General features: G+C 68.1%; 78 protein-coding genes and 5 pseudogenes. 53 read left to right on the top strand and 30 right to left on the bottom strand.

Annotation, left to right across the window (positions count from 1 at the left end; all coding sequences use genetic code 11):
- On the bottom strand, positions 1-302 hold a 302-nt coding region (locus tag BEK98_RS49750; protein ID WP_244201688.1), incomplete at its 3' end, for a class I SAM-dependent methyltransferase.
- A 131-nt stretch (positions 303-433) separates the two neighbouring features.
- The gene (locus tag BEK98_RS00405; protein ID WP_094214282.1) at positions 434-1,033 is read right to left on the bottom strand and encodes a YdcF family protein; all 600 of its coding nucleotides are present in this window, start codon (positions 1,031-1,033) and stop codon (positions 434-436) included.
- 221 nt (positions 1,034-1,254) lie between these two features.
- On the opposite strand from BEK98_RS00405, the gene BEK98_RS00400 reads away from it, so the two are divergent.
- From BEK98_RS00400 to BEK98_RS49500, 5 genes are all read left to right on the top strand, one after another.
- Positions 1,255-1,632 carry a YybH family protein gene (locus BEK98_RS00400; RefSeq protein ID WP_094214281.1) on the top strand — a complete coding sequence of 126 codons (378 nt, stop codon included), beginning with the start codon at positions 1,255-1,257 and terminating at the stop codon, positions 1,630-1,632.
- Positions 1,633-1,675: 43 nt separating this feature from the next.
- Positions 1,676-3,118 carry an amidase gene (locus BEK98_RS00395; RefSeq protein WP_094214280.1) on the top strand — a complete coding sequence of 481 codons (1,443 nt, stop codon included), beginning with the start codon at positions 1,676-1,678 and terminating at the stop codon, positions 3,116-3,118.
- 91 nt (positions 3,119-3,209) lie between these two features.
- Complete coding sequence (locus BEK98_RS00390) at positions 3,210-4,265, top strand: helix-turn-helix transcriptional regulator (RefSeq protein WP_244201675.1); 1,056 nt, start codon at positions 3,210-3,212, stop codon at positions 4,263-4,265.
- Positions 4,266-4,412: 147 nt separating this feature from the next.
- Positions 4,413-4,826: a GMC oxidoreductase gene (locus BEK98_RS49505; RefSeq protein WP_094214279.1), complete on the top strand. Its 414-nt coding sequence runs from the start codon at positions 4,413-4,415 to the stop codon at positions 4,824-4,826.
- Positions 4,784-4,924 carry a LuxR C-terminal-related transcriptional regulator gene (locus BEK98_RS49500; protein ID WP_208642960.1) on the top strand — a complete coding sequence of 47 codons (141 nt, stop codon included), beginning with the start codon at positions 4,784-4,786 and terminating at the stop codon, positions 4,922-4,924. The genes BEK98_RS49505 and BEK98_RS49500 overlap by 43 nt, the downstream gene beginning before the upstream one ends.
- A 19-nt stretch (positions 4,925-4,943) precedes the next feature.
- On the opposite strand, the gene BEK98_RS00375 is transcribed toward BEK98_RS49500, so the two are convergent.
- From BEK98_RS00375 to benA, 5 genes are read right to left on the bottom strand one after another with little or no spacing between them, the layout of a single operon-like run.
- Positions 4,944-6,293, bottom strand: a complete 1,350-nt coding sequence (locus tag BEK98_RS00375; protein WP_094214278.1) for an MFS transporter — start codon at positions 6,291-6,293, stop codon at positions 4,944-4,946.
- Positions 6,294-6,296: 3 nt separating this feature from the next.
- Positions 6,297-7,073 carry a benzoate diol dehydrogenase BenD gene (gene benD / locus BEK98_RS00370; RefSeq protein ID WP_094214277.1) on the bottom strand — a complete coding sequence of 259 codons (777 nt, stop codon included), beginning with the start codon at positions 7,071-7,073 and terminating at the stop codon, positions 6,297-6,299.
- Entirely contained in the window at positions 7,070-8,113 is a 1,044-nt protein-coding gene (gene benC / locus BEK98_RS00365) for a benzoate 1,2-dioxygenase electron transfer component BenC (protein ID WP_244201674.1), read from the bottom strand. The genes benD and benC overlap by 4 nt, the downstream gene beginning before the upstream one ends.
- 1 nt (position 8,114) lies before the next feature.
- Positions 8,115-8,621, bottom strand: coding sequence for a benzoate 1,2-dioxygenase small subunit (gene benB, locus BEK98_RS00360; protein ID WP_094214275.1), 507 nt, complete (start codon positions 8,619-8,621; stop codon positions 8,115-8,117).
- Complete coding sequence (gene benA / locus BEK98_RS00355; RefSeq protein ID WP_094214274.1) at positions 8,618-9,964, bottom strand: benzoate 1,2-dioxygenase large subunit; 1,347 nt, start codon at positions 9,962-9,964, stop codon at positions 8,618-8,620. The genes benB and benA overlap by 4 nt, the downstream gene beginning before the upstream one ends.
- 231 nt (positions 9,965-10,195) lie before the next feature.
- Between benA and BEK98_RS00350 the strand changes: the two genes are divergently transcribed.
- The 10 genes from BEK98_RS00350 to BEK98_RS00305 all read left to right on the top strand — a co-directional run bounded on the left by BEK98_RS00350 (position 10,196) and on the right by BEK98_RS00305 (position 19,959).
- Entirely contained in the window at positions 10,196-11,104 is a 909-nt protein-coding gene (locus BEK98_RS00350) for a LysR substrate-binding domain-containing protein (RefSeq protein WP_094214273.1), read from the top strand.
- The gene (locus BEK98_RS00345; protein ID WP_094214272.1) at positions 11,101-12,204 is read left to right on the top strand and encodes a mandelate racemase/muconate lactonizing enzyme family protein; all 1,104 of its coding nucleotides are present in this window, start codon (positions 11,101-11,103) and stop codon (positions 12,202-12,204) included. The genes BEK98_RS00350 and BEK98_RS00345 overlap by 4 nt, the downstream gene beginning before the upstream one ends.
- Positions 12,205-12,250: 46 nt before the next feature.
- Positions 12,251-13,102 (top strand): catechol 1,2-dioxygenase, encoded by an 852-nt coding sequence (gene catA / locus BEK98_RS00340; protein WP_094214271.1) that lies wholly within the window; start codon positions 12,251-12,253, stop codon positions 13,100-13,102.
- A gap of 6 nt (positions 13,103-13,108) precedes the next feature.
- Complete coding sequence (gene catC, locus BEK98_RS00335) at positions 13,109-13,408, top strand: muconolactone Delta-isomerase (RefSeq protein WP_167444059.1); 300 nt, start codon at positions 13,109-13,111, stop codon at positions 13,406-13,408.
- Complete coding sequence (locus tag BEK98_RS00330) at positions 13,408-14,163, top strand: CoA transferase subunit A (RefSeq protein WP_094214270.1); 756 nt, start codon at positions 13,408-13,410, stop codon at positions 14,161-14,163. The genes catC and BEK98_RS00330 overlap by 1 nt, the downstream gene beginning before the upstream one ends.
- Positions 14,163-14,810, top strand: coding sequence for a CoA transferase subunit B (locus BEK98_RS00325; RefSeq protein WP_094214269.1), 648 nt, complete (start codon positions 14,163-14,165; stop codon positions 14,808-14,810). Before BEK98_RS00330 ends, BEK98_RS00325 begins: the two co-directional genes overlap by 1 nt.
- A gap of 2 nt (positions 14,811-14,812) precedes the next feature.
- Positions 14,813-16,015, top strand: coding sequence for a thiolase family protein (locus BEK98_RS00320; protein WP_094214331.1), 1,203 nt, complete (start codon positions 14,813-14,815; stop codon positions 16,013-16,015).
- Positions 16,016-16,042: 27 nt separating this feature from the next.
- Positions 16,043-16,831 (top strand): alpha/beta fold hydrolase, encoded by a 789-nt coding sequence (locus BEK98_RS00315; RefSeq protein ID WP_244201673.1) that lies wholly within the window; start codon positions 16,043-16,045, stop codon positions 16,829-16,831.
- 177 nt (positions 16,832-17,008) lie between these two features.
- Positions 17,009-17,653, top strand: coding sequence for an alpha/beta hydrolase (locus tag BEK98_RS00310; RefSeq protein ID WP_094214268.1), 645 nt, complete (start codon positions 17,009-17,011; stop codon positions 17,651-17,653).
- A gap of 866 nt (positions 17,654-18,519) precedes the next feature.
- Complete coding sequence (locus BEK98_RS00305; RefSeq protein WP_094214267.1) at positions 18,520-19,959, top strand: aldehyde dehydrogenase family protein; 1,440 nt, start codon at positions 18,520-18,522, stop codon at positions 19,957-19,959.
- Positions 19,960-20,621: 662 nt separating this feature from the next.
- Here BEK98_RS00305 and BEK98_RS00300 read toward each other — a convergent pair.
- From BEK98_RS00300 to paaI, 3 genes are read right to left on the bottom strand one after another with little or no spacing between them, the layout of a single operon-like run.
- Positions 20,622-21,242 carry a TetR/AcrR family transcriptional regulator gene (locus tag BEK98_RS00300; protein ID WP_167444058.1) on the bottom strand — a complete coding sequence of 207 codons (621 nt, stop codon included), beginning with the start codon at positions 21,240-21,242 and terminating at the stop codon, positions 20,622-20,624.
- 25 nt (positions 21,243-21,267) lie between these two features.
- Complete coding sequence (gene paaK, locus BEK98_RS00295) at positions 21,268-22,614, bottom strand: phenylacetate--CoA ligase PaaK (protein WP_094214265.1); 1,347 nt, start codon at positions 22,612-22,614, stop codon at positions 21,268-21,270.
- The gene (paaI, locus tag BEK98_RS00290) at positions 22,611-23,036 is read right to left on the bottom strand and encodes a hydroxyphenylacetyl-CoA thioesterase PaaI (RefSeq protein WP_167444057.1); all 426 of its coding nucleotides are present in this window, start codon (positions 23,034-23,036) and stop codon (positions 22,611-22,613) included. The genes paaK and paaI overlap by 4 nt, the downstream gene beginning before the upstream one ends.
- Before the next feature lie 96 nt (positions 23,037-23,132).
- On the opposite strand from paaI, the gene paaN reads away from it, so the two are divergent.
- From paaN to BEK98_RS00265, 5 genes are read left to right on the top strand one after another with little or no spacing between them, the layout of a single operon-like run.
- Positions 23,133-24,845 carry a phenylacetic acid degradation protein PaaN gene (paaN, locus tag BEK98_RS00285; protein WP_094214263.1) on the top strand — a complete coding sequence of 571 codons (1,713 nt, stop codon included), beginning with the start codon at positions 23,133-23,135 and terminating at the stop codon, positions 24,843-24,845.
- Entirely contained in the window at positions 24,838-26,061 is a 1,224-nt protein-coding gene (locus BEK98_RS00280) for a thiolase family protein (RefSeq protein WP_094214262.1), read from the top strand. Before paaN ends, BEK98_RS00280 begins: the two co-directional genes overlap by 8 nt.
- The gene (locus BEK98_RS00275; protein WP_094214261.1) at positions 26,058-26,804 is read left to right on the top strand and encodes an enoyl-CoA hydratase/isomerase family protein; all 747 of its coding nucleotides are present in this window, start codon (positions 26,058-26,060) and stop codon (positions 26,802-26,804) included. Before BEK98_RS00280 ends, BEK98_RS00275 begins: the two co-directional genes overlap by 4 nt.
- The gene (locus BEK98_RS00270) at positions 26,801-27,655 is read left to right on the top strand and encodes a 3-hydroxyacyl-CoA dehydrogenase family protein (RefSeq protein WP_094214260.1); all 855 of its coding nucleotides are present in this window, start codon (positions 26,801-26,803) and stop codon (positions 27,653-27,655) included. Before BEK98_RS00275 ends, BEK98_RS00270 begins: the two co-directional genes overlap by 4 nt.
- Positions 27,652-28,230: an enoyl-CoA hydratase/isomerase family protein gene (locus BEK98_RS00265; RefSeq protein WP_244201672.1), complete on the top strand. Its 579-nt coding sequence runs from the start codon at positions 27,652-27,654 to the stop codon at positions 28,228-28,230. The genes BEK98_RS00270 and BEK98_RS00265 overlap by 4 nt, the downstream gene beginning before the upstream one ends.
- Positions 28,231-28,489: 259 nt before the next feature.
- Here BEK98_RS00265 and BEK98_RS48830 read toward each other — a convergent pair.
- A pseudogene (locus BEK98_RS48830) lies at positions 28,490-28,584 on the bottom strand.
- 161 nt (positions 28,585-28,745) lie between these two features.
- A complete protein-coding gene (locus tag BEK98_RS00260; protein ID WP_208642959.1) occupies positions 28,746-29,672 on the bottom strand; it encodes a phytoene/squalene synthase family protein in 927 nt (308 codons plus the stop codon).
- Positions 29,673-30,329: 657 nt separating this feature from the next.
- Between BEK98_RS00260 and BEK98_RS00255 the strand changes: the two genes are divergently transcribed.
- Both BEK98_RS00255 and BEK98_RS00250 read left to right on the top strand, forming a co-directional pair.
- Positions 30,330-30,695 carry a nuclear transport factor 2 family protein gene (locus tag BEK98_RS00255; RefSeq protein WP_094214258.1) on the top strand — a complete coding sequence of 122 codons (366 nt, stop codon included), beginning with the start codon at positions 30,330-30,332 and terminating at the stop codon, positions 30,693-30,695.
- 899 nt (positions 30,696-31,594) lie between these two features.
- Positions 31,595-32,755, top strand: a complete 1,161-nt coding sequence (locus tag BEK98_RS00250) for a M14 family metallopeptidase (RefSeq protein WP_094214257.1) — start codon at positions 31,595-31,597, stop codon at positions 32,753-32,755.
- A gap of 273 nt (positions 32,756-33,028) precedes the next feature.
- Here BEK98_RS00250 and BEK98_RS48475 read toward each other — a convergent pair whose 3' ends face one another.
- The gene (locus BEK98_RS48475) at positions 33,029-33,985 is read right to left on the bottom strand and encodes a hypothetical protein (protein WP_143684053.1); all 957 of its coding nucleotides are present in this window, start codon (positions 33,983-33,985) and stop codon (positions 33,029-33,031) included.
- 466 nt (positions 33,986-34,451) lie between these two features.
- Here BEK98_RS48475 and BEK98_RS00245 point away from each other — a divergent pair, with 466 nt between their 5' ends.
- The 5 genes from BEK98_RS00245 to BEK98_RS00225 all read left to right on the top strand — a co-directional run bounded on the left by BEK98_RS00245 (position 34,452) and on the right by BEK98_RS00225 (position 39,823).
- Positions 34,452-36,017, top strand: coding sequence for a Mu transposase C-terminal domain-containing protein (locus tag BEK98_RS00245; RefSeq protein ID WP_244201671.1), 1,566 nt, complete (start codon positions 34,452-34,454; stop codon positions 36,015-36,017).
- The gene (locus BEK98_RS00240) at positions 36,014-36,841 is read left to right on the top strand and encodes an AAA family ATPase (RefSeq protein ID WP_094214256.1); all 828 of its coding nucleotides are present in this window, start codon (positions 36,014-36,016) and stop codon (positions 36,839-36,841) included. Before BEK98_RS00245 ends, BEK98_RS00240 begins: the two co-directional genes overlap by 4 nt.
- 107 nt (positions 36,842-36,948) lie before the next feature.
- Positions 36,949-37,653, top strand: coding sequence for an AAA family ATPase (locus BEK98_RS00235; RefSeq protein WP_244201670.1), 705 nt, complete (start codon positions 36,949-36,951; stop codon positions 37,651-37,653).
- Positions 37,650-39,053 carry a hypothetical protein gene (locus BEK98_RS00230; protein WP_094214255.1) on the top strand — a complete coding sequence of 468 codons (1,404 nt, stop codon included), beginning with the start codon at positions 37,650-37,652 and terminating at the stop codon, positions 39,051-39,053. The genes BEK98_RS00235 and BEK98_RS00230 overlap by 4 nt, the downstream gene beginning before the upstream one ends.
- Positions 39,050-39,823: a hypothetical protein gene (locus tag BEK98_RS00225; RefSeq protein WP_094214254.1), complete on the top strand. Its 774-nt coding sequence runs from the start codon at positions 39,050-39,052 to the stop codon at positions 39,821-39,823. The genes BEK98_RS00230 and BEK98_RS00225 overlap by 4 nt, the downstream gene beginning before the upstream one ends.
- Positions 39,824-41,068: 1,245 nt before the next feature.
- Here BEK98_RS00225 and BEK98_RS00215 read toward each other — a convergent pair.
- Positions 41,069-45,427, bottom strand: a complete 4,359-nt coding sequence (locus BEK98_RS00215) for a tetratricopeptide repeat protein (RefSeq protein ID WP_244201669.1) — start codon at positions 45,425-45,427, stop codon at positions 41,069-41,071.
- 263 nt (positions 45,428-45,690) lie between these two features.
- Positions 45,691-46,218: a hypothetical protein gene (locus BEK98_RS00210; protein WP_094214251.1), complete on the bottom strand. Its 528-nt coding sequence runs from the start codon at positions 46,216-46,218 to the stop codon at positions 45,691-45,693.
- A gap of 255 nt (positions 46,219-46,473) precedes the next feature.
- Between BEK98_RS00210 and BEK98_RS48825 the strand changes: the two genes are divergently transcribed.
- Complete coding sequence (locus BEK98_RS48825) at positions 46,474-46,644, top strand: hypothetical protein (protein WP_167444056.1); 171 nt, start codon at positions 46,474-46,476, stop codon at positions 46,642-46,644.
- 411 nt (positions 46,645-47,055) lie between these two features.
- On the opposite strand, the gene BEK98_RS00200 is transcribed toward BEK98_RS48825, so the two are convergent.
- Positions 47,056-47,532 (bottom strand): ATP-binding protein, encoded by a 477-nt coding sequence (locus BEK98_RS00200; RefSeq protein WP_094214250.1) that lies wholly within the window; start codon positions 47,530-47,532, stop codon positions 47,056-47,058.
- A gap of 261 nt (positions 47,533-47,793) precedes the next feature.
- Between BEK98_RS00200 and BEK98_RS00195 the strand changes: the two genes are divergently transcribed.
- Complete coding sequence (locus tag BEK98_RS00195) at positions 47,794-48,030, top strand: DUF397 domain-containing protein (RefSeq protein ID WP_094214249.1); 237 nt, start codon at positions 47,794-47,796, stop codon at positions 48,028-48,030.
- A 90-nt stretch (positions 48,031-48,120) separates the two neighbouring features.
- Positions 48,121-49,035, top strand: coding sequence for a helix-turn-helix domain-containing protein (locus BEK98_RS00190; RefSeq protein WP_094214248.1), 915 nt, complete (start codon positions 48,121-48,123; stop codon positions 49,033-49,035).
- A gap of 28 nt (positions 49,036-49,063) precedes the next feature.
- Here BEK98_RS00190 and BEK98_RS00185 read toward each other — a convergent pair whose 3' ends face one another.
- The 4 genes from BEK98_RS00185 to BEK98_RS00170 all read right to left on the bottom strand — a co-directional run bounded on the left by BEK98_RS00185 (position 49,064) and on the right by BEK98_RS00170 (position 51,906).
- Positions 49,064-49,867: an SAM-dependent methyltransferase gene (locus BEK98_RS00185; protein WP_094214247.1), complete on the bottom strand. Its 804-nt coding sequence runs from the start codon at positions 49,865-49,867 to the stop codon at positions 49,064-49,066.
- A 96-nt stretch (positions 49,868-49,963) separates the two neighbouring features.
- Entirely contained in the window at positions 49,964-50,344 is a 381-nt protein-coding gene (locus tag BEK98_RS00180) for a hypothetical protein (protein ID WP_094214246.1), read from the bottom strand.
- A 107-nt stretch (positions 50,345-50,451) separates the two neighbouring features.
- Positions 50,452-51,360, bottom strand: coding sequence for a helix-turn-helix domain-containing protein (locus BEK98_RS00175; protein WP_244201667.1), 909 nt, complete (start codon positions 51,358-51,360; stop codon positions 50,452-50,454).
- Positions 51,361-51,651: 291 nt separating this feature from the next.
- Positions 51,652-51,906: a hypothetical protein gene (locus tag BEK98_RS00170; protein WP_094214245.1), complete on the bottom strand. Its 255-nt coding sequence runs from the start codon at positions 51,904-51,906 to the stop codon at positions 51,652-51,654.
- A gap of 387 nt (positions 51,907-52,293) precedes the next feature.
- Between BEK98_RS00170 and BEK98_RS00165 the strand changes: the two are divergent.
- A pseudogene (locus tag BEK98_RS00165) lies at positions 52,294-52,712 on the top strand (lantibiotic dehydratase); the annotation flags it as partial.
- 41 nt (positions 52,713-52,753) lie between these two features.
- On the opposite strand, the gene BEK98_RS00160 reads toward BEK98_RS00165, so the two are convergent.
- Together BEK98_RS00160 and BEK98_RS00155 are read right to left on the bottom strand one after the other, a co-directional pair.
- Positions 52,754-53,908, bottom strand: a complete 1,155-nt coding sequence (locus BEK98_RS00160; protein WP_094214326.1) for a helix-turn-helix transcriptional regulator — start codon at positions 53,906-53,908, stop codon at positions 52,754-52,756.
- A 289-nt stretch (positions 53,909-54,197) separates the two neighbouring features.
- Positions 54,198-54,926, bottom strand: coding sequence for an RNA polymerase sigma factor (locus BEK98_RS00155; protein WP_107428240.1), 729 nt, complete (start codon positions 54,924-54,926; stop codon positions 54,198-54,200).
- Between the two features lie 275 nt (positions 54,927-55,201).
- Here BEK98_RS00155 and BEK98_RS00150 point away from each other — a divergent pair, with 275 nt between their 5' ends.
- Both BEK98_RS00150 and BEK98_RS00140 read left to right on the top strand, forming a co-directional pair.
- On the top strand, positions 55,202-55,399 hold the full coding sequence (locus BEK98_RS00150; protein ID WP_094214244.1) for a hypothetical protein: 198 nt from the start codon (positions 55,202-55,204) through the stop codon (positions 55,397-55,399).
- Positions 55,400-55,688: 289 nt separating this feature from the next.
- Positions 55,689-55,904: a hypothetical protein gene (locus tag BEK98_RS00140; RefSeq protein ID WP_094214243.1), complete on the top strand. Its 216-nt coding sequence runs from the start codon at positions 55,689-55,691 to the stop codon at positions 55,902-55,904.
- Between the two features lie 56 nt (positions 55,905-55,960).
- Here BEK98_RS00140 and BEK98_RS00135 read toward each other — a convergent pair whose 3' ends face one another.
- Together BEK98_RS00135 and BEK98_RS00130 are read right to left on the bottom strand one after the other, a co-directional pair.
- Positions 55,961-56,593, bottom strand: coding sequence for a BlaI/MecI/CopY family transcriptional regulator (locus tag BEK98_RS00135; protein WP_094214242.1), 633 nt, complete (start codon positions 56,591-56,593; stop codon positions 55,961-55,963).
- 183 nt (positions 56,594-56,776) lie between these two features.
- Positions 56,777-57,823 (bottom strand): hypothetical protein, encoded by a 1,047-nt coding sequence (locus BEK98_RS00130; protein ID WP_244201666.1) that lies wholly within the window; start codon positions 57,821-57,823, stop codon positions 56,777-56,779.
- A 179-nt stretch (positions 57,824-58,002) separates the two neighbouring features.
- Here BEK98_RS00130 and BEK98_RS00125 point away from each other — a divergent pair, with 179 nt between their 5' ends.
- The 10 genes from BEK98_RS00125 to BEK98_RS00075 all read left to right on the top strand — a co-directional run bounded on the left by BEK98_RS00125 (position 58,003) and on the right by BEK98_RS00075 (position 70,956).
- Entirely contained in the window at positions 58,003-58,266 is a 264-nt protein-coding gene (locus BEK98_RS00125; RefSeq protein ID WP_094214241.1) for a helix-turn-helix transcriptional regulator, read from the top strand.
- A gap of 175 nt (positions 58,267-58,441) precedes the next feature.
- Positions 58,442-59,311, top strand: coding sequence for a DUF6083 domain-containing protein (locus BEK98_RS00120; protein WP_094214240.1), 870 nt, complete (start codon positions 58,442-58,444; stop codon positions 59,309-59,311).
- Positions 59,312-59,314: 3 nt separating this feature from the next.
- Complete coding sequence (locus tag BEK98_RS00115) at positions 59,315-59,791, top strand: hypothetical protein (RefSeq protein WP_094214239.1); 477 nt, start codon at positions 59,315-59,317, stop codon at positions 59,789-59,791.
- On the top strand, positions 59,788-61,302 hold the full coding sequence (locus BEK98_RS00110; protein ID WP_094214238.1) for a UvrD-helicase domain-containing protein: 1,515 nt from the start codon (positions 59,788-59,790) through the stop codon (positions 61,300-61,302). Before BEK98_RS00115 ends, BEK98_RS00110 begins: the two co-directional genes overlap by 4 nt.
- Positions 61,303-62,093: 791 nt before the next feature.
- Positions 62,094-62,843 carry a hypothetical protein gene (locus BEK98_RS00105; RefSeq protein ID WP_094214237.1) on the top strand — a complete coding sequence of 250 codons (750 nt, stop codon included), beginning with the start codon at positions 62,094-62,096 and terminating at the stop codon, positions 62,841-62,843.
- Between the two features lie 479 nt (positions 62,844-63,322).
- Positions 63,323-63,727, top strand: a complete 405-nt coding sequence (locus tag BEK98_RS00100) for an SseB family protein (protein ID WP_425276573.1) — start codon at positions 63,323-63,325, stop codon at positions 63,725-63,727.
- The gene (locus tag BEK98_RS00095; RefSeq protein ID WP_094214236.1) at positions 63,724-64,383 is read left to right on the top strand and encodes a hypothetical protein; all 660 of its coding nucleotides are present in this window, start codon (positions 63,724-63,726) and stop codon (positions 64,381-64,383) included. The genes BEK98_RS00100 and BEK98_RS00095 overlap by 4 nt, the downstream gene beginning before the upstream one ends.
- A complete protein-coding gene (locus BEK98_RS00090) occupies positions 64,383-69,080 on the top strand; it encodes a putative T7SS-secreted protein (protein WP_244201665.1) in 4,698 nt (1,565 codons plus the stop codon). Before BEK98_RS00095 ends, BEK98_RS00090 begins: the two co-directional genes overlap by 1 nt.
- Positions 69,081-69,088: 8 nt before the next feature.
- Positions 69,089-69,598: a hypothetical protein gene (locus BEK98_RS00085; protein ID WP_094214322.1), complete on the top strand. Its 510-nt coding sequence runs from the start codon at positions 69,089-69,091 to the stop codon at positions 69,596-69,598.
- A 725-nt stretch (positions 69,599-70,323) separates the two neighbouring features.
- Positions 70,324-70,956 (top strand): HNH endonuclease family protein, encoded by a 633-nt coding sequence (locus BEK98_RS00075; RefSeq protein WP_094214234.1) that lies wholly within the window; start codon positions 70,324-70,326, stop codon positions 70,954-70,956.
- 286 nt (positions 70,957-71,242) lie between these two features.
- Here the strand turns inward: BEK98_RS00075 and BEK98_RS00070 are convergent, their stop codons facing one another.
- Positions 71,243-71,947 (bottom strand): HNH endonuclease family protein, encoded by a 705-nt coding sequence (locus BEK98_RS00070; RefSeq protein ID WP_094214233.1) that lies wholly within the window; start codon positions 71,945-71,947, stop codon positions 71,243-71,245.
- 125 nt (positions 71,948-72,072) lie between these two features.
- On the opposite strand from BEK98_RS00070, the pseudogene BEK98_RS51215 reads away from it, so the two are divergent.
- Both BEK98_RS51215 and BEK98_RS00060 read left to right on the top strand, forming a co-directional pair.
- A pseudogene (locus tag BEK98_RS51215) lies at positions 72,073-72,288 on the top strand (IS630 family transposase); the annotation flags it as partial.
- A 58-nt stretch (positions 72,289-72,346) separates the two neighbouring features.
- On the top strand, positions 72,347-72,649 hold the full coding sequence (locus tag BEK98_RS00060; RefSeq protein WP_143684052.1) for a hypothetical protein: 303 nt from the start codon (positions 72,347-72,349) through the stop codon (positions 72,647-72,649).
- Positions 72,650-72,899: 250 nt separating this feature from the next.
- On the opposite strand, the pseudogene BEK98_RS48815 reads toward BEK98_RS00060, so the two are convergent.
- A pseudogene (locus BEK98_RS48815) lies at positions 72,900-72,997 on the bottom strand.
- A gap of 231 nt (positions 72,998-73,228) precedes the next feature.
- A complete protein-coding gene (locus BEK98_RS00055; RefSeq protein ID WP_244201664.1) occupies positions 73,229-73,498 on the bottom strand; it encodes a DUF3761 domain-containing protein in 270 nt (89 codons plus the stop codon).
- Between the two features lie 563 nt (positions 73,499-74,061).
- Between BEK98_RS00055 and BEK98_RS00050 the strand changes: the two genes are divergently transcribed.
- Positions 74,062-74,739 carry a hypothetical protein gene (locus BEK98_RS00050; RefSeq protein WP_094214231.1) on the top strand — a complete coding sequence of 226 codons (678 nt, stop codon included), beginning with the start codon at positions 74,062-74,064 and terminating at the stop codon, positions 74,737-74,739.
- A gap of 248 nt (positions 74,740-74,987) precedes the next feature.
- Here the strand turns inward: BEK98_RS00050 and BEK98_RS00045 are convergent, their stop codons facing one another.
- Positions 74,988-76,307: an MFS transporter gene (locus BEK98_RS00045; protein WP_094214230.1), complete on the bottom strand. Its 1,320-nt coding sequence runs from the start codon at positions 76,305-76,307 to the stop codon at positions 74,988-74,990.
- A complete protein-coding gene (locus BEK98_RS00040; protein WP_094214229.1) occupies positions 76,304-76,903 on the bottom strand; it encodes an ArsR/SmtB family transcription factor in 600 nt (199 codons plus the stop codon). Before BEK98_RS00040 ends, BEK98_RS00045 begins: the two co-directional genes overlap by 4 nt.
- 250 nt (positions 76,904-77,153) lie before the next feature.
- On the opposite strand from BEK98_RS00040, the gene BEK98_RS00035 reads away from it, so the two are divergent.
- The 3 genes from BEK98_RS00035 to BEK98_RS49490 all read left to right on the top strand — a co-directional run bounded on the left by BEK98_RS00035 (position 77,154) and on the right by BEK98_RS49490 (position 80,153).
- Positions 77,154-78,275 carry a lipid II:glycine glycyltransferase FemX gene (locus BEK98_RS00035; protein ID WP_094214228.1) on the top strand — a complete coding sequence of 374 codons (1,122 nt, stop codon included), beginning with the start codon at positions 77,154-77,156 and terminating at the stop codon, positions 78,273-78,275.
- Between the two features lie 248 nt (positions 78,276-78,523).
- Positions 78,524-79,588: an ISL3 family transposase gene (locus BEK98_RS49495; protein WP_208642958.1), complete on the top strand. Its 1,065-nt coding sequence runs from the start codon at positions 78,524-78,526 to the stop codon at positions 79,586-79,588.
- A 49-nt stretch (positions 79,589-79,637) separates the two neighbouring features.
- Positions 79,638-80,153 carry a transposase gene (locus BEK98_RS49490; RefSeq protein WP_208642957.1) on the top strand — a complete coding sequence of 172 codons (516 nt, stop codon included), beginning with the start codon at positions 79,638-79,640 and terminating at the stop codon, positions 80,151-80,153.
- 9 nt (positions 80,154-80,162) lie between these two features.
- On the opposite strand, the gene BEK98_RS00025 is transcribed toward BEK98_RS49490, so the two are convergent.
- Complete coding sequence (locus tag BEK98_RS00025) at positions 80,163-80,438, bottom strand: hypothetical protein (RefSeq protein ID WP_208642956.1); 276 nt, start codon at positions 80,436-80,438, stop codon at positions 80,163-80,165.
- Between the two features lie 548 nt (positions 80,439-80,986).
- On the opposite strand from BEK98_RS00025, the gene BEK98_RS00020 reads away from it, so the two are divergent.
- The 4 genes and pseudogenes from BEK98_RS00020 to BEK98_RS00005 form a co-directional block, all read left to right on the top strand.
- Entirely contained in the window at positions 80,987-84,757 is a 3,771-nt protein-coding gene (locus BEK98_RS00020; protein WP_094214226.1) for a LamG domain-containing protein, read from the top strand.
- Between the two features lie 145 nt (positions 84,758-84,902).
- Positions 84,903-91,895, top strand: coding sequence for a polymorphic toxin-type HINT domain-containing protein (locus BEK98_RS00015; RefSeq protein ID WP_208642955.1), 6,993 nt, complete (start codon positions 84,903-84,905; stop codon positions 91,893-91,895).
- A 43-nt stretch (positions 91,896-91,938) separates the two neighbouring features.
- A complete protein-coding gene (locus tag BEK98_RS00010; protein ID WP_094214224.1) occupies positions 91,939-92,376 on the top strand; it encodes an SMI1/KNR4 family protein in 438 nt (145 codons plus the stop codon).
- 206 nt (positions 92,377-92,582) lie between these two features.
- Positions 92,583-92,927: pseudogene (locus tag BEK98_RS00005) on the top strand (hypothetical protein); the annotation flags it as partial.

Below are 92,927 nucleotides of genomic sequence, written 5' to 3'. Positions count from 1 at the left end.
CCCGCCGTGAACGGCAGCCACGTGTGCTTCTTCTTGCCGACCTGGAGCATCCCCAGCGAGAAGTCACAGGGGACCACGTACGCGCCGGTCCGCGCGAAGGGCAGCGAGGAGCTGGCCGTACCGGCCGCGAGGTCCAGGACCTTCTGCGCGGGGCGCGCGTCGACGGCTTTCGCCACCTCCTTGCGCCACAGCCGAGCCTGGCCGAGGGACAGCACGTCGTTGGTCAGGTCGTACCGTTCCGCCACGTCGTCGAACATCGAGGCGACTTCGTGCTGTTGCTTGTCCAGGGATGCGCGGGTCACGCGCTCATTGTCGCAGCAGGGGGTCGGGCCGCTGCGGTGCGCCCTCAGGTGGACGCTCGCGCCGATGTCGAGACACGTGCCGAACGCGACGATCTCGTGGAGCGCGCGGACGCTGGCGCGACAGCGGCCGGCTAGAGCGAGACCTTTCGTTCCTCGGCCTGGAGACCGCGAAGCGTCCACAGTCCGTACAGAGCCAGCAGCGGTTTGAGAACTGCCCACTCGCCGGGGCGATAGTCATCCGCGACCACGAGTCGCTTTGCAAGATCAGGGCGTTGCCGGTGCAAGTACGCGCGGGCCTTGAGTGCGTGAGCTGGTTGGGAGGCGATCTTGATGCGGTCGACGCCTTCGAGTAGTGGGATCACGTTTGTCACGTTCTCCCACGTGGTCCTGCTCTGATCTTCGATGAGCACGTGGCCTCCGAACTTGAGCACAGACTTCGCGTAGTCGGCCATCAGCTGGGCCTCCGCAGGACCGCTACCGGTCGCACCGCCACTGAAGATCACCCGGGTGTCGCGTGCCTTGTCGGAGGCGATGGATCGGAGCCCAGCACGGACTCGCCACCGGTTGATGACGTTGATCGCCGCACGCGGATTGCGGTAGCCCAGCACAACCACGGCCTCGGAAGCGCCGGCACCGTTCCCGACGAGCGTTCGAGACCAGCGCCGGTTCAAACACTCGCCCCAGACCAGGGCAGCGGCCCCACCCATGACCAATCCCCACGCTGATCGCATGCAACAAGCCTAGGACGCCTCGACACCAAGCAGCGAAGGCACCGGCCGCACTACAAACGACGCATTCTGTCGGGACCTCTCGATGGAGGGGCGCAGGGCCCACCGCGGCGACGCCGGCCGCGGACCTGACCGCCCATCGGTCGTTCTGCCGATGTGGCACGCAAGGGGGGCGCCCTACTGTCACGGCACGCCCGAGTGGCGCCCCGTAGCAAGGAGGAAGCATGACCGCATCAACCCCCCAGGAACTGCAGAGCCGGTTCCTCGAACTCTTCCTGGCCAAGGACCTCGAAGGGTTGCTGTCGCTTTACGAGGACAGCGCGGTGTTCGTTTCGCAGAGCGGTGAGACAGCGGTCGGAACCGCAGGGATTCGGGAGGCCCTCGGCGGACTGCTCAGCGTCGCGCAGAAGTTCGACCTCACCCCGGCCTTCGCCGTCGAGGCGAACGGTGTCGCGCTCATGCACGGGCACTGGTCGCTGGAGGGCAGCGATCCTGCGGGCAATCCCCTGTCGCTGAGCGGGACCACCGTCGAGGTCGCGCGCCGTCAGACGGACGGTTCCTGGCTGTACTCCGTCGACAGCCCGTTCGGCATCCCTGCGTGACGCCGCACCACTGCCCGCCCTCGGGTTTCAGGAGAGCTGGGACATGAGCGAGGAACTGTGGCATTGGTCCGCGGAGCGGACCGCGCGATGTATCAAGAACGGTGAGATCTCGGCCGTCGAAGCCGTCACGGCGGCCCTAGCACGGCTGGAGGCGACCAACCACGTCTCCAACGCCTTCGGCGAGGTCGCCGAGGACGCACTGGACAAGGCACAGCAGACCGACGCCGCGATCGCACGCGGCGACGCCGTCGGCCCACTGTCCGGAGTGCCGGTCGCCTTCAAACTGAACACCGACGTGAAAGGGCAGCCCACGCCTGACGGCGTGGCGGACTACCTGCGTCACCCCGCCCCTGAGACGGCGCCGGTGCTCTCGAATCTGCAGGCGGCGGGCGCGATCTCCGTCGGACGGACCAATGTCCCGTCGTTCTCGTTTCGGTGGTGTACGGAGAGTGAGCACTGGGGGCGCACCCGCAACCCGTGGGACAGCGGGGTCACTCCCGGTGGATCGAGCGGTGGCGCGGCGGTGGCAGTCGCCACTGGCGTCGTCCCGATCGCCCACGGTAACGACATAGCCGGGTCGATCCGTTACCCGGCGGCGGTATGCGGCGTTGTCGGCCTGCGTCCCACCGTCGGCCGTGTGCCGGTCTGGCACGCCCCTCCAGGGTCCGGCATGCCGCTGTCCTACGCCGGATTCGCAGTGGAGGGCCCGATCGCCAGGACCGTCGGCGACGTACGCCTGGCACTCCGCGTCATGCAGGCTCCGGATCCTCGAGACCCCATCGCCGTACCCTTCGACGCCCCGAGATACGACGCCGGCCAGGCGCCGAAGAGAGTGGCGATCGTGACCGATCCGGGCCGTCATTCCTTCGCAGGCCCGGGCCGGCCCGAGACGGATGACGCGGTGCGGGTGGCGGGCAGATGGCTCGCCGAGGCCGGCTACGAGGTGGAAGAGGTGTCCCTCCCTCTCCTGGGTGAGGCGGCTTCCCTGTGGTGGAAACTGGTGCTGACCGAGATGCAGGTCCTCGGTCTCACCAGCGAGGTCCATCGTGTGCAAGAGGCTCAGATCGGCCGTTTCTTCCAGCTGCTGACCGAGGCCGCTGCCGACGCCTTCGGCGAGGTCTCGTTCGCGGAGTTCGTGGGCGGCTGGAGCCGGCGCCACCTGCTGCGCAGGCAGCTCTCCGAGTTCATGGCGAAGTTCCCGATCCTGCTCGTGCCGAACTCCGGAGAGCCCGCTTTCGCTCACGGAGAGGACCTTGTCTCGGTGGACCGGTGTCGTGAGCTTCTCTCTCATCAGTGGGCGAACACAGCGGCGCCGCTCCTCGGCCTGCCGGGGCTCGGCATCGGAGCGGTCCGTGATGGCGGCGCGCCTCTGGGCGTCCAGCTCATCGGCCGCGCCTTCGACGAGGAGTCGCTGCTCCAGGCCGCCGAGGTCATCGAGCGGCGGTCTGGTCTCACCACCCCGATAGACCCAGCTCCCCGGGGCTGAGGATCTGGCGGCAGCTCCCTTGGGCGGGGCTGCCGCCGGATGCCTGCGCAACCGTGGTCGTGTGGCTTCCGCCACGGAAGGCGAGGCACCCGTGACCTATGCTCAGCGCATGGCGGAGGCTCCTGGCAGCACTGCCCGGCTGATGGACAGGGCCTTGGCGGTGCGCGAAGCCGCAATGCGTGCCGCGCGCGGCACGGCGACCCTCGACGCGGTCCTCGCAGCTCTTGCGGACCTCGTCCCCTTCGAGGTGGCCGGCCTGTCCAGGTGGGACGAGGCCGCCGGCCGTCACATCAATCTCACGGACGCCATGCCGCGTGCCACAGCCGGAATCATCGAGACCGAGTTGCACCGGGATCCCGTCTTCGCGCGCATCCAGCGCACGCGCGAGGCTCTTTGGCTGTCCGACATGCCGCGGCAGCTGCGGCGCATGTCGTCTGTCGTGCGCGACATCGTCGAACCGTCGGGCTTCAGCGAGGGCACCACCCAGTGCCTGTTCACCACGGACGGCCGCTACGTCGGGGTCCTCAACATCGGAATGACCCGACCGCTCGACCACCTCCTCCCGGTCCGCCCCGTGGTGGCCATGCTCACTGACTCCCTTGCCGCCGTGGCGGACCCCCTACGAAAGAATGACGCCTACGATCAGCCGTCCGAACCAGGTGACGGCGGCTGGGCCATGACCGTTCCCGATTCCCCGGGTGCGCCGTACCTGTCCGTCAACGGCGGTCTGCGACGGCACCTCGGGGTCGACGGGTCCTTGCTGAGCGATCTCATCCGCACCACGGCCCGGTCTCGGCCGCTGCCGACAACGATCCTCGTGATCCACGCGCAGCAGCTGATCGAAGTGCGTCTGATCCGGACCGGGACCACGACCCAAGCCTTCTGCCGGCCGTGCGGCCGTCCTGGTGGGCTGTCTCTCCGCGAACTGCAGGTCATGGCCGAACTGACCCGCGGCCTCACAAACCGCGAGATCGCCGGCCGTCTGTCGATCGCAGTACGCACGGTCGCAACGCACATCGAGCACATCCTGGCCAAACTGGACCTCCCCAATCGTGCCGCGGCCGCCGCTCGAGCGGCCGCTTGGGGACTGGAACCGCTCCAGGGTCACGCCCGTGGAAGCGGGCTTCGATCAGGTCGGATGACGTAGGAGCGAAGCGCGGCTCATACCGGCGCCAGTGGGCTTCCCTGGAGAAGGCGCTATGCCCTGGCCCTCGATGGCCCGCTCCAACTCCTCATCCCGCCAGGAGCGGTTGACCCCGTCTACGAACCTCAGTGCACGGTTTGGCGAGTACCTGTGACGAGCGGGTTCGTCCGGCCGCTCTCGCGGGGCACACTGCGTCTGTCCTCGGCCGACCCGGAAGCGGCCCCGCTGCTCGACCCGAACGTGCTCGCCGAGCGGTACGACCTCGAAGCAGTGGTCGACGCGGTGGAACTGTGCCGCGAGATCGGCGGCCAGGCGACCTTCGGCGCATGGCGCACAGCCGAGTTGGCACCGGGACCCGAGGCCCGTACCCGCGACGACCTGCGCGCGTACGCGCGCCGGGCCGTCGCCACGTATCACCACCAGGTCGGCAACTGCCGGATGGGAGAGGAGTCGCTCGCCGCCGTGGACCCCGAGTTGCGCGTCTACGCGCCGCGGGAGGGGCGAGCAACCAGGAGACCGCCATGGAGCTGTTCATCTCCGCCAAGACCGTGCAGTACCACCTGACGCACATCTGCGCAGAGCTCGGCATCCGGTCCGGCAGCGAACTTGCCGCGCGTTTCCGGGAGGACCCCTCCTGGGGCATCGTCTCAGCACAGGACTGAATCAGCCAGGCGGTCAACGTCAGAGGACGGGCTGCTCGGCAGCGGTGGGTGCGGCATCGCTTCGGGAGGCGAAGGCGGTCACGAGCACTCCGAGGAGTCCGACGCCCGCGAACAGGTAGAAGGTGTAGAGGGACGGAACTCCGGCGCCCACCAGCGCACCGCCGGCGAGTGGGCCGAGGATGCCGCCGAGGCGGCCGAACCCGTCGCACCAGGCGAGGCCCGCAGCGCGGGCCAGGGTGTCGTAGGAGTTCGAGGCGAACCCGAGGATGAGGACCTGCGTGCCGGAGCCCCCGACCCCCGCCACGGCGACGAGGCCAAGCATCACGGCCGTGGGTGGTGCAAGCGTCAGTAGGACGAGCGAGACGGCGGCCAGGGCGAACGTCGTACCGATCGCCCGCTGAGGGCCGAACCGGTCGGCGCAGCGTGAAGCGATCATGCCGCCGATGATGGCGCCACCGTTGAGAGCGAGCAGAAAGGCGAATGCGTACGCCTTGCCGTGACCACCGCGGCCCATGATCTCGGGCAGCCAGGTGTTCAGACCGTAGATCAAGGCCACGGCGGAGAAGCTCATGAAGCCCAGGAGCACGGTGACGCGCGCGTAGCGCCGGGTCGCGAGGGCCGCGAAGCCGATTCTTTCCCTGGCCTGGCTGTCGTGGGGGGCCGCAGTGGCGACGGTGGGGGCCGGCAAGCTGGTGCCGGTTTGCCGGGCGACCTCGTGGGCCTTGTCCGCGTGGCCGCGGGCCAGCAGCCACCTGGGGGATTCAGGCAGCCGCAGCGCGGCCACGGGCAGTACGAGAACGAGCGGCAGGGCTCCGATGAGGAACAGTCCGCGCCAGCCGATCGCGTCGGAGGTGAGTATCGCCAGCAAGGCCGCCATGACGCCGCCGCCGGGGACGCCGCTGTACACGATGGCGTTGTAGAAATTGCGGCGGTCCGGGGGAGAGAACTCGGCTATCAGGGCGCCGACGGTGGACATTACTGCCCCGGCTCCGATGCCGGTGAAGAAGCGCAGGAGGCCGAAGGCGGTGACGCTGGTGACGACTGAAGTCAGACCCATGCCGAGTGAGAACCAGGCGAGGTTGGCCAGCATCATGCGACGCCGCCCGACCCGGTCGCCTACGGCGCCCGCGGCCAGGGCACCGACCAGAGCGCCCATCAGGGCGTAGGAGCCGACAGCTCCGGCCTGGCCGGGCGTGAGTGCACCGATCTGACCGGGATCGCGGAGCAGGGTGGGCACGACGGCGCCGTAGACGAGCAGGGCGTATCCGTCGAAGAGCACGGCCACCGCGGCGAAGCCCACGATCCACCGCAGGGCCTTGCGCTGGCGACGTGCTTGGGTTCGCGACCGTCCGGTCAGGTCAGTGGTCATGCTTCAGCCCTGATCCCCGCCGGCGACCGGCAGCACCGTGCCAGTGATGTAGGACGCTTCGTCGGAGGCGAGGAAGCAGATCGCGGCGGCCTGCTCGTCGAGCGTGCCGTAACGCTTCAGCAGCGAGGAGGCGAGGGTCTGGTCGATGTGGGCCTGGAACCAGTCCTTCTCCTGGGCGGTACGCGGCGTCGGTGTGCCACGGGAGATCTTGCGCGGAGGTGCCTCGGTGCCGCCCGGTGCCGTCGCGACCACGCGGATCCCGGAGTCGGCGTACTCGAAGGCGAGCGCGGCGGTGAGCGCGTTGATGCCGCCCTTGGCCGCGGAGTAGGGAATGCGGTGGATGCCGCGGGTCGCGCACGAGGAGACGTTGACGATCACGCCCTGTCCCTGTTCCGTCATGGCCGGCAGCACCGCTCGGCAGGACCACAGAGTGGTCAGCAGCGAGCGGGTGATCTCGGCCTGGATCTCCTCGGCGGTGAACTCGGTGAACGGCTTGAAATTGATGGCGCCGCCCACGTTGTTCACCAGGACGTCGATCCGGCCGTGCCGCTTCCGGGCGGCGGCGACGGCCGCCTCCGCTCCCGCGTAGGACTCCAGGTCGGCGGTCACGGAGTGCGCGCCGAGCTCGGCGGCGACGTCGTGTACAAGTTCGGACCGGTCGACCAGCGTGAGCTCGGCCGACTCGGCGGCCAGGCGGCTGGCCACGGCGAGCCCGATGCCCTGGGCCGCGCCGGTGACCACTACCTTCTTCCCGGAGAACCGGTCGATGTGGACGCTCACGCCGCCTCCGCCGTCTGTCGTACGGCGGCCGGGGTGAACTTCTCGTAGTGGAAGCTCGCCGGGTTCACGCCGAGGGATGCGATGTGGCCGCGTACGGCTTCCACCATTGCGGGCGGGCCGCACAGGTAGACGTCCACGTCGCCGTCGTGCAGCGTCGAGGAGTCGATCAGGCCGGTGACGAAGCCCTTGTTGCGGGCTGTGCTGTCGGGGTCGGCCACGCAGTGGTCGAAGGTGAAGCCGGGGATGACCTCCGCGTAGTCCTCGAGGGTGTCCAGGTGGACGAGGTCCAGATCGGTGGTGACGCCGTAGAGCAGGTGGACCGGGTGCGCGGGCGGCTTCTGGGCCATGTCCTCCAGCATCGACAGCAGGGGCGCCAGGCCGGTGCCGCCCGCCAGCAGCAGGGCGGGCCGGGTGACGGCGCGCAGGTAGAAGCTGCCCATGGGGCCGGTGAACTCCAGCCGGTCGCCGACGCGGGCTCGCTGGGTGAGGTAGCTGGACATCGCACCGCCGTCGACGATCCGCACCAGGAACGAGTTCTGCAGCTGAGCGGGCCCCGAGCTGAAGGAGTACGAGCGGCTCTGGTCCGTGCCGGGTACGGCGATGTTGATGTACTGGCCGGGCAGGAAGTCGAGCGCGTCCCGGCCGGCGACGTCGAGCGCGAACTCGACCGTGGTGGGGGAGTGGCGCTTGATGGCGGCGACCGTGGCCGTGTGGGTGGCCGCGCCGGTCTTCGCCGCCGCCGAGGACGAGGGGATGCGCAGCACGAGGTCGCTCTGCGGGGTCATCTGGCAGGGCAGGCAGTAGCCGCTCGCCGCCTCGTCTTCGCTCAGTGCCTCGTCGATGTAGTCGCCGCCGTCGTAACTGCCGGACTCGCACAGCGACTTGCAGGTGCCGCAGGCGCCGTCGCGACAGTCGAGGGGAATGTTGATGCGCGCTTTGTAGGAGGCTTCGGCGACGGTCTCGTCCGGACGGCACTCGATGAACCGGGTGATGCCGTCCTCGAAGTTCAGGGCGACCTGGAAGGACATGCGGGTGCTCATTTCAGACGTGGTAGATGTCGACGACGTGGTGCACGTAGTCGTTCTTCAGGACGACCTTCTTGCTGGTGATCAGCGGCTCCGGACCGGAGACGTCGAGCTGGTAGAAGGAGGTGCCGAAGTACGTGTCGGTCGTCTGGTAGCGGTAGTAGAGCGTGAACCAGTTGAAGCGCACTTCCACCAACTCGCCGTACCGGCCGGTGATCTCGACGTTGGTGATGTTGTGGCCGGTGCGCGGCTCGGGCAGGCTCGTGGCGCTGGAGCGGTCGGTGCGGATGCGGAAGACGCGGTCCTCCAGGCCGGCCCGGGTCGGGTAGTAGGCCAGCGAGATCTCGCGCTGCGGGTCGCGGGTGAGCTCGTCGTCGTCCGCCCAGGCCGGCATCCAGAAATCGGCGTTCGGGTGGTAGCACTCCAGCCACTTCTCGAACTCGCGGTCGTCGAGGTAGCGGGCCTCGCGGTAGAGGAACTGCCGGACGTCCTCGAGGGTGATCTCGTCGATTGTCGTGCTCACTTCGCCACCTCCAGGGCCTTGCGCAGCGTCTCGAGCCAGTAGCCGTGCTGGATGGGGTAGAGCCCCTCGTCCTCGGTGCGCACCCCGCTCGCGATCGGGTTGATGCCGATCTTCTCGGCGTCCTCGTCCGGACCGTCGATCTGGTGCACGGCACCGCGGCTGAGGTCGTTCCACGGCATGGACTCGGCCAGGTACGTCTTCTGGCAGGAGCGGAACTCCTCCAGGTCGTCCGGGGTGGCCATGCCGGTGGCGTTGAAGAAGTCCTCGTACTGGCGGATCCGGCGGGCGCGGTCCTCGGCCGGCTCGCCCTTGGGGGCGATGCAGTAGATGGTGACCTCGGTCTTGTCGACGGAGATGGGCCGGAAGTGCCGGATCTGCGAGCTGAACTGGTCCATCAGGTACACGTTCGGGTACAGGCACAGATTCCGGGACACGCCGATCATCCAGTCGGCCTTCTCCGCCCCGAACTGCTCCGCCAGCTCGTCGCGCTTCTCGAAAAGCGGCCGGTTGGCGGGGTCGAGCCACTTGGTCCAGAGCAGTAGGTGGCCGTGGTCGAAGGAGTAGAAGCCGCCCTTCTGCTTGGACCAGCCGCCCGCGTCCATCGTCTTGGTGTCGTTCTTCGACTCGCCGGACGTGCGGCGGGCCTGGGTGGCGGCGTAGTTCCAGTGGGTGGCGGAGACGTGGTAGCCGTCGGCGCCGTTCTCCGCCTGGAGCTTCCAGTTGCCGTCGTAGTGGTACGTCGAGGATCCCCTCAGCACCTCCAGGCCCTCCGGAGACTGGTCGACGACCATGTCGATCACGACGGCGGCGTCGCCCAGGTGCTCCCGCAGCGGCTTGACGTCCGGGTTGAGACTGCCGAACAGGAAACCCCGGTAGCTTTCGAAGCGGGCGACCTTCTTCAGGTCGTGGGAGCCGTCGGTGTTGAACTGCTCGGGGTAGCCGGCCTCGCGCGGGTCCTTCACCTTCAGCAGCTTGCCGCTGTTGTTGAACGTCCAGCCGTGGAACGGGCAGGTGAAGGTGGTGCGGTTGTCGGTCTTGCGGCGGCACAGCATCGCGCCGCGGTGGCTGCACGCGTTGATCAGGCAGTGCAGCTCGCCCTGCTTGTCGCGGGAGATGACGACGGGCTGGCGGCCGATATAGGTCGTGAAGTAGTCACCGACCTCGGGGATCTGGCTCTCGTGCGCGAGGTAGACCCAGTTCCCCTCGAAGATGTGCTTCATCTCCAGCTCGAAGAGTTCCTCGTCGGTGAAGACGTTCCGTCGCACCCGGTACACACCGTTGTCCGGGTCCTCCACGAGGGCGTCTTCGAGGATGGTCCGCGCGCGGCTGTAGTCCTCGGCCATGGGCGCCGTCCCTCCGATCATGTCCCGCCGTCCGGGCCTTCCGGTCGGCAACGGCGTGTGTCCGCCGCTTTTCAGCACCATGTCAGGACGGTGAAGGCCCGGCCCCAGGCATTCCCCCAGGGTTGACCCAGGGGGGTATTGATATGGGCTGCATATCAATACCCTGCAATCAGGTATTTGTGGGTCTGGTTATTCAGTTCCTACGCTGGGCCGCAATCGAGGGAGATTCCGATGGAGCTCAGGCATCTGCGCTATTTCGCGGCTGTCGCCGACACGTGCCATTTCGGCCGGGCGGCGGAGCGGTTGCACATGGCGCAGCCGCCGCTCTCCCAGGCGATCCGCCAGCTGGAGGCGGAACTGGGCGTGGAGCTGTTCACGCGTACCACCCGGCAGGTCGCCCTGACCGGCGCCGGCGAGGTGTTCCGCGGTGACGTGGAGCGCATCCTCCAGGGCGTCGACGACGCCGTCGCGAGGGTCGGACGCTTCGCCGCGGGAGCGGAAGGGGTGCTGCGGATCGGCCTCACCGGCTCTGCCTCGTATCGCCAACTGCCCGCATTGGCCCGTCTGTTGGAACGCGCAATGCCCCAAGTGACGCTGGAGGTGCACACCGAGATGCTCACGCCCGCCCAGGAAACAGGGCTGCTCGAGCGCCGCCTCGACATCGGCGTCCTGCGGCCCCCTGTCCGGCAGGAGGGGATCGTTCACCGCGCCATCGCCGACGAGCTGCTGGTCCTCGCCGTTCCCGCAGAGCACTGGCTGAGTGAGGCGGAGACCGTGCGCCTCGCCCAGCTGCGGCACGAGAACTTCGTCATGTACGGCGCCGCACTCGGCTCCGTCGTCAACGACGCCGTGATCCGTGGCTGTCTCGCGGCAGGGTTCCACCCACACTGCGCCTACGAGGTCAACGAGACCTCGACGGTGCTGGCACTGGTGGCCGCCGGCCTCGGCATCGCCGTCCTGCCGGAGTCCATCCGCTCCGCACCGCGGGAGGGCGTTCTGTACAAGCCCATCGAGAACGCTCTCAGTGTGCGTCTCGACCTGGCCTGGCGTGAGGACGACGACTCGCCCTTGCTGAGGAATCTGCTGAAGGTCCTCGAGAAGAACGACATATTTCTGGAAGGTCTGGAAGAGACGACATGAAAATCGTCGGTATCGAGGCGATTCCCTTCGCGATTCCCTACAAGAAGCCGCTGAAATTCGCCAGCGGTGAGGTGCGCACCGCCGACCACGTTCTGGTGCGGGTGCACACCGACGAGGGCTTGACCGGCACGGCCGAAGCGCCGCCCCGCCCGTATACGTACGGCGAGACCCAGGAGTCGATCGTCGCCGTCATCGGCAAGATCTTCGCACCACAGCTCCAGGGGCTGACGGTCCTGGAGCGCGAGGTGATCCATGAGCGCCTGGACCGCACCGTCGGCAACCCCACCGCCAAGGCAGCGATCGACATGGCGCTCTGGGACGTCCTGGGCCAGGCGGCCGGACTGCCGGTTTCCGGACTGCTCGGCGGCTACACCGACCGCATGCGGGTCAGCCACATGGTCGGCTTCGCGCCCGCCGCGGAGATGGTGGCGGAGGCGGAACGGATCCGCGACACGTACGGCATCACCACCTTCAAGGTGAAGGTGGGCCGGCACCCCTACACCGACGACGTCGCCGCCTGCTGGGCCCTGCGCGAGGCCCTGGGCCCCGAAGTGGAGCTCTACATCGACGGCAATCGCGGGTGGAGTGCCTCCGAATCGGCCCAGGCCCTAAGGGAGTTGGCACCCCTGGGATTGACCTTCGCCGAGGAGCTCTGCCCCGCCGACGACGTCTTGGGGCGGCGCTGGCTGGTCAGGCAGACCACCATCCCCTTCATCGCCGACGAGAGCGCGACCCGGCCGGCCGAGGTCACCCGCGAGCTGCTCGGCGGATCCGCGACCGCCATCAGCATCAAGACCGCGCGCACCGGCTTCACCACCTCCCAGCGGGTACTGGGCCAGTGCCAGGGCCTCGGCGTCGAGGTGGTGATGGGCAATCAGATCGACGGCCAGATCGGCACATTGTGCTCGGTCGCCTTCGGTGCCGCCCACCGGCATACCTCACGCCACGCCGGCGAGCTGTCCAACTTCCTGGACATGAGCGACGACCTGCTCACCGATCCCCTCCGCATCGAGGACGGCACCCTGCGGGTCCGCGAGGGCGCGGGGCTCGGTCTCGTCATCGACCCGGAGAAGCTGGCCCGTTACCGCCAGGACCACTGACCAACCCCTTCATCACCCAACTCAACACAGAACAGGGACACACACCATGACCGACATCACCACCGAGGCTGCCACCGCGGCCGCGTCCGGGAACGCCGCCACCGAGAGCTTCGCCCGCAAGCAGCGCGAGGCCGTGGCCACGTCCACCGAGCGGGTCAACACCCTGGTGAGCGAGCTGCTCTCCGCCGCCCACGACATCATCCGCCGTCACAAGGTCACCTACGCCGAGTACGACGTGCTCAAGTCGTGGCTGATCCAGGTCGGCCAGGACGGTGAGTGGCCGCTCTTCCTCGACGTGTGGCTGGAACGCGTGGTCGAGGAGGTCGCGAACGAGAACCGCGAAGGCAGCAAGGGCACCATCGAGGGCCCGTACTACATCCCCGACGCACCGCACCTGCCCGCCGAGGCGACCCTGCCGATGCGCGAGAACGAGGCGGGCACCCCGCTGCTCTTCCAGGGCCAGGCGACGAGCGTGGACGGCACGCCGCTGTCAGGAGCGCTCGTCGAGATCTGGCAGGCCGACAACGAAGGCTACTACGCGCAGTTTGCGCCCGGCCTGCCGGAGTGGAACCTGCGTGGCACGGTCGTCGCCGACGACCAGGGCAACTTCAAGATCCACACCATCGAGCCGGCGCCGTACCAGATCCCGACCGACGGCTCGTGCGGCAAGCTCATCGCGGCGGCGGGGTGGCATGCCTGGCGCCCCGCCCACCTGCACCTGAAGGTTTCGGCGCCGGGTCACCAGCTCATCACCACCCAGCTGTACTTCCAGGGCGGCAGCCACGTCGAGGACGACATCGCCTCGGCCGTCAAGCCTGAGCTGATCCTCGACCCGAAGCCGGCCGCAGACGGCAGTGGCAACGAGGTCACCTACGACTTCGTCCTCGACAAGGCGTGATGAACGGTGCTGTTCGCGGTTCGGATGGACGTTGAGATTCCGCGCGACCTCGCCCCGGGGGTTCGCGCGGACCTGGTGGCCCGTGAGAAGGCCTACTGCCAGGAACTTCAGAAGTCGGGGGAGTGGGTCCACATCTGGCGGTGCGTCGGGCAGTACGCCAACATCAGCATCTTCGACGTCGCGGACAACGAGGCGCTGCACCGGGTCCTGTGGAACCTGCCGCTGTTCCCGTACATGAGGGTGGAGGTCACGCCTCTGGCGCAGCACCCCTCCGACCTGGCGGCTGCCGCTGAGGACGTGGCGTGATGGACAAGGTGGTCGCCACTGCCCTGGAGGCGGTGGCCGATGTGCCGGACGGCGCGTCCCTCGCGGTCGGTGGATTCGGGCTCAGCGGTGTGCCGAACGTACTGATCCAGGCGCTGTACGAGCGCGGGACGACCGGTCTGAGCGTGGTGTCGAACAACTGCGGCGCGATGGAGTCCGGCCTCGCGGTGCTGCTGGCGGCCGGCCGGATCGCCCGCGTCACCGGCTCCTACATCGGGGCGAACAAGGAGTTCGCGCGCCAGTACCTGTCCGGCGAGCTGGAGGTCGAGTTGATCCCGCAGGGCACGCTGGCCGAGCGGCTGCGCGCGGGCGGCGCCGGGATCCCCGCCTTCTACACCCCGGCCGGGGTGGGCACGCAGGTGGCCGAGGGCGGGCTGCCGTGGCGGTACGACGGCGAGGGCGGGGTCGCGCTCGCCTCGCCGCCGAAGGAGGTCCGGGAGTTCGACGGCGTGGAGTACGTCCTGGAGCGGGGCATCCGCACCGACTTCGCGCTGGTCCGCGCCGCCAAGGGCGACCGGCACGGCAACCTCGTCTTCAACAAGTCCTCCCGGAACTTCAACCCGCTGGCCGCGATGGCCGGCCGGGTCACGGTCGCCGAGGTGGAGGAGTTGGTCGAGCCCGGGGAGATCGACCCGGACGCCGTGCACCTCCCCGGGATCTTCGTGCAGCGGGTGATCGCGCTCACGCCTGAGCAGGTGGCCGACAAGAAGATCGAGCAGCGGACGGTGAGCAGTTGATGGCGTGGACGCGAGAACAGATGGCCGCGCGGGCCGCGGGCGAACTGAGGGACGGCCAGTACGTCAACCTCGGCATCGGCCTGCCGACGCTGATCCCGAACCATCTGCCGCCGGGCGTCGAGGTGGTCCTGGAGTCGGAGAACGGCATCCTGGGCACCGGCCCCTATCCCACCGAGGACGCCGTCGATCCCGACCTGATCAACGCGGGCAAGGAAACCGTCACCGTCCTGCCGGGCTCCTCCTTCTTCGACTCCGCGCTGTCGTTCTCCATGATCCGGGGCGGGCACATCGATGTCGCCGTGCTGGGCGCGATGCAGGTATCGGAGAAGGGCGACCTGGCCAACTGGGCGATTCCCGGGAAGCTGGTCACCGGGATCGGCGGGGCGATGGACCTCGTCCACGGCGCCCGCACCGTCATCGTGGTCATGACCCACACCGCCAAGGACGGAAGCCCGAAGATCCTCACCGAGTGCGCGCTGCCGCTGACCGGCAAGGCGTGCGTGAACCGGATCATCACCGACCTCGGCGTCCTCGACGTCACCGACGACGGACTCGTCCTCGTCGAGACCGCACCGGGCGTGACGGTCGACGACATCGTGGCCAAGACCGACGCCAAGGTTCACATCAATGAGGAGATCTCGTCATGACACTGCGGGACGTCTACATCGTCGACGCGGTCCGCACGCCGATCGGCCGCTACAACGGCGCGCTCGCTTCCGTACGCCCGGACGACCTGGCCGCCCACGTGATACGCGAACTCCTCGCCCGCACTCCGCAGGTGGACCCAGCCCGCATCGACGACGTGTACTTCGGCAACGCCAATGGGGCCGGCGAGGAGAACCGCAACGTCGCCCGCATGGCCGCCCTGCTCGCGGGCCTGCCGACCTCGGTACCGGGCGTGACCGTCAACCGGCTGTGCGCCTCCGGCCTCGAAGCGGTGATCCAGGCAGCCCGCGCCATCGCGGTCGGCGACGCCTCCGTCGCCGTGGCCGGTGGAGTGGAGTCCATGACGCGGGCGCCGTATGTGCTCCCCAAGTCCGACAAGCCGTTCCCGTCCGGCCACGCCGAGTTGTACTCCACCACGCTCGGCTGGCGAATGGTGAATCCGAAGATGGACCCGCAGTGGACCGTCCCGCTGGGCGAGTCGGCGGAACTCATCGCCGAGAAGCACAAGATCAGCCGGAAGCAGCAGGACGAGTTCGCCCTCGCCTCCCACCAGAAGGCCGCCAAGGCCCAGGAGTCTGGTCTGTTCGATCGTGAGATCGCGCCGGTCTCCGTTCCGCAGCGCAAGGGCGACCCGGTGGCCTTCGCAGCCGACGAGTGCGTACGGCCCGACGCCTCCCTTGCGGCGATGGCCAAGCTCAAGCCGTCCTTCCGTGCGGAGGACGGGACGGTGACCGCGGGCAACGCCTCACCGCTCAACGACGGGGCCGCCGCCCTGCTGCTGACCGACGGGCTGGGCCTGCGTGCCCTCGGGTGTGAACCCCTGGCCCGCATCAGTGCCACTGGAGTCTCGGCGATCGACCCGCACTACTTCGGCCTGGCACCCGTCGAAGCCGTCAACAGCGCCCTCAGCAAGGCAGACAGGACGTTCGACGACCTGTCCGTCCTCGAACTGAACGAGGCCTTCGCTGCTCAGGTGCTGGGTTGTGTGGCCGAGTGGCCCGAGTTCGATCCGGCCATCCTCAATCCCCGAGGCGGCGCCATCGCCCTCGGCCATCCGCTCGGCGCCTCCGGGGCCAGACTCGCCGGCACCGTCGCCCACCAACTCGCTGCCAAGGGCTCGGGAGTCGGAGTCGCGACCCTGTGTATCGGCGTGGGCCAAGGCCTCGCGCTCGTCCTCGAACGCTGATTTCCATCCCCGTACCCAGGAGCCGCCGTGACCACATCCCGCCTGCCGTACCACGACCTCCACGGTCATGCCGACGATCCCCTGCTGGTTCTCGGCCCGTCTCTGGGAACATCAACGGTCCTCTGGGAGCCGCACCTGGACGCGCTCAGCAGCTGCTTCCAGGTGCTGCGGTTCGACCTGCCCGGACACGGTGGCTCCCCGACAGGGCTGCTGTCCGACCCCACCCCCGGTGGCACCAGGGTCAAGGATCTGGCCGCGCTGGTTCTGGGACTCGTGGATCATTACGGCCGCCACGATTTCCACTACGCGGGGGTCTCCCTGGGCGGCGCAATTGGCGCGCATCTGGCCGTCCACCACCCCCAGAGGGTCGCATCGCTGGCCATGGTCTGCTCCTCTGCCCACTTCGGCCCGGCCACCCCGTGGCTGGAGCGCGCCTCTCTCGTGAGGCTGGAGGGAATCCGACCAGTGCTCGGCACCATCCCGGGCCGCTGGTTCGCGGATCCCCTCACAGCCGAAACCCCGGTCGGCCGTACCCTGTTGACGGCGCTCGCCGAGACGGATCCGGCAGGCTACGCGGCCTGCTGTGACGCCCTGGCCGCTTACGACCTGCGAGCGGAACTCACCCGGATCAGCGCGCCGACGCTCGTCGTCGGCGGTTCACGCGACGTGGCCACGCCCCTTTCCCACGCCACGGAACTCGCCCGGGGCGTCCACGGCGCCACGTTGTTGACCATCGACGCCGGGCACCTCGCCGTGGAACAGCCACAGGCCCTGCAGGAGGCCCTCTTGGCCCACCTGGGCGCGGTAGTTCGCTAGCCCGCGGATCCCGGACGATGTCCCCGGCATCGGGCCGGAGCCGGCCTTCGGCAGCTTGATTCAACTTTAAAGCAGTGGGAGAGTTCCGGAACGGGAGGAGCCGCATGCGCGGCGTGCCTTTCGCGTCACCTGCGCTGGTCACTCTCCCGCAAGATCCATTGCCTCCAGGAGTTCGCCATGCCCTACGCTGCAACCCCCGTGGCCCGCTGGTCCGTCGATCCCGGCCAACGGTCGGATGCGCCCCTGGTAGTCGCTCTGCATGGACGGGGTTCAGACGAGGATTCGTTCGCCCGGCTTGCGCCGCACCTTCCTGAGAAGGCCGCAGTGGCGTTCGTGCGTGCGCCGATTGCCGAGGGCGGCGGCTACGCATGGTTCGCCAACCGTGGGATCGGCCGCCCGCTGCCGGAATCCATCTCGGCGACCGCAGAATGGCTGTTCGGCTGGCTGGACACGGTCGCGGCGCCGCACAGTTCCGTATCGTTGCTCGGCTTCTCCGGCGGCATGGCCATGGCGGGCGGGCTACTCCTTGCGCAGCCCGACCGTTTCGCCGCGGCAGCACTTCTGTCGGGCACTATGCCTTGGGACGCTGGGCTACCCGACGGGCCGGGTCGTTTGGCTGGGGTGCCGGTCTTCTGGGGACGTGACGTCGAGGACCCCGTGATCCCGGCCGACCTGGTGGAGCGCACCGGGACGTGGCTGCGCGAGCGCTCGGGTGCACGCCTCCAGGAGCGTCTCTACCCCGGCCTGGGGCACGGAATCGCCCTGCCCGAACTTGCGGACGTTGCGGCCTTCTTGGGACGCGCCTGGGACGGTTCCTTCTGACTCCAAGCACTGTACGGGGCGGCGCAGGCAGGGCTGTCCGGGCCTGGCACCTTCAGTGCCGAAGGAAGGGTCTCCGAAAGAGCGGGGACCACGTTGTCGGTGTCGGCTGAGCCGTGGCTCTGGATCCCCCTGCGTGCTGGGGTCACACACCGTCACCAAATCCGCGATCATGACTGGATGTGGGTGACCAGACCCTCCAAGACCTGCGCGGCGCCCGACCCGGGCCGACCGCTCCGCGGGGCCTTGGGGGTGGGTGATTCCGCCCTGCGTAACGCACGAGACCCCCACCGTCAGCCGCGACACCACATGGAAAGACTCAGTAGCCGAGGCCTATGGGGCGGTGTTCTAGGGGCCCGCGGCGATCCGTCAGCGCACGGGCTGCCGACGGCGATGTGAGCGACATTGTTGGTGTCACCTACCCCTCTTGTTCGTGTTTGTGGAGATTCAGAGGGTTTGTTTGGCCCTGAAAGCCTGAAGCATGGGAAGTGTATCGAATCCATTGACAGGATTGTGTACGGGCCGTAAAAAGAATGAACTGCTCGCCAGGTCTCGCCGGAGTGCCCGGTAAGTTCCCGGCGGGCCCTTGCGATGGGTAAGGGAAACCTGGCGATGAGGGACGAGCTGTGGCAACGGCATGGTGTTCCGATCGCGTTCAAGCTGAACACCTCTGTGGCAGGTCGGCCCACCCCTATGGAGTCGCCGCCTACCTCGACAACATCGCGGCGGAAACGGCCCCGCTCCTAACGGGCAGCCATGTGGGTCGGCCTCATCCACTCCATGTCCAGAGTGGACGACCCCGGACCGCATCGGGTGCGTCGGCTGCTACGTCGTCAAGTCGTGCCATCTAGCCCCAAGGAGAAACCGAAGTGCGTACTGAGATGCTGATCGGCGGTGAGTGGATTGCGGGCTCTGGTGCCGCGTTCACTTCGGTCAACCCGGCAACGGGTGAGGTGTTGGCCGAGTTGCGTGAGGCGAGTGAGGCTGACGTGGACGCCGCGGTCCAGGCCGCGCATCAGGCGTTCGTCTCGCCCGCGTGGGGCGGGCTGCTGCCTGCGGCCCGCGCGAAGCTGTTGCTGCGGGTGGCGGACCTGCTGGAGGAGCACGCGGACGAGATCGCCCGCTTGGAGACCCAGGACCAGGGCCAGCCGCTGAACGTCAGCGCCGGGTTCTCGGTGCCCAACGCTGTCGAGCACTTCCGCTACTACGCGGGCTGGGTCACCAAGATTACTGGAGTCACGGCGCCGCTCTCGGTACCGGGCGTCGACTACCGGACCACCCGGGAACCGCTTGGGGTGTGTGGTCTGATCACCCCGTGGAACTTCCCGCTGATGATCCTGGTGTGGAAGCTGGCCCCGGCGCTCGCCACGGGCAACACCGTGGTCATCAAGCCTGCCGAGCAGACCCCGCTGTCCACCCTGCGCCTGGCCGAACTCATCGAGCAGGCCGGCGTCCCGGCCGGGGTGGTCAACGTTGTCACCGGAGGGCCGGAAGCAGGGAAGGCGCTCGTGAGCCACCCGCTGGTCAAGAAGATCTCCTTCACCGGGTCCACGGCGGTCGGCCGGGAGATCGGTGCCGAGTGCGGCCGGACGCTGAAGAAGGTCTCCCTGGAGCTGGGCGGGAAGGCACCGAGCATCATCGCCGCAGACGCCGACATCGATGCGGCGGTGCAAGGCAACCTGCTGGGCGGTCTGCTCAACTCGGGGCAGGTGTGCGCCGCTTACACACGCTTCTATGTGGATGCCAAGCGGCATGACGAGTTCGCGGAGAAGCTTGCTGGGGCGGCCGGGAGCCTGCGTCTCGGCAACGGCCTGGACCCGGAGGTGCACCTGGGCCCTCTCGTCTCGGCCGAACAGGTCGAGCAGACCGCCCGCTATGTCGCCCTGGGCGAGGATGAGGGCGCGGAGCTGCTGACCGGCGGCAGCCGCCCGGACGGTGATCTGGCCGGCGGGTTCTTCTACGAGCCGACTGTTTTCGCGGGGGTCAAGCAGGACATGCGTATCGCCCGTGAGGAGATCTTCGGTCCGGTGCTGTCGGTCATGCCGTACGACGACCCGGAGGAGCTGGTGCTCCTGGCCAACGACTCCGAGTACGGGCTCGCTGCTGCGGTCTGGTCGCGGGACATCGGGACGGCCAACCGGCTGGCACGCCAGGTCAAGGCGGGCACGGTGTGGATCAACATGATGCAGGGCCTGGACGCTGCGGCGGCCTGGGGCGGGATGAAGTCCTCGGGTCTGGGGCGTGAGATGGGCTGGGAGGCCATCGAGGCCTACACCGAGGTCAAGAGCATCTGGACCAGCCTGACCTGATCCACCGTCATCCCGATCTGGTGCCGCGGCCGACCTGCTCCCTCGGCCGCGGCACCGCATGCCGTCGGCGCCGGGGGCGGTTGAGACGCGGACCCTGTCATCCCGAGGGAGATCTCGGAATGCGTCAGGTGAGGGTGCTCTCTGCGGCGGGCTCTTGCCGTGTGCTCCCGAGCTGGGAGCCTGGCACGGTCATCGATGCCGCACTCGGTCAACGAGTGGGTCATATGCCTGTCGGCTTTCGGGTTGCCGGTTCCGCGACCCCTGAGATGCCGGCGCTCCGTGGAGGCCCGCCAGGTCCCGCACGCCGCCTGACCCGGGACCAGAGTGGGCGCGGGCCCAGAGCTGCCAACCAGGACGGCGCGCGTCCGGTGACGCCTGCCACCAGTCACTCTCTCGTCCCAGGGCCCCATGGCGACCGAAGGCCGCTTTCCTGATGTCAGCCCGGCTCTGCCCGAACTCGGTGCCAAGGCGCGGCTGAGACGTGGGCGTCGAGGATTCGCTGCCCCGGCGAGCAGCCCTGCGGCGCTCACCTTCAGGTCGCTCGCCGCATCGCACAGCAGCGTGTTGGCCAACCGCGTGCTGTCGCCATGGGTCGGCACTGCGGATGCTGTGCACGACGAGGTTGCCAGCGGCCTTCCCGGGCGTCCCCGGCCGGCCTCGGATCAGCTCGCGGACCTGCCGCGCAGGCCGTCGAAGAGGACCGCCGTGAGGGCGTCGGCAAGTGCAGCCACCGGCATCCCGCCCTCCGGCCGGTACCACTCGATGAGGGAGTTGACCGTGCCGAACAACAGCCGGCTGATCAGGTGCGGGTCGAAGTCATCGCGTACGCCGCCCTCAGCCGCCGCACGGGTCACCAGCTCGGCGACCCGGTGGTCGAACTCGCGGCGTCGTTCCAGGGCCTGCTGTTCGACGTCGCTGTTGCCGCGGACCCGGAGCAGCAGGGTGACGTACGGCAGCTCGGCAGCCAGTACCTCGACGCTGCGGTGCACCACGTGCTCCAGCCGGGCGGTCGCTGTGGCTGACGGGTCCGGAACCTCATCGAGTCCGGCGAAGAGCGCGTCCAGCGCGCGTCCGACGGCGAGGCCGAGGAGTTCCTCCTTGCCGGAGACGTGGTGGTAGATGCTCGACTTGCTCAGGCCCAGGCGCTTGGCCAGCTCTTCCATGCCCGTGCCGTCGTAGCCGCGCTCGTTGAAGACCGTGACCGCGACTTCCAGCAGGGAGTCGCGGTCGTAGGTGGGGCGGCCCTGACGGGTGGCGCGGCTTTGCACAGGTGTTCTGCTCACGGGGCCATTGTGGCAAGACCGCAGATCATGCCTGCCGCAGGTCCTTGACCCGGCGGAGCTTGCCGAGCGAGCGCTCCAGGGTCTCCGGGTCGACGATCTTCACCTCCACGGTCACACCGACGCCGTCCTTGACCCCCTGGGCGATCGCCCGGGCGGCGGCGTCGCGCTGGTCGGGGCCTGTGCCGGGGCGTGCCTCGACGTGAACGGTCATGTGGTCCATGCGCTCGCGCCGGCTCAGCTGGATCTGGAAGTGCGGGGCGACGCCGGGTGTGCGCAGCACGATCTCCTCGATCTGGCTGGGGAAGACGTTCACCCCGCGCAGGATGATCATGTCGTCACAGCGGCCGGTGATCTTCTCGATGCGGCGGAAGACGGGCCGGGCGGTGCCCGGAAGCAGCCGGGTCAGGTCGCGCGTACGGTAGCGGATGATCGGCAGCGCTTCCTTGGTGAGGGAGGTGAAGACCAGCTCGCCCTCCTCGCCGTCGGGCAGCACCTCACCGGTGAGCGGGTCGACGACCTCCGGGTAGAAGTGGTCCTCCCACACGTGCAGCCCGTCCTTGGTCTCCACGCACTCTTGCGCCACACCCGGGCCGATCACCTCGGACAGGCCGTAGATGTCGACGGCATGGATGTTCATGCGCTCCTCGATCTCGCGGCGCATCTCCTCGGTCCACGGCTCGGCGCCGAAGATGCCGACCTTCAGCGAGGTGGAGCGGGGATCGACGCCCTGACGCTCGAACTCGTCGAGGAGTGTGAGCATGTAGGAGGGGGTGACCATGATGATCTCGGGCTGGAAATCCTGGATGATCTGCACCTGGCGTGCGGTCATGCCCCCCGAGGCGGGGATGACGGTGCACCCGGCCCGCTCGGCCCCGTAGTGCGCACCGAGACCTCCGGTGAACAGCCCGTAGCCGTATGAGATGTGCACCTTGTGCCCGGGCCGGCCACCGGCGGCGCGGATCGAGCGGGCTATCACGTCGGCCCACATCGACAGGTCGTTCTCTGTGTAGCCGACCACGGTGGGGCGGCCGGTGGTCCCGCTGGAGGCATGGATGCGGCGGACCTCGGCCATGGGGACGGCGAACATGCCGAAGGGGTAGGTGTCCCGCAGATCGGCCTTGGTGGTGAAGGGGAACCGGGACAAGTCCTCCAGCGATCGGCAGTCGTCAGGTCTGACCCCGGCTTCGTCGAATTTCTTGCGGTACAGCTCGACGTTGTCGTATGCGTGCCGCAACGTCGTCCGCAGCCGGTCGAGTTGGAGCTCCACCAGCTGCTCGCGCGTCATCCGCTCGCTGTCGTCCAGCAGTTCTTGGGGGAGCGGGTCTCCTCGGTGGGCTCCCGCGACCGCCGGGGCTGTCAGTTCAGTGCTCATCGCGAATCCCTCGTCTTCGTGCTTCGGACACTGCGACTGCGGCCGCGGAACTCCGCGATCACCTCGTCGCCGCGCCGGACGCTCACGTCGTAGATGCCGCTGCGGCCGAACCGGGCACGCTCCCTCGCGGTGGCCACCAGGACGTCGCCCTCGTACGCGGGTGCGATGAAGTCGATGTCGGCCCCGGCTGCGACGGTCACGGGGCCGTGGCTGTTGCAGGCGCAGGCGAAGGCGGTGTCGGCGAACAGGAACAGATAGCCGCCATGGGCGATCTTGTGTCCGTTGACCATCGCCGGGGTCACGGTCATCCGGAGCTCGGCGGTTCCTTCGCCGTGTTCCAGCAGCTCGATGCCGAGACTTCGGGACGCCTCGTCCGCGGCGAACATCGTCTCCACAGGGGATTTCTCAGTGGCCTGCGTCACTGTTTCCACCACCTTGTCTCCCGACCGAACATTCGGTTAGCGTGCGGCACGGCCTAGTAATCCAGCCGCACTGCTGCCTGTCAAGAGGTGGAACGCATGCCGCAGAACCTCCCCGAGCGCCCGGACTTCTTCGCCCTTCACCGCACCCTCCTGGACCAGGCGGTGGCTGCTACTACCAGGAGGGACCACTGGACGCCGTACCCGGAATCGCCCAGCACGAAGATCTACGGCGAGGACGCGGCGAAGAACGGAGAGGCAGCCTTCCGGGGCCGCATCGGGCGCCACTTCGACCTTCCTGGGCACCCAGGCCATGGCGTGGTGCCGTCCACCGAGGCCTCCCCGTACGGTTTCCCGCTCGGCATCACCTACCCCCGCGTCAATCCGGACGAGGCGGTGGTCGCCGCGAAGGACGCCACGGGCCCCTGGCGCAACGCAGGGCCCGACACCCGTGCCGGTGTCGCCGCGGAGATCCTGGCCCGGCTGAACGCCGCCAGTTTCGAGATCGCCCACGCCGTGCAGCACACCACCGGTCAGGCGTTCGTGATGGCCTTCCAGGCGGGCGGCCCCCACGCGCAGGACCGCGGCCTGGAGGCGGTGGCGTATGCCTGGGCGGAGCAGAAGCGGCACCCGGGCGCGGCACGCTGGAGCAAGCCGCAGCGCAAGGGCGGCCCGCTGGTGATGGACAAGAAGTTCACGCCGGTCGGGCGCGGACTGGCGCTGCTGATCGCCTGCAACACCTTCCCGACCTGGAACGGCTACCCGGGTCTGTTCGCCTCTCTGGTCACCGGCAACCCGGTCGTCGTCAAGCCGCACCCGGGTGCCGTTCTGCCGCTCGCCATCACCGTGCGCGTCGCTCGTGAGGTGCTGGCCGAGGCGGGCTTCGACCCGAACCTGGTGATCCTTGCCGCGGAGAGTCCCGAGGAGCGTACGGCTTCGGTGTACGCCCTGCACCCGGACGTACGGATCATCGACTTCACCGGCTCGACGGCCTTCGGCGACTGGCTGGAGACCCACGCCCGCCAGGCCGCCGTGTACACCGAGAAGGCGGGCCTGAACACCGTCGTCCTCGACTCCACCGACGACTACCGCGGCCTGCTGGGCAATCTGGCCTTCTCACTGTCTCTCTACAGCGGCCAGATGTGCACCACCCCGCAGAACCTCCTGATACCGCACGACGGCTTTGCCACCGACCAAGGCCTCAAGAGCGCCGACGACTTCGCGGCCGACCTCGGCGCCGCACTGGACCGTCTGCTCGGCGACCCGGCCCGCGCGGCCGGCACGCTCGGCGCGATCGTCAACGACGGTGTCCGTGAGCGGCTGGAAGAGGCCGCTCGGCTCGGTCGTACAGCGCGTGCGTCGGCGCCGGTCGAGCACCCCGAGCACCCGGACGCGGTGGTCCGTACGCCGCTGGTGGCGCGGCTGGACGCCGAGGCCGACCGGGAGACGTACACCCGCGAGTGGTTCGGGCCCGTCTCCTTCGTCATCGGTACCGACTCCACCGAGCACAGCCTGCGGATCTTCCGCGAGACGGTGCGGGAGAACGGCGCGCTGACCGCGGCCGTCCACTCCACCAGCGACGAGGTGCTGGCCGCGGCCGAACTGGCAGCCCTGGACGCTGGGGTGCACCTGTCGGCAAACCTCACCGGCGGGGTCTTCGTCAATCAGTCCGCCGCCTTCAGCGACTTCCACGGCAGTGCCGCCAACCCGGCGGCCAGCGCCACCCTCTCCGATCCCGCGTTCGTCACCGGCCGCTTCGTGACGCTGCAGTCGCGTCGGCCCGTTCCTGCTGAGGAGTCCGCCCATGCCTGACGACGTCTTCCTGATCGACGGGGCGCGTACCCCGCAGGGCCGCTACGGCGGCGTGCTGGCCTCCGTGCGTCCCGACGACCTGGCTGCCCTGGTGGTCGGGGAGGCCGTGCGGCGCGCCGGGATTCCGGGTGAGGCCGTGGACGAGGTGATCCTCGGCGCGGCCAACCAGGCCGGCGAGGACAACCGGGACGTGGCCCGCATGGCCGTGCTGCTCGCCGGACTCCCGCAGACCGTGCCCGGCTACACCGTGAACCGTTTGTGCGCCTCCGGCCTCACGGCAGTCGCGAGTGCCGCGCAGGCGATCCGGTCCGGAGAGGCCGAACTGGTCGTCGCGGGTGGTGTGGAGTCGATGACGCGCGCGCCTTGGGTGATGGAGAAGCCCGGTACGCCGTGGGCCAAGCCGGGCGAGGTGCACGACACGTCGCTGGGCTGGCGGTTCACCAACCCGCGCTTCGCCGCCGCCGATCGGGAGGTGCCTGCCGGTGGCGGCCCCGAGATGGCGAAGGTCACCCTGTCGATGGGCGAGACCGCCGAGGAGGTCGCCGCACTCGACGGCATCACCCGTGCCGACTCCGACGCCTTCGCGCTGCGCAGCCACCAGCGGGCCGTCGCCGCGCAGGAGGCCGGGCGCTTCGACCGCGAGATCGTCCCGGTGCCGGTCAAGGACGGCCAGGTGGCCCGCGACGAGGGACCACGGCCGACCACGACCCTGGAGAAGCTGGGCGGCCTGCGTACGATCTTCCGCAAGGACGGCATTGTCACCGCCGGCTCCGCCTCACCACTCTCCGACGGTGCTGCCGCGCTGGTGGTGGCGAGCGCGGCGGCCGTAGAGCGCTACGGACTCACCCCGCGGGCCCGGATCGTCACCTCCGCCTCGGCCGGTGTACAGCCCAACCTGATGGGCCTCGGCCCGGTTCCCGCCACCGAGAAGGCCCTCGCCCGCGCGGGCTGGGGGACCGGCGACCTGGAGGCGATCGAACTCAACGAGGCGTTCGCCGCACAGGCACTGGCCGTGGTCCGCCGTCTGAAGCTGGACGAGGAGAAGGTGAACGCCGACGGCGGCGCGATCGCCCTGGGCCACCCGCTGGGCTGCTCGGGCGCCCGCATTCTGCTGACCCTGCTGGGACGGCTGGAGCGCGAGGATGCCCGGCGAGGCCTGGCCACCTTGTGCGTGGGCGTCGGTCAGGGCGTCGCGATGCTCGTGGAGCGCGTGTGAGTACGGCATACGAGACGCTCCTGGTCGAGGAGCAGTCGGACCGAGTCGTCGTCACCCTGCACCGCCCTGAGGCACGCAACGCCATCAGCGGACTGATGATCCGCGAACTGCACGCCGTGTGCGAGCTGCTGGAGCGCGACCCCAAGCTGCTGCTGCTCACCGGGCACGGCGGTGTCTTCGCGGGCGGTGCCGACATCGCGGAGCTGCTGCGGCGCGGGCGGGACGAGGCTCTGCAGGGCATCAACAGCCGCCTGTTCGAGCGGGTGCGCAGGCTGCCGATGCCCACCGTGGCAGCCGTCGACGGCTGGGCGCTGGGCGGCGGTGCGGAACTGTCGTACGCCTGCGACATACGGATCGCCGGACCGGACGCCGTGTTCGGCAACCCGGAACCGGGGCTCGGCATCCTCGCCGCCGCCGGAGCCTGCTGGCGGCTGCCCGAACTGGTCGGCGAGTCGGTCGCCAAGCAGGTGCTGCTCGCCGGACGGAACCTCGACGCTCAGGCGGCGCTCGCCGCGGGGCTCGTCATCGACGTCGTGCCGGCCGGGAAGCTGCTGGACGAGGCGCATGCCCTGCTCGACCGCATGGCACGTTCCTCCGACATCGCCCTGCGCCTGACCAAGCTGGTCGTCGACTCACCCGCCGCGCACCCGGTCGCCGACGACCTGGCGCAGGCCGTGCTGTTCGAGGGCCAGGACAAGAAGGACCGCATGACCCGTTTTCTGGAGAAGAGGAGCCGAGCATGACTTCAGCACCTGCGGTGGTCGGCGTGATCGGTGGCGGTCGCATGGGCGCCGGCATCGCGCAGTCCTTCGCCACGGCCGGCTCCTCCGTGACCGTCGTGGAGAGCGGCGAAGAGGCCGCAGCCGCGGCGCTGGACCGCATCGCCACCGGCCTGAAGAGGGCTGCTGAGCGGGCCGGACTCGCAGGCCCCGCCGAGCAGGTCCTGGCCCGGATCACGACGGTGAACGCGGTGGAGAATTTGCCTGCGGACGCCGACCTGGTGGTGGAGGCCGTTCCCGAGGACGCTGCACTCAAGGCCCGGCTCCTCGCCGCGGCCGAGCAGGCGGTGGGCGCGACGACCGTACTGGCCACCAACACCAGTTCGCTCTCGGTGACGGAGCTGGCCTCCGTCCTCGCCCGGCCCGATCGCTTTCTGGGGATGCACTTCTTCAACCCGGTGCCCGCTTCCGAGCTGGTCGAGCTGGTGGTCGCGCCCGGCACCGGCGCCGATGTGGTGCGGGCAGCGCTGGAGTGGACTCACGTCCTCGGCAAGAAGGACGTCGTCGTCAAGGACTCGCCCGGCTTCGCGAGCAGCCGCCTCGGGGTGGCGCTGGGACTGGAGGCGATCCGCATGGTCGAAGAGGGCGTTGCGGGACCGGAGGCCATCGACGATGCCATGAGGCTCGGCTACAAGCACCCGATGGGGCCGCTGCGCCTGACGGACCTGGTCGGACTCGACGTACGCCTGGCCATCGCCGAATACCTGCATGCCACCCTCGGCGAGCGCTTCGCGCCGCCCCGCCTGCTGCGCGACAAGGTCGCCCGCGGCGAGCTGGGACGCAAGACGGGACAGGGGTTCTACACATGGCGATGAGCACGGACGCAACGGCCGGAACGGGCACCCCCGAAGCACGGCCTGGCGTCGGCTACACCTTGGACGGCGGCGTCGCCGTTATCGAACTGCGGAGACCCTCCGCAGGCAACGCCCTCGACGTGTCCCTGCGGCACGGGCTGCTCGCCGCTGTACGACGGGTACGCAGCGACGGTGGACTGGTCCGCACGGTTCTGCTCACCGCGCAGGGTCGGCACTTCTGCCTCGGCCAGGACCTCAAGGAACACGTGCAGCCCTTGGAGACCAAGCCGGCCTCCGCCTTCGTCATCGTGCGGGGCGAGTACAACCCCCTGGTCGAGGAACTTCACGCGCTGCCGCAGCCGGTGGTCGCGGCCGTCGAGGGCGCCTGTGTCGGAGCCGGGCTCGGGCTGGCCCTCTGCGCCGACCTGCGGGTCGCCGCCGAGAGCGCCCGCTTCTCGACCGCGTTCACCGGCACCTGGAGGCCCGTCTCGTCTCACCGGACAGCGGCGAGACAATCGAGCGACGGCGGCTCCTGCCCGACGGCGACGGCGGCTACAACACCACCTTCTCGCCCCCGCCGGGCGTGTGGACAGTAGAGGCGAAGGCCGCACAGGCCACCGGCATCCCCGTGCAACGGGAAGCAGTACTGGTCCTGGACTGAACCCACGTCCACGCACCGCCCGACGGCGCCTTCAGCGCCGGCCAGAACTCCAGCGCTGTAGCCGCCATCGCCATTGTGAGCAGGGAAGGCGGACCGGACCAGCCGTCGCCGGCGATCCGAAGCCGACTCGATCGGCCAGGGCCGGAAGGCGAGCGGCGGGAACAACGCCGCACGCCACCCGTGAAGCGCATGGGCGGAGAGGGCAGGATTCGAACCTGCGTGGGCCTTGTGGGGCCCGACCTTGAGGCGTGCTCGCTGGTCCCCGATCAACCACTCCGGGCACCTCTCCCTGCTCCCGGCCCCAGGGGTGTCCCGCGCCGTTCACGTGAACAACCTTGGCAGGAGCTGCTGACACCGGCCTGACGCGCCTCTGCACCCCAGCGTTCCACTACAAGTTCGCTGCCCTGAGAGGCAGCTGGTGCACGAAGCCGTTGCACCCTTCCTGCACCTTCAGCGCTGACGCTTCCCGAACGCCCGGTACTCCTGCCAGAGGATCTTCACAGTCGTTGAACCGGCCGGCCTCGCCCCGCTCTCGAGGACAGAGCCGCCGGCGGCCTTGACCGCCTGAAGGCGCAGCCCCTGGACGGCCATCAGGGCCCGCAGGAACGGGCGATACTGCGCCTCCACGAGTGCGGGCAGCTCCCGTGCCTGCCAGAACACGTGATCAGCAAGAGCCGCTTGGGCGTTCACCACCCTTTCCACCGCAGGCAGGCACGCCTCGGGCCGTTCACGAAGATCCTCAACGTCCAGACCATGACGCAGTAGCTCGTCCCGGGGAATGCCGATGTGCCCCTGCTGCAGATCCTCGGGCAAGTCGGCCAGGAAATCGGTACGCTGCATCGCCTCGATGAGCTGCCGGCAGCCCCTCTCGAACGCCCCGTACGCTTCAGTGCCTGGGAGCGGGCCGATGAGGCAGGCCGTGAGCATCAGGGCCGGCATCGAGTAGCAGTCCACATACGTCTGCAACTCGGCCTCGCTCTCGAAACCGCGCCAGCCGGCCTCGACAGGAGCCCCGTCCAGGAAGTCGCTCACGCGCCCGGCCATCTGCGGATGGCGCCGCACCGTGTCGTCCAGGGCCCGGAGCGTGTCCCGCCCGGTTTTCGCGCCGCCCAGAACCGCCCTGACCTCACCGTTCCACAAGCGAAGAGCCTCGTGCCGAGCACTGACATCTCCGAGGTCGATCCGACGGTCCGTTTCATGCATGAAGGCAACTGCGGCCAGAACGTACGGGCGAAGCTCCGCCGGAAGCAGCAGGCGAGCCGCAAGGTACTCCTCACGGCGGTACCTGCGTACGAGCTTGCGCTGGACGCCGTAGTCCCGCCGCATACCCTGATCGCTGACGCCGGCCCGGGTCAGGGCGGTGGACCATCGGGACACAGAACGATCTCCTCGTGTGGTGGCTGATTCCCGGCTCATGCGACCGCCAGTCAGCGGTCAGGCGGACGAGCCCCGCGCATCAGGCTACGACCGCCTTGCCCCGCCGACCGCAGCAGTTCCCCGGAAGTCCATGACACCCCCGGTACCGGGCCGGCGGTGAGTCCAGACAGGCCGCCTTCCCCGGGCACCGCGGAGGAGACCTGCGAGCGCCACGAGTACGACAGGCAGGCATCCTTGCCCTTCGCCGTCTCGTACGTGTCCTCCGCCCTCTGACGGTGCGTCCAGCCGCACACCCCGGTGGTGTGGTGGGCCGTGTCGGTGGACGGCAGCGTCGCCGCCGAAGCAGCCGGTACACCGAAGAAGACGCCGGCCAGGCCAACAGCAACGGCCACGACAGCAAGACGCGCGCCCAACGGAATCCCCCTGATGTGGAGCAACTACAGCGGGAGTTCATAGCCGTTTGAGCCAACAGCGACGACACACCGATTGAAGGTCATTCCGACGGGGCCGGCGACCTATTACCTGGGGGGTAATCGCGCGGCCAGGGCGAGGCGCGGCAAGGTGGAGTCATCGGGTTCCGGGCCGGCGCACTCCGGCCCGGGGCCCGGGCCAACTGACCTCATTGCCAAGCCACTTCACCACAAGGGGAGTTTCGCCATGTCGATCTACGCTGCCGCCGTCGTCCGTTACTTCGAGGCGTGGAACGCCACCGACGCCGACGCGCTGGCCAAGGCGGTTGCCGCGGCCTGGGCCGAGGACGGCACGTACACCGACCCGCTGGCCGATGTGCGCGGGCATGAGGAGATCGCCGCGGTGATCCGGGCCGCGCACGAGCAGTTCCCCGGCTTTGAGTTCAGGCTGACCGGTGAGGCGGACGGCAACCATCACATCGCCCGCTTCGGCTGGGAGCTGGTGTCCACCGACGGCTCGGCGCCGGTCGCCGGCTCCGACGTGGTCACCCTGGCCGAGGACGGCCGGATCACCTCCGTCCTCGGCTTCCTCGACCGGCTCCCCGAGGCATAGATCCTCGCCCAGGAGACGCCCGACACGGGCGCTCGGCGCTCGAACTCCACGCGGCCGGCAGGCCGCTGCGGCCGAGGCCGCTGAGGAGGTGGAACGGGGCGTCGGGCAAGGCGCCCGTATCGAACGCAGCGAAGAGGCTGACGTCGCACACATCACCGACATCGAGGCCCGCCGGGATCGGGGAGACGGGCGAAGCGGCAGACCCGGTCCCCATACGCCTTGAACGTCAGACGGCCGCCACACCCTCCCAGCCACCCCCCGCACCAGAAAGTGTCCGCCGAGTGCGAGCGGCGGAACAGAGCCACCCCGCCGGCCCGCACGGGCAATACGACGGGTGTCTCAGACTCCGTATGGCCGATCACCGCTGCCTGCACCAGGCGCTGGTCCCGCAGCACGCCACCACCCGGCCCTGGCCGGTCTGCTGTCCCCTCAAGTGCCCTACGCCGGGATGCGGTTGGAGAAACAGCGCTGCACCCCCGCCGCACCTTCGCGCAGACGGTCCAACGTGCACCAGACGTGCCCTGAACGCGGGCAGCGGCGGTCACCACGTGCGTGCCGGCGCCGCACCGAGCCTGCCGTACAGCGGGCTCGAGGACTCTGCAGACCGGGGGCAGGAGACCACATCCAGCGCGGACACCCGTGGCCGCACCTGTGCGGGCAGACGTACTCGACTGCGACCTGGAACGCGCCGACACCGCCCGCCGCGACTTTCACCGGGGGCGGATCCACCCGTCGTGAACTTCCGCGAGCCTGAAACTTCCATGCTGCGACCACAGACGGAAGTTTCACCCTCGTACCAGGAGACGAGACAAAACACCCTCCATGATGATCACCTCCCCGATCTCATCTCCACAGGCCCAGCCTGAGCGGTCTCGCGGATGAAGGCAGCGAGATCCGCGATGCGCGATGCCCTGCTCGGCAAGCTGGCCGCACAGGGCTCGCTGCCGCTGCCGTTCTACCCCGAGCCGGTCATCGAGGACGACCCCGCCTCCGGCTTCCAGGTCACCGAATACACCCCGCGCTACTCGTCCGGCTACTTCCCCACCCGCAACCGCTACACGGTGCTCGTCGAAACACACTCCTGGAAGGACTACGCCACCCGTGTACGAGTCAGCCGCAACGCGATCATCGGCCTGGCCGAACTCGTCGCCGCACACAGCAGCGAATGGGCCGCAGCCGTCCGCCAAGCCGACCAGCGCGCAAGCCGGCTGGGCGGCCAGGACGTCGTCCTGGACGTCGTGGCCGACCGCCGCGACAACCCCCATGACACCCAGGACACCCCGCAGAACCCACCGGAGCCAGTGACCACCATCGACTTCCGCGGATACGCCTACTCCCGCGAACCGTCCCCGATCTCAGGCGAACCCGTCACGGTCTACGACCCGACCACCCCACAGATCTGGCGCGTGCCCTACCGCGGCAGCACCGTACCCTCGCTCACCGTACGCGCACCGCGCGGCGGCTACCTGGTGCCAAGAGCGTATGCGCCTATGATCGCCAACAAGCTGGCCCTGCACGGGCTGGACCACCAGACGCTGGAGCACAGCACCGACCGCCTTGACACCGAGGTGTTCCGCACGACCGGCATGCGATTCGCGTCCGCCCCGTTCGAAGGCCGCATGCCACTCGCACTACAAGGAGACTGGCAGCCCGAGCCACAACCACTGCCCGCAGGAAGCCTGTTCGTGCCCATCGCACAGCCAGGAGCCAGACTCCTGATGACACTGCTGGAACCACAAGCTCCTGACTCACTGGCTGCCTGGGGATACTTCAACGCCCACTTCGAACACAAGGAATACGTCGAACCCTACGTCACCGAAATCTTCGCCCGGCAGATGCTGCACCAAGATCCGACGCTAGCCGACGAGTTCCAGCACAGACTGTCACAGGACCCGGACTTCGCAGCTGATCCGGAAGCACGCTGCGAATTCTTCCAGCGCCGACATTCATCATGGGACACACGGTTCGCCATGTATCCCATCCTGCGCATCTGTGAGGTTCGGGGAAGGCGTCACCGAGACGTTCGGCTTCGTGTGTCACTTGCCGGGAGACGTATGTGAGCAAGTCATGGGTGGTTTAGCTGGTCGATCATGGTGGCATCAGTTCGCGCTCCGCAGTGACATGAATCCGTGTTGGCCGGTGTCGCCTTTGTCGAATCTCCTTCTGCTGGCTCTGGCGGATGCTCACTTGAGCATGCAAGCGCGGCCGCTGGGTGCTGGTGAGGGCTTCTGCGTGGCAAAGTCGCAGTGACGGGCTTGCTTTGGTGGAGCACATCGGATCCGGTGTTCAGTACCTGCAATAGTCGTCAGCGGCTGTCTCGGGATCACTCGGGATCAAGCGGTCTGTAGAGAAAGCCCAATACCGCGGGCGGCGTTCTGAAGCATTTTCTCGTGCTTCTTGGCGTAGCCGAATGGGTGCTGGTAGTGCGTGAGGCATTCGAGCCGACCTGCTCTGAGGACTGGCTGGGCCCATCGCGGCATCATATGCAGTGCGCACTGCCCGTGAGAGTCGTAGCCGACGCCTCCATGTGTCTTGAGCAAGTCGCCGGCTACGGATACGTCGCAGGTTCGGGTGTTGGAGAGTGCGCGCAGACCAAGGCCGGTGACAGTTGCGGCTGTCAAGATCGCGGCGATTGCCGGGTCGGCGATCTGCAGCAGGCCGGCGATAACCTCTGGGCTGGGCTGCATCCGCAGGCCGTTCGGGCGTGACGGAGAATACTGGATGGTGTCGGCGCCTGGACAGAACGGCTCATCCATGCGGCCGCTTGGCGCTGCTTGTCCTGGTAAGGCGTCGGAGAACACAGGCTCTGGCAAAGGCCGGCTTACTGCTTTCACCTTCAGCGATGTTCCACTCTCTGTTGGGCGCTGAGGTTGTGGCGTATTCAGCAAGGCCACCCGCGCGGCGGACCGGGCCCTGATCACCCGGTGTGGCACGCGGGCCAGATGTGGGGTGCCGGTCCAAGGCTGGTGCCACAGCACGGTAAGACGCAAGTTCGCGGATCGGCGCAGCGCGAGCAGGGCTTCCCAGACTCGGTCCCACCGACTGTTGTGGGCGCGACAGAAGATGACATGCCTGATCCCCAACGCGGTGATCCAAATAAAGGCCTGTCCCCGCAGCGTGTCAGCGGCCTCATTGCTGGATCTCCAATACGGATTCTTGCCCAGTTGGGTAAGCATCTCTTGAAAGAGCATGCGTGAGGGATACCGCGAGGGCGCAAGGTGAACGGTTATACGCCCCTGTTCGGGTGCATGGGCCAGCAGCGCCGCACGCATGAGCGCGGGGTCTTCCACGGGGTCGACGATGACCTGGACCGGTGGAGGGCCTGGGAGCGTAGGTGTCCCCTGTGGCATCGACGGCTGTAGACAGGGCCACGGGCTACGGGCAGCCATGGGCGTTCCCGTGTCCCTGTTGGTGAGTTGGCTGCATGTACGGTCAGTGCGGCACTCCATGCAGAGCAGTACAGGCCACGGGGGAAGGACTCCGGAAGGGCGCCCTTGGGGAGGCCGGGCCTGCACGGCCTGGCCATATCACCGGCATCAAATAGCGCATGTTCTCGCTGAGTGAAGGTGAAACGGCCCAGAGCCCACTCGTTCCAGTGACAGCCTCCTCTGATTCGGTCACGCCGCATTTAGCCTCAATCCACGCTGTGCGGCACCCGACCGTGCCGCTCTGTTACCTCTGCCGGGGGAGGCTGTACTTGAGCGCTGCGCCGCTGTTCGCCTGCTGGTCTTACAGGTTCCGCCGACGGTGATCACCGTGGACGATGAGTCGGAGACGGGTCTGGGTCGGCCCCGCGACGAGCTGAGGCCTGCCGCGGTTCGTCAGATGCTCAGGCTGCGGGAGTCGGGGGAGCTGACCACCGCGCACATGAGGCTCATTGCCGAGTCGGTGGATGTGAGTCTGCGGCAGGCGTGGCGCTGGCTGGCCGAGGCGGAAGAGACCGGCTCACCGGAGAAGCCCGAACGCAGGCGCTTCAAGATCACCGAAGAGATCATTGATGTCCTCGCCGACTACCGGGGCAACGTCAAGCGTACCCACGAGCATCTGGTGCGCGAGGCCAAGCGGGCGGGGGAGAGGCCGATCGGCCTGACCACGCTGCACGACGCCATCGCCCGTGACCTTGACCCCGGTTTCATGGCCGGGCTGCGGGAAGGCATCCCAGCTGCCCGCGGTTTCGATCCCGCCTTCCAGCGCCCGGCCGTCGCCCGCAACCAGGTGTGGGAAGGGGATCATAAGCAGGCCCCGACCGTCGTGATGATGCCCGACAAGAAGCTGTCGAACGTGTGGGTGACGTGGTTCGAGGACCGTGGCACCAGCAACGTGATGGGCTGGGCGGTCACCGCCGGATCTGCGCACCGCGGATCGGTCCTGGCGGCCGTGCGGGCCTCTGTGCTGCGCGAACCCCCGTACGGGCCCGCCGGCGGGCTGCCGCACCTGGTGAGGGTCGACGGTGGCTCCGACTTCATGTCCAAGACCGTCCGGCGGACCTTCGGTCTGCTCGGTGTGCCGATGCACAAGGTGCGCAGCGCCCGCCACAAGGGCGGGATCGAGCGGCTGAACGGCACCGGTGTGACCCGGTTCTTCGCTGATCTGCCCCGCTACACCAAGGCGCCCCTGCTCGACCACCGTCGCCGTGTCGGCGACCAGGACCCGCCCCTGACCTTCGAGGCGTTCGTCGACAAGCTGCGCCAGTGGGTTGAGGAGCACAACACCCAGCACGTCCTTGAACGGACCGGGATGACACCGCTTGAAGCGTGGCTCAGCGACCCCACCGAGATCCGGCCCGAGCCCAGCCCGGAAGAACTGCGCGGCTTCATGCTGGAGAGCGACAACAAGATCCACAAGATCACCAGTCACGGAGTGGAGTTCCGCAACCGCTACTACATGCCGGAGAAGGGGGTGGGACGCATCGGTCTGGAACTGCGCGTGCGGTGGATGCCCCACCATGACCACGAGATCGATCTCTATACCTTCCGTGGCAACCGCTATCTCGGCCGGGCCCTCCTCAGCAACGAGGCCAGCGAGGAGATGCGCAAGGCAGTCCTCAGCGACCGTGACGAGCACAGCGAGGTGCTGCGCCAGGCTTTGAAACGCTCCGCCGAACGCAGGCGGGAACGCCACCTGCCCTCCACCCAGCCCGAACTCCCCGTCCGTGCCATCCGCATGACGGAACAGGAGGCACGCGCCGAACTGGAAGGCACCACCCCATCCACACCGCCGCGACGGCGCGAACAGCCCTACCAGCCCCTGACCCCGCTCCCGCCCACCTGGCGGCGCCCCGGCCAGACCCCTGCTCCTTCAACGGAGGACGACGCCTCATGACCACCGCTCCGAAACGCAAGCACATGCCCAAACGCCGCGCTGCGCCGGACGCGGGCCAGCCCGCCACGGCACCGCGCCGCCGCCCCGACCTGCGTCCGCAGTTCTTCCTCGGCCTCGAGGACTCCACCCTGGTCGCAACCGACACCCTGTTACAGATCAAGGACACCGTCATCGACACCGTCGAGTCGAAGGCCATGTCCGTGATCTACGGCGACGCAGGGCTCGGCAAGAGCTTCAGCACCCGCGCCACGATCCAGGAAATGAACCCGGACCTGATCCTCCCCCTGGACTTCGCCCGCTCCCGCCCCGGCCCGAAGGACCTGCGCGAGGAGCTGTTCCACCAGATGAACCTCAGCTGCAAGATGCCCGGTACCCCCACCGCGTTCGACAAACTGCTGCGCGAGACTCTGCCGCGGCGCCCGTACGTGATCGTGTGCGACGAGGCCCAGCAGTACCGGCGGGAGAACTTCGAGTTCCTGCGCAAGCTGTGGGACAACTGCGACCCCAAGCCCGCCATCATGTTCGTCGGTGGCCGGGAGGCCTACGAGACCCTGCAGAGCGACCCGGCGCTCGCTTCGCGGATCTACATCCGCCTGGAGATCCTCGCCATGACCGAGGACGAGGTCCTCAAAGCCGTACCCGACTCCCACCCCGTGTGGCGGGACGTCGACGAGGCACTGCTGAAGCGGATCGACACCCAGTACACCCTCGGCTCCTTCCGCGAGTGGGTCAAGGTGACCAAGCACGTGCTGAAAGGCATGGAGCACTTCGGCGCCGAGAAGGTCGACGACCGCATCGTCGACTGGGCTCTGGCCCGGTGCTGACCGAGGCGGCTTTGCGAGAGGAGGCGGCCACGCAGCCGTTCCCTCTCGCAGACGCGCCCGCGCCCCAGGAACTACACTTCCTCAGCCTGGCCGGGGCCCGCACCGTCGTGACCCCCGGCCTCGCCGCAGTCAGGCACGCGCTCGCCGATGCCCACCAGCAACAGCGCTTCCTGTGCGTTCTGGGCGACGCCGGCGTCGGCAAGACCTTCGCCGTCCACACCACCGCCCTCACCTGCTTCCCCGACGCGCACCTCCTGCTCCGGCTGGGGGCCCGGCCAGGACCGGCCGATCTACGTGCCCACCTACACCACGCCCTCGGACTGAAAGGCGCCCCGCCCACCGACCCGGCTGCCACTGACTCCCTCATCCGCCGCGTGCTCAGCGCCGGGCCGCGCATCGTGGTCGTCGACGAAGCCGACCGGATGCCCGACACCTGCTTCGAATACCTCCGCTTTCTGCACGACGACCTTCCCGGCGGACTCTGCGTGGTCCTGATCGCCGGACAGCGCGGTGAACGGGCCCTGCGCGCCCAGCAGATGCTCCACACCCGTACCGCGGCCTGGCTGACCCTCCTGCCGATCGCCCGTGACCAGCTCGCCCGCATCATTTTCGCCCTGCACCCGCTGTGGCACACCGTTGCACCGGATCATCTCTGGATGCTGGACGGCCACTTCGCCCACGGCAGCCTGCGCCGCTGGGCCCTGCTGACCCACCACGTCCAGCGTGCCCTGGCCACCGCCGGCGCCCTCCACCCCGACCCCGGCCTGCTGCGGCAGGTCATCCGCCGCATCGACACCTCACGCCGCCCATGACCTCACCCGCCCTCACCGCCACAACGCCAACCCGGCCGCCCGTCACGCTGCTGCTGGACGCCCACGACGACCGCACCATCCACGCCGCCGCCTACCAGCGTGCCCACCCCGACCGCGGCCGCATCACCACCGACCCCACCCCCCACACCAACAGCCTCGCCTACCTCGCCCTGGACCTGCTCCGAGCCATGGGCCGCGACAGCTTCTCCCACCCCGATGCCGAGCGGATGTCCACCGACCCCGCCTGGCGCGCGGTGACCTGCTGGACACTGAACACGGGCCTTGAGGAAGCCATCGTGCTGCGCGCCCACCGCCTCACCCCCGAGCGCCTCCATCGCCTGGCCACCTGGCGCACCGAGACCGGCATCCACCTGATCCTCCTCGCCCACACGCCCACCCCGGCCGACGAACAGCGCCTTAACGAACGCCTCACCGCCGCAGACCTGACCGATCTCACCGCCGTACGCGGCACCGACGCCATCCTGAGCGCCATCGGCCCGGCCGCCACCGGCCGACGCCACGGCCCGCCCCCGTCCGACCACGCCTATCCGCTGCCCAGCCTGCCCCGCAGCGGCATTGCCGCCTTCCGCGCCGACTGTTGGCGCCGCCAAAACAACCTCGACTTCGCCCACACCGACGGCCAATACCGCGCCGGCTACGCCGCCGCCCGCACCTGGCTGGCCCGCCACAGCCCGCCACCGGCACCCCCCGACACGCCCCAAGCCGAGGACGCCGGCCCGGACGGGGCCACCCCCTGGCAGGACATGGAAGGCCTGCGCCTGTTCCTGGCCCGGCTGACCGTCCTCAGCCCCAGTCCCCAGCACACCCTGGCCCGGGTGCGCGGCGCCCAGGCCGGTTTCCTCAGCCAAGCCCTCCTGCTCAACGTGCCCGACGACCTCGCCGAGCACGGCGGACCCGGCATCACCACCGTGCCGATTACCCCACGGGTAGCACACACCCTCACCAGCGAGTTGCCCAACCCGCTGCGTGCCGCCGCCGTCGCCGCCCTGCTGTTCACCGGCACCGCCCAGCCTTTGCTGTCCATGACCCAACTTGCCAGCATCGACGAGCGCACCACCCGCCTGGCCATCGACCGCGACTCCCGGATCAACGTCGGTGTACCGCCTGGCCCGCGGCACATGTACGCCATCCCGCCCCGCGCCCGCCCTCTCCTCGCCGCTGCCCTGGAATTCCGCCGCCGCACCCCGCGCACCGCTGACCATCTTGGGCTGTTCGCCAACTGCTTCGGCACCTCGGAGCGCTTCGACCACCTCATCCGCGATACCAGCGTCCATGTCCCCGCCGTCGTGCACCCTCATCCCGCAGACGACTGGCACACCGCCGCCCGCTGCTGGCACCTCAACACCCCCGCCCTGGCCCCGCCCGGAGCATGCCCATGACCCACCCGAATCCGCCCCACCCCCAGACCACCCTGGCGTTCGACCTGCCCTTTCTGCGGGCGCGCGCACGGGAGTCCCAGCTCACCGACGACGAATTGACCACCCTGACTGGCATCCCCACCACCGACTGGGACCCCCACCTCACCCCCCAGACCCTCAACAGCGCGGCCCTGCTAGCCCTCGCCCACGCCCTGCATACACCCCCCGAATCCCTGCTCCGCCAGCCGGACACACCTCACCAGCCACCCCACCGCAGTCCCCAACACGCCCCGCACGCCGCCATCCTGCATGCCGCCCTCATCGAAACCGGCCGCATCCACCCCGACGACCTCGCCTCCGCCCTCGAATGGGACCCCACCCGCCTGAAACGAGCCGCCGCCACCCTGAAAACCCATCTCCACCAGGCCAACAGCCCCCAACGCCTCATCCACACCGACACGGCCATCCACCTGGCCGCCCAGCCCGGACTGCTCACCGCCCGGCAACTCAACAGCCTGTACCGCACGGGCCACACCGCAGCGGCGCTCAGCCCCGGCGAAGCCACCACCGCAGCGCACCTGCTCCACTGCACCGCTCACGCCCTGCCCCTGGACCTTCCGGCCGAGCAGATCCCGCGGCTGACCAACCGGCGCCTGCTCGCCCCCACAGGCCCGCCAGCACCCCACCCCGACCTGCTGTTCGCCCTGGGCCTGACCGCCTCCCCGATGACCCACGTCCCCGCAGAACAGCCCGACACCACCGTGTCCTCCACCGCCCCGTCCGGCGGTTGAAGGGACTTCGCAGAAGACCCGCACAGGACCAGTTGACGCGCTCGACCCGATGCCGTTGAGGAGAACACCTTGCCCCGCAGACGCAAGACGGCATCCACGACGCCCTGTGCCCGAAACGGCCGCGCCGCGACTGAGGACATTGGCTATCCGCTGGCCCCACCGCTCAACGTGCTTCTCGATCCCTTCGACGATGTCGCGGTCACGCGGATGGCGATGGCCGCCCATCACCCCAGCGGTGGCCGCATCGCCGTCCACCCCTCACCCCAGCCACGCATCACCACGCTCGCCGTCGACGGCCTCACCCGGCTGGGAGAACCACCCGATCAGCTCCGCATCTGGGCCAGGGACCAAACACTTGCCTGGCCCCGTGTCGCCGGTCAGATCCAGGACTTGTCCGTCTCCCAACTCGTCCTGCTACGAGCCGATTCTCTGAACAGATGGAGCTGGAACCAGCTGCTGGACATGCGCCGAAGCACCGGCCTGCGCGTGGTGGCCATCTGCCATCAGCCTGCACTGCCCGTCGCTATGAGGACAGCCCCCAAGAGACCGAGCACACCTGCTTCCCCGCGCGCAGCCCGACCGCCACCCTCCTGCTGGCACCTGCAACGGCCGCAGTACATACCCCCGCACAGGTCGAGGAAGCTCGCTGAGCCCCATGCCACTCCACGCGGACCGGCTCCGACGAACCAGATGCGGCATCACCAGGCCCCGAGAGAGCCCACCACCGTGGTGCCCGCCGACGCACCACTGAGGACATCCAGGCCTCCCACAACCTGTTCGGCAGCGACCTGTCGACGTTCGGGCTGCTCGCCACCCTGCTCGACGGCGGATCCCTCACCGTCGACGTCCGCCTGCACGGAACCGGCGCGGTGATGCTCGGCCTGGACGACGAGCGGATATCTCAAGTAGCAGCATCAGCACCCTCAGTGATCCGATTTTAGGCTGTACCTGCTGTGGGGTTGTCGGGGTGGTCGTCGATCCAGGCCAGGCCGACTGGGTCCAGGTGGTGGCGGGCTCGGGTGACTGCGACGTACGCCAGGCGAGCCTCTGCCTCTACGAGGCCACTCTCGCCGGGGACCGTCTCACCCTTCGCTTGCCGTCCAGCTGGTGCCATCACAGGTCTGTTCGACCACCGACTCGCTGCGCCAGGTATCGCCTCGTGTGTACCCGGCTGTCCCCCTGGTATGGCCGGGGATGCGCGGCTGAGATCAGCCAGCTGCAGGCTGTGATTCGCTACAGGGAGTTTTAGCGAGTCCCGTCGTTGGCTCTGGCTTGCCAGTAGGCCAAGGCTTCTCGGGTGGCGAGGGTGTCCGGATGGTCCGGGCCCAGGATGCGGGTTCGTGCGGCCAGTAGTTCCTCCGTGGCGGCGGCTGCGCCAGCTGCGTCTCCTGCGGTGCCTAGGCAAGAGGCCAGGAGTTTCCAGGTCGTAATGGTGTCGGGGTGGTCCGGGCCCAATGCCCGGGTCCGGGCAGCCAGCAGTTTCTTCGTGGCGGCGGCCGCCCCGGCTGCGTCTCCCGCCTGGGTTCGCCAGTGGGCGAGGATGCCTAGAGTCGTGAGGGTGTCGGGGTGGTCCGGGCCCAGCACGCGCAGGCAGTCCTTCAGCAGCTCCCCCTGGGTGGCAGCCGCCCGGACGGGATCGCCTGCCATGCCCTGTTTGTAGGCGAGGTTGGCCCGGGCCTTGAGGGTGTCGGGATGGTCCCCTCCCAGTACACGTATCCGGTCTTTCACCAGCTTCGCAGCCGCGTCGGCCGCAGCCTCCTCCGGTCTCTGACTGGGAGCGACATCGACTTGTGCCGCTTGGGTGTGGGGTTCCGGTGCCGGTGGCCGGTCTTCTAGCGAGGCGGGTCCCGGCACCGTGCCGGCCGCCATGCTCGCCTCGCGCCGCCAGTGATCCAGATCGCTTCGGGTGGTGGCAGTGTCGGGGTGGTCCGGGCCGAGCACACGGGCCTGGTCCGCAAGCAGCCTGACCAGCGAGGTGGCTGCACCGGCAGCGTCCCCTGCTTCGCCATGCCAGTAGGCGAGAACTCTCCGGGCTGTGAGGGCGTCGGGGTGGTCCGGACCCAGTGCACGCAGGCAAGCTTGATACAACTCTTCCTGTGCAGCAGCCGCGCCGACCGGGTCTCCCGCTTCACCCCTCCAATGGGCAAGAGCCTTCCGGGCCAAGAGCGTGCTGGAGTCATCCGGACCTAGTACGCGAAGGCAGGCCTGCAGGAGCTCCGCACTGACGGTGGCTGCGCCAGCCGCATCCCCCGTCTTGCCCCGCCAGAAGGCGAGACCATGCCAGGCCTCGAAGGTATCGGGATGGCCAGGTCCCAGTACGCGGAGGTTCTCTCCCAGCAGTTCGGCGAAGGCGGTGGCTGCGCCGGCCGCGTCCCCTGCCTCGCCCCTCCAGCGGGCGAGGTCGTTCCGCGCTGTGAGGGTGTCGGGGTGGTCGGGCCCCAGGGCACGCAGTCGCGCGGCCAGCAGTTCTTCCATGGCGCTGGCTGCGCCGGCCGGGTCTCCTGCATCTGCCCGCCATAGCGCAAGGCCTTGCCGGGTGGTGAGGGTGTCGGGGTGGTCGGGTCCCAGTACTCGAACCTGCTCCTGCAGCAGTTCTGCTGTTGCGGCGGCGGCACCGGCCGGATCCCCGGCTCTGACCTGCCAAAAGACAAGGCCCATCCGTGTCTCGAGGGTGTCGGGGTGGTCTGGGCCCAGAGTCCGCAGGCAGCTTTCGAGGAGCCCTCTGGAAGCGTCGGCCGCGCCAGCCGTGTCTCCTGCCTCGCCCAGGAAGTGAACGAGGTTTTTCCGGGTGGTGAGGGTGTCGGGGTGGTCGGGTCCCAGTACTCGAATCTCCTCTTGCAGCAGTTCTGCTGTTGCGGCGGCGGCACCGTCTGGATCTCCCGCCTCGTCGCGCAGAACGACAAGACTCTTCCGGAGCCACATGGTGTCGGGGTGGTCCGGGCCCAGTACCCGTACCCGGTCTTGCAGCAGCTCCGCCGTTACGGTGGCCGCGCCGACTGCATCTCCGGCCTCGGAAAGCCATGAGGCGAGGTTGCTCCGGGCTGTGAGCGTGCTGGGGTGGTCTGGTCCGAGTACACGGAGATTGTCTTCCAGTAGCTCCGCGAAGGCGGTGGCTGCGCTGGCCGCGTCCCCTGCCTCGCCGCGCCACTGGGCGAGGTCGTTCCGGGTGGTGAGCGTGTCGGGGTGATCCGGTCCGAGAACGCGTTCCTGGTCCGCCAGAAGCTCGACAAGCGAGGCGGCAGCGCCGGTCGCGTCTCCTGCCTTGCCCTGCCAGTAGGCGAGGTCGTTCCGGGTGGTGAGCGTGTCGGGGTGATCCGAGCCGAAAACCCTCAGGTGGTCTTTCACAGCCTCCTTGTAAACGGCGACTGCGCTGGCCGGGTCTCCCGCCTGGCCCAGGCGGTCGGCGAGGTGACTCCGGGCGGCGAGCGTGTCGGGGTGGTCTGGGCCCAGCACACGTGCCTCATGTTCGAGCACCTCCGCAGCCGCCGCAGCGGTGCCAGCCGCATCGCCCGCCCGCTGCCGCCAAACAACAAGCGATTGCCGGGCCAACAAGACGTCGGGGTGGTCTGGGCCCAGGACACGTACCTGGTCGTCGAGCAGTTCGGCGAGCGCCGCGGCTGCGCCGGCCGCGTCCCCTGCCTGGCCCTGCCAGTAGGCGAGGTTTCGCCGGGAGGAGAGGGTGTTGGGGTGGTCTGGGCCCAGGACGCGTACCTGCTCGTCGAGCACTTCCGCGAGCGTGGCAACAGCACCGGCTATATCTCCCGCTTCGTGCCGCCAAAAGGCGAGGTGTGTCCGGTTGGCGACGGTGTCGGGGTGGTCCGGGCCCAGGATGCGCACATCCTCGTCGGTCAGCTCCTCATATGCGGCGGCGGTGCCTTCGGCATCCCCCGCCGCGCCCCGCCAGAAGGCGACCGAGTGGCGAGTGTCCAGGATGTCTCGGTGGTCCGGAGTCAGCACACGTTCCTGGTCTTCGAGTAGGCGCTCGAATGCGGCCACCTTGTCAGCCACATTCTCCATCGGCACGAGATCGGCGAGGTTTCGCCGTGTGGTGAATGTGTCGGGGTGGTCTGTGCCCAGGACTCGTACCTGCTCGTCGAGCACCTTAGTGAGCGCAGCGGTGGCGCCGACTACATCTCCCGCCTTCCCCTGCCAGGAGGCAACGTTTCCACGGATACTGAGGGTGCTGGGGTGGTCCGGACCCCACACGCGTACGCAGCTTTCCAGCAGCTCAGCTGACGCGGCAAGCGCGAGGGCCACGTCCCCCGCACTGGCGCGAGCGAATGCAAGGTTGTGTCGGGCGATGAGCGTGTCGGGGTGGTCCGGGCCGAGAAGGTGCTGGGCTCTGTTCGCCAGGTGTTCGTAGTGGGTGATGGCTGCAGTGGTCTGGCCGAACTCGACGAGACTTCGTCCTGTCCGGTACAGAACGGGATGGATTTCGGGCTGCCAGAGGGCGTCTTCGGCGTGGTGGGTGAGGGCATCGGTGTTGGCACGCAGTGCCTGGGCGAGGAGGGTGTCGCGTTCGATGTCAGGCCAGGCGGCGAGTAGGGCGTCGGCCGCGGTGCGGGCGAGGTGGTTCAGCTGATGGTCGAGGATGGCGTCGCGGATGCTGCGCTGGATGAGCTGGTGGATCCCGACTGTTTGGTGGCGGTTGTTGGGGGTGTAGTCGATGAGGCTGAGGCGGCGCATGGCCTGTAGTGCACCAGTTGCGGTGCCGGCTGTTGCGTGGCTGTCGGTCAGGTCGTGGTGGGGTGTGCGGTGCGCCGCGAGGTGTTGTAGAGCGGGGAGGCTGGTCAGGACGGTTTCAGGGATGCCACTGGAGTCGAGGAGGGCGAGCAACTGGAGCATGGGACGGGCGTAGCCGGCTGGGCGGAAGCGATCGGCTCGTTCGATGGCCAATTCCCATACGGCAGCTACGGTGGTGCTCTGGTCGTCTGGCAGGACTGCTGCCTCAGGGAGTGCCTGTGTCAGCGTGGCGGTGCGGTCGGCGAGTAGTTGGCGGTAGGCGGTGCAGTCAAGGCCGGTGTCTGTGAGATAGGCGGCGGCCTGTGACAGGGCCAGGGGCAGGTGCCCAAGGTCAGCGGCGAGGGCGGTGAGCTGCTCTGCGGGTTCGTGGCGGTCGCGGGCGGCAAGTACCTCGGTCAGGTAGGCGATGGATTCATCGGTAGTAAACAGGTCCACGGTGACGAGTTGGCAGGTGCGGCCGGTGAGCGCGGCGTCGCGCCGGCGGGTCGTGACCAGGGTGCGGCCATGTGGGCTGGAGGGGGGCCACAGACCCCTCAGATCGACCGGGTCGGTCAGGTCGTCCAGCACGACGAGCCATCTCGGGCTGCTGGCCCCGGCTTGTCCGGCGGCGGAGCTGCTAGAGGCCGGCGTGGCTGAGGCCTTGGGTTCCAACCAGGCCAAGAACGCCGTCGCAGCGGCTTCGGGGCCGGAGGGGTCTGCGTCGAGAATGGCGACTGCGGCCTGGGCGTAGGTGTCGATGACGGCCGAGCGGGTGGCGGCACTCACCCACACCAGCAGATCGACATGGTCCGCTTGCAATGCCCGCCGGGCATAGTGGGCGGCGAGCTGGGTCTTGCCCGTCCCACCCATCCCGGCCAGCACGTGACACCGAACCGTCGTCCCCGGGTCTGCCAGGGCGGCTCCGAGCGCTTGGGCTGAGGCGCGGTCCTGGAAGCAGTCGGCCTGCCTGGGCGGCACACCGACCTGGTGGGGCCAGGTCACCGGGCGGCGGGGTGGGGCGTGATAGGAGACATGGTCGATGCGGTACGCCGCGATGCTCTGGTCTGTTGCCTGGATCCGGATGTTGGCGAATGTGTCGCCCTCGTGTCGGGGGCCAGCAGGTGGGCTTGTGGTTGCCGGTCCGCTCAGCCCTGGGACGGATCCGGCATGGGGGGGCGTTCGGGGCCCGCCCCTTCACTGCGGCTCGGGTTTGCCGGAGAGGGGGTGCCGATCTGCGCGCCCCCTTCGATCACCGCAGCGGCGATGGAACCGTGGTCAGCTGTTGTGGTGATATCACCGCCTGCGGCGACGCCGCCCGCCGCGGCCGAGATCTGGAGGCTGCCTGGGACAGCCTGGGCGAGCAGGGACCGCAAGGAGGTCGCGGCCTTTTCGCGCTCCTGGTCGTCGAGGCTTTCCAATGCGTTCTCGATGCGGGTCTGCCAAGATGCCTCCTGGCGAATTTGCTCCCGCTCAGCTTGCTCTCCGTCGGCCTGCTCCAGGGCTTGTGCCGTCTGGTCCAGGCGCTCGAGTTCTGCCCGTTCGCGCTCGGTGTCACCGCGGCCGAACCAGCGGGCCAGCTGCTGACGCAACCCGGTCCACGCGTCGTTCCCCGCGGCCTGCACCACGGCTGTACCGCCAGCGGCAGCAAGCATCGCCAATGCCTCGGTCAGCACGTTGCGCCTCCTCGCAACCAGCGGTCATCACTGAAGCAACCGTAAATAGCCACCACGGCCCTCGCACCTTGGCGCAGGTAAACAGCGCACTGCTGCGCTCGAAGCGGGGGGTGATACCGGCGCGCTCGCTCGCGTATTCAACTGTCATCAGTTCTCCGAGGGGTCTAGCCTGGTGGTGACCGCCAGTGGTCTTCAGAGGCGTATCGGCTCCAGGTGCCTCCGGCTTCGGAGGCCAGTTTGGCCGTGGTCACCCCGGTGGTAGCTCAGAGCTTCCGCGACGACTGGGGCGGGCGTCTCCAGCACGTGCTGCCGGATCGCGGCGGTGCGGCCGGCGGTGGTGGGGATGCCAAGGTCGTTGAGGAGGACCGCAAGGACGTCGGGGTGGAGCGGTTGCCCGGCTCGGCGGCCAGGGAACAGCCACCGTGAGGCATGGATTGTCGCGGTGCTCAAGTTGTCCCGGCTGTCGATCCAGCGGAACAGAAGTTCCGCGAGCGGTTCGGGGACCGGGGAGGCTCGGCGCACCGGAGGAGGGCCTGCTGGTCGGCGCGGGCGATGGACGATGCTTCCCGCGACTCGGGTTCGCGGAAGCAGGCTCGGGTCGGTGAGAAGGCGCGACGTCGTAGCCATACAGGCCGTGGAGGGCATCGGCCCTCAGCCTGCAATTCACGGACCACGTCGGCGATCCAGGGCCTCGGCAACGGGCATGATCAGGAGACTCCTTGGCACGCTTCCTCGGTGAACCTTCCCGGTCAGAGCACTAGCGACCATTCTCGCCGTTCTCGGGATCTGCTGGCGCTCGCGCGCGGCACCGTCAACGATCCGTCCATCGACGCCGTGTCAGGTCTCGGGGAGTGAGAGTCGAGCCCAGACGGACTTTCCCCTGGCGCGGGTGTCTGCTGTCCAGCCCCATGTGCTGCTGAGGGCGTTGACGATGGGCAGTCCGCGGTTGCGTTCGGCCATGGGCGCGGGGAATGCGAGCAGGGGACGGCGCCGGCTGGGATCGCGGACGATGCACAAGAGGGTGTGTGGGCGCAGGGCGAGTGCGAGCCAGACAGCGGCCTGCGGACTGTCTGGGCGAAGGATGCGTACCCGGCCGTGGCGGACGGCGTTCGCGACGAGTTCGGAGGCGACTTGGACGGTGTCGTCGCAGATCCCGTTCAGGTTCCAGCTGCGCAGGGTCTGGCGGGTGAACTGCCGTGCTACGTAGCAGCAGTTGGTGGCGGCGGGGATGCGCCGTGCGGCGAACGGGGTGCTGCCCAGGCCGGTACGGACGGCCAGATTGGGAGTGTACGCGGGTGGATCGCCGAGGAACATGGGTAGCTCCCGGGCACAGGGCGATCTAGGCGCGGGCAGTGGCTGAATGTTGTCGTTGTGACGTGGCGTCATCGTCCGTCCCCCGGAACCTGGTTTGCCGTGTCAAGCCTGGCGTGCCGTCTTGACCGTCACTATTCCGGCCTGTTCATCGTTCCTGCAAGTGTGGTCCTGCAATTGCAGGACCACTTAATTCGTACACGCGGTCGGTCGGCGGTCCGGGTCATCGCTGGCCGAGAAAAGACTTGGAGAGGCGCGGTCGGTATGCAGCGGGTGGAAAACGGTGTCGGTGCGGACATGATTGAGGGTGTTGCATGGTGCAAGAGCCGCCACAGCGGGGGCAATGGGAACTGCGTGGAGGTTGCTTCCCTTCCCGGCGGGGACGTGGCTATGCGTAACTCCCGTTTCCCCCAGGGACCCGCCCTCGTCTATACGCGAGAGGAGATCGCAGCATTCTTCGCGGGGGTCAGGGAGGGGGAGTTCGACTTCACCCTCTCGTAACAGCCGGTAGAGACATGGCCACTTCCTGACACCGGTGAGGTGCGGCTGCCATACTCGGGCTCCCTGAACAGTTCGATAGGAGTGCCTGGTATGGCAGCCGAGCAGAAGGCGCCTTCCATTCTCGGATTTCCGCACCGGCCGGAGTGGGGCGCAGCTGCCCACCGCAGGGCGCTCGCGGGGCATCTGCGGCGCTGCCGCGACTACGCCCGGATCGGTCCGCGGCAGGCCGCCCGGTGTATCGACGCCTCCGAATCGACCATCAGCCGCCTGGAGACCGGCCTCACCGCCCTCAAGCCAGCGGAGGTGGAGCGGCTGCTGGACGAGTACGGCGTGCGCGACCCTGTGGAGCGGCAGCGGATCACGGCGCTCATGCAGGAGGCTGCAAAACCCGAGGTGTGGCAGCCGTATGCCCACGCCGCACCGACCACCCTGCGCCCGCTGCTGGCCATGGAACCCGCGGCCCGGCGCATTCTTTCCTACGAGCCGCAGCTGGTCCCGGGATGGCTGCAGACCGAGGAATATGCCCAGATCGTGATCCGGGCAACGCACCCGACCCTGCCGGCGAAGGAGATCGCAGACCGCGTGAGCCTGCGCGTGCAGCGCATCGGCATGCTGCGGCGCGAAACCGACCCGCCGACGCTACTGGCAGTGATGGACTCCGAGGTCTTCCGGCGCCCGGTCGGTAGCCCCGGCGTCATGTACCGGCAGATCAAGCATCTGCTCGCCTTGCTGGAGGATCTGCGTTTCCGGCTTCGCCTGCAGATCGCCCCCCTGTCGGTGGGGGCGGCCGGCGCGATCGGGCATCCGATCGTGCACCTGCGGTTCTTCGCCCCCGAATACCTGCCCGACCTGGTGTACCTGGAGCAGTACGAGGGGGCCGTCTACCGCGAGAAGCCGTCGGAGTCCGAGCGGTACCAGGCGGTTCTCAACCAGCTGTGCGGGGTGGCGAGCCCGGTGGAGCAGACTCCCTCGCTGCTGCAGGAGGCGCTGGAGGCCTGGCGGTGACGCCGAGGTGCCGCCGTATCCGCGCTGCTCAGTGGCGGACGAAGCCCACGCCCCCGTACTCCTCCCATTCCCAGGTGAGTTGAGCGGGGACATCGTCGTGGCCGGGCCGCCAGGCGGAGACTTCTGTCAGCCCTGGGTCCACTAGCTCCAGGGGCGCGCAGAAGGCCGCGACATCCGATTTCTCGCGTACGCGGCCCCAGTGCCCCTGGGTCTGTTCGTCCATGAAGCCGGTGACGAAGTCGCGGATCTTGGGGGAGTCGCTGACCAACTGGCAGACCACCATCATGCTGCCGGAAGGCAGCCTGTCCGCGACGTGGGCGATCAGCTCGCCGGGCCGGCTGCTGTCGGGGATGCAGTGCAGCACGGACACGAACAGGGCCGCCACCGGTTCATCGAGGTCGATGAGCCGGCGCACGGGCTCGCTGTCGAAGATCTCCCCGGTGTCGCGCATGTCGGCCTGGAGCACGGCGGTGCGCTCATTGGTCTCCAACAAGACGCCGCCCATGGCGCGGACGCTGGGGTCGTTGTCGATGTACACCACCCGGCTTGCAGGGTCGACGCGCTGCGCGATCTCGTGGACGTTGTCCTGGGTGGGCAGGCCCGATCCGTGATCGATGAACTGGCGGATGCCGTAATGGGCGGCCAGCGTGTGCACGACCCGGCGCAGGAACTGGCGGTTGTTCAGGGCGAGTTCCCTCATGCTGGGCACTTGTTCGAGGAGTGCGCTGCAGGCCGCGCGGTCAGCGGGGTAATTGTCCCGGCCGCCCAGCAGACTGTCGTACATCCGGGCCACACTCGGAACCGAGACATCCACTCCGTACGGCAAGCTCACCCGTGTCCCCCTCCTGCCCGCACACCGCCATCCGGCGCCGAGACGGCACAGTGTAGTGACGCGAGTCACATCGGCGCGCCGTGAAGTGGCCGATTGTCACTCCATCGGAGCGGCGGGGGAGGGCAGCAGGCTGGCAAGGTCCTCGAGCGCTACGCCGAGTACCTCGGCAACCCGTTCCGAACTGAGCCGCAGCCTGCGGTGCAGCACGTGGGCGTCCAGCTGAAGGGATCGCACGGTCCGCCCGGACGGCGAGGTCTGTGTCTCAAGGCCCAGAGCGTGGTCGATGTGATCGTGGAGGATGTCCCAGGCGACAGCGGCCGGGCCGGAGCTGCCCAGGACGACGGTCCACGACACCGCCAGTTCGGTGAAGGCCGCAGCGACAGCTTTCTCGGCCGCGCAAGGTTGACCGATCCGCAGTGCTGCGTACTGCAGATACGGCTCAAATTGACGTTCGCGGAAAGCGGCGAAAGCGGCCACGGCGGCACGCTCGGCCCGAAGGCCGCCATGGCCAGGATGCGGATCACGGCGCACGCCGGTGCGGGTGTGAGAGGGCCGTGGGGTGAGGGACGGGGCTCTGCGTGCGGTCACTGGCGCTCTCCAAGCGCCGTGATGTGCGTGGTGCCGTCCGGCAGACGCGGGTCGTCGCACATCAAGAATGCGTAGTGCACCGCCTCCCACAGGGGTTTGACTTCCGCGGGCCGGCCGCCCAACGTGCTGACGAGAGCCGACAGAACCTCCCATTCCGGGACGTCCACGCCCCTCAGCAGGCGGCGAGCTGCTGCAGCAGTGACGGCTTTGGCACTCAGTGCTTCAATCTGGTCGGCCGAGGGCGACTTGGCTGCCAGGTACAGCCCCCGTACGGCGGCATGCAGCTGCTCGATGGCCGCGGTGACGGGCTGGCGTTGCGGTGCCGTCACCCCGTGCGCGGCTTCGAACAGCACCCGCAACTCGGCAGGATCCGAGCCGAAGATGTCGGTCAGCGCGCACACCAGGTCCCAGGTCGGCAGGCGGTCACCGGACAGGACCCGGGAAATGAACGACGGCGACAGCATGGTGAGGTCGGCGACTTCCCGGATCGTCTTGCCACTGCTGACCTGAAGCTGTGCCAGCGCCGATGCCAGCTGACCGACCGGACTGGCGGCATGATCCGTCTGATCAGCGTCCGTGTCCTCCCATGCCTCCGCAGCCGCTACAGGGCGCGCGGAACGCCACCGGGCGGGAGCGGCCCGCTTGTCATTGGCATGCAGGACCATCATCCGGGCCACCCGCTCCGGTCCCCACCGGGCGCGCGCCGTCTCCGGCGCGACATGCGCGGCCCGGGCCACCGCATCCCATTTCTCACCCCGGTGCCGGGCGTCCTGGACCGCAGCCGCGGTGTAGATATCCAACTCGCGGCGGATCGCCTCGGTGCGTTCCAGCAGCGTGGCCAGTTCCTCCTGGCGCAGCTCGCTGGCCAAAAGCTGCCCGGCCAGCCGGTGGACCTCCGTGGCCACCGCGCGGCCCAACGGGCCCTGCTGTTCAGCGACCGCACTCTGGCGCGCCTGCCGCTGCCGCTGAGCCCGACGGCGGCATGCCGTGCCACAGTACCGGCGGCGCCGGCCTGCACCCGTGTTCTGCACCAGGGGACCCGCACATACCACGCACGTGTCCGCCTGCGACCAACGATCCGTCACCACGCAGTCCTCTCCCGACCTCGATCCGGTGCGCCGGCGCCGCAGCACCGGCATGGCCAGGTGGTACCGGACAGCGCTGACGCTGCCCGGCACCATCCCCTCACGGCCGGCTCAGTCGAGGCGCGCCCACAGGAACTCGATCCGGGACGCGCGAGCCGCGGCCGCCGCGGTCATCGCGAATGCGACGCACGCGGCAGCAGGCCACTCAGAGCGCGACAGAACGAAGGACAGAACAAGCACGACAATCGGGCCCAAGCCCAGCGTGACAGCGAAGGCACGCAGGCGTGCGTAATTCCTGTCGGCATTGCTACCGTCCAGAGGCGTCCCGGACACCACGGTGCCGGTGACAACGCGGGGATCAGTCATCTCTTTCCTTGTCGAATTGATGGTTGGTCAAAATGCGGAGGGGTTCCCGGTCTTTCGGTGCCAGCCTCGGGGCCGGGACCTATCTCCGGCGCGAGATTAGCGTGTGCCTGCCTCGCTCGGCCATCAGAGTGAGGCAGTAACGGGTAAGCCGCCGCATCAGCGCGCGAAAACCAAGGGCCCGGGCCCTTTTCTGACCGCAGGTGGCAAGGCGATGTAAAAACCTGAGCGTGTTTTGACGGAATGCGACAAATGTTGCCGGTAAGTCATCCTGATACAGCGCGCGCCGTCGCTTGAAAATCCATTCAGCGCACACCGGCGCAAACACCACCAGGCCGATGGGCCGTTCAGCGACAACAGCTACTCGAGCCGCCGCGCTCGACGGCCGCGACCAACGAACTGGTTGCGGCCCTGGACGTGGGGCCCGACGAGCCTCGGGGGTGCCGCCGCACTTGGAGGTCGGGGTGCGGGCGCACGCGGCCAGCCAGGGGGAGTTGCAGTGTGGGCGGTTCCGGCTGGAGGTTGTGAGCGTGTCCCAGGGTGCCGGTGTCTCCACGGACCGGTTCCTCAGTGTGCTGGCTTCCGACGACCGCGAGGTCCTGGCCGCGGAGCTGGTGGATCTCCCAACTGCGGCCGGCAACACCGTGCCTGCGCAGCTGTCTTTCCCGCTGCTGCTCTCCGAGAGTGCTCACGTCACCCGCGCCCCGCAGGTCCTGCCCACTCTGATCAGCCTTCAGGAGCACCGCGCCCCGGCGGACACCGTCCTCGCTGCGGGGGACTTGGCAGTGGGGTGCGACGGCCGCCGCATGGTGCGGACGAAATCCTGAGCACGCCCCCGGGTGCGCGCCGGTCATCGGTGCCATCGGCTGGAGGAACTGCTCATCTCCTCCTGGTCCGCATCCTCGGAGTCGTTGCCTCCTGCGCTGATGGTCTCGGCGTACCGTGTTGATCCGTCCAGGCCCATCTGGGCGATGCGCACGCCGAGCTGCGTGCGGCTGGCTGCGCCGAGGGTTTCCGATAGGCGGGCGATATGGGCGCGGCAGGTGCGGACGCTGATGCCGAGTCGTTCGGCGATCACCGCGTCCTGGTGGCCCTCGGCGAGTAGCGCGGCGATGGACTGCTCGCGGTGGGAGATGCCCTCGATGGAGGTGTCGGACAGGGGGGCGGTCAGTGGGACGGCGAGCCGCCAGAGGCGCTCGAAGACGGTGGCCAAGTAATCGACCAGGGCCGGATGGCGCAGTTCCAGAGCCATCGTGCGGTCGGCGTTGGCCGGGATGAAGGCCACCGTGCGGTCGAAGAGGATCAGACGCTCGGCTACCTCGTCGAGGGTGCGTGCCTCGACCGAGCCGCCCATGAGCTCCAGGTGGTTGAGCAGGCGCTGGCTGTGGCGGGCGACGTGTGTGTACAGGTCGCGCATACGGACGCCCCGGCCGCGCAGCTCCAGCGCCCGGTGCAGGCCCTCCGCGAGTTCGTGCTCGCGGGGGATACCGGCGGGCTGGATGGTGAGGACCTCGGTTGTGGAGGCCCGGGTAGCCTCGTCCAGCGCGGCCTGGATGCGTGATTGCCCGTCCAGGACCCGGATCGCCGTGCCTTCGACGGACGTCGGGGCGGCCTGCGCCTGGCGGCCCAGACCGGCATACCATTCGAAGGCTGCCACCGCCGAACCCACCCGCTGCTGGCTCTCCCTGACCTCGTCGTAGACGCCGCGCAGCAGCCGGGCCATGATCTCATTGGGGGTGGTCGGCACCAGCCAGTCCCCGTCGTCGGGGTCGGGGTGCAGCAGGGCAAGCTCCAGCAGGCAGGGCACCGCCTCCGCGTCCCAGCGCGGCACGCGGCCGCGCCGTACAGCCCGGGCATACACGCGATCCCCGACCTCGCACAAACGATCGACACCGTGCGAGTGTTCGCCCGTGCGACGCTCTGCCGCTACCCCACCCGCTCCCGGTTCCCGCGACGCCCAGGGACGGCTGACCGAGCGGCCCGGAAGAGCAGCGGATGCGGGCATGGCCGGGCCCAGGTCCGCCGTGGCCGGTGAATCCTGCCTGAAAGCCGCCTGAGCCCTGGGGACTTCACCGCCAGGACGGCGGCTGATGGAGTCCAGCAGCTGCCGGATCTCCCGGGCCGCCTCAAGACCGTCCTCGCCTTCTCCCTCGCCGTGCGCAAGCTGGCGGCGCAGCTCAGCGATGCGGCGGGCCACCCGTACCTGTTCGGCGGAGGTGCGCTCGCTCAGCTGACGGACCCCCTGGGCGCCGAGGGACGACTGCTCCATCAGCGCGTCGAAGTCGTCATTGCGGCTATCCACGCTGTTCACCCTCTTCGTCCCGCTTGGCCTTCACTCTCCACCGGTACAGCAGCCCCTCGATGGCACGGACGGACGTTGCCTCCAGCAGTTCCTGGATCTCTTCGTGCGTATAGCCGTCCAGGACAAGGGCCAGGGCTGCCCGGGCGCGCGGGTCACTGATCTCCTTCAGCGCGTCCCGCACGCGCTGTGGGCCGAGGACCTCGTCGGCAGTGCTGAGCGGGCTGACGGGCAACTCATACACTTGCTGCTGCCGCTGGAGCGCCCGACGGTGCCGCTGCTCGCTCGCCCGGTATCTGCGGAACTCGTTGGGGAAGGCATACACGCAGGCCCCCATGAAGTAGGTGGTGATGCTGGCGCCGCCCTCGAAGGTCCAGCCGCCTTCGACGAGGGCGCGCTGCCGGAACCGGGCCAGTGCGCACGCCACAGTCATGGTGGCCAACTCCTCCCGCAGGTCGCTGTTCGAGGCCAGCTCCTCCAGCTCCCGCTCGTGCGGCCTGAGCCCGAGGCCGCGCTCGGCGACCAGCTGGAAGATGAACCCGGAGTGCATCCAGGCGCGCAGCACCGAGATGCCGTAGCGGGCCAGCTTCTCCTCGAACCGGTCGTAGCGCGGCCCCCGGAAGCCGTCCTGGGCCAGCAGGCGAACCAGCCTCCGGTCGTTCCTCCTGCGGCCGGGATCGTCCGGCTGCCGGCCGGGGCCCACCCTGTCCAGGTCATCTCTCATACTGGCGCGCCCAGTTCATGCTCTCCGGGACAGCCTGCAGGTTGTAAGTCCCGGACGTGCGCGACCCCCGGTAGGCCATCCACGCCGTCGCCCTGCATGCCCTCCCCTTTCCTGTTGTCCAGCGGTCTGCTCTTGTAAGTGCGCTCAGGCAGGGAATCCCACGGAATCTCTTCAAGATCTTTTATGGCGGACGCGGCCGAGGAAACGCCCGTGGGGCGGTGCGGCGCGCGCGACATAGGAGCGGGCACCGACTGGTCAACACCTGGGAGAAACAAGTGAGTTCCGCCCCGCCCCCGCCGTCCGGCCCGTTCCTGTCACTGCACACCGCCCTCGTCCTGCTGACCGCGGCGGTGATCGGTCTGGTGGTGGCAGGCCTCACCTTTCTGACCGGCACCTCGGCGGCAGGAGCGGTACTCACAGGCCTGATCAGCGCTGGCGGCAGCGTGCCCGTGTTGCGGACTTTGATCGGCTGAGCGCCACCGCGTTCAGCGTCTGCCGCCGCTTCCACAGCCGTGCGACGACACGCTGCGGTTCATGCCCGAGCATCGGATCGGTGGGCAGCACGACACGGACCGGCACCGGCACCAGCTAGGGCCCGGCAGCATCCCAAGACGGCGTCGCGGCGGTCCTCACCGGCATCCGCACCGGCGAAGTCACCGTCACTTCCACACCAATGCACCCCAGCCAGAGCACACCGGGTGGGACGAGACCGTCGAACTGTCATTGCACTCGGTATCGGCAGAACTCATGGTGCGAGGCCTGATGGCCGACCTCGACGAGGAGTTGCCCGTCCCGTCCTTCGACGGCCCCGGCGACTACCGGCTGCGCCTCCACGCCCGAGGCCGGGACACCGCCATCGACCTCGCCCCGGACGAGATCACCGAGTGGTACCTCATCCAGGTGTGGTCCGCACCGGCACAGGACCTGGTGGTGCTCCGCCAGACCGACCGCTACGGAGCTTCCGCCCGGGAGCGCTGACCAACGCCAGACGGCAGGCGGGCACGCTTCATGCGGGCAGCCGAGGGTCCCGCGGCTTATCCGGCAGTTTCGGGCTGGACCTCGGCTGCGGGTGCCGCTGTCGGCTCCGGCGCATGGGCGGCGGTGTAGAAGACGGAGCTGCCCTGCTTGGTCCGCTGGGCCAGGCTCTTGGCGACGAGGTTTTCGAGGGTGGTGCGCACGACGGTGGTCTTGATGTTGCGGTCGGGGTGCGCATGGCCGAGTGCCTCGGCGATTTCCGCCGCGGAGCGGGGTTCGCTCTGCTCGATGACGTGACCGTGGATGAGGTCAACCAGGGTGGTCCCCGTCTTCGTGGCCGCCTTCTTGGTAACAGGCTTCCTGACGGACTGCTTCTTGGTGGCGGGCGGCTTTGCGGTGGCCGTCTTCGCCGGTCGCCGCTTGCTGGGCGCAGCCGTGGTCTTCTTCCTGGGGGAGGGCACAGCGGTGCGGTCGGCCTTGGCGGGTTCAGCGGGCGGGGTCGTGACGCCGAGTGCCTGCTGCATGCCCATCAGCACGGAGTGGTTGCGCTGCAGCGTGACCAACTGCTGTTGGAGCGCGGTGAGTTCTGCCGTGATGCGCTCTTGTTCCTTGACGTTGGCTTCCAGGTCGTTGGCCACTTGGCTGATGTACTGCGAAGCCAACTCGGTGGCGGTAGCCGTCTCTTCAGACATCGGTCTCTCCTCGGTTGGGGGCCGGGTCGAAGCTCTGCCGGGCGGTTGCAGCGGGTCAGGGAAGATGTTCCGGCCGCGGCGTGCCTTGGTGCGGCGATGATACGGGTGGAAGGCCCTGATTTTGCTGTGCGAGCAACACCTTCCGGTGATAGGGCTCTGGTACGGGACCTGCGCGAAGGTGCGCTACCGGATGATGGGCCGCGCACGCCGTGCTGCAGGCCGCACCTTTGAGTGCTGCACGAACGGTTGCCACAACACCTCGTCGGTGTACTGGTTGGGGTGCCAGGCTGCCAGCGCGTGCACGGCGACCAGCCGATCGAGTAGCTCTGCGGTCTGATGGGTCGAATGCCCGCTCAGGCGGGTGAGTGCGTCCATGTCGATGCTGTGGACAGTGTGATCGCCGGTGTGTGCGGCCAGGACGAGTGTGATCAGTCGCAGTGCGGGCGGCGAGGCCGCGGGCAGGTGCAATGGTGTGGGGTGCAGCGCCCAGTGGGCGGCGCGACAGCGCGCCCTTCGACCCGGGACCTGCTCCAGGACCGCGGCGTCGAGCAGCTGCACCTCCACCCGCGTTGACCTGAGATCGGGGGACTGCAGCCAGGCTCCGTGGGCGAGTTCCTCCCAGATTTCCGTGCGTCCGTGCAGGCGCATGCTGCGTAGCAGGCCCGCGGGCAGGCGGGCGTGGCCACGGGCGTCGGCACGCAGGGCGCATTGCAGGGCGAGCATGCGGGCGGCGGGGGAGGTGAACCGGGGCAGCGCGGTGGCGAGGTAGGTGAGTGTCTCCCGTGCCCGTGTGCGTTCTTCCTCCCCAAGCCGGTGAGTGCCACGTGGAGGCGCCGGCGGGGCGGGGGAGTGGGGCCTGCCGAGCTGTGTGTCCGGGACGATGGCTGTGTGGCTGGTCGCGGCCGCGCAGGCTGCGCAGGCGTCGGCCAGCCGCCAGGTGCGGCCGCTGTGGTCCCGGGTGAGGGCGAGCAGTACCGGGCCGGCGCAGCCGCGGTGGCGCGGATGCCAGCGGCAGCCCTGAGCCCGGCACTGGCATGTGCGCAGATGCCCGGGCAACGCGTCAGCGCGCGCGTGACGGGCCAGGTGGGCCAGGGCGGCGGACCGTGCGGATGCGGCCTCACACGCGGATGTGCGGGCGGTGCAATGGGCGCAGACGAGGTTCGGCCCGCCTGCCCGTGGACGCAGTTCCACCGTCCAGATCCGCCGCACTGCGGCACCGCCGAGCCTCATCGGCTGACCGTCCTCCTTTCTGTCCGCGCCGCAGGACTCCGCGAATGCCTGCAGCCAGGCGTCCCGGGACGGACGCACGGTAGTGCAGATCTCTGCACCGTGGCCCTCGCATCCCTCCGGGACAAATAGTGCAGAGGTCTGCACTGACAGGGCAGAGGTCTGCACCGTCGGATGGTGGGGTGACGATCATCCCGCCCGACCCCAACCTCACCGCGCTGCGCCTCGAACTCGCGCGGCTCAGGGGCGAACGCGGATGGACCTTCGACGAACTCGCCGAACACAGCGGCCTGGCCAGGCGCACCCTCATCGACCTCGAACACGGCCGCACCACCGGCAGCCTCACCACCTGGCACGCCCTGGCCCACGCCTTCGACGTCCCCATCGAACGCTTCCTCACCTCCCTGTGCGAGGGACACCCCACCCCCGGCGCACCACAGCCCTGACCCGGCGTTGCCGCCAGCCGCTCGTGACGCCGGGAGAGAATCACCCGCACAGGCGAGACGGCATCGAACGACAGATCCATACACCGGGCATGCGTTCCCGCATGTTGGGCCGATCGCGTGACATCTCCGAAAGCCGCCACCAGCCACCAGCGCGGCACCTGGCACGGTCACCGCCATGCGCCCCCACCCCCCACACACCGGCAGCCATTGGGACGGCAGCCCCCGCCACACCCCTCCCCGCCGCTCTCTACAGATCGCCGCGAACAGCCCCAGCCGCCTGCTGCGCACCGGACAGACCGGCCGCTGCCGCCACTGCGGCAACCGCATCGACTGGTACCCGCGCCCCGACGACCGGCCCATCGCCCTGCACCCCACGGAAGTAGCCACCGCCGACGTCTCCCAAGCCTGCCGCTGGCACCTCAGCGGCGGCATCGCCCACCCCCACGACGACGGCAGCGGATGGTGCCGCATCCCGCACGCCACCCTCTGCCCCCAGCAGACCCCCCACTCCCGAACCAGCAACCCCCGCCTCACACCACTGCACCGCCAGCTGGCCCTTCGCTCCCGGCGCCTGATCGACACCGGTGCCTTCACCCCTCAACCCCGCACCCCCGCCACCGCAGCCCCAGAAGGCGACGACAGGCACCCCGCCCGCCCCGTCGTCCGCATCCTTCTCGTCAACTACCTCGGCGAAGGCCCCATCGAAGACATCCGCTGCGTCGCTCAGACCCGCCAAAGACACCGCTGCACACACCCCATCCTTGACCCGGCCCGCTCCGCAGGACGCTGGATGCTGCTTCCCACTCAGCCCCGACGCGGCCAACTCACCCTGCCCGACACACACATGGCCGTCTACGACCTCAGCCGCCTGCCCTACGCGGAGCAACTGCGCTGGCGCGCCCAACGCTGCACCGTCCACGCCGCCACCCCCGCAGCCGCCGATCTGGCCCTGGCCGGTTGGCAGCCCTTCGACCCGCTCCTCCACACGGCTCACATCCACACCCAGCTGCCGGCCCCCAAGCAGCACCGCCCCCGCCGACGGTGACAGATGCCGCACCACGCTCTGGAGATCACCCTCACCCGTGCCCTGAACCAGGCTGAACTCGACGCCGTGTGCCGCAGAATGCCGCTCGCGGCCAACCACGGCACCACCCGGCTCATGGCCCTCGTCGACGCCAAGACGCCCCACCGGGCGGCACGCCGGCTGCGCCACCAGCTCGGGGGACTGCTGCCCATCGACGTGATCACCACGCACTACCCGGACGCGGAGCACAAGGTGCTGCTCAACGTGGCCTTCCCCTTTGATGCACACGCCGCCGTGAAGGCCGAAGCCCGCCGAGCGGGCCTGACCTCGGAATGCTTCATGGAACTGGCTGTGCACCGTGCGTTGGCCCACCACGCCGAGCGTGAGATCGACCGCCTCCATCAGGAGGTGCGCCAGTTGCTGGCCCACACCAGCCCCGCACATCTGCTCTCCGCCGTCGGGCATGCACTTGCCCGACTCCCCAAGGACCCCACGTCATGAAGCCCACCGATGAACAGACCGCTGCGGCCGACGCCTTCCACGCCGGCGAACACCTTGCCGTGCAAGCCGGAGCCGGCACCGGCAAGACCACCATGCTGGCCCTGCTCGCCCGCTCCACCCGACGTCGCGGCCGCTGCCTCGCCTACAACCGGGCCATCGCACAGGACGCCGCCGCCCGCTTCCCGCGCACCGTGCAGTGCAAGACCACCCACGCCCTCGCCTACGCCGCTGTCGGCCACCACTACACCCCCCGTCTGAACGCCCCACGCCGCCCGGCCTGGCAGACCGGACAGGCCCTCGGCCTCACCAAAGCCGTCCGCATCGGCGAACGCGAAGTCTCCCAACGGGCCCTGTCCAACGCACTCCTGCGCACCGTGAACCGTTTCTGCCACACCAGCGACACCGAGATCGCTCGCCACCACGTCCCGAAGCTACGCGGCCTGGAAGATAAGGATCTGCACCGCGAACTCGCCTCCCACATCGTCCCGGTGGCCCGCAAGGCCTGGACGGACCTGCAGAACCCCGACGACGGCTGTGTCCGCTTCGAACACGACCACTACCTGAAGATCTGGGCCCTCACCCGGCCGAAACTCGACGCCGACTTCCTGCTCCTGGATGAGGCCCAGGACACCAACCCCGTCGTGGAGGAGATCTTCCTCGCCCAGCGCGACCACGCCCAGCTCGTGATGGTCGGCGACTCCGCCCAGGCCATCTATCACTGGCGCGGCGCCAAAGACGTCATGACCGGCTTCAACGGGACCCAGCTGACCCTGTCGCAGTCCTTCCGCTTCGGACCCGACCTCGCCGAGGAAGCCAACCGCTGGCTGCATCTGGCCGATGCCCCCATCCGCCTCACCGGCACCCCAGCCGTGTCCACCGAGATCGGCCCTGTCGCCAGCCCCGATGCTGTGTTGTGCCGCACCAACGTCGGTGCCATGGCCCAGGTGATGACCCTCATGGCCGACGGATACCAGGTTGCTCTAGCCGGGGGAGGTGACAGCCTGCACGCTCTCGCCCAGGCTGCGCGCGACCTGAAAGAAGGCCGCCGCACCCACCATCCCGAACTGCTCCTCTTCCCCTGCTGGGGCGATCTGCAGGACTACGCCGCCCACGACCCAGCCGGACGCGACCTGCAGCCGCTGGTCAACCTCGTCGACAGCCACGGCGCCGACGCCATCCTCGCCGCCGTCGCCCAACTCGTCCCCGAACCACACGCCCAGGTCACTATCTCCACCGCCCACAAAGCCAAGGGACGGGAATGGCCGTGCGTCCTGATCGCCGACGACTTCGCCCGCCCCAAGCAGCACCAGCAGCCGGGAGAACCAAGCGATCCCGCGACTGCCCCCGAGCCGATCGACGACGCCGAAGCACGCCTGGCCTACGTAGCTGTCACTCGTACCCGCCAGCGTCTGGACCTTGGCGGCCTGTCCTGGATTCACGACACCCCTGGCAGAGCAGCTGAAGAGTCGGGACTCAGCTGGCAGCAGGGCTTGTGCGCCCCCGGCCGGTGACGCGGTGCACCCGTAGCCGGCGTACGGGGCGCCAGTTCAGGGTCCTGCGCAGATGCGGAATCAAGGCGCACATCCGGCGAGCGCTTCGACCGGTGGCGGCTGGATGCACCGCGGCGACCGCCGGTGCGGCTTCGGCAGGGCTGTTTACCGCCGTCGTAGCGTCGTCGAGCGCTGTCTGAGCTACCTCAAGCAGCGGCGGTCATGGCCATCAGCGCGACAAGCAGGATGGCGATCGTCTGAAGGTTCGCGTGTGATCCGTGAATCCCGCCAGCGGATACCTGCGCTGACAGGGGAGGGCTACCTCGGGGCCCCGGTCGTGATCGACATCACCTGCCCGTGTGGGGGCCGTTCAGCATTCCCCCTGTTCACGGCTTCTTCATGACGTCTACAGTCTCGCTTCACTGATCAACTTTCGGTCGAGTCGACTGGATACTGAGCTATGGCCAGTCGGTTCGGCTCGTTGGTCTGCCTTTGTTGCTTTTGGGTCGCCAGTTCCCCCTTCACGTGATGCGGGGGAGCGGCGTGTGGGAGGGGGCTTGATGGCGTCTGGGCGTGCGCGCATGCTTTCCGTCGGTGTGACCAGGTACAAGATCACGGTGGAGACCCCCGACCGGTTCGGCTCTATGGCGCCTGGCGGCACGACAGACGGCAGCCGCTTTCGCCGGCGGGCAACGCTTTGGGCACGTTGGGGAGGGCATCGCGTCACTAGTGAGCCGTATCAGGCGCTGGTGGCTGTATCCCTTTGTCGGATTGTTTAAGGGGAAATAAAGGTGACTAATCGTACTCTTCTGGTGGCTGCGGCCCTGTGCGTGACGGCAGTGGTGGCGCTCACCGCGTGCGGAGAGGACAAGAAGGCCAATGCCGAGGTGGCAGGACACTCTGCTTCCGCAACGCCGTCGCCTGCGAAGCTGTTCGAGGGGTTGAGCGCGGCCCAGATTGCCGGGAAGTCACGGCTGGCCATGACGAAGCTGAAGTCGTTCAGGGTCAAGGGCGGCAGAACCAGCCACGGCGTGGAGATGACCGTCGACTTCACTGTCGCCGGGAAAGGCAGCTGTCAGGGGACCTTCGCTGTTGCAGGCGCGCACACTGAACTCCGTGTGGTCCGCGGTCACAGGTACATGAAGGGCGACAAGAAGTTCTGGCAGCAGTCAGGGAGAAGGAAGGGCTCGTCACCCAAGGAGACGAACGCCCTCGCCGAGATGTTCAAGGGACGATGGTTCGCGGTGCCGGAACAGGCCGCGAAGGCGGGCGATGACTTCTACGCCTGCGACTTCAACGCATTCCAGAAGGACAGCCCCCTCAGCAGAGGCGCGGAAACCGAGGTCGATGGCATACCTGCTGTGACGCTCACGGGGAAGGAAGGCTCCGGGGGGACACGAACCATCCTCGTATCCGCCAAGGGAGAGCCCTACCCGCTCAGGATGACCGTCGAGGGCGGCACTGCGCCCGGCTCGCTCGAGTACTCGGCGTTCAACGAGCCTGTGACCGTCACGCCCCCGCCGGGCGACGAGGTCCTGGACTTCGACAAACTGAAGAAGTGACACTCGGCTTGCGACCGTCCCTGTTCAGTCGGACAGGGGACGGCCGTGGTCATGGATGAAGGGCAGCCGGGCCCGCAGCGGTCGCAGCTGATTCGTAAGAGGCCAGCAACTGAGCGGGGCACCGACCAGTCCGGCATACCGCTGCGCTGCTGCGTGGAGTTGGCATGGAGGCGTTGGCCGAAGCCCTCCTCCCGCATGGCCGTCCGTCACCTGCTTGCATGGCTGACACGAAAGCGACGACTCCTCCGGCTGCCGTTTGCGGCTTGCGGTGTGCAGTTGTGATGATGTGTTTCATGTCTGAGCACGGGGGTGCGGTCGACGGGCCGCAGCGGATTCCACGGTCGCGACTTGCGGACTACGCGGAGATGACAGAGGCGCCGATGGCGCCTTCGCGCGAGCACCAGGAGCGGGAACCACAGCACAGTGAGCAGCCACCGGTTCCGGAGCCATCTCATGAACCCGCACTCGATAGTCCCGAAGTGGCCGCTCGCAGACGCGCGTTCGCGGCCCTGCTCGGTGAGTTCCGCCGCACTTCCGTGCTCGTCCCGCTGGGTGACGGCCCCGGACCGGACGAGGAACGCGGCCTGCTGACCGCAGACCTCAACGGCATCCGCTTCATCCTGGCCTTCTCGGACGAGCAGGCTCTGGCCCGTTACGCCGTCGCGCGCGGCGAGGCGGGGCGCGAGTGGACGTATCAGACCGTTCTCGGCGCGCGCCTGTTGGATGTGGCGGTGCCCGCGGCCGGGGTGCCCTGTGGGGTGGCGCTGGACTGCGCGGACGGGGAAGAGGGGATGGTGTTCCCGCCCGTGCGCGGGATCGTGCCGGACGAGGCGGCGCTGGACTTCGACATGGATGCCGACAGGGACGCGGGGGGCGTGGCATGAGTGGTGACGGCAAGGATCTGAAGACCGAGGGGCTCGCGCTGATCGCCAAGGGGCTGACCGAGGCGCTGGGCGAGCTGAAGGAGCTGGGCATGGTGGGCGAGGCCGGGGCCGGGCGCGGCTTCGACGACATCTCCCTGTCCGGGCTGGAGCTCGGCCACGAAGCGCTGACGGGGGAGTTCAAGTCGTTCTGCGAGCGCTGGGAGTGGGGCGTGCGGTCGCTGATCAACGAGGGCAACGGGTTCGCCGTGAAGACGGGTCTGTCGGCCGGCACGTACTACGAGAACGACAAGTACGTCGAGGGCACCTTCAAGGTCGTCACCAACGCGGCCATCGGCAATCCGTACGCCTCCGAGGAGGACGTCGAGAAGATGGGCTGGGGCGACATCGCCAAGTCCGGGGTGTACGGCGGCAACGTGGACTACAGCAAGGAGTCCTTCGACCAGGCCATGGACAAGAGCGGGCAGGCTTGGAAGGACGCGGGCCGGGACGTCATGACCTCGCACACCATCGGACCGGTGCCGGGCCTGAACCCGGAGGACCTCCATGGTGCGTTCGGGGTGTCGGACGAGGAGTACAACCAGTACCTCGACGACACCTTCGGCCCCTCTCCCGAGGCCCGCGCCAAGGCGGCCGAGCAGCAGGGCGGTGAGGGCTGATGGGACTCGGCGACCTGACCAACTCGCTTCTAGGCGGCGCGGAGGACCTCTACGACAAGGGCAAGAAGAAGCTCGGCGAGGGCGTCGACTGGGCCACGGACAAGGTGGGCGAAGGCCTGGACAAGGTCGGTGCGCACGACTGGGCCGACAGTGTGGAGGACTGGGGCGACGAGGTCGCCTCCGACCTGGGCGCCACCCCCGGTGAGCAGCAGCTGGGCCAGACCGAGGAGGCCAACGAGCTCGTCCACGGCAACCCGGACAAGATCCGCGAGAGCGCTAAGCACCTGAAGGACTTCCACGGCGCATTCGACAAGGTCAGCTCGGGCCTGAAGAAGGTCGACTCCTCCGGCTGGCAGGGCGAGGGCGGCGACGCCTTCCGGGAGAAATTCGGCGTCCATCCCACCAAGTGGGCCCAGGCGGCCGAAGCCTGCGCATCGGCGGCGGGGGCACTGGAGTCGTACGCGGACACCGTCAAGTGGGCGCAGGGGCAAGCCAAGGAAGCCATCGAGCTCTACAAGAAGGGTGTGAAGGCCTCTAAGGACGCGGTCGACGCCTACAACAAGAAGGTCGACGCGTACAACGCCAAGGTCAAGGCGGACGAGGACCCGGGCCCCAAGCCGGAGCAGGACCACAACGCGGGGAAGGCCGACGTCAAGGCGGCCGTGCAGAAGCTCGCGGAGGCGCGCAAGCAGCGCAACACTGCCGCCTCCGCGGCGCAGGGCAAGGTGAAGGCGGCCCTCGCGCACGCGCCGGCCGAGCCCCCGCCGCTGGAGCGCCTGCGCAGCGACTTCACCGACGGCTACCAGGCCGTCAACACCGAACTCACCCACGTGGTTGGCGGAGCCCTCAAGGGCACGGCCGGGCTGTTGAACTTCGCCCGTGGCCTGAACCCCATGGAGCCCTACAACCTCACCCACCCGGCCGCCTACTTCCAGAACGTCAACATGACGCTCGCCGGCCTGGTCTCCACGGCCTCCCACCCCGAACGGGTCGTGCAGGCCGCCGTGGACGGTTTCAAGAAGGATCCGTCGGAGTTCGTCGGCCGGCTCATCCCGGAACTCATCGGCACTAAAGGCGCGGGACTGGCCCGGGGTGGGATGCGGCTCGCTCTGAAAGAGGGCATGGAGGGGGTTGCGGAGCAGGGCCTGCGCAAGACCGCGCGGAACGCGGTGGAGGACGGGGCCGAGAACGTGTCGCGGCAGCCGGGCGCAAAGATCTGCGAGAAGGACCCCGTCGATGTCGCAACCGGCTGGATGGTACTGCCACAGACCGACGTCTCGCTTCCGGGTCAGCTGCCTCTGGTCGTCAAGCGCCAGTTCGAGTCGTCGTACCGGCTGGGCGGCTGGTTCGGCCCGACCTGGTCCTCAACGCTCGACCAGCGCCTGGAGGTCGACGCGGCGGGTGTTGTCCTCGTCGGCGAGGACGGCCTGGTGCTCGCCTACCCACACCCGGCCCCGGGCGTGCCCACCCTGCCCAGCCACGGCCCACGCTGGCCACTCGAGCGCACGGACGGCGGCTACACGCTGACAGACCAGAAGCTGGGCCACATACGGCACTTCACCGACCGCTCCGACACTCTGGCAGTGCTCGAGCAGCTCGACGACCGCAACGGCAACTGGATCACGTTCGAGTACGACGCCGACGGCGCACCCCGGTCTCTCACCTACAGCGGCGGCTATCACCTGCGCATATCCACGGCGGCCGGCCGTGTCACCGCGCTTCACCTGGCCAGCGCGGCCGAAGACGGTGGGGACCAGGAACTGATCCGCTACGGCTACACCGACGGCCACCTCACCGAGGTCGTCAACTCCTCGGGCCGTCCTCTTCAGTACGTCTGCGACGAACTGGGCCGCATCACCTCCTGGACCGACACCAACGACAGCCACTTCAGCTACGCCTACGACGACGAGGACCGCTGCACCCACCAATCGGGCGCTGCGGGCCACCTGCGCTCAACCTTCGCCTACGGCGCAGTCGACCCCGGCACCGGCGAACACACGACGACCGTCACAGACTCGTACGGTCACATCACCCACTACCTGATCAACCGGCGCTGTCAGGTGATCGCGGAGACGGACGCACTCGGCGCGGTCACCCGCTACCAGCGCGACCGTTACAACCGGCTGCTGTCCCAGACCGACCCCCTCGGGCATACGACCTCGTTCCGCTACGACGACGCAGGCAACCTAGTCGCAGCGACCCGCCAGGACGGCCGCGAGGTACGGGCTGAATACAACGCCCTTGGCCTGCCGGTGAAACTGGTCAATCCGGATGGCACGGTCACCCGGCAGACCTTCGACGAACGCGGCAACCTCACCTCGGTCACCGACCCGTCTGGTCAGACCACCCGCCTCGGCTACGACGAGGGTGGTCGTCCCACGTCGATGACTGATCCGCTCGGCAACACCACCGGCATCGTCTGCGACCGGGCCGGACTGCCGTTGACGGTCACCGACCCCCTGGGCGCGGTGACGCGATACGACCGCGACGCCTTCGGCCGCACCGCTGCGATCACTGATCCAACCGGAGCCACCACACGGCTGGAGTGGACAGTAGAGGGCCGACTGTCCCGGCGTACAGCTCCCGACGGCACGAGTGAGTCGTGGACATATGACGGTGAGGGCAACTGCACCAGCCACACCGACCCGGTCGGGGGCGTGAGTCTGTTCGAGTACACGCACTTCGACCTGCCCACCGCCCGTACCGGCCCGGACGGGGCGCGCTACGAGTTCGAGCACGACACCGAGCTACGCCTGTCGCAGGTCACCAACCCTCAGGGCCTTACCTGGAACTACGCATATGACGCGGCCGGGCGGCTGGTCGCGGAGACAGACTTCGACAACCGAACCCTCACCTACGAGTACGACTCCGCAGGCCGCCTGGTCTCGCGCACCAACGCTCTCGGCCAGACGATCGCTTTCGAGCGCAACGGACTGGGCCAGATAGTGCGCAAGGACGCCGCCGGACAGGTCACGACGTACGCCTACGACTTCACCGACCAGCTGGCGCAAGCCACCGGTCCGGACGGCACCACGCTCACCATCCTGCGCGACCGCCACGGTCGTATGGTTTCGGAAGCGGTCAACGGCCGGGCACTGAACTACGCCTACGACGAGCTCGGCCGCCGTACCGGCCGCACCACCCCCAGCGGCGCCACGACGACCTGGTCCTACGACGCGGCCGGGCGCCGCACCAGCATGACCGGCTCCGGTTGGAGCATCGATTTCGTCTACGACCAGGCGGGCCGCGAGCTTGGCCGCCGCTTGGGGCACATCACCCTGGAGCACTCCTTTGACGCCCTCGGCCGCCTGACATCCCAGTCCGTGCTGGGTCCGGCCGGTCGCAGGACGCAGCACCGCAGGTACACATACCGCGCCGACGGCCACCTGATCGGCATCCAGGACCAGCTCTCGGGCACGCGCCGCTTCGATCTGGACGTGACCGGCCGGGTGACGGCCGTCCATGCGGTGAACTGGACCGAGACCTACGCCTACGACGCGGCGGGCAACCAGACGTCGGCCTCCTGGCCAACAGGTCATCCCGGCCAAGAAGCGATCGGCAAGCGCACATACACGGGTACCAGCCTCACCCGCGCCGGCCAGGCCCGCTACGAACACGACGGCCTCGGCCGCATCACCCTGCGCCAGAAGACCCGCCTGTCCCGCAAACCCGACACCTGGCGCTACACCTGGGACGCCGAAGACCGCCTGACCTCCGTGACCACCCCGGACGACACCCGCTGGCGTTATACCTACGATCCGCTGGGCCGGCGCACCGCCAAACTCCGCCTCGCCGACGACGGCGAAACCCTCGTCGAGCGAGTCGACTTCACCTGGGACGGCACGGTTCTGTGCGAGCAGACCACCACATCCACCGACCTGCCCCACCAGGTCACCCTCACCTGGGACCACCAGGGCCTACGGCCGGTCACGCAGACCGAACGCATCGTCGCGGTCGACGCACCCCAGCAGGAGATCGACTCCCGCTTCTTCGCCATCGTCACCGACCTCGTCGGCGCCCCGAGCGAACTCCTCGACGAGCGAGGAGAGATCGCCTGGCGCACTCGTGCCACCCTGTGGGGCAGCACCACATGGGCGAAGAACAGCACGGCATACACGCCGCTGCGATTCCCCGGCCAGTACCACGACCCCGAAACCGGCCTTCACTACAACTACTTCCGTCACTACGACCCCGAAACCGCCCGCTACGTCACCCCCGACCCCCTCGGACTCGTTCCGGCGCCCAACCCGGCCGCCTACGTGCCCAATCCCCACATGTGGGCCGACCCGCTCGGGCTGAAGTGCGAGCCGCCCGAGGGATACACCTCCCAGCCTGCTTTCAAGAACGATCCGTACCACCCCGACGCGGTGGAGCGGCGGATTCGCGAGATGCGCGAGTTGTACGGGATCAAGGAACGCCCGCCGAGCAGCATGATCGGAGCCAATGGGACCCAGGTGACAAGCAAGACCATGTGGAACCACGGGCCGTACCGGATCGACGTTGAGAACCCGAACCCAGGGCAGCGGGCCGGGCAGCTGCATTTCCAGGACCAGAGCAACCCCACTGCGAAGTATCAGTACAATTTCGACGAAGGGAAGTTCGACGGACTGCCGCGCTCGGTTGAACGGGAAGTCGGCAAGATTCCTGGTTTCGAAGCGGGCATCCGCAAGGGGCTCAGGGTTTTGGGAGAGGATTAGCAATGAGAATGAACGAGAGAATGCTCAGCCTTGCCGGTGCCGAGCTGTCCTCGGTCCATCCGGACGACGTCCCTGCCGCGTATCGTGCGATCGCGGAGGAAGGCTGGACCGTGGACGGGAGCGGCGCCTACCTGCTCTCTGCGTTGCAGGCGGGGTACCACGGATCCACCGCTGGAGAATTCGAGGACATTGTTCACTTCGAAGCCACAGTGAACGGGCGCGGCATGATGGACTACGACCTTCCCGCTTCAGGACCCGAAAGGCAGAATCGACTTCTGCGGCGCTCAATCGCTTACGCCTGCCTGGCCTTGCAGGCTGCCCCTGAGGAAAGCGAGCACCCACTCCTGGGATACGTTTCCCTGTCGGAGGGCGGCCTGTCGGACGACACCCTCACGGCCAACGTCACCTTCTGCACAAGCCGCCCCGGCATCCCGCCCTACGTCAGCGACATTCAGGACTACTCCGAGGAATCACTGCTTGAGCTGTCCAGAGATGACGCCGTGAAGGCCCTCAAATGATGTCCACCAAGCCGATGTTACTGACCTTCAAAGAGTGGTGTAGGCGGGAGTTGACGGCCGGTGATCCGTGCGGGATGCCGCGTGTATGAGGCATGCGTAAGGGGGGCGGGCTGACGAGCGGCGGGACTTGGTCCATGTCGGCGTCGGTGAACAACTCCATCATGGGCGCGATACCAGTAGCCTCGTCGCGAGGACGATCGGTGTCTGGACGCGACTCCAGCGCTCCCAGGATCTTGGCGCAGGTTGCGAGCCCCAATCCCGAGACACCGACGACGTTCAGGCGTCGCGTGAGGGGACGCGGGCTGTGAGGTGCCGCGCTTGCGCTCCCCAGTCGTGGTCGGTCGTGCCGAAGTGGTGGAGGACGTCTAGCAACTCGTGTGCTTCCGAGAGAGTGAGCAGAGGCAGGCGTGGTTCGTGCAGTTCAGGCATGCCGGCTACGGGATCGACGAGTTCGTCCATGCCGGGCCTAACGGGTGCCGACCACGCTGGTTACGGGCGCTAGCCGGCCTGGGCAGGGGCTATGCCGAACTCATGCCCCGGTGGAAGCCAGGGGACGGTCGTCAGGCCGGCGCACGGGGCCGGTGCAAGCTGCGGTGGGTGACCGTGGGGTGAAGGCCGCCGCGTGGGGGAGTTGTCGCATCTGGTCAACGCGCGTAGCGAACCGTGCCGGGACTGCGGTTTCCTCGTGTGCGCATCTCCAACCCCCCACCATCATTGGAGACTTCATGCGCCGCGCCGTCTACGGCCTGCCCGCAACCACCCTGCTCCTGATAGGCATCTGTGCCGCCCCGGCCCTCGCGGAGCCGCCCGCGCCACCCCCGACGGCAACCGCACGCGCAGAGCTGGCCGCGCTCACCGTGGCCACCCCGCACTCGATGGACGGCTACGCCCGGGACAAGTTCGACATCTGGTCCACCCAGCCGGACGGCTGCACCACCCGCCAGGCCGTCCTGGCCCGTGACGGCAAAGACGTGCAGGACAAGCCGGGCAGCTGCCAGCCCTCGAGCGGTTCCTGGTACTCCGTCTACGACGACACCACCGTCACCGACGTCGCCCAGGCCACCATCGACCACATGGTCCCGCTGACCGAAGCCTGGCGCTCCGGCGCCGACACGTGGACCGCGGACCAGCGCAAGGACTTCGGCAACGACCTCAAGGACCCCCAGCTGCTGATCGCCTCGGAGTCCGCCAACGCCTCCAAGTCCGACAGCGGGCCGGCCGACTGGAAGCCCACCAACCACGCCTTCTGGTGCACCTATGCCAAGGACTACACGCACATCAAGTCCGTCTGGAAGCTGACCACCACGGACGGGGAGAAGTCGGCGCTGTCGACCATGCTCGACACCTGCACCAACTGACCGCGCCGGGGCTGCGCCGAGTGCTAGACCGCGTGAGGTCCGGCCGCCTCGCACACAGGAGCAGGCCGGTGACAGCGAGTGGTACTCACCCAGGCCGAGCCATACCCGGAGCTGTTGACCGGACGAGCCGACAGGCAGCCTGAGTCTTCGAGGAAGGGTCCCAAGCCGTAGTCGGCCTGGGACCCTTGTCCCGCAGGCTCGGGTGCCGGGTTGCTGCGGGGACACGTGAGGGTGGGGCACCCTGGCCGGCTGCGCTGCCCAATGGGGCGGCCAGGTCGACGTCTGTCTACCGGGCGAGAGTGACGGTGATGGGCTGGTCGGGGCAGGCGGCGAGGCGTTCGGCGAGGGCGGTCTGCTCGGCGGGGTCGATGCTCAGCCGGTAACGGGTCTTGTCGGCGACCCAGTTGGTGACGTAGGTGCACCAGTAGCCGGCATACGGGGGCAGCCAGGTGGAAGGGTCCTGGTCGGCCTTGGACCGGTTGGAGGCGGCGGAAACCGCGATCAGGGCGCGCTCGTCGTCGAGGTCGTTGGCGTAGAGCTCGCGTTCCTTGGGGGTCCAGGCGGAGGCGCCGCTGTCCCAGGCTTCGGCGAGGGGGACCAGGTGGTCGACGTCGAGTTTGCTGGCGTTGTCGAAGTACTGGTCGTCGTACGGGCTGTACCAGGAGCCGCCGGTGAGAGTGCAGCGGGGTCCGACGCCGGGCTTGGCGACGGCCTCGTCGAGGAGGACTTCGGCGCGGGTGTTGCAGCCGTCCTTGTCGGCGTCCGTCCAGTGCTTGAACTTGTCGCGGGAGTAGCCGGTGCGGTTCTCGTCATCGACGGTGAGTGCGGCCAGGGCGTCGCGGACGGGCAGGGTGATCGTGTCGCCCGGGCCGTGCCGCTGCAGCGAAGCGGTGTGGGCGGGCGGCGCGGTGGCGGCGTGGGCGGCAGCCGGCGCGAGCAGGGCGGCGAGCGCGGAGACGGTGGCGGCCGACGCGAGGCGGGGGAGGCGCACGATGGCTTCCTCTCGAAGATCACGAACAGGACGTGATCTTCATACCGGAGCGCCGGGTGCACTGCCGGGTGATACGCCGTCACCTCGCCCGCGCGGGTGGTAAGTCGCACAGGGTACGGCACTTCACCGTGTTCCAGCTGCCGGCCTACGTTCCCGACCTCAACCCGCGGGGAGGGTGTCTGGTCGCTGGTCAAGCGCGACATCGGCAACCTTGCCGCGGCAGGCCTCGGTCAGATCACCACCGGGCCGTGATGCACCGGCTCAAGCAGAGCCAGTACCGCCCTGATGTGGTCGATGGCTGCCTTCTCGGCACTGGGCTGAGCTTCGATCCGGCCCGCTGACGACGCGGTGATGCTGATGCCAGCCACTGGCGACGGCAGGTATGGCAGCATCACCGCCATGTCTTTGGTGACCTGGGACTACGATGGTGATCTGTACTGCGCTCTGTCCACTGAGACTGGCGCGGGTGATGGCCGGATCAGTTATTTCGAGCTCAGCGAGGCCCGAATGCTTCCGGGCGGAGCCCCTTCCGTGCCTGCTTCACCGGCTCCGGGGCCGACAGCCGTGACGGTGGTTGTCTATGCCCCAGAGGAGCAGAAGTCACCTATGGTCTCCTTCGACGAGGCGCAAACACTGCCGTTCGCCGTCCTGCAACACTTCGTCGCGATCGTAGCCTCCCGGTTGGAGAGCACCGGCGTGTAGATCAGCGGTCATGGCGGCACAACAGGCCCCCGGCCGACATCACGAGTTCAAGTTCAGTAGCAGTTCCCGAGGAAAGATGTCGTCGGGATACGGCCAGGTCACATCCGGTTGCACCGAGCCCACGCGTGGATCATGCACGTCGACGCCGGGGCCGAAGGAGGCGGGGCGGCGAACGGCCACCGGGCTTCACGGAAGCGCAGACAGAGCGGGAATCGGGGGATGCTGCAGTCCGGTGTTGCGGAATGCCGCCTGGCGGAGAGGGCAGGATTCGAACCTGCGTGGGCCTTGTGGGGCCCGACCGTGAGGCATGCTCGCTGGTCCCCGATCAACCACTCCGGGCACCTCTCCCTGCTCCCGGCCCCAGGGGTGTCCCGCGCCGCTCACGTGAACAACCTTGGCAGGAGCTTCTGACGGCGGCCTGATGTGCCTCTGACGCGGCCCGCTCGGGATGATGCCGCGTCGCCTCGCCGGCCGGGCTGTCTCGCTGCAAGTCCAGGATGCTCCGGGTATCGGGCCGATGGTGAACCCGGGCAGGTCGCCTTCTCTGGGCGCCGAGGAGGCGACCTGCGTTGAGGCGGTCTACTTGAACCAGTACCTCACGCCGTGGTGGTGCGAGCAGGTGCCCTGCGAGTGCCGCGAGTACGACAGGGAGTCGTCCTTGCACTTCGCCGTCTCGTACTTGTCCTTCGGCCTTTGATGGTGCGTCCAGCCGCACACCCCGGTGGTGTGGTGGACGCAGTGGTGGGCCGTGTTGGTGGACGGCAGTGTCGCCGCCGAAGCGGTCGGTGCGCTGAAGAAAACGCCGGCCAGGGCAACAGCGACGGCCGAGGCAGCAAGACGTGCGCGCAAAGGAATCCCCCTCGATGTGGAGCAAGTGCAGCGGGATCCTATAGCCGTTTGAACTACTTACTGGCCGGTATGGGGCAATCCTGGGGAAGTGCCTGCCCAAGGAGACACCTCCGCTCCGGCGTGACCTGCTGGTGGAGCCTTGGCCGCATCGAACGAGGCCGGAGTAGAGCGCGAGTTGTGTGCGGTGCAGTCCAGGTCCGTCCTCGCGAAGCCTTCGGCCAGCGCCTGGATCGGTGGGGGCTGGGGATTGACGCTCCGGTCGGCGAGCAGACCCGAGATCATCGCGACCTGGACGAAAGCACGTCTCCCGAACGACGTCGAAACTCATTGATGTTGATCACATGGGCACCTCCTCGATGACTTCCATAGCCATCGGCAAACGATCCCCGAATGCGCACAGCCATCGCCCCCAGCCGCAGGAGACGGCCCTCGCAGGACACCTCGTCGGATCGGCTCTCCACCCCCGACGCGCACCTGCGCCTCCGCGCCCGCCCCTGCGCGGTAGGACGGTACTCGAGCGGGGGAGCATACGCCCAGGTGTCACGCTTTCGTGAGGGGTTGTCATGGGTTCCATCCGCCGTGCCGTGCCGTTGGTGCTGCTTTCCTGCCTGCTGCTGGCGGGTTGTTCGTCGGGTTCGCTCTCCGACTCGGAGGGGTCCGGGAAGAGCGGGAGCCCAGCGGCTGGGCCGTCGGGTGCCGCTGCGCCCACGGGTTCGGCGGGGCAGGACATCGCGGTGGGTGCCGGGCCGCAGGCGACGTACACGGTGCAGCAGCAGCCGCCGGCGGGCAGCTGCCACTACCGGTACGAGAACGGGGAGCCGCTGGAGGACACCACGTGCACGCCGGGTGCGATCTCCCCGGCTGTCACCCAGGCGAATCTGACGTCGACGATCTGCCGCAAGGGCGGCTACACCGGGGATATTCGGCCGCCGGAGTCGGTCACCCGCAAGGAGAAGCTGCTGAACGCCGCCTCCTACGGCTACACCGGACGCCTCGGGGATGCGGAGTACGACCACCTGATCAGCCTTCAGCTCGGAGGCGATCCCAACGACTACCGCAACCTGTGGGTGGAGCCCGCGGACCCTGGCCACAGGCCGGGAGCGGGTGTGAACAACAAGAAGGACCCGGTGGAGACGAAGCTCCACACCGCGGTCTGCAACGGCAAGGTCCCCCTGGCTGCCGCTCAGCACGCCATCGTCACCGACTGGACCACCGCGCTCAGCAGCCTCGGCCTCGGCTGAGCACGCGAGCTTCGGTCGCGTCGTCGTATGCGCCCGGGCCCCGGTTCGGTTCACCACCATCACGGGAACAACTGTCGACGCCAGCGTGCGCCACATCCGGGTTGCAGGAACCTCATAGGACGCGGGCCCAGGACTGTCGGTCCAGTGGGGTCGTTCAGGGTCGGTGAGGCGTTAGTACCTGTTTCTAGTTTGGTCAGCGGCTTTCGAGTTCTTGGAGGTGCTGGGCGGCCGGGAGCTTCACCTATGTGTCATTGAGGTACCGGTCGGCTGTCTGCCTCGGTACCGCCGTCGGCGGCGAGTGGATCGTCCGGAGCCAGGGAGCGGATGCGCGGTATCGGTGAGGGGAGCAGCCAGAGCAGCGACAGTGTTCCTCCTACGGCGGCCGTGATCAGGGTGGTCCTGAGTCCGATGAGGGTGGCGAGCATGCCTCCGACGATGGCGCCGATGGGGCGTATGCCGTAGTTCACCGTGCTGTAGGCGCCGGCCACGCGACTGCGCATGCCGTCCGGTATCACCGCGGCTTGCAGGGAGTTGAGGTTGACATCGAACAGCATCACGCCGATTCCGGCGAGGAACTCTGCAACGCCCAGGGCCCCTGCGCGGGCCCATGTGGGACCGCTCGCGGTGGCGGCGATGGCGATGGGGGCCGGGAACAGTACGGCGCCTGCCGCGATGCTGCGTCCCACGCCGATCCATCGCGAGATCTTCGGGGCTATCACCGCGCCCGCGAGAGCTCCGGTTGATCCGATTCCGAATGCCAGCCCGATGGTCCCTGCGGAAAGGCCGAGCACCCGGTCGGCGAACAGGACGGTTAAGCCGGTGCTTGACACGAAAGTGAAGAAGTTGAGGGTTGTCGCGCAGCCGAGGCTCGCCCGTAGCACCGGGTGACGAATTACGAAGACCAGCCCCTCTCTGGCCCGCAGCAGCAGCGAAGGTCCTGCCGTCTCACCGGCAGCGATGGCTGGTTCGTCGACCCGGATCGGCCCAAGCAGGGCGGCCGAGGCCAGGAAGGACAGGGCATCAGCGATCACGGCGACGGGCGCGGTCAGGACCTGGACGAGGGCACCGCCGACGGCGGGGCCGACGACGTAGGAAGCGGATCGGCTGGCGCTGAGCTTGCTGTTCGCGTCGACGTAGGACGAGCGTGGCACGAGGTGGGCGAAGAAGGGCGGATAGGCGGTGTTGAACAGTACCGCCGCGGCGCCGGTCAGCAGCGCCACGGCATACAACTGGAGAAGCGTCACGGTGCCTAACAGGTATGCGACGGGCAGGGTGAGCAGCACGCACGCGCGTATCAGATCGGCGAGGATCATCAGGCGGCGCTTGTGGACGCGGTGGTCGACCCAGGCGCCTAGCACGATGGCGAGGACATTCGGGGCCCAGGCAAGCGCGGTCAGCCATGCGACCTGGCTGGCCGAGGCGTGCAGCGCCGCCACGGCGATCAGGGGTAACGCCAGTTCGGAGATCCGGTCGCCGAACTGCGAAACCGACTGCCCGGCCCAGAAGCGAACGAAGCGCTGGTCCCGCCACAGTGATATCGAGGGAGCCGTGTCCTGCGGGGAGTTCATGCCGTCTCGCCCGTCTGCTCCTCGGCGGCCTCCGGCAGAACGTAGCGCAACAGCCGGACGCCGCGGCTGTCGCTCGGTCGCTGCGCCGGGTCGCGCGTCACATAGGGCGCGAGGACGCTTTCGATCGCGTCCTCGATGGCCGCGAGTTCCTCGGGGGACACCACTATGCGGGTGTTTGCCAGCCCCGCGGGCTTGCGCCACACCTGATCGAGTTGAGGTTCGGTCTCGGTCACCCACCGATGCGGCAGGCCGGCGGAGCGGGCGAACATCTCCCGGGACAGTACCCGTGCGGCGGACTGGCCCTCTTCGTCCTCCGGCATCTCGAATCGGAAACCCCGTGCCGCAGCCTCCCACCGCCGCTCCCGGCGATCCGTTCCGGCCTCGGCGTCGCGGACCAGCCCAAAGCCCGCCAGATGGCGCAGATGCCAGCTGGTCACGGACGGGGTGGCTCCGACATCCGGTGACAACTGCGTTGCCGTTGCTGGCCCGTGCCGTTGCAGACGCTCGAGGATCGCAAGCCGTACTGGATGCGCCAACGCTCGCATGGCCTTCGGGTCAGTGATCTCGATATCGCCCAGGCGATTCCCACGCTCCATGATGTGAGAGTGTTCTCTCATAATGTGTGAGAGTCAACTCTCACACATTGCCCGATGCTGTTGAGATCCTGTTGGACGACTCTCTGCACGTTGATGAAGCGTCGGGTTCGCGACGCCCGTGATGAACATGATTGGTGATCTTGCTGGGCAGTCCGTGCCTGCTTCGTCCGCGACGACAGCGTGTGCACGAAGGACCTGGACGTGCCGTACGCCTCAGTAGGCTTGTGCGTCGAACAAAGGAGTGCCGCGCATGAGCTTTCGCCTGAAGGCGATCACCCGTGAAGATCATCTGGCCTTCGTCCGGGCCCGGCCCTCGATGAGTCACATGCAGGTTCCCTCGTGGGGTGATGTGAAGCCGGACTGGCGGGCGGAGAGCCTGGGCTGGTTCGACGAGAGCGATCGTCTCGTCGGCGTGGGACTGATACTGCTGCGGCCGTTGCCGAAACTGAAGCGGTACCTCGCCTACCTGCCCGAGGGGCCGGTCATCGACTGGTCTGCGCCCGATCTGGAGCGGTGGCTTGAGCCGATGCTCACGTACTTGAAGGAGCAGGGTGCGTTCTCGGTGAAGATGGGGCCGCCCGTGGTGGCCCGCCGCTGGAGTGCCGAGGCGGTCAAGGCGGCGATCGCCGACCCGCAGGCTGGGCGGTTGCGGGATGTGGAGGCCACCGTGCACGAGCCGCGGGCCTTCGACCTCGCCGACCGGCTGCGCCGGATGGGCTGGCAGCAGACCGAGCCTGGCGGCGAGGACGGCTTCGCCGTGGGCCAACCGCGCTACGTTTTCCAAGTTCCCTTCGCAGGGCGGTCGTTGGAGGAGATCCAGCGGGGCCTCAACCAGCAGTGGCGCCGCAACATCAAAAAGGCGGAGAAGGCCGGCGTCAAGGTCATCCAGGGCCAATACGAGGACCTGCCCGCCTTCTACGACATCTACGTGGAGACCGCCGAGCGGGACCGCTTCATTCCCCGCCCACTGGCCTACTTCCAACGCATGTGGACTGCGCTGAGGGCCGAGAACGCCGACCGCATGCGCCTCTACCTCGCCCACCACGAGGGCGAGGTGCTCGCGGCGGCCACGATGCTGACCGTCGGCGAGCACGTCTGGTACTCCTACGGTGCCTCCACCAGCCGCAAGCGCGAGGTCCAGCCGAACAACGCGATCCAGTGGCGGATGATGTCCGACGCCCACGCGCTCGGCGCGAGCATCTACGACTTCCGCGGCATCACCGACACCCTAGAAGAGAGCAACCACCTGCTGGGGCTGTTGCGGTTCAAGGTCGGCACTGGCGGCGAGGCCGTCGAATACCTCGGCGAGTGGGACTTCCCGCTCAACAAGGTGCTGCACAAGGCCCTCGACCTCTACATGTCCCGCCGCTGACACTGCGACCGCCTCGTGCTGATCGTCGACGCCGATGCGGCGAGCGTGGAACGCCAACTGCAGACCGGCCGGTTGACCTGCCCGGCCTGCAATACTGTCCTCACGCCGTGGGTGGCTCTGACGTTGTTTCAGTGGGGTCTGGCACAAGTTCCGTGTGCCGACTACTCCTTGTAGTTGTTGGTCTCCCTTCGGCGGTACGCAAGACGCCCTGAAATCGCTCCTCGTACGGCTGGCAAGGCTGACATTCGATGGCCGTGAACGAGGTGTTGTCCCGGTTGCAGGAGTTGCTGTTCCCTTCGGTCGCTGCTGTCGCAGTCGTGGCCGTACGTGCGGACGGCGAGACGATACGCATCGAGGCCCGATGCACGCTCACCGGCGCCGCCTGCCCGGATTGCGGCCAGTGGACGGAACGGGTGCACAGCTCCTACCTGCGGTTTCCCGCAGACTTGCCCACCGCCGGGCGGAGAGCGGAACTCGCGCTGCGCGTCCGACGGTTCCTCTGCGCAGCCACAGCGTGCGGTCGCCGGACGTTCGTGGAGCAGGTGGCAGGGCTGACTCGGCGCCACGGCCGTGTCACCGAACGACTGCGGCAGGCGATGGGCGCGATCGGACTGGCCTTGGCCGGCAGGGCAGGCGCTCGCCTCGCGCAGCTCATGGGCATCATCACCAGCCGTACCACGCTGCTGCGCTGGGTGATGGATCTGCCCGACCCGACCACCGCCGAGCCCCGGGCCGTCGGCGTGGATGACTTCGCCCTTCGGCGCGGCCACGTCTACGGCACCGTGGTGATCGACGCCGAGAGCCACCAGGTCCTCGACCTGCTGCCCGAACGCGATGCCGCCACCCTCGCCCCGTGGCTTACGGCCCATACCGACATCGAAGTCATCTGCCGCGACCGCTCCGGCGCCTACGCCGAGGCGGCCGCCACCGCGGCACCTCAGGCTCTCCAGGTCGCCGACCGATTCCACCTCTGGCAGAACCTCACCACTGCGGTCGAGAAGACGGTCGCCGCCCACCGTTCCTGCCTGCGAGAACTCCCGTCGGCCGCCCCCGAACCGGAGCCCGCGTGGGTGACGCCCGTTGAGGCAACCTCCTCCCAGGACGATCACGACGAGGACCCGACCGGCAGGTTCGCCGAGCGGGCCCGCGCCCACCACGCCCTCGTCCATGACCTCCTCGCCCAAGGGCATGGGTATCCGTCACATCGCCCGCCACCTGGGCTGGGGACGGCACACTGTCCAGCGGTACGCCCGCGTTGCCCGCTGGCAGGACATGGTCAAGGGTCGCAAGCGCCAACTCCCCAGCAAACTTGACCCGTTCAAGCCCTACCTGGCGCAACGCTGGGCTGAAACGGACGGGAAGGTGACCGTCCTCGACCTCTACCGCGAGATCACCACCCGCGGCTTCTGCGGCCACTACTCCACCGTCCGCGACTGGGCCCGGCGCGACCTGCCCCGCCCAGAAGGCTTCACCCCCATCCCGCCACCGCCGTCGGTGCGGCAGGTCACCCGCTGGCTCACCCGGCACCCAGCCACCCTCACCGAGGAAGAGAAGCTGCACCGCAAGGCCGTGCTCGACCACTGCCCCGAGCTGGCATCCGCCGCCGAGATGACCAGCTCGTTCGCCGAGATGCTCACCACGCTCGGCGGCACCCGTCTGCCCAACTGGATCACCGAGGCCGCAGATGCCAACCTGCCCGGCATCAGCAGCTTCGCCGTCGGCCTGCACAGCGACTTCGACGCGGTGATTGCCGGCCTGACGACCGGCTGGAACTCCGGCCCGGTCGAGGGCGCAGTCAACCGGATCAAGATGCTCAAGCGGCAGATGTTCGGCCGCGCCAGCTTCGGCCTTCTCCGCAAACGGGTCCTGCTCGCCTGAGGATCCGCGTCAGCCCTCGTCCTCCAGGAGCCCGAAGCCGTCCGGGAACTCCTCCAGAAACGCCCGCCGAGACGGATCGGACTCCTCGCGGGCCATCGTGCCAAGCAAGTCGAGGAACTCGTCCCGTTGCACGGGCGACAGTTTGGTCACCACGTAGGCGACGCCCTGGACCTTGACGGCGTCGTCCGGATCCATCTGCTCGTCTTCACAACCCTCGACGAACCAGAGGACATCGACCAGTGCCTCGGCCAGAGCCCGCGTCAGGGACGGGTACGCAGCAGGCATTGAGACGATCTCCAGACGACGGGAACGAAGTTCTGCCATCCCACCACATGCCTCTGACATTACGGTCAGCAACCGTCACACGGAACTTGTGCCAGACCCCACTGAACAACGTCAAGGCCAGGCCAGGTCGACAGTGACGGCCGAGGCGGCAAGATGCGCGCGGGAAGAGACACCCCCTTGAAGTGAGGCATCGCGGCCGGAGTTTATGGGAGGTTTAAACCCTTTACTGGCCAGTTTAGGGTAGGGGTGCAGATGCCTCGGGTGCCGGCGGCGGGAGCAGTGTTTGGCTGGCCGGGGGGTGGGGGTGCTGCATGACTCTCTCGCGTTGTTGGTGACGTCCTGTCTGCGTGCTGCGGGTGTGTCCGTCCTGCTGGTCCGGGCTGGGTGATGTTTCTGTGATTGCCCTGCTTTACGTTCGAGAGCTCGGTGGCTGGATTTATTCGTGCAGGTCAGGGTGACATCGGGTCAAGTCTTGTGATCGGCCTCACAGTTAATTGACTGCCGTCGGTAACCGGATCTTTACTTTGCATGACCTTTACAAGATTCATATGCGGGGGGATTCGGTGAAGCCTGAGCGGGCTCGTGTGACGCCGGCGAGGAGGGCACGAAGAGCGCGCTCCTGCCTTTGGGGCGGTGTTGCGGCCGCACTCGTGCTGTCAGTGCTGCCTGGGTTGCCGACTGTTGCTGCTCTTCCGCTGTCGACCGCTGCTGCGGATTCCGGGGCGGTGGGTGAGGCGACCGCGTCGGCGCGGGCGCAGGCGTCGGGTGAGCCGGTGGAGGTGACGGCGGACCGTACCGAGTACTCCACGACCAAGGCGAATCCGGACGGCTCGTTCACGCTGACGCAGTCCACGACACCCCAGCGGGTGAAGGAAGACGGCGGCGGCTGGGGCGCGGTCGATCCGGTGCTGGAGCGCCGTGCTGACGGCCGGCTTGCTCCCAAGGGTGCCGTGGTGGACCTGTCGTTCTCCGGCGGCGGTTCGGGTTCGGACATGATCCGTCTGGGCAAGGACGGGCGGTCGGTCACCCTGGGCTGGGCCGGGAGCCTGCCGGAGCCGACTCTCGATGGTGCAACGGCGACTTATGCGAACGTGTTTGACGGTGTGGACCTGCAGCTGACGGCCACGGCTGAGAGCTACCGGGAAGTCTTGGTCGTCAAGACACCCGAGGCGGCACAGAACCCCGCCCTGGAGCAGGTCAGGCTCGCCGCATCCGGGGACGGCCTGTCCGTGGTGCCGGGCGCCGGTGGGGGCCTGCGGGCCATCGACGAGGACGGCAACGCCGTCTTCCGTGGCCCGGCAGGCCAGATGTGGGACTCCGCCGGCGACGCTGAGTCAGGCCCGCAGACCCAACTGATGCACACCGACACCCCCGTGTCCGCGAACGGCCAGGCACAGGACGACCCGTCGCAGCCGGGGGAGGGCGACAGCACCGCGGTGCTGCCGGTCAAGGTCGATGACGGCGCGGTCGCCGTGCACCCCGACCTGGGCCTGCTGCGCGGCAAGGACACCGTCTACCCCGTCTACATCGACCCCTCCGTGGGGCTGGGTGTCTCGGAGCGCACGAAGCTCTCCTCCGACGGCGACAAGTTCTGGATGTTCGACGGTGACAAGGGCGTCGGCAAGTGCGGCACGGCCGACGGCTATTACTGCGGCGGTGGCTACGTCGACCGTATGTATTTCGAGTTCGCCCCGACCAAGCTGGCCGGCAAGTACGTGCTGGATGCGACCTTCCGGGCCCATGAGACGTGGTCGTTCAACTGCGACCCCCACTGGGTGGACCTGGTACGCACCGACAACATCTCGGAGGGCACCCGTTGGCCCGGCCCCAAGCAACTGGACCTGATGGGCGACAAGTACGTTGCGGCAGGCCGCGGGACTCTGTGCAGCCCCGACCAGCCGGATGCGTGGGTGGAGTTCAACGACAACCCCGATGAGTCGGACGAGAACCTGAAGAGCACCGTCCGCTCCTTCGCGGACGGCAAGATCAGCCGGCTCACCCTCATGCTCCGGGCCAAGGACGAGGGCGACCCGCGCGCTTGGAAGAGGTTCGATGACAGCGCCGAGCTCTCGGTGGTCTTCGCCTACAAGCCGGGCGTGCCCACCAACGTCGGGGTGATTCCGGGCGTGACGGGCACGGCCCAGTGCTACAAGTCGTCGTCGAACCCGCTCGTGGTGACGATCAAGAATCCGATGGTGCAGGCCCGCGTGCAGACGCAGGTCGAGGCGCACAAGGGCGATCAGGAAGGTGCGCTGCAGGCCGAGTACGTCGTCGAGCGCGGTGATGATGCGGCCTGGCACGAGGTATGGACCGGATACAGACCTGATAGCGGCTGGGATCCAGACGAGACGCTCGAGAAGATGCCCACCAGCGACCGCGCCGACGGAGGCTTGTACCGGTACAGGGCCCGAACCCAGTCGCACTGGTCCTACCACGACAAGAGCGGCGACCTGTGGTCCTCCTACAGCCCCTGGTGCTACTTCAAGATCGACTTGTCGGCGCCAAAGGCACCACGGATCACTCCCGGCTCTCCGTACACGGAGTGCACAGCGAACCTCTGCGAGGGCAAGGGCGGCCCGGGCGTTCCCGGATCGTTCACCTTCCAGCCCAACACCGCCGACATCGACGCAGCCGGGCACACCGACATCACCGCCTACGAGTACAAGCTGTTGTCCACGCCCGCGAAGCCGGTCTCGGGGAGCCTCAAGGTCGAGAGGGACGTGACACCACGGCTGTCGGGAACGCAGGTGCTGTCGGTGCGGGCCAAGGACGTCCACGACCGGTGGGGCACACCCGCGGAGTTCGCTTTCAAGGTAGCCCCGGCCCCTGGTGCCGTGGGGCGCTGGCGCTTCGACGACGCGGCACCCGGCTCCGGGACGACGCTGGCCAAAGACAGCGCGACGGAGGGCACCCGGCACGACGCCACGCTGCAGACGGCGGGTGCGGGATGGTCCACCCTTGCCCGACGCGGCGATGCCGACTACTCGCTGTGGCTCAATGACGGTTCGGACGACACCTTGCGCTCGGGCTACGCCGCCACTGCCGTGCCGGCGGTGAACACCAAGGACTCCTTCACCGTCTCGGCCTGGGTGTACCTGTCGGATGCTTCGCAGAACCGCGTGGTGCTTTCAGCACCGGGCACGAACGGGTCGGCGTTCACGCTGTACTACTCCGCGTCCTACAAGAAGTGGGTCTTCAACCGCACTGCTGGGGACGTCAAGGACAATGCGGTGTATCTGCGGTCGATCGCCGACGCAGGCCCTCCGCCGCTGAAGGTGTGGACGCACCTGGCGGCCGTCTTCGACACCAAGAATGACGCCGACAAGACGAACGACACGATCCAGCTCTTCGTCAACGGCCGCCCGCAGGGCAAGCCGGTGGTGCTGAATGATCTGTCCACCGCCTACCAGCCTTGGACGTCGACGGCCGGTCTGCAGTTCGGCCGCTCGCTGGCAGGCGGGGTGTGGGGCGAGCACTTCCGTGGCCGCATCGACGAGGTCACCGTGTGGCAGTACGCGCTCATGCCCGAGCAGATCGTCGAGGATGCGCAGCTTGGACAGGATGGCATAGCGGCCAACGAACTCGTTGCGTACTGGGACGCCACTGCGGCCAAGGGCAGCGAGATCCCGGAGAGCACGGCCTACCCGGTGCCGTCGATGAAGCTGGCGCCCGCCGGGACCACAGTGAACGAGGACGACAACGCCCTCTTCCTGGACGGAGCCAACCAGTACGCCGCCTCTACGGGCCCGGTGGTCGATGAAACGGGATCGTTCACCGTCTCCGCCAACGTGCGCCTGGACTCCCAGGCGCTGAAGGCGAAGCCGGTCGGCTACAAGGCCCAGGTGGCAGCACAGCGCATGGGCGGCGAATCCTCCTGGGCCCTGTGGGTGGTCAAGCCCGCCGACGACACCTACCAATGGAAATTCACCCGCACCGCGGTCGACGAGACCGGCAAAGTGACCCAGAACGCGGAAGTACCCGCCGGGGACGTGGCCGTCACCGACTCATGGGTCCAGATCACCGGCGTGTTCAACGCCCAGGAGGACTGGGAGTGGACCGACCCCTCGGACGCCACCAAGACCGAGACCCGCTACGGCAAGCTCCACCTGTACGTCGGTGAACTCGACCAACCGGCCGACACGGACACTTTCACCACACCGCAGCAGGGCAGCGGAGAGCTGAGCCTGGGACGCGGCACCGCTGCCGGCACCACCGGCAACTACCTGCCGGGCGGCCTGCAGGAGCTGAGGATCTGGACGGGAGCCATGAACGCCGACCAGGTGCGCTCCCAGGTCCTGGACAGCCCCGAGAGCGTCTGAGCAAGCGTAACGACGGGCGGCCCGCTCACCCGGGCCGCCCGGACAGCCATGGCCGCACCCCACTGCTTCATTGCTCTGCCACTCCCGTACCCAACTGCTCGCGCCCGGCCGGCACACCCCGGGCGCCTCGTAGGAAGAACCCATCATGAATCCCTTTGGCATACCCAGACCTCCAGCAGGTCGCGGGCCCGGGCCAAGAAATCGCTGGTTGCGGCGCATTGCCGCAGCAACCGGCCTGGCACTTGTGCCGGGGCTGCTGACTCCCGTCGCTTTCGCCGAGGACATCGAGCCTCTGGGTCGTCCGCACCTCCAGGCCCCGCACGCCACCAAGGTCAGACCGTTCACCGCCCAGGTGAACAAGAAGGCCGCGGCCGAGGTGAGGAAGGCCGCCGACGCCGACCGGCTGGCCGCCGCCCGAGCCCGCCACGACCAGCAGCGCAAGGTCACCTGGCCGAAGGCCGGCAAGGCATCGGTGAGCGTCCCCCTCGAGGGCAGCCACCAGGCCAAGCCGGGCTCGCTGCCCGTCACCGTCGCCGCACCCGGCAAGGGCAAGACGGCAGAATCTCTTGCTGTCGAGGTTCTGGACCAGAAGGCGGCCGCCAAGCTCGGCGTCAAGGGCGTGGTCCTCAAGCTCACGGGGCCCGACGGTGGTGGCAAGGCCCGGCTCGGCATCGACTACTCGGCCTTCGCCTCCGCCTACGGCGGTGACTGGGCAGGGCGCCTTCAACTGATGCGCCTGCCCGGCTGCGCCCTGAAGGACCCCTCGGCCGCGAAGTGCCGCAAGCGCATCGAAGTGGATTCGGTCAACAACCGCGAGAAGGACAGCATCGCGGCTCCCGTCAGCTTCGCCTCCGGCGGGCAGACGATGATGCTCGCCCTGGCCGCGGGTGCGAAGTCCGGCGCCGGCACCTACAAGGCGACGCCGCTGTCCTCCTCCTCGACATGGGAGGCCGGAGGCTCGTCGGGATCGTTCACCTGGTCGTACCCGCTGCGTGTGCCGCCCTCAGCGGCAGGGCCCAAGCCGGACCTGTCGATCTCGTACGACTCCGGGGCCGTCGACGGTCAGACGGCGAACTCGAACAACCAGGGCAGCCAGGTCGGCACGGGCTTCGACATCACCTCGTCCTACATCGAGCGCAAGTACGGCTCCTGCGACGACGACGGCCAGGACGGCAAGTACGACCTGTGCTGGAAGTACGAGAACGCCTCGCTCGTGCTGAACGGCAAGGCCACCGAGCTGGTCTTGGACGACACCACGGGCGTATGGCGCCTGAAGGACGACGACGCCTCCACCGTCACCCATTCCACCGGTGCCGACAACGGCGATGACGGCACCACCGGCATCGACGGCCAGGGCGAGTACTGGACCGTCGTCACGGGCGACGGCACGAAGTACGTCTTCGGCCTGAACAAGCTCGACGGCGCCGCTGACAGCGACCGCACCAACTCGGTGTGGACCGTGCCCGTCTTCGGCGACGACCCCGTCGAGCCCGGCTTCACCAGCGGCGACACGTTCGCCGACCGGGCGAAGATGCAGGCCTGGCGATGGAACCTCGACTACGTCGAGGACACCCACGGCAACGCCATGTCGTACTGGTACGCGGCCGAGCACAACAACTACGACAAGCTCGGCGACGACAACACCGGCACCGACTACACCCGGGGCGGCTACCTCAAGGAGATCCGCTACGGCCAGCGCTCCGACGCCCTCTTCTCCGGCTCCCCTGCCGCATCCGACAAGGTGGTCTTCGACTACGCCGAGCGCTGCCTGGCATCCGGCACCGGCTGTGACTCACTGACGAAGGACACACGGGACAACTGGCCGGACGTACCGTTCGACGCGATCTGCAAGGACGGCGACAAGTGCACCGGCAACGTCGGCCCCACGTTCTTCACCCGCAAGCGGCTGACGGCGATCACCACCTACGCGTGGAACGCGGCCGCCGCCACGCCCGCATTCGAGCCCGTGGACGTCTGGTCGCTCAAGCAGCTGTACCTCGACCCGGGCGACACCGGTGACTCCACCGACCAGTCGCTGTGGCTGGACGAGATCAAGCACACCGGCAAACGCGGCACCGACCTGTCGCTGGACCCCGTCAAGTTCAGCCATGTCATGCTGCCCAACCGCGTGGACGGCACCGACAACATCCTGCCGCTGGACAAACCCCGCCTGAAGACCGTCACCTCCGAGACCGGCGCTCAGACGATCGTGACCTACCTGGACGCCGACTGCACCGCAGCCGGCACCAAGCCGAAGGTGGACGAGAACACCAAGCGCTGCTACCCGGTGTACTGGTCACCCAACGGCGAGAAGGACCCGATCCTCGACTGGTTCCAGAAGTACCCCGTCTACGCGGTGTCCACCACCGACCCCTTCGGCGGCTCGGAGGCGGTGCAGCACAGCTACCAGTACACAGGCGGCGGCGCCTGGCACTACGACGAGAACCCGCTGACCCCGGCCAAGGAGCGCACCTGGTCCATCTGGCGCGGCTACCAGCAGGTCACCCACATCACCGGCGTCTCCGGACACACGCAGAGCAAGGAGGTCACCGTCTACCTGCGCGGCATGAACGGCGACCGCGTACTCGGCACGGACGGCAAGACCCCCGACCCCGACAAGCGCAAGACCGTCGAGGCCACCGGCATCAAAGCCGACAAGATCACCGACTCGGAACAGTACGCGGGCTTCACCCGCGAGTCGGTGACTTACGACAGCGACACCGAAGTCGGCGCAACCGTCAACGACCCGTGGTCGAAGCGGACGGCAACCCAGCACAAGTCGTACGCGGACACCGAGGCGTACTACCTGCGCACCGCCGCCACCCACACCCGCACCAACATCACCAGCAAGCTCACACCGTACGACCGCCTGCACACGGTCAAGACGGCCTACGACGACTACGGCATGGCCGAGACCGTCGAGGACGAGGGCGACGACTCGGTCACCGGCGACGAGAAGTGCACCCGCACCTGGTACGCCCGCAACACCGGCAAGGGCATCAACTCCCTGGTCTCCCGCACCCGCACAGTCGCGGCGACCTGCGCGACCACGGACGGCTCGCTCGACCTGCCCGCCGATTCCAAGCGCGCCGGCGACGTCATCTCCGACACCGCCACCGTCTACGACAACACCGCGGCCACCACCTGGACGGCCGCGCAGACCCCGACCAAGGGCGACGCCAACTGGACCGGCCGCGCCAAGGGATACGGCAGTGACGACGCCCCGGCCTGGCAGAAGGGGTCCACGACTACGTACGACACCCTCGGGCGTCCGCGGATCGTCAAGGACACCAACGGCGCGACGGTCTCCGACACCACCTACGTCCCCGTTGCCGCAGGACCGCTGACATCGACCGCGGTGGCCGACGCCAAGACCTACACGACCACCACGGCCCTCGACTTCGCGACCGGCGCGACGCTGAAGGTCACCGACCCCAACAACAAGGTCACCCAGAGCGAGTACGACAGCCTCGGCCGCATCACCAAGCTGTGGCTGCCCAACCGCAACAAGGTGCTGGGCAAGACACCCAACTACGTCTACACCTACAACGTAACCAACGCGGACATGTCCTGGGTCTCCACCGCGACCCTCAAGAACGACGGCTCCGGCTACAACACCTCGTACGAGTTCTACGACTCCCTGCTGCGCTCGCGCCAGACCCAGGCGCCCACCCCGCAGGGCGGCCGGCTCATCTCCCTGACCCTTTACGACGCACGAGGCCTCGCGGTCAGCCAGCAGGGCGACATCTGGGACAGCACGTCACTGCCCAGCGCGAAGGCCGCGGAGATCTCGGGAGGCCAGGCACCGATCCAGACCGACACCACGTACGACGGGGCCGGCCGCGCCACCAAGGCGGTGACCAAGGTCCACGGCGCCACCCGCTGGACCACCGACACCACCTACACCGGCGACACAGTCGCCACCACCGCCCCGGCCGGCGGCCAGGCGACCGCCGTCGTCACCAACGCGCTGGGCCAGACGACCGAGCGCCGCGAATACGCCGGCCCCACACCCACCGGCACGGACTTCACCACGACCGATTACACCTACACCCCTGCCGGCCAGCAGGAGACGGTCACCGGCCCCGACCAGACCAAGTGGTCCAACACCTATGACCTCTTCGGCCGACAGGTCACGGCGACCGACCCCGACAAGGGCAAGACCAGCAGCGAGTACAACGACCTCGACCAGCTCGTCAGCACGACCCCGAACGACGATGCCTCGAAGAAGCTGCTGTACGAGTACGACGAACTGGGCCGCAAGAAGGGCATGTGGCAGGTCGACAAGACCGACGCCAACAAGCTCGCCGCCTGGGGCTTCGACACGGTGGCCAAGGGACAGCAGGACACCGCCACCCGATACGACGGCGGCGTGGGCGGCAAGGCCTACACCCAGAAGGTCACCGCCTTTGACTCGATGTACCACGTGACCGGCAGCCAGCTGGTCCTGCCCGACACCGAGTCCCTGGTCTCCGACGGCTACATTCCCAACAAGCCGCTGTCGTTCAGCACGGGCTACAACCTGGACGGCACGATCAGCCAGTACTCCGCACCGGCGGTGGGCGGCCTGGCCGCCGAGACGGTCTCCTATACCTACAACGCCCTCGGCGGGCAGCTCACCGCGACGGGCACCACCGGCTACCTGCAGGGCGCCGCCTTCTCTCCGCAGGGCGACCTGCGCCAGCTCACCCTCGGCAAGGATGGCGCGTCCTCGGCGAAGAAGGCGTACCTCAACTGGGACTATGAAGAGGGCACCCGGCGCCTGACCCGTTCCTTCGTCACCGATGACGTGCACGGCTACATGCCGCAGGAGCTGAAGTTCACCCAGGACGACGCGGGCAACGTCACCTCGATCTTCGACGCCACCACCCAGGGCGGCACGGCCAAGGCCGACTACCAGTGCTTCGCCTACGACGGCAACCGCCGTATGACCGAGGCCTGGACCCCGAAGACCGCGGACTGTGCGACCGCTGGCCGCACAGTCGCCAACCTCGACGGTGCAGCCCCGTACTGGACCTCGTACACCTACACGGGCGCAGGCCAGCGCAAGACGGAGACCCAGCACACCACGTCGGGTGACAAGACCACGACGTACACCTACAACGACCCGGCGGACACCAAGCCGCACACGCTGGACAAGACGACCGGCGCCCGCGCCGGCACCTACACCTACGACAAGAGCGGCAACGCCCTCACCCGCCCCGGCCCCACGGCCCAGCAGTCGCTGGCCTGGAACACCGAGGGCGACCTGTCCAAGCTGACGGAGAGCACGAAGGAGACGAACTACCTCTACGACGCGGGCGGCGAACTGCTGATCCGCCGGGCCAAGGGAGACGGCGACACGATCCTCTACCTGGGCGCCGGCACGGAACTCCGCCTGACGACCAAGGGCACCACGAAGACCGCGTCCGGCACCCGCTACTACACGGCGAACGGTCAGACGATCGCGGTCCGCACGGCAACATCTGGTTTCTCCGGAACGAAGCTGAGCTTCCTGGCCGCCGACCACCACGGCACCTCCAGCATCGCCCTGGACGCCACCACCTATGCGGTCACCAAGCGCTACAGCACCCCGTTCGGCGCCCCACGGGGCACCAAGCCGACGTCCTGGCCGGACGACAAGGCGTTCCTGGGCAAGCCGACCGACGACACGACCGGCCTCACCCACGTGGGGGCCCGCGAATACGACCCCACCATCGGCCAGTTCATCAGCGTCGACCCCCTCCTGGAACTCGACAAGCACCAGACCCTCAACGGCTACAGCTACGGGGCCCAGAATCCCACCACTCAGTCCGACCCGTCGGGCATGGGACTCGCCTGCGGCGGAGCCGGAGGTCAGCAGGAAGGCTGCCCCGACCGCCCTGATGGCACGAAGGGCAACGGCCGCATGGTCGAAGGCTCCGACTACCACAAGTCGCACAAGTCGCATCCGTGTAACAGCAGCTGCGGCACGGCGCAGGCCGGCAGTGGCAACTCCGGTGGTGGCAGCCCCCTTGGCTGGCTTGGTGATGTCGCCGGCGCCGTGGTCGACGAGGCAATCAACACCGGATCCTCTTACCTCCAAGGCTCTTACCAGCAGTACCTCACGGAAAAGGGTTGCGTCCTCCACGGCGAGGACTGCGAAGACGTGGCTGGTTTTCTGCTTGCCACCAACCCGACCACCGCTGGTGATATGGGGTTGACCTCACGCGGAGCTGAAATATCCGGCGACTACGCAAACGGCGATAGTGCCCAAGGAACCGGAAAGCTGCTCTTCGACCTGGCCTTGCTATTGGGGACGCGAGGTGAAGGCGGCGTCGCAGCCGAGGCCGACGCGATTAAGTTGAGGGCCCTCCGGTGCAGCTTCACCCCAGCTACACCTGTCCTCGTAGCCCATGGCAAGACCAAACCCATCAGCGAGATCAAGACCGGGGACGAGGTCGAGGCCGCTGACCCCGCCAACGGCAAGCACAAGGGTCTTCGCAAGGTCACCGCCACCCTCATCAACCACGATTACGACCTTGTCGACCTCCGGATTCAGCACCCCGACGGAAGCGTTACCACCCTTCACACCACTGCCGAACACCCCTTCTGGGACGACACCCTGCACACCTGGGTCCCCGCTGGCGAACTCCGCACTGGCCACAACCTCAACACCGCGAGCGATCACCACGTCCGCGTCGCCGCCGTCATCCCACGCCACGGCGATCGCGACATGTACAACCTCACCGTCGACGACCTCCACACCTACTATGTGCTCGCAGGCGCCACGCCAATTCTCGTACACAATGTCTGTCCCAAGCTGGGCAATTATGACGGCGCGGGAGGCACGGGGTACGGTCCGGCGGATGATGCCACTCGCGTGAGTGGACCTTGGACGAAGAACGATATTGGGCGCGGAACGCGTGGACTTCGCCCGAACCAGGTTGGTGATCGTCTCCAGATTCACCATGCTGACCAGATGCCGGGCTCGCCGATTCATGAGTTGGATCAGGATTTCCACCTCAATGCAGACATTCATCGTAATCGATTTAACCAGGGTGTGGATAAACTGATGCGTCGCCAAGATACGCAGATGCACTGGTGGTATCGTTCGATGGAGCAAGGCTGGGGAAGCGCCTACGGTCCAGAGGCATGGTTCGATAACTGGCCAAAGTAGGTTCCAGGAGGCCCCTGGCGGCTGCTAGAAAGGCTGGAGTGAAGTGGACTACTCGGATTTTGAGACCTTGCTTGAACAGGTTAGATCGACTCACCCCTTCTGGTTTGAAGGCTTTGAAGGGTGGCGGGCTTCCGAAGGCGAAATTGCCGATGTTGAGGCGAACTTCCGAGTGGTCCTGCCCGCCGCCTATAGGCGGTTCATGACCACCGTGGGTGGGGGCGGATTTGGATTCCTTGACATTTTCCCGCTGGGTCCACGTCAAGGAAGTGTAGAGGATTTCCAGTCCGTCAACGGTGAACCCTGGTGGGATGCAAATTTCGTGGCGTTTTCTCCTGTTGGCACCGGAGATCTTTGGGGATTCATGGTTGAGAATGGCGTCTGCCTGGACCAGGTAACCTTCCTTGATCATGAAACTCGGGATGTAGTGTCGGAGAATCAAGAATTCCTGGAGTTTTTGGTTTCTAAGGCGCTTCAGCCGTAGTCGCGTTCAGAATTCGAGCGGCCTCGCCGGATGGGTTTTCGGCGGGGCCGCTGTGGCGTTCCGAGAGGGGCTGACGGCAATTTGCGAGTGGTGCCCCTCATGACGGAGTACGTTGACCCAGGCGGGACCATCGAGCCTGGCCGCAGCGTGGGACGAAAACGTTTGTCAGCGGCGGGAGGCCCGAGGCCGCCGTTCACCCGATCGCGGTGGAGATCCCGCACAGCAACGAGGGCGCCCAGAGCGCGGCCGCGAAGATGGCCGCCGTCCTCGGTAGCGAGCGCATGTTCGACCTCATCCGTCGGGGTGACATCGTCCAGCGGGCCGTGGTGCCGAAGCAGCGCCTGGCCGTACAGAAGGCTCTCGATGCTGACTACACCAGCGCCTTCAACAAGAAGCTCGGGCTGGACGAGAACGGGAAGCGGCCGGCAGGGGCCACCTTCGTCTCCCCGGCCATGCCCGCCGGCGTGACCGTGCGCCACAACGACTCCCGCGAGGCCACTGTCGACGTGTGGTGCGTCGGTCTGCTCGGGCTGACCGGCAAGGGAGCCCTC

The organism is Streptomyces diastatochromogenes (assembly GCF_002242805.1).
GTDB lineage: Bacteria > Actinomycetota > Actinomycetes > Streptomycetales > Streptomycetaceae > Streptomyces > Streptomyces diastatochromogenes.
This window is presented reverse-complemented; position numbering and strand designations above follow the sequence as displayed.

What these genes read in the sequence shown, in the direction of transcription:
- BEK98_RS00395 (WP_094214280.1), top strand. Translation starts at nt 1,676, where the DNA reads ATGAGCGAGGAACTGTGGCATTGGTCCGCGGAGCGGACCGCGCGATGT.
- BEK98_RS00115 (WP_094214239.1), top strand. Translation starts at nt 59,315, where the DNA reads ATGCCGCACCACGCTCTGGAGATCACCCTCACCCGTGCCCTGAACCAG.
- BEK98_RS00140 (WP_094214243.1), top strand. Translation starts at nt 55,689, where the DNA reads ATGGCCGACCTCGACGAGGAGTTGCCCGTCCCGTCCTTCGACGGCCCC.
- BEK98_RS00015 (WP_208642955.1), top strand. Translation starts at nt 84,903, where the DNA reads ATGAATCCCTTTGGCATACCCAGACCTCCAGCAGGTCGCGGGCCCGGG.
- BEK98_RS00025 (WP_208642956.1), bottom strand. Translation starts at nt 80,438, where the DNA reads ATGCCTGCTGCGTACCCGTCCCTGACGCGGGCTCTGGCCGAGGCACTG.
- BEK98_RS00090 (WP_244201665.1), top strand. Translation starts at nt 64,383, where the DNA reads ATGGGACTCGGCGACCTGACCAACTCGCTTCTAGGCGGCGCGGAGGAC.
- BEK98_RS00120 (WP_094214240.1), top strand. Translation starts at nt 58,442, where the DNA reads ATGCGCCCCCACCCCCCACACACCGGCAGCCATTGGGACGGCAGCCCC.
- paaN (WP_094214263.1), top strand. Translation starts at nt 23,133, where the DNA reads ATGCCGCAGAACCTCCCCGAGCGCCCGGACTTCTTCGCCCTTCACCGC.
- BEK98_RS49500 (WP_208642960.1), top strand. Translation starts at nt 4,784, where the DNA reads ATGGAGCTGTTCATCTCCGCCAAGACCGTGCAGTACCACCTGACGCAC.
- BEK98_RS00330 (WP_094214270.1), top strand. Translation starts at nt 13,408, where the DNA reads ATGGACAAGGTGGTCGCCACTGCCCTGGAGGCGGTGGCCGATGTGCCG.
- BEK98_RS00255 (WP_094214258.1), top strand. Translation starts at nt 30,330, where the DNA reads ATGTCGATCTACGCTGCCGCCGTCGTCCGTTACTTCGAGGCGTGGAAC.
- BEK98_RS49495 (WP_208642958.1), top strand. Translation starts at nt 78,524, where the DNA reads ATGGCCGTGAACGAGGTGTTGTCCCGGTTGCAGGAGTTGCTGTTCCCT.
- BEK98_RS00045 (WP_094214230.1), bottom strand. Translation starts at nt 76,307, where the DNA reads ATGAACTCCCCGCAGGACACGGCTCCCTCGATATCACTGTGGCGGGAC.
- BEK98_RS00405 (WP_094214282.1), bottom strand. Translation starts at nt 1,033, where the DNA reads ATGCGATCAGCGTGGGGATTGGTCATGGGTGGGGCCGCTGCCCTGGTC.
- BEK98_RS00075 (WP_094214234.1), top strand. Translation starts at nt 70,324, where the DNA reads ATGCGCCGCGCCGTCTACGGCCTGCCCGCAACCACCCTGCTCCTGATA.
- BEK98_RS00135 (WP_094214242.1), bottom strand. Translation starts at nt 56,593, where the DNA reads ATGTCTGAAGAGACGGCTACCGCCACCGAGTTGGCTTCGCAGTACATC.
- BEK98_RS00190 (WP_094214248.1), top strand. Translation starts at nt 48,121, where the DNA reads ATGGCAGCCGAGCAGAAGGCGCCTTCCATTCTCGGATTTCCGCACCGG.
- BEK98_RS00250 (WP_094214257.1), top strand. Translation starts at nt 31,595, where the DNA reads ATGCGCGATGCCCTGCTCGGCAAGCTGGCCGCACAGGGCTCGCTGCCG.
- BEK98_RS00095 (WP_094214236.1), top strand. Translation starts at nt 63,724, where the DNA reads ATGAGTGGTGACGGCAAGGATCTGAAGACCGAGGGGCTCGCGCTGATC.
- BEK98_RS00040 (WP_094214229.1), bottom strand. Translation starts at nt 76,903, where the DNA reads ATGGAGCGTGGGAATCGCCTGGGCGATATCGAGATCACTGACCCGAAG.
- BEK98_RS00035 (WP_094214228.1), top strand. Translation starts at nt 77,154, where the DNA reads ATGAGCTTTCGCCTGAAGGCGATCACCCGTGAAGATCATCTGGCCTTC.
- BEK98_RS00400 (WP_094214281.1), top strand. Translation starts at nt 1,255, where the DNA reads ATGACCGCATCAACCCCCCAGGAACTGCAGAGCCGGTTCCTCGAACTC.
- benC (WP_244201674.1), bottom strand. Translation starts at nt 8,113, where the DNA reads ATGAGCACCCGCATGTCCTTCCAGGTCGCCCTGAACTTCGAGGACGGC.
- BEK98_RS00350 (WP_094214273.1), top strand. Translation starts at nt 10,196, where the DNA reads ATGGAGCTCAGGCATCTGCGCTATTTCGCGGCTGTCGCCGACACGTGC.
- BEK98_RS00280 (WP_094214262.1), top strand. Translation starts at nt 24,838, where the DNA reads ATGCCTGACGACGTCTTCCTGATCGACGGGGCGCGTACCCCGCAGGGC.
- BEK98_RS00240 (WP_094214256.1), top strand. Translation starts at nt 36,014, where the DNA reads ATGACCACCGCTCCGAAACGCAAGCACATGCCCAAACGCCGCGCTGCG.
- BEK98_RS00050 (WP_094214231.1), top strand. Translation starts at nt 74,062, where the DNA reads ATGGGTTCCATCCGCCGTGCCGTGCCGTTGGTGCTGCTTTCCTGCCTG.
- BEK98_RS00265 (WP_244201672.1), top strand. Translation starts at nt 27,652, where the DNA reads ATGAGCACGGACGCAACGGCCGGAACGGGCACCCCCGAAGCACGGCCT.
- BEK98_RS00060 (WP_143684052.1), top strand. Translation starts at nt 72,347, where the DNA reads ATGTCTTTGGTGACCTGGGACTACGATGGTGATCTGTACTGCGCTCTG.
- BEK98_RS00200 (WP_094214250.1), bottom strand. Translation starts at nt 47,532, where the DNA reads ATGTTCCTCGGCGATCCACCCGCGTACACTCCCAATCTGGCCGTCCGT.
- paaK (WP_094214265.1), bottom strand. Translation starts at nt 22,614, where the DNA reads ATGAGCACTGAACTGACAGCCCCGGCGGTCGCGGGAGCCCACCGAGGA.
- BEK98_RS00195 (WP_094214249.1), top strand. Translation starts at nt 47,794, where the DNA reads ATGCAGCGGGTGGAAAACGGTGTCGGTGCGGACATGATTGAGGGTGTT.
- BEK98_RS00085 (WP_094214322.1), top strand. Translation starts at nt 69,089, where the DNA reads ATGAACGAGAGAATGCTCAGCCTTGCCGGTGCCGAGCTGTCCTCGGTC.
- catA (WP_094214271.1), top strand. Translation starts at nt 12,251, where the DNA reads ATGACCGACATCACCACCGAGGCTGCCACCGCGGCCGCGTCCGGGAAC.
- BEK98_RS00170 (WP_094214245.1), bottom strand. Translation starts at nt 51,906, where the DNA reads ATGACTGATCCCCGCGTTGTCACCGGCACCGTGGTGTCCGGGACGCCT.
- BEK98_RS00110 (WP_094214238.1), top strand. Translation starts at nt 59,788, where the DNA reads ATGAAGCCCACCGATGAACAGACCGCTGCGGCCGACGCCTTCCACGCC.
- BEK98_RS00375 (WP_094214278.1), bottom strand. Translation starts at nt 6,293, where the DNA reads ATGACCACTGACCTGACCGGACGGTCGCGAACCCAAGCACGTCGCCAG.
- BEK98_RS00325 (WP_094214269.1), top strand. Translation starts at nt 14,163, where the DNA reads ATGGCGTGGACGCGAGAACAGATGGCCGCGCGGGCCGCGGGCGAACTG.
- BEK98_RS00130 (WP_244201666.1), bottom strand. Translation starts at nt 57,823, where the DNA reads ATGAGGCTCGGCGGTGCCGCAGTGCGGCGGATCTGGACGGTGGAACTG.
- BEK98_RS00155 (WP_107428240.1), bottom strand. Translation starts at nt 54,926, where the DNA reads ATGAGAGATGACCTGGACAGGGTGGGCCCCGGCCGGCAGCCGGACGAT.
- BEK98_RS00310 (WP_094214268.1), top strand. Translation starts at nt 17,009, where the DNA reads ATGCCCTACGCTGCAACCCCCGTGGCCCGCTGGTCCGTCGATCCCGGC.
- BEK98_RS00270 (WP_094214260.1), top strand. Translation starts at nt 26,801, where the DNA reads ATGACTTCAGCACCTGCGGTGGTCGGCGTGATCGGTGGCGGTCGCATG.
- benA (WP_094214274.1), bottom strand. Translation starts at nt 9,964, where the DNA reads ATGGCCGAGGACTACAGCCGCGCGCGGACCATCCTCGAAGACGCCCTC.
- BEK98_RS00230 (WP_094214255.1), top strand. Translation starts at nt 37,650, where the DNA reads ATGACCTCACCCGCCCTCACCGCCACAACGCCAACCCGGCCGCCCGTC.
- BEK98_RS00160 (WP_094214326.1), bottom strand. Translation starts at nt 53,908, where the DNA reads ATGCCCGCATCCGCTGCTCTTCCGGGCCGCTCGGTCAGCCGTCCCTGG.
- BEK98_RS00020 (WP_094214226.1), top strand. Translation starts at nt 80,987, where the DNA reads ATGCGGGGGGATTCGGTGAAGCCTGAGCGGGCTCGTGTGACGCCGGCG.
- BEK98_RS00225 (WP_094214254.1), top strand. Translation starts at nt 39,050, where the DNA reads ATGACCCACCCGAATCCGCCCCACCCCCAGACCACCCTGGCGTTCGAC.
- BEK98_RS00345 (WP_094214272.1), top strand. Translation starts at nt 11,101, where the DNA reads ATGAAAATCGTCGGTATCGAGGCGATTCCCTTCGCGATTCCCTACAAG.